The organism is Aeromonas sp. CA23 (assembly GCF_002587065.1).
Classification (GTDB): domain Bacteria; phylum Pseudomonadota; class Gammaproteobacteria; order Enterobacterales; family Aeromonadaceae; genus Aeromonas; species Aeromonas bestiarum.
This window is the reverse complement of record NZ_CP023818.1, coordinates 735,001-846,240: the sequence shown is the minus strand read 5'-3', so window position 1 is coordinate 846,240 and position 111,240 is coordinate 735,001. Positions and strand designations below refer to the sequence as shown.

115 protein-coding genes and 5 pseudogenes (2 of these 120 cut by a window edge) are annotated in these 111,240 nt (G+C 60.3%); 75 read left to right on the top strand and 45 right to left on the bottom strand.

Translation table 11 applies throughout. The annotated features are described in order from the left end of the window. Window positions 1-275: the 5' end (the start) of a 5-histidylcysteine sulfoxide synthase gene (ovoA, locus tag CK910_RS03980; RefSeq protein WP_098981069.1), read on the bottom strand. The gene continues 1,876 nt to the left of window position 1, outside the view; the window shows 275 of its 2,151 coding nt (coding positions 1-275); its start codon is at window positions 273-275; its stop codon lies beyond the left edge, outside the window. 358 nt (window positions 276-633) lie between these two features. On the opposite strand from ovoA, the gene CK910_RS03975 reads away from it, so the two are divergent. After that, window positions 634-1,356 carry a head GIN domain-containing protein gene (locus tag CK910_RS03975; RefSeq protein ID WP_098981068.1) on the top strand — a complete coding sequence of 241 codons (723 nt, stop codon included), beginning with the start codon at window positions 634-636 and terminating at the stop codon, window positions 1,354-1,356. Window positions 1,357-1,422: 66 nt separating this feature from the next. On the opposite strand, the gene fghA is transcribed toward CK910_RS03975, so the two are convergent. Both fghA and CK910_RS03965 read right to left on the bottom strand, forming a co-directional pair. Then, window positions 1,423-2,259: an S-formylglutathione hydrolase gene (gene fghA, locus CK910_RS03970; RefSeq protein ID WP_098981067.1), complete on the bottom strand. Its 837-nt coding sequence runs from the start codon at window positions 2,257-2,259 to the stop codon at window positions 1,423-1,425. Window positions 2,260-2,307: 48 nt separating this feature from the next. Then, a complete protein-coding gene (locus tag CK910_RS03965; protein WP_098981066.1) occupies window positions 2,308-3,435 on the bottom strand; it encodes an S-(hydroxymethyl)glutathione dehydrogenase/class III alcohol dehydrogenase in 1,128 nt (375 codons plus the stop codon). A 120-nt stretch (window positions 3,436-3,555) separates the two neighbouring features. Here CK910_RS03965 and CK910_RS03960 point away from each other — a divergent pair, with 120 nt between their 5' ends. After that, entirely contained in the window at window positions 3,556-4,461 is a 906-nt protein-coding gene (locus CK910_RS03960) for a LysR substrate-binding domain-containing protein (RefSeq protein WP_043554608.1), read from the top strand. A gap of 72 nt (window positions 4,462-4,533) precedes the next feature. Here CK910_RS03960 and CK910_RS03955 read toward each other — a convergent pair whose 3' ends face one another. The 4 genes and pseudogenes from CK910_RS03955 to CK910_RS03940 all read right to left on the bottom strand — a co-directional run bounded on the left by CK910_RS03955 (window position 4,534) and on the right by CK910_RS03940 (window position 9,367). After that, window positions 4,534-5,499 carry an ABC transporter permease gene (locus tag CK910_RS03955; protein ID WP_042866829.1) on the bottom strand — a complete coding sequence of 322 codons (966 nt, stop codon included), beginning with the start codon at window positions 5,497-5,499 and terminating at the stop codon, window positions 4,534-4,536. Window positions 5,500-5,501: 2 nt separating this feature from the next. Next, a complete protein-coding gene (locus tag CK910_RS03950; RefSeq protein WP_042866832.1) occupies window positions 5,502-6,620 on the bottom strand; it encodes an ABC transporter permease in 1,119 nt (372 codons plus the stop codon). Window positions 6,621-6,702: 82 nt separating this feature from the next. Then, window positions 6,703-8,285: pseudogene (locus CK910_RS03945) on the bottom strand (ABC transporter ATP-binding protein). An 83-nt stretch (window positions 8,286-8,368) separates the two neighbouring features. After that, window positions 8,369-9,367, bottom strand: coding sequence for a BMP family lipoprotein (locus CK910_RS03940; protein WP_043139487.1), 999 nt, complete (start codon window positions 9,365-9,367; stop codon window positions 8,369-8,371). 430 nt (window positions 9,368-9,797) lie between these two features. Here CK910_RS03940 and uvrD point away from each other — a divergent pair, with 430 nt between their 5' ends. Then, window positions 9,798-11,969 carry a DNA helicase II gene (gene uvrD / locus CK910_RS03935; protein WP_043139484.1) on the top strand — a complete coding sequence of 724 codons (2,172 nt, stop codon included), beginning with the start codon at window positions 9,798-9,800 and terminating at the stop codon, window positions 11,967-11,969. Window positions 11,970-12,078: 109 nt separating this feature from the next. Here the strand turns inward: uvrD and CK910_RS03930 are convergent, their stop codons facing one another. Next, window positions 12,079-13,368, bottom strand: a complete 1,290-nt coding sequence (locus CK910_RS03930) for a hypothetical protein (RefSeq protein WP_098981064.1) — start codon at window positions 13,366-13,368, stop codon at window positions 12,079-12,081. A gap of 947 nt (window positions 13,369-14,315) precedes the next feature. Then, window positions 14,316-15,266 carry a transposase gene (locus tag CK910_RS03920; RefSeq protein WP_098981063.1) on the bottom strand — a complete coding sequence of 317 codons (951 nt, stop codon included), beginning with the start codon at window positions 15,264-15,266 and terminating at the stop codon, window positions 14,316-14,318. A 155-nt stretch (window positions 15,267-15,421) separates the two neighbouring features. On the opposite strand from CK910_RS03920, the gene CK910_RS03915 reads away from it, so the two are divergent. Beyond that, window positions 15,422-15,712, top strand: a complete 291-nt coding sequence (locus CK910_RS03915; protein WP_098981062.1) for a hypothetical protein — start codon at window positions 15,422-15,424, stop codon at window positions 15,710-15,712. 67 nt (window positions 15,713-15,779) lie between these two features. Continuing rightward, the gene (locus CK910_RS03910; protein ID WP_098981061.1) at window positions 15,780-16,280 is read left to right on the top strand and encodes a DUF1993 domain-containing protein; all 501 of its coding nucleotides are present in this window, start codon (window positions 15,780-15,782) and stop codon (window positions 16,278-16,280) included. A 95-nt stretch (window positions 16,281-16,375) separates the two neighbouring features. On the opposite strand, the gene CK910_RS03905 is transcribed toward CK910_RS03910, so the two are convergent. From CK910_RS03905 to CK910_RS03895, 3 genes are all read right to left on the bottom strand, one after another. Then, window positions 16,376-16,825 (bottom strand): SRPBCC family protein, encoded by a 450-nt coding sequence (locus CK910_RS03905; protein WP_098981060.1) that lies wholly within the window; start codon window positions 16,823-16,825, stop codon window positions 16,376-16,378. A gap of 74 nt (window positions 16,826-16,899) precedes the next feature. Further along, window positions 16,900-17,412: a cupin domain-containing protein gene (locus CK910_RS03900; protein ID WP_098981059.1), complete on the bottom strand. Its 513-nt coding sequence runs from the start codon at window positions 17,410-17,412 to the stop codon at window positions 16,900-16,902. Window positions 17,413-17,490: 78 nt separating this feature from the next. Further along, window positions 17,491-18,147 (bottom strand): DUF3313 domain-containing protein, encoded by a 657-nt coding sequence (locus tag CK910_RS03895; RefSeq protein WP_098981058.1) that lies wholly within the window; start codon window positions 18,145-18,147, stop codon window positions 17,491-17,493. A 330-nt stretch (window positions 18,148-18,477) separates the two neighbouring features. Between CK910_RS03895 and CK910_RS03890 the strand changes: the two genes are divergently transcribed. Next, entirely contained in the window at window positions 18,478-19,161 is a 684-nt protein-coding gene (locus CK910_RS03890; protein ID WP_043554599.1) for a chromophore lyase CpcT/CpeT, read from the top strand. An 18-nt stretch (window positions 19,162-19,179) separates the two neighbouring features. Here CK910_RS03890 and CK910_RS03885 read toward each other — a convergent pair whose 3' ends face one another. After that, the gene (locus CK910_RS03885; RefSeq protein WP_098981056.1) at window positions 19,180-20,076 is read right to left on the bottom strand and encodes a LysR family transcriptional regulator; all 897 of its coding nucleotides are present in this window, start codon (window positions 20,074-20,076) and stop codon (window positions 19,180-19,182) included. A 101-nt stretch (window positions 20,077-20,177) separates the two neighbouring features. On the opposite strand from CK910_RS03885, the gene CK910_RS03880 reads away from it, so the two are divergent. Beyond that, on the top strand, window positions 20,178-20,798 hold the full coding sequence (locus tag CK910_RS03880) for a LysE family translocator (RefSeq protein WP_098981055.1): 621 nt from the start codon (window positions 20,178-20,180) through the stop codon (window positions 20,796-20,798). A 97-nt stretch (window positions 20,799-20,895) separates the two neighbouring features. Here CK910_RS03880 and CK910_RS03875 read toward each other — a convergent pair whose 3' ends face one another. Further along, window positions 20,896-22,005: a YeeE/YedE thiosulfate transporter family protein gene (locus tag CK910_RS03875; protein ID WP_172955233.1), complete on the bottom strand. Its 1,110-nt coding sequence runs from the start codon at window positions 22,003-22,005 to the stop codon at window positions 20,896-20,898. Between the two features lie 1,261 nt (window positions 22,006-23,266). Here CK910_RS03875 and mgtA point away from each other — a divergent pair. Next, entirely contained in the window at window positions 23,267-26,029 is a 2,763-nt protein-coding gene (mgtA, locus tag CK910_RS03870; RefSeq protein WP_098981053.1) for a magnesium-translocating P-type ATPase, read from the top strand. 136 nt (window positions 26,030-26,165) lie between these two features. Here the strand turns inward: mgtA and CK910_RS03865 are convergent, their stop codons facing one another. The 6 genes and pseudogenes from CK910_RS03865 to CK910_RS03845 all read right to left on the bottom strand — a co-directional run bounded on the left by CK910_RS03865 (window position 26,166) and on the right by CK910_RS03845 (window position 31,385). After that, window positions 26,166-26,813 (bottom strand): LysE family translocator, encoded by a 648-nt coding sequence (locus tag CK910_RS03865; RefSeq protein ID WP_005319980.1) that lies wholly within the window; start codon window positions 26,811-26,813, stop codon window positions 26,166-26,168. A gap of 117 nt (window positions 26,814-26,930) precedes the next feature. Then, window positions 26,931-27,749: an AraC family transcriptional regulator gene (locus tag CK910_RS03860; protein WP_098981052.1), complete on the bottom strand. Its 819-nt coding sequence runs from the start codon at window positions 27,747-27,749 to the stop codon at window positions 26,931-26,933. A 67-nt stretch (window positions 27,750-27,816) separates the two neighbouring features. Then, a pseudogene (gene rarD / locus CK910_RS03855) lies at window positions 27,817-28,718 on the bottom strand (EamA family transporter RarD). A 125-nt stretch (window positions 28,719-28,843) separates the two neighbouring features. After that, complete coding sequence (locus CK910_RS24025) at window positions 28,844-28,993, bottom strand: hypothetical protein (protein WP_165576249.1); 150 nt, start codon at window positions 28,991-28,993, stop codon at window positions 28,844-28,846. A 149-nt stretch (window positions 28,994-29,142) separates the two neighbouring features. Beyond that, on the bottom strand, window positions 29,143-30,639 hold the full coding sequence (locus CK910_RS03850; RefSeq protein ID WP_043554592.1) for an aldehyde dehydrogenase: 1,497 nt from the start codon (window positions 30,637-30,639) through the stop codon (window positions 29,143-29,145). A 203-nt stretch (window positions 30,640-30,842) separates the two neighbouring features. After that, window positions 30,843-31,385, bottom strand: a complete 543-nt coding sequence (locus CK910_RS03845; RefSeq protein WP_043136526.1) for a cupin domain-containing protein — start codon at window positions 31,383-31,385, stop codon at window positions 30,843-30,845. A 185-nt stretch (window positions 31,386-31,570) separates the two neighbouring features. On the opposite strand from CK910_RS03845, the gene CK910_RS03840 reads away from it, so the two are divergent. The 6 genes from CK910_RS03840 to CK910_RS03815 all read left to right on the top strand — a co-directional run bounded on the left by CK910_RS03840 (window position 31,571) and on the right by CK910_RS03815 (window position 38,167). Then, window positions 31,571-32,902, top strand: coding sequence for an aspartate aminotransferase family protein (locus CK910_RS03840; RefSeq protein ID WP_098981051.1), 1,332 nt, complete (start codon window positions 31,571-31,573; stop codon window positions 32,900-32,902). Window positions 32,903-33,012: 110 nt separating this feature from the next. After that, window positions 33,013-34,509, top strand: a complete 1,497-nt coding sequence (locus CK910_RS03835) for a CoA-acylating methylmalonate-semialdehyde dehydrogenase (RefSeq protein WP_098981050.1) — start codon at window positions 33,013-33,015, stop codon at window positions 34,507-34,509. An 83-nt stretch (window positions 34,510-34,592) separates the two neighbouring features. Continuing rightward, window positions 34,593-35,348 (top strand): glutamine amidotransferase-related protein, encoded by a 756-nt coding sequence (locus CK910_RS03830; protein WP_098981049.1) that lies wholly within the window; start codon window positions 34,593-34,595, stop codon window positions 35,346-35,348. Further along, a complete protein-coding gene (ald, locus tag CK910_RS03825; RefSeq protein WP_042866877.1) occupies window positions 35,345-36,460 on the top strand; it encodes an alanine dehydrogenase in 1,116 nt (371 codons plus the stop codon). Before CK910_RS03830 ends, ald begins: the two co-directional genes overlap by 4 nt. Before the next feature lie 116 nt (window positions 36,461-36,576). Then, complete coding sequence (locus CK910_RS03820; protein WP_043136515.1) at window positions 36,577-37,416, top strand: PfkB family carbohydrate kinase; 840 nt, start codon at window positions 36,577-36,579, stop codon at window positions 37,414-37,416. A 298-nt stretch (window positions 37,417-37,714) separates the two neighbouring features. Continuing rightward, on the top strand, window positions 37,715-38,167 hold the full coding sequence (locus CK910_RS03815) for an Rrf2 family transcriptional regulator (RefSeq protein ID WP_011704258.1): 453 nt from the start codon (window positions 37,715-37,717) through the stop codon (window positions 38,165-38,167). A 79-nt stretch (window positions 38,168-38,246) separates the two neighbouring features. On the opposite strand, the gene CK910_RS03810 is transcribed toward CK910_RS03815, so the two are convergent. After that, on the bottom strand, window positions 38,247-38,759 hold the full coding sequence (locus tag CK910_RS03810; RefSeq protein ID WP_098981048.1) for a ferredoxin-type protein NapF: 513 nt from the start codon (window positions 38,757-38,759) through the stop codon (window positions 38,247-38,249). A gap of 138 nt (window positions 38,760-38,897) precedes the next feature. Between CK910_RS03810 and CK910_RS03805 the strand changes: the two genes are divergently transcribed. Both CK910_RS03805 and rmuC read left to right on the top strand, forming a co-directional pair. Beyond that, window positions 38,898-39,113 (top strand): hypothetical protein, encoded by a 216-nt coding sequence (locus CK910_RS03805; RefSeq protein WP_043136509.1) that lies wholly within the window; start codon window positions 38,898-38,900, stop codon window positions 39,111-39,113. Then, window positions 39,110-40,450 (top strand): DNA recombination protein RmuC, encoded by a 1,341-nt coding sequence (gene rmuC / locus CK910_RS03800; protein WP_098981046.1) that lies wholly within the window; start codon window positions 39,110-39,112, stop codon window positions 40,448-40,450. The genes CK910_RS03805 and rmuC overlap by 4 nt, the downstream gene beginning before the upstream one ends. A gap of 94 nt (window positions 40,451-40,544) precedes the next feature. Here the strand turns inward: rmuC and CK910_RS03795 are convergent, their stop codons facing one another. The 5 genes from CK910_RS03795 to def all read right to left on the bottom strand — a co-directional run bounded on the left by CK910_RS03795 (window position 40,545) and on the right by def (window position 46,434). Continuing rightward, complete coding sequence (locus tag CK910_RS03795) at window positions 40,545-41,996, bottom strand: TrkH family potassium uptake protein (RefSeq protein WP_098981045.1); 1,452 nt, start codon at window positions 41,994-41,996, stop codon at window positions 40,545-40,547. A gap of 96 nt (window positions 41,997-42,092) precedes the next feature. Next, entirely contained in the window at window positions 42,093-43,469 is a 1,377-nt protein-coding gene (gene trkA / locus CK910_RS03790; protein ID WP_043136504.1) for a Trk system potassium transporter TrkA, read from the bottom strand. A gap of 157 nt (window positions 43,470-43,626) precedes the next feature. Next, the gene (gene rsmB, locus CK910_RS03785; RefSeq protein WP_098981044.1) at window positions 43,627-44,919 is read right to left on the bottom strand and encodes a 16S rRNA (cytosine(967)-C(5))-methyltransferase RsmB; all 1,293 of its coding nucleotides are present in this window, start codon (window positions 44,917-44,919) and stop codon (window positions 43,627-43,629) included. A gap of 45 nt (window positions 44,920-44,964) precedes the next feature. After that, the gene (gene fmt / locus CK910_RS03780; RefSeq protein ID WP_098981043.1) at window positions 44,965-45,909 is read right to left on the bottom strand and encodes a methionyl-tRNA formyltransferase; all 945 of its coding nucleotides are present in this window, start codon (window positions 45,907-45,909) and stop codon (window positions 44,965-44,967) included. A 12-nt stretch (window positions 45,910-45,921) separates the two neighbouring features. Then, window positions 45,922-46,434, bottom strand: coding sequence for a peptide deformylase (gene def, locus CK910_RS03775; RefSeq protein WP_042866891.1), 513 nt, complete (start codon window positions 46,432-46,434; stop codon window positions 45,922-45,924). A 108-nt stretch (window positions 46,435-46,542) separates the two neighbouring features. Here def and CK910_RS03770 point away from each other — a divergent pair. From CK910_RS03770 to CK910_RS03730, 9 genes and pseudogenes are all read left to right on the top strand, one after another. Then, window positions 46,543-47,668, top strand: a pseudogene (locus CK910_RS03770) (LysM peptidoglycan-binding domain-containing protein). Between the two features lies 1 nt (window position 47,669). Continuing rightward, a complete protein-coding gene (gene dprA, locus CK910_RS03765; protein ID WP_098981042.1) occupies window positions 47,670-48,785 on the top strand; it encodes a DNA-processing protein DprA in 1,116 nt (371 codons plus the stop codon). Next, a complete protein-coding gene (locus CK910_RS03760) occupies window positions 48,778-49,251 on the top strand; it encodes a DUF494 family protein (protein ID WP_043136489.1) in 474 nt (157 codons plus the stop codon). Before dprA ends, CK910_RS03760 begins: the two co-directional genes overlap by 8 nt. A 55-nt stretch (window positions 49,252-49,306) precedes the next feature. Next, window positions 49,307-49,864, top strand: coding sequence for a DNA topoisomerase family protein (locus CK910_RS03755; protein ID WP_098981041.1), 558 nt, complete (start codon window positions 49,307-49,309; stop codon window positions 49,862-49,864). Window positions 49,865-49,938: 74 nt separating this feature from the next. Beyond that, window positions 49,939-50,445: a 5-(carboxyamino)imidazole ribonucleotide mutase gene (gene purE / locus CK910_RS03750; protein WP_098981040.1), complete on the top strand. Its 507-nt coding sequence runs from the start codon at window positions 49,939-49,941 to the stop codon at window positions 50,443-50,445. A 134-nt stretch (window positions 50,446-50,579) separates the two neighbouring features. Then, window positions 50,580-51,140: a Sua5/YciO/YrdC/YwlC family protein gene (locus CK910_RS03745; RefSeq protein WP_098981039.1), complete on the top strand. Its 561-nt coding sequence runs from the start codon at window positions 50,580-50,582 to the stop codon at window positions 51,138-51,140. 111 nt (window positions 51,141-51,251) lie between these two features. Beyond that, the gene (gene hemF, locus CK910_RS03740; RefSeq protein WP_098981038.1) at window positions 51,252-52,160 is read left to right on the top strand and encodes an oxygen-dependent coproporphyrinogen oxidase; all 909 of its coding nucleotides are present in this window, start codon (window positions 51,252-51,254) and stop codon (window positions 52,158-52,160) included. A gap of 104 nt (window positions 52,161-52,264) precedes the next feature. Then, window positions 52,265-53,086: a shikimate dehydrogenase gene (gene aroE, locus CK910_RS03735; protein ID WP_098981037.1), complete on the top strand. Its 822-nt coding sequence runs from the start codon at window positions 52,265-52,267 to the stop codon at window positions 53,084-53,086. Next, the gene (locus CK910_RS03730) at window positions 53,083-53,343 is read left to right on the top strand and encodes a DUF1488 domain-containing protein (protein ID WP_098981036.1); all 261 of its coding nucleotides are present in this window, start codon (window positions 53,083-53,085) and stop codon (window positions 53,341-53,343) included. The genes aroE and CK910_RS03730 overlap by 4 nt, the downstream gene beginning before the upstream one ends. 792 nt (window positions 53,344-54,135) lie before the next feature. On the opposite strand, the gene yihA is transcribed toward CK910_RS03730, so the two are convergent. After that, window positions 54,136-54,789: a ribosome biogenesis GTP-binding protein YihA/YsxC gene (yihA, locus tag CK910_RS03725; protein WP_042033919.1), complete on the bottom strand. Its 654-nt coding sequence runs from the start codon at window positions 54,787-54,789 to the stop codon at window positions 54,136-54,138. Window positions 54,790-54,931: 142 nt separating this feature from the next. Here yihA and CK910_RS03720 point away from each other — a divergent pair, with 142 nt between their 5' ends. The 4 genes from CK910_RS03720 to hemN all read left to right on the top strand — a co-directional run bounded on the left by CK910_RS03720 (window position 54,932) and on the right by hemN (window position 58,808). Next, window positions 54,932-55,549 (top strand): c-type cytochrome, encoded by a 618-nt coding sequence (locus CK910_RS03720; RefSeq protein WP_043136470.1) that lies wholly within the window; start codon window positions 54,932-54,934, stop codon window positions 55,547-55,549. 827 nt (window positions 55,550-56,376) lie between these two features. Next, entirely contained in the window at window positions 56,377-56,955 is a 579-nt protein-coding gene (gene yihI, locus CK910_RS03710) for a Der GTPase-activating protein YihI (protein ID WP_098981034.1), read from the top strand. 11 nt (window positions 56,956-56,966) lie between these two features. Next, complete coding sequence (locus CK910_RS03705) at window positions 56,967-57,407, top strand: DUF2489 domain-containing protein (protein ID WP_043136466.1); 441 nt, start codon at window positions 56,967-56,969, stop codon at window positions 57,405-57,407. A 27-nt stretch (window positions 57,408-57,434) separates the two neighbouring features. Beyond that, the gene (gene hemN / locus CK910_RS03700; RefSeq protein WP_098981033.1) at window positions 57,435-58,808 is read left to right on the top strand and encodes an oxygen-independent coproporphyrinogen III oxidase; all 1,374 of its coding nucleotides are present in this window, start codon (window positions 57,435-57,437) and stop codon (window positions 58,806-58,808) included. Window positions 58,809-58,884: 76 nt separating this feature from the next. On the opposite strand, the gene add is transcribed toward hemN, so the two are convergent. From add to glnA, 5 genes are all read right to left on the bottom strand, one after another. Beyond that, window positions 58,885-59,886 (bottom strand): adenosine deaminase, encoded by a 1,002-nt coding sequence (gene add / locus CK910_RS03695; RefSeq protein WP_098981032.1) that lies wholly within the window; start codon window positions 59,884-59,886, stop codon window positions 58,885-58,887. A gap of 141 nt (window positions 59,887-60,027) precedes the next feature. Beyond that, window positions 60,028-61,446, bottom strand: a complete 1,419-nt coding sequence (gene glnG, locus CK910_RS03690) for a nitrogen regulation protein NR(I) (protein WP_098981031.1) — start codon at window positions 61,444-61,446, stop codon at window positions 60,028-60,030. Window positions 61,447-61,455: 9 nt separating this feature from the next. Continuing rightward, on the bottom strand, window positions 61,456-62,511 hold the full coding sequence (glnL, locus tag CK910_RS03685; protein WP_043136455.1) for a nitrogen regulation protein NR(II): 1,056 nt from the start codon (window positions 62,509-62,511) through the stop codon (window positions 61,456-61,458). 80 nt (window positions 62,512-62,591) lie between these two features. After that, complete coding sequence (locus CK910_RS03680; RefSeq protein WP_098981030.1) at window positions 62,592-63,170, bottom strand: DUF4124 domain-containing protein; 579 nt, start codon at window positions 63,168-63,170, stop codon at window positions 62,592-62,594. Window positions 63,171-63,261: 91 nt separating this feature from the next. Next, on the bottom strand, window positions 63,262-64,671 hold the full coding sequence (gene glnA, locus CK910_RS03675) for a glutamate--ammonia ligase (RefSeq protein WP_042866924.1): 1,410 nt from the start codon (window positions 64,669-64,671) through the stop codon (window positions 63,262-63,264). Window positions 64,672-65,022: 351 nt separating this feature from the next. Between glnA and typA the strand changes: the two genes are divergently transcribed. The 3 genes from typA (at window position 65,023) to dtd (ending at window position 68,399) form a co-directional block, all read left to right on the top strand. Next, the gene (gene typA / locus CK910_RS03670) at window positions 65,023-66,834 is read left to right on the top strand and encodes a translational GTPase TypA (protein ID WP_043136450.1); all 1,812 of its coding nucleotides are present in this window, start codon (window positions 65,023-65,025) and stop codon (window positions 66,832-66,834) included. 173 nt (window positions 66,835-67,007) lie between these two features. After that, a complete protein-coding gene (locus tag CK910_RS03665) occupies window positions 67,008-67,880 on the top strand; it encodes a virulence factor BrkB family protein (RefSeq protein ID WP_043136447.1) in 873 nt (290 codons plus the stop codon). Window positions 67,881-67,961: 81 nt separating this feature from the next. After that, complete coding sequence (gene dtd / locus CK910_RS03660; RefSeq protein WP_098981029.1) at window positions 67,962-68,399, top strand: D-aminoacyl-tRNA deacylase; 438 nt, start codon at window positions 67,962-67,964, stop codon at window positions 68,397-68,399. Window positions 68,400-68,445: 46 nt separating this feature from the next. On the opposite strand, the gene CK910_RS03655 is transcribed toward dtd, so the two are convergent. Further along, on the bottom strand, window positions 68,446-69,114 hold the full coding sequence (locus CK910_RS03655; protein WP_098984977.1) for a spermidine synthase: 669 nt from the start codon (window positions 69,112-69,114) through the stop codon (window positions 68,446-68,448). A gap of 51 nt (window positions 69,115-69,165) precedes the next feature. On the opposite strand from CK910_RS03655, the pseudogene CK910_RS24570 reads away from it, so the two are divergent. From CK910_RS24570 to CK910_RS03650, 3 genes and pseudogenes are all read left to right on the top strand, one after another. Continuing rightward, window positions 69,166-69,267, top strand: a pseudogene (locus CK910_RS24570) (GNAT family N-acetyltransferase); the annotation flags it as partial. A gap of 17 nt (window positions 69,268-69,284) precedes the next feature. Further along, window positions 69,285-69,389: pseudogene (locus tag CK910_RS23610) on the top strand (GNAT family N-acetyltransferase); the annotation flags it as partial. 17 nt (window positions 69,390-69,406) lie between these two features. Then, window positions 69,407-70,321 carry a bifunctional GNAT family N-acetyltransferase/hotdog fold thioesterase gene (locus tag CK910_RS03650; RefSeq protein ID WP_098981028.1) on the top strand — a complete coding sequence of 305 codons (915 nt, stop codon included), beginning with the start codon at window positions 69,407-69,409 and terminating at the stop codon, window positions 70,319-70,321. Between the two features lie 54 nt (window positions 70,322-70,375). On the opposite strand, the gene CK910_RS03645 is transcribed toward CK910_RS03650, so the two are convergent. The 4 genes from CK910_RS03645 to gntU all read right to left on the bottom strand — a co-directional run bounded on the left by CK910_RS03645 (window position 70,376) and on the right by gntU (window position 77,684). After that, window positions 70,376-72,445: an AsmA-like C-terminal region-containing protein gene (locus CK910_RS03645; RefSeq protein ID WP_098981027.1), complete on the bottom strand. Its 2,070-nt coding sequence runs from the start codon at window positions 72,443-72,445 to the stop codon at window positions 70,376-70,378. Window positions 72,446-72,587: 142 nt separating this feature from the next. Further along, a complete protein-coding gene (gene recG, locus CK910_RS03640; protein ID WP_172955232.1) occupies window positions 72,588-74,657 on the bottom strand; it encodes an ATP-dependent DNA helicase RecG in 2,070 nt (689 codons plus the stop codon). 190 nt (window positions 74,658-74,847) lie between these two features. Beyond that, entirely contained in the window at window positions 74,848-76,197 is a 1,350-nt protein-coding gene (gene pssA / locus CK910_RS03635; protein WP_172955231.1) for a CDP-diacylglycerol--serine O-phosphatidyltransferase, read from the bottom strand. Between the two features lie 146 nt (window positions 76,198-76,343). Next, on the bottom strand, window positions 76,344-77,684 hold the full coding sequence (gntU, locus tag CK910_RS03630) for a gluconate transporter (protein ID WP_098981024.1): 1,341 nt from the start codon (window positions 77,682-77,684) through the stop codon (window positions 76,344-76,346). A 245-nt stretch (window positions 77,685-77,929) separates the two neighbouring features. On the opposite strand from gntU, the gene CK910_RS03625 reads away from it, so the two are divergent. The 3 genes from CK910_RS03625 to CK910_RS03615 are packed head-to-tail and all read left to right on the top strand — an operon-like array spanning window position 77,930 to window position 80,883. Further along, on the top strand, window positions 77,930-78,439 hold the full coding sequence (locus tag CK910_RS03625) for a gluconokinase (protein ID WP_043136430.1): 510 nt from the start codon (window positions 77,930-77,932) through the stop codon (window positions 78,437-78,439). Beyond that, window positions 78,436-80,232, top strand: coding sequence for a phosphogluconate dehydratase (edd, locus tag CK910_RS03620; RefSeq protein WP_098981023.1), 1,797 nt, complete (start codon window positions 78,436-78,438; stop codon window positions 80,230-80,232). The genes CK910_RS03625 and edd overlap by 4 nt, the downstream gene beginning before the upstream one ends. A 9-nt stretch (window positions 80,233-80,241) precedes the next feature. Beyond that, on the top strand, window positions 80,242-80,883 hold the full coding sequence (locus CK910_RS03615) for a bifunctional 4-hydroxy-2-oxoglutarate aldolase/2-dehydro-3-deoxy-phosphogluconate aldolase (protein ID WP_043136425.1): 642 nt from the start codon (window positions 80,242-80,244) through the stop codon (window positions 80,881-80,883). A gap of 147 nt (window positions 80,884-81,030) precedes the next feature. On the opposite strand, the gene CK910_RS03610 is transcribed toward CK910_RS03615, so the two are convergent. Then, complete coding sequence (locus tag CK910_RS03610) at window positions 81,031-82,038, bottom strand: substrate-binding domain-containing protein (protein ID WP_098981022.1); 1,008 nt, start codon at window positions 82,036-82,038, stop codon at window positions 81,031-81,033. Window positions 82,039-82,127: 89 nt separating this feature from the next. On the opposite strand from CK910_RS03610, the gene CK910_RS03605 reads away from it, so the two are divergent. Beyond that, window positions 82,128-82,778, top strand: a complete 651-nt coding sequence (locus tag CK910_RS03605) for a Qnr family pentapeptide repeat protein (RefSeq protein WP_043136421.1) — start codon at window positions 82,128-82,130, stop codon at window positions 82,776-82,778. Between the two features lie 114 nt (window positions 82,779-82,892). Here the strand turns inward: CK910_RS03605 and CK910_RS03600 are convergent, their stop codons facing one another. Together CK910_RS03600 and gpmM are read right to left on the bottom strand one after the other, a co-directional pair. Continuing rightward, complete coding sequence (locus CK910_RS03600) at window positions 82,893-84,293, bottom strand: peptidoglycan DD-metalloendopeptidase family protein (protein WP_098981021.1); 1,401 nt, start codon at window positions 84,291-84,293, stop codon at window positions 82,893-82,895. A gap of 9 nt (window positions 84,294-84,302) precedes the next feature. After that, a complete protein-coding gene (gene gpmM, locus CK910_RS03595; RefSeq protein ID WP_157774591.1) occupies window positions 84,303-85,832 on the bottom strand; it encodes a 2,3-bisphosphoglycerate-independent phosphoglycerate mutase in 1,530 nt (509 codons plus the stop codon). 325 nt (window positions 85,833-86,157) lie between these two features. Between gpmM and CK910_RS03590 the strand changes: the two genes are divergently transcribed. Genes CK910_RS03590 through gpsA form a run of 3 tightly spaced genes read left to right on the top strand, consistent with a single transcriptional unit; the run spans window position 86,158 to window position 88,114 of the window. Further along, window positions 86,158-86,589 (top strand): rhodanese-like domain-containing protein, encoded by a 432-nt coding sequence (locus CK910_RS03590; protein WP_042866955.1) that lies wholly within the window; start codon window positions 86,158-86,160, stop codon window positions 86,587-86,589. A 47-nt stretch (window positions 86,590-86,636) separates the two neighbouring features. Then, window positions 86,637-87,107 (top strand): protein-export chaperone SecB, encoded by a 471-nt coding sequence (gene secB / locus CK910_RS03585; RefSeq protein ID WP_005319808.1) that lies wholly within the window; start codon window positions 86,637-86,639, stop codon window positions 87,105-87,107. A 2-nt stretch (window positions 87,108-87,109) separates the two neighbouring features. Beyond that, window positions 87,110-88,114, top strand: coding sequence for an NAD(P)H-dependent glycerol-3-phosphate dehydrogenase (gene gpsA / locus CK910_RS03580; protein WP_043136411.1), 1,005 nt, complete (start codon window positions 87,110-87,112; stop codon window positions 88,112-88,114). A 244-nt stretch (window positions 88,115-88,358) separates the two neighbouring features. Here the strand turns inward: gpsA and nfuA are convergent, their stop codons facing one another. Both nfuA and CK910_RS03565 read right to left on the bottom strand, forming a co-directional pair. Then, window positions 88,359-88,937 carry a Fe-S biogenesis protein NfuA gene (nfuA, locus tag CK910_RS03570; RefSeq protein ID WP_011704302.1) on the bottom strand — a complete coding sequence of 193 codons (579 nt, stop codon included), beginning with the start codon at window positions 88,935-88,937 and terminating at the stop codon, window positions 88,359-88,361. Between the two features lie 229 nt (window positions 88,938-89,166). After that, a complete protein-coding gene (locus CK910_RS03565) occupies window positions 89,167-89,895 on the bottom strand; it encodes a ComF family protein (RefSeq protein WP_098981018.1) in 729 nt (242 codons plus the stop codon). A 38-nt stretch (window positions 89,896-89,933) separates the two neighbouring features. Between CK910_RS03565 and bioH the strand changes: the two genes are divergently transcribed. The 4 genes from bioH to CK910_RS03545 all read left to right on the top strand — a co-directional run bounded on the left by bioH (window position 89,934) and on the right by CK910_RS03545 (window position 92,179). Next, window positions 89,934-90,698 (top strand): pimeloyl-ACP methyl ester esterase BioH, encoded by a 765-nt coding sequence (gene bioH, locus CK910_RS03560; protein WP_098981017.1) that lies wholly within the window; start codon window positions 89,934-89,936, stop codon window positions 90,696-90,698. A 71-nt stretch (window positions 90,699-90,769) separates the two neighbouring features. Further along, window positions 90,770-91,003 (top strand): hypothetical protein, encoded by a 234-nt coding sequence (locus tag CK910_RS03555; RefSeq protein ID WP_042866965.1) that lies wholly within the window; start codon window positions 90,770-90,772, stop codon window positions 91,001-91,003. 1 nt (window position 91,004) lies between these two features. Continuing rightward, the gene (locus CK910_RS03550; RefSeq protein ID WP_098981016.1) at window positions 91,005-91,805 is read left to right on the top strand and encodes a putative metalloprotease CJM1_0395 family protein; all 801 of its coding nucleotides are present in this window, start codon (window positions 91,005-91,007) and stop codon (window positions 91,803-91,805) included. A 95-nt stretch (window positions 91,806-91,900) separates the two neighbouring features. Further along, window positions 91,901-92,179: a hypothetical protein gene (locus CK910_RS03545; RefSeq protein WP_042866969.1), complete on the top strand. Its 279-nt coding sequence runs from the start codon at window positions 91,901-91,903 to the stop codon at window positions 92,177-92,179. A 55-nt stretch (window positions 92,180-92,234) separates the two neighbouring features. Here the strand turns inward: CK910_RS03545 and CK910_RS03540 are convergent, their stop codons facing one another. Together CK910_RS03540 and greB are read right to left on the bottom strand one after the other, a co-directional pair. Next, complete coding sequence (locus CK910_RS03540; protein ID WP_098981015.1) at window positions 92,235-94,550, bottom strand: Tex family protein; 2,316 nt, start codon at window positions 94,548-94,550, stop codon at window positions 92,235-92,237. Between the two features lie 345 nt (window positions 94,551-94,895). Next, window positions 94,896-95,369 carry a transcription elongation factor GreB gene (gene greB, locus CK910_RS03535; RefSeq protein WP_043136397.1) on the bottom strand — a complete coding sequence of 158 codons (474 nt, stop codon included), beginning with the start codon at window positions 95,367-95,369 and terminating at the stop codon, window positions 94,896-94,898. Window positions 95,370-95,592: 223 nt separating this feature from the next. On the opposite strand from greB, the gene ompR reads away from it, so the two are divergent. Both ompR and envZ read left to right on the top strand, forming a co-directional pair. Further along, the gene (ompR, locus tag CK910_RS03530; RefSeq protein ID WP_005319762.1) at window positions 95,593-96,312 is read left to right on the top strand and encodes an osmolarity response regulator transcription factor OmpR; all 720 of its coding nucleotides are present in this window, start codon (window positions 95,593-95,595) and stop codon (window positions 96,310-96,312) included. Then, window positions 96,309-97,619 (top strand): two-component system sensor histidine kinase EnvZ, encoded by a 1,311-nt coding sequence (gene envZ / locus CK910_RS03525; protein WP_172955230.1) that lies wholly within the window; start codon window positions 96,309-96,311, stop codon window positions 97,617-97,619. The genes ompR and envZ overlap by 4 nt, the downstream gene beginning before the upstream one ends. A 37-nt stretch (window positions 97,620-97,656) precedes the next feature. Here the strand turns inward: envZ and CK910_RS03520 are convergent, their stop codons facing one another. Next, on the bottom strand, window positions 97,657-98,571 hold the full coding sequence (locus CK910_RS03520) for a DMT family transporter (protein ID WP_098981014.1): 915 nt from the start codon (window positions 98,569-98,571) through the stop codon (window positions 97,657-97,659). A 356-nt stretch (window positions 98,572-98,927) separates the two neighbouring features. On the opposite strand from CK910_RS03520, the gene rpsJ reads away from it, so the two are divergent. The 27 genes from rpsJ to CK910_RS03385 form a co-directional block, all read left to right on the top strand. Further along, window positions 98,928-99,239, top strand: coding sequence for a 30S ribosomal protein S10 (gene rpsJ / locus CK910_RS03515; RefSeq protein WP_005307944.1), 312 nt, complete (start codon window positions 98,928-98,930; stop codon window positions 99,237-99,239). 22 nt (window positions 99,240-99,261) lie between these two features. After that, window positions 99,262-99,894, top strand: a complete 633-nt coding sequence (rplC, locus tag CK910_RS03510) for a 50S ribosomal protein L3 (protein ID WP_005319753.1) — start codon at window positions 99,262-99,264, stop codon at window positions 99,892-99,894. Window positions 99,895-99,911: 17 nt separating this feature from the next. Beyond that, the gene (gene rplD, locus CK910_RS03505; protein ID WP_005340616.1) at window positions 99,912-100,517 is read left to right on the top strand and encodes a 50S ribosomal protein L4; all 606 of its coding nucleotides are present in this window, start codon (window positions 99,912-99,914) and stop codon (window positions 100,515-100,517) included. Then, complete coding sequence (gene rplW / locus CK910_RS03500) at window positions 100,514-100,816, top strand: 50S ribosomal protein L23 (RefSeq protein ID WP_042019359.1); 303 nt, start codon at window positions 100,514-100,516, stop codon at window positions 100,814-100,816. Before rplD ends, rplW begins: the two co-directional genes overlap by 4 nt. Before the next feature lie 15 nt (window positions 100,817-100,831). Next, window positions 100,832-101,653, top strand: coding sequence for a 50S ribosomal protein L2 (gene rplB, locus CK910_RS03495; RefSeq protein ID WP_005319743.1), 822 nt, complete (start codon window positions 100,832-100,834; stop codon window positions 101,651-101,653). A gap of 22 nt (window positions 101,654-101,675) precedes the next feature. Next, window positions 101,676-101,954 carry a 30S ribosomal protein S19 gene (gene rpsS, locus CK910_RS03490; RefSeq protein ID WP_005307960.1) on the top strand — a complete coding sequence of 93 codons (279 nt, stop codon included), beginning with the start codon at window positions 101,676-101,678 and terminating at the stop codon, window positions 101,952-101,954. A gap of 10 nt (window positions 101,955-101,964) precedes the next feature. Then, window positions 101,965-102,309: a 50S ribosomal protein L22 gene (gene rplV / locus CK910_RS03485; protein ID WP_033130007.1), complete on the top strand. Its 345-nt coding sequence runs from the start codon at window positions 101,965-101,967 to the stop codon at window positions 102,307-102,309. Between the two features lie 3 nt (window positions 102,310-102,312). Then, window positions 102,313-103,026, top strand: coding sequence for a 30S ribosomal protein S3 (gene rpsC, locus CK910_RS03480; protein ID WP_033130008.1), 714 nt, complete (start codon window positions 102,313-102,315; stop codon window positions 103,024-103,026). Between the two features lie 12 nt (window positions 103,027-103,038). Beyond that, window positions 103,039-103,452: a 50S ribosomal protein L16 gene (rplP, locus tag CK910_RS03475; protein ID WP_005340612.1), complete on the top strand. Its 414-nt coding sequence runs from the start codon at window positions 103,039-103,041 to the stop codon at window positions 103,450-103,452. Beyond that, a complete protein-coding gene (gene rpmC / locus CK910_RS03470) occupies window positions 103,452-103,643 on the top strand; it encodes a 50S ribosomal protein L29 (RefSeq protein ID WP_005319733.1) in 192 nt (63 codons plus the stop codon). The genes rplP and rpmC overlap by 1 nt, the downstream gene beginning before the upstream one ends. Then, complete coding sequence (rpsQ, locus tag CK910_RS03465) at window positions 103,643-103,891, top strand: 30S ribosomal protein S17 (protein ID WP_005319730.1); 249 nt, start codon at window positions 103,643-103,645, stop codon at window positions 103,889-103,891. Before rpmC ends, rpsQ begins: the two co-directional genes overlap by 1 nt. 147 nt (window positions 103,892-104,038) lie before the next feature. Beyond that, on the top strand, window positions 104,039-104,407 hold the full coding sequence (gene rplN / locus CK910_RS03460) for a 50S ribosomal protein L14 (protein ID WP_005307975.1): 369 nt from the start codon (window positions 104,039-104,041) through the stop codon (window positions 104,405-104,407). Window positions 104,408-104,418: 11 nt separating this feature from the next. Beyond that, window positions 104,419-104,736, top strand: a complete 318-nt coding sequence (gene rplX, locus CK910_RS03455; protein WP_042033862.1) for a 50S ribosomal protein L24 — start codon at window positions 104,419-104,421, stop codon at window positions 104,734-104,736. Between the two features lie 13 nt (window positions 104,737-104,749). Continuing rightward, window positions 104,750-105,289: a 50S ribosomal protein L5 gene (gene rplE / locus CK910_RS03450; RefSeq protein WP_005319725.1), complete on the top strand. Its 540-nt coding sequence runs from the start codon at window positions 104,750-104,752 to the stop codon at window positions 105,287-105,289. 10 nt (window positions 105,290-105,299) lie between these two features. After that, complete coding sequence (gene rpsN / locus CK910_RS03445) at window positions 105,300-105,605, top strand: 30S ribosomal protein S14 (protein ID WP_005319722.1); 306 nt, start codon at window positions 105,300-105,302, stop codon at window positions 105,603-105,605. A 19-nt stretch (window positions 105,606-105,624) separates the two neighbouring features. Beyond that, window positions 105,625-106,017, top strand: coding sequence for a 30S ribosomal protein S8 (gene rpsH / locus CK910_RS03440; RefSeq protein ID WP_005307980.1), 393 nt, complete (start codon window positions 105,625-105,627; stop codon window positions 106,015-106,017). Window positions 106,018-106,030: 13 nt separating this feature from the next. Beyond that, window positions 106,031-106,564: a 50S ribosomal protein L6 gene (rplF, locus tag CK910_RS03435; protein ID WP_005319720.1), complete on the top strand. Its 534-nt coding sequence runs from the start codon at window positions 106,031-106,033 to the stop codon at window positions 106,562-106,564. 9 nt (window positions 106,565-106,573) lie between these two features. Next, on the top strand, window positions 106,574-106,927 hold the full coding sequence (rplR, locus tag CK910_RS03430) for a 50S ribosomal protein L18 (RefSeq protein ID WP_005319717.1): 354 nt from the start codon (window positions 106,574-106,576) through the stop codon (window positions 106,925-106,927). 14 nt (window positions 106,928-106,941) lie between these two features. Beyond that, window positions 106,942-107,442: a 30S ribosomal protein S5 gene (gene rpsE, locus CK910_RS03425; protein WP_042010196.1), complete on the top strand. Its 501-nt coding sequence runs from the start codon at window positions 106,942-106,944 to the stop codon at window positions 107,440-107,442. A 6-nt stretch (window positions 107,443-107,448) separates the two neighbouring features. Continuing rightward, window positions 107,449-107,628, top strand: a complete 180-nt coding sequence (gene rpmD, locus CK910_RS03420) for a 50S ribosomal protein L30 (RefSeq protein ID WP_005307985.1) — start codon at window positions 107,449-107,451, stop codon at window positions 107,626-107,628. A gap of 2 nt (window positions 107,629-107,630) precedes the next feature. Further along, window positions 107,631-108,068 carry a 50S ribosomal protein L15 gene (rplO, locus tag CK910_RS03415; RefSeq protein ID WP_005319708.1) on the top strand — a complete coding sequence of 146 codons (438 nt, stop codon included), beginning with the start codon at window positions 107,631-107,633 and terminating at the stop codon, window positions 108,066-108,068. 8 nt (window positions 108,069-108,076) lie between these two features. Then, the gene (gene secY / locus CK910_RS03410; protein ID WP_010672567.1) at window positions 108,077-109,405 is read left to right on the top strand and encodes a preprotein translocase subunit SecY; all 1,329 of its coding nucleotides are present in this window, start codon (window positions 108,077-108,079) and stop codon (window positions 109,403-109,405) included. A gap of 27 nt (window positions 109,406-109,432) precedes the next feature. Further along, window positions 109,433-109,546, top strand: a complete 114-nt coding sequence (gene rpmJ / locus CK910_RS03405; protein ID WP_005319705.1) for a 50S ribosomal protein L36 — start codon at window positions 109,433-109,435, stop codon at window positions 109,544-109,546. A gap of 139 nt (window positions 109,547-109,685) precedes the next feature. Continuing rightward, window positions 109,686-110,042, top strand: coding sequence for a 30S ribosomal protein S13 (gene rpsM, locus CK910_RS03400; RefSeq protein ID WP_005307991.1), 357 nt, complete (start codon window positions 109,686-109,688; stop codon window positions 110,040-110,042). Between the two features lie 14 nt (window positions 110,043-110,056). Further along, on the top strand, window positions 110,057-110,446 hold the full coding sequence (gene rpsK, locus CK910_RS03395; protein ID WP_005319702.1) for a 30S ribosomal protein S11: 390 nt from the start codon (window positions 110,057-110,059) through the stop codon (window positions 110,444-110,446). A gap of 39 nt (window positions 110,447-110,485) precedes the next feature. Continuing rightward, window positions 110,486-111,106 carry a 30S ribosomal protein S4 gene (rpsD, locus tag CK910_RS03390; protein WP_005340600.1) on the top strand — a complete coding sequence of 207 codons (621 nt, stop codon included), beginning with the start codon at window positions 110,486-110,488 and terminating at the stop codon, window positions 111,104-111,106. A 25-nt stretch (window positions 111,107-111,131) separates the two neighbouring features. Beyond that, window positions 111,132-111,240 carry the beginning of a DNA-directed RNA polymerase subunit alpha gene (locus CK910_RS03385; protein WP_005307997.1) on the top strand. It continues 881 nt past the right edge of the window, so only the first 109 of its 990 coding nucleotides appear in the window; its start codon is at window positions 111,132-111,134; the stop codon falls past the right edge of the window.

The window sequence follows — 111,240 nt, the reverse complement described above, 5'->3', positions numbered from 1 at the left end:
TCGATGAGGCGGGCCGCCAGCAGCTTGTTGATGAAGAAGGCGGCCGTGTGGCCGTAGTAGAAGATGAGCGGATGGCGCAGCGGGATCGCCTTGTTGAACCAGGCGCGCTCATCGGCCAGACAATCGAACAGCGAGTCGTAGAGATCGAAGGTCTGGCAGAAGTAGGCCAGCAGCTCGCGGCGCTTCTGCTCGGGATCGCTGCCGGTCAGCAGCGGGGTGCGGGTCGGCTCAGGCAGGCCGACGGCGGTGTAAAACGAGGTGCTGACTTGGGTCACGCTCTGACTCCTTGTTGCAGTGAAGACTGACAAGACAGTGGTAAATGCATCGATGGAGAGCTCTATACGCACAAGGTATCACTATTGGCTCAACGGACTGGCGCCACAACAAAAAACTTCCACGGTTTGTCAGCATAGCGACCCTGCGGGAGGGCTGCCAACCGACCGGGATCTCCCCGTTTTGGGATGGTCATTTTTACCAAATAATGGTCTGGATGACTCTCTGCATAGTGATGGTGCTGACATGGGAAAGTTAAATGATGATGAAAATCATGCGGTTGATGATTTGGCATGGGGTTTGCCATCTATGAGGACCAAACGGTCTGAAGACGGCCAGAACACAACGAGGAGAGTGGCGATGAAATGGATGATGGGCATTATGCTGGTCGTGGGGCTCAGTGGTTGCAGCTGGCTGGATGATACCCGGGTGAGCGGGGCGGGGGCCGTGATCGAGCAGCAGCACGCCATGGGTCGGCAGGTGACCAGGATACTGGCCGGTGTGCCTGCCAGTATCCATCTGGTCGCGGGTGAGGCGAGCGGTATTCATATCAAGGGGCAGGAGAACCTCTTGCCCTATCTGGTGCTGACCGAGAAGGGAGACAAGCTGGAGATAGAGGTGAAGGATGGCTATCGGCTCGATCCCACTGAGCCGCTGGAGCTCACCATCACACTGCCGGAGCTCCATGAGCTGGCGCTGGCGGGCACGGGCAGCGGCGATCTGCATGGCTTCAAGGGTGACCAGCTGGTGCTGTCGGTGGCCGGCACGGGCGACATAGTCGCCAGCAAGCTGGATCTGAACCGGCTGGAGGGCAACATAGCCGGCTCGGGCAGCCTGGATCTGGGTGAGGGCTCGGCCAAAGCCATGGAGCTGAATATCGCCGGCGCCGGCGATGTGCTGGGCGCCGGTCTCAGAAGCGAGCAGGTCGAGATCAATATCGCTGGCAGCGGGGATGTGGAGGTGCGGGCCCGGGATCGGCTCAAGGTCGGCATCGCCGGATCCGGTTCGGTCAGCTACTGGGGTGATCCCAAGCTGGAGAGCAAGATCGCGGGCTCGGGTGACGTGACCCGCCAGGGCAGCTGACGCCGCTGGCCTCAAGCCGGCAATCGAACGCAGAAAAGAGACAGGCCCGTGACGGGCCTGTTTCGATCAGAGGTGGCGGGCGTGGAAGCGCAGGTGCGCCTCGATAAAGCTCGCCACAAAGTAGTAGCTGTGGTCATAGCCGGCATGGCGGTTGAGCTCCAGCGGCCAGGCCTTGCTGGCGGCCGCATCGGCCAGGGCATCTATGTGCAGCTGCTCGGCGAGGAAGGGGTCGTCCAGCCCCACATCCACCAGAGTCGGCAGCGGCGTCACCTCATGGTGGCGCAGCAGCTGGCAGGCATCCCACTCCTGCCACAGCAGCGGATTGTTGCCGAGGTAGGCGCCGAGCGCCTTCTGGCCCCAGGGGCAGCGACTCGGGTGACTGATGGGGCTGAAGGCCGACACCGAGCGGTAGCGACCGGGTTCCCGCAGGGCAGCGATGAGCGCACCGTGGCCGCCCATGGAGTGGCCGCTGATGGCACGCCGGGTCGAGACCGGGAAGTGGGTCTCGATGAGCTCGGGCAGCTCGCGGGTGACGTAGTCATACATCTGGTAGTGATCGCGCCAGGGATGCTGGGTGGCATTGACGTAGAAGCCGGCCCCCATGCCGAGATCGTAAGCGGGGTCGTCCGCCACGTCTTCGCCGCGCGGGCTGGTATCCGGTGCCACCAGGGCTATGCCGAGCTCGGCGGCGATGCGCTGTGCCCCCGCCTTCTGCATGAAGTTTTCATCGGTGCAGGTGAGGCCGGAGAGCCAGTAGAGCACGGGCACCTTCTGGCCGGTGAGGGCCTGAGGCGGCAGATAGATGGCGAAGCGCATCTCGCAGCCGAGCAGGCTGGAGCTGTGGCTGTAGCGCTTGTGCCAGCCATCGAAGCTCTTGTTGCTGCTGATAATGTCCAGATTCATCGAGGAACTCCTGCACCCCGCCCGCGGCGGCGGGCGGGGTGATCATGCTCAGTAGTGGATGACGGTGCGGATGCTCTTGCCTTCGTGCATCAGCTCGAACGCCTCGTTGATCTGCTCCAGCGGCATGGTGTGGGTGATGAAGTCGTCGAGGCGGAACTCCCCCTGCATGTAGCGCTGCACGTAACTCGGCAGTTCGCTGCGACCGCGTACCCCGCCGAAGGCGCTGCCGCGCCAGACCCGGCCTGTGACCAGCTGGAACGGACGTGTGCTGATCTCCTGGCCGGCGCCGGCCACGCCTATGATGACCGACTCGCCCCAGCCCTTGTGGCAGCACTCCAGCGCAGCGCGCATCACCTTGACGTTGCCGATGCACTCGAAGGAGAAGTCGACGCCGCCATCGGTCAACTCGACGATCACCTCCTGAATCGGCTTGTCATAGTCGTTCGGGTTGATGCAGTCGGTGGCGCCAAGTTTGCGGGCCAGTTCGAACTTGCTCTCGTTGATGTCGATGGCGATGATGCGGCCGGCCTTGGCCAGACGGGCACCGATCACGGCGGAGAGGCCTATGCCACCCAGCCCGAAGATGGCGACGCTCTCACCCTCTTTCACCTTGGCGGTGTTCATCACGGCGCCTATGCCGGTGGTGACGCCGCAACCGAGCAGGCACACCTCTTCCAGCGGGGCGGCCGGGTCCACCTTGGCGATGGAGATCTCGGGCAGTACCGTGTATTCGCTGAAGGTGGAGGTGCCCATGTAGTGATAGATGGGCTGGCCGTCCTTGGAGAAGCGGGTGGTGCCGTCCGGCATCAGCCCCTTGCCCTGGGTGGCGCGGATCTTCTGGCACAGGTTGGTCTTGCCGGATTTGCAGAACTTGCACTCGCCGCATTCGGGGGTGTAGAGCGGGATCACGTGATCCCCCACCTTGACGCTGGTGACGCCGGCGCCGACGGACTCGACTATGCCGCCGCCCTCATGGCCCAGGATGCAGGGGAAGACCCCTTCCGGATCTTCACCGGACAGGGTGAAGGCATCTGTGTGGCAGACGCCGGTGGCGACTATGCGTACCCGCACCTCACCGGCCTGGGGTGGCATGACCTCCACCTCTTCGATGGAGAGGGGCTGGCCCGGTCCCCAGGCGATGGCGGCTTTACACTTGATGCTTTGAACCTGTGCCATGAATGACATCCTTCTTGTTGCGGTAGGTGAACAGAGATGAACTCAGGTATGCAGTGTAGTTTCCCTTCGATTTGGTGATAATAAGGCTAAATATCAAATCACTTTTACACACAGGTAATAATGCTCGGCTGGGAAGGGATCTGTGAATTTGTCAGCGTGGCGGAGCAGGGGGGCTTTACCCCGGCTGCGCGCAAGCTGGGGGTGTCGGTGGCTCAGGTGAGCCGGCAGGTGGCGCAGCTGGAAGACAGGCTGCAGGCCAAGCTGCTGCTGCGCACCACCCGCCAGGTGCGGCTCACCGAGCTTGGCGAAATCTACTATCGCCACTGCCGCCAGCTGCTGGACAACCTCTACGAGGCGGAGCTGGCGGTGGGGCGCCATCAGGCGGTGCCGCAAGGGTCTTTGCGGATCACGGCGCCCGTCTCCTATGGCGAGAGCCGTATCGCCCCGCTGGTGAACGACTTCATGGTGCGTTTCCCCCAGCTGGAGGTGACCCTCAACCTCACCAACCAGCTGCTGGATCTGGTGCACGAAGGCTACGATCTGGCGATCCGGCTCGGTCATCTCAAGGATTCGACCCTGGTGGCGCGCAAGCTGGCGCAGCGGGTGCCCTATGTGTGCGCCTCGCCGGCCTACACCGCCCGTCACGGCATTCCCAACAGCCTCTCCGAGCTGACCCGCCACCGCTGTCTGGTGGGCAACAGTGACGACTGGTACTTCACCCTGGACGCTCGCCCCCACAGCGTGCGGGTGCACGGTCTGCTGCAGTGCAACAGCGGCCACGCCCTGCTGGATGCGGCGCTCAAGGGGATCGGCATCATCCAGCTGCCGGACTACTACGTGAGCGACCACCTGGCCCGGGGCGAGCTTGTCGAGCTGCTGCCCGAGCTGCGGGCACCGGAGGAGGGGATCTGGGCCCTCTACCCCCACAACCGCCATCTCTCTCCCAAGGTGCGGCTGCTGGTGGATTACCTGGCCGAGCGGCTCAGCGATCCCCATCAGCCCGCGCTGGTGCGACCGGTGGGTTGAGCGGGCGGCATGAAAATGGAGATAAAAAAAGCCCGCTTGCGCGGGCCTGTTTGTATGGCATGAAGGAGAGGGTTATTCCCGTTCCTTGACGTAGGGGGTGCCGAGCGCCTTGGGGGCCACCGCCTTGCCGATGAAACCGGCAAGCAGGAACACAGTCAGTATGTAGGGCAGCGCCTCTATGGCCTGCACCGGAATGGCGAAGCCACCTATGCTGACCCCTTGCAGCCGGATGGCGACCGCATCGAGGAAGCCGAACAGCAGGCAGGCCGCCATGGCATTCCAGGGGCGCCACTTGCCGAACACCAGCGCCGCCAGCGCCATGAAGCCCTTGCCCGCGCTCATGTTGGGGATGAACTGGGCCGTCTGGGCCACCGCCAGATAGGTGCCACCAATACCGGCCAGCAGGCCGCCTATGATGAGCGCGGTATAACGCATGCGCACCACGGAAATGCCGGCGGTGTCGACCGCGGCCGGCGCCTCACCCACGGCGCGCAGACGCAGGCCGAAGCGGGTACGGAACAAGACCCACCAGGCCAGGGGCACGGCGGCAAACGCCACGTACTCCAGCAGGGAGTGGCCGCTCAGCAGCTCGCTGTAGAGCTGGCCTATGACGGGCACGTCATACAGCTCCTTGGCGTAGGGCAGATCTATGGGGGCGAAGCGGGCCGCACCGGACAGCGCCGGGGTCTGGCCACCCTGATCGAACCAGTAACGGCCCAGGGTGACGGTCAGACCGGCCGCCAGTATGTTGATGGCCATGCCGCTCACCACCTGATCGCCCCTGTGGGTGATGGTGGCAAAGCCGTGCATCAGGGCGAACAGTATGGAGACGCCCACACCCGCACCCAGACCAATCCAGGCAGAGCCGGAGACGGCCGCCGCCGCGCCGCTGGCGAACGCCGCCGCCAGCAACTTGCCTTCCAGCGCTATGTTGACCACACCGGAGCGTTCACAAAACATGCCCGCCATGGCGGCCAGGATGAGCGGTGGCGCGGTTCGTATGGTCGCATCCAGCATCAGGATCAGAGTTTCGAACATGATCAGACTCCCTTGGCTTGCGCGGATGAGCGGTTGGCAAATGCCAGATAGAGCTGCTCGATGCGCGGACGCATCATGTGCTCAAGGGCGCCACAGAACAGGATCACCAGACCCTGCAGCACCACCACTATGTTGCGGTCGACCCCGAACTCGAAGCTGAGCTCGGCGCCCCCCTGATAGAGGAAGCCGAACAGCAGGCTGGCGATGATGACGCCGACCGGGTGGTTGCGCCCCATCAGGGCCACCGCGATACCTGTGAAGCCGAAGCCTTCCACGAAGTTGAGCTTGATCTGGTGCAGTTCACCCTGCAGCACGTTGAGGGCGAAGAAGCCCGACAGCATGCCGGAGATCACCATGGCCAGGATCACCACCTTGGGATAGGAGATGCCCGCATAGGCTGAGGCGCTCTGGCTGGCGCCCACGGAGCGGATCTCGTAGCCCCAGCGGGTATGCCAGATGAAGACCCAGACCAGGGCCGCACAGATCAGCGCCCAGAAGAAGCTGATGTTGAGCGGGCTGTTGGGCATCTCCATGCCGAAACCGCTCGCCAGCTCGCTGACCTTGGGCAGCCAGCTCGCCTCGGCAAACACCTTGCTCTCGGTCGCCATGGAGCCTGCCGGCTTGAACACCTCGACCAGCAGGTAGGCCATCAGGGAGGCGGCGATGAAGTTGAACATTATGGTGGTGATGACGATGTGGCTGCCGCGTTTGGCTTGCAGCCAGGCCGGGATGAAGGCCCAGGCCGCACCGAACAGGCCGCCGGCTATGATGGCCAGCGGCAGCAGCAGCGCGAACGGCAGGGAGTCGCCGAGCAGCAGACAGACCAGGCCGACGCCGAGGCCGCCTATATAGGCCTGACCTTCACCGCCTATGTTGAACAGGCCGGCATGGAAGGCCACCGCCACCGACAGGCCGGTGAAGATGAAACCGGTCGCGTAGTAGAGGGTGAAACCAACCCCTTCTCCCGTGCCGAAGGCGCCGTACCACATGATCTTGGCGGCATCGACCGGGTTGATGTCGAGGTAGTAGAACAGGATGGCCGACACCAGGAAGGCCAGCAATATGTTGACCGCGGGCAGCACGCCCACGGAGATCCAGGCAGGGATACGTGCTTGGCTCATGAGCGAGCCTCCTTGGCAATCTCGTCGGGGACGGGTGCGTTGACCATCATCAGGCCGAATCCGTTACAAGTGGCTGTGACCTTCATGATGTGGCTCCTTGCGATTGGCTTGCCGCCACCTCGTCGGGAACTATGTTCGCCATCATCAGCCCTATGGTGCGCTCATCCGCCTTGGCGCCGTCCAGCTCACCGACGATGCGACCGTCGGCGATGACCAGGATCCGGTCAGACAGGCTCATGATCTCGTCCAGTTCCACCGACACCAGCAACACGGCCTTGCCCTTGTCGCGCATGGCGATGATCTGCTGGTGGATGTACTCGATGGCACCGATATCGACCCCGCGGGTCGGCTGGCCGATCAGCAGCACATCCGGGTTCTGTTCCACTTCGCGGGCGATCACCAGCTTCTGCTGGTTGCCACCGGAGAAGTTGGCGGTCTTGTGGTCGGGATGGGGCGGGCGCACGTCCCACTTGTCCATCTTGGCCTGGCAATCCTGCAGGATCGCCTCCTTGTTCTGCAGCCAGCCCTTGTTGTACTGGGGGCGGCGGTGATAACCCAGGATGAAGGCCTCTTGCGCCTCGAAGCGGTTGATCAGCCCCATCTTGTGCCTGTCTTCCGGCACATGGCCTAGGGGCCATAGTTGCGCACCCGCTCGGGATCGGCCGGATGCGCCACGCTCACCTCGTGCGCCTGACCATTGCCAGTGATGGTGAAGCTGCCCTTGCTGGGCTTGATGATGCCGCCGAGCAGGCTGAGCAGCTCGGACTGGCCGTTGCCGGAGACGCCGGCGATGCCGACCACTTCACCGGCTCGCACCTCGAAGCTGACGGATTTGACCCGCTCCACCTTGGCATCGTCGAAGTAACTGAGCCCGTTGACCCTGAGCTTGGCCTCGCCCGGCTGGGTCGGGCCCTTGTCGACCTTGAGGCGCACCTTGCGGCCCACCATGAGTTCGGCCAGATGCTCCTTGTCGGTATCCTTGGTGGCGACGTGGGCCACCATCTCGCCCCGGCGCATGATGGAGACCTGATCCGTGATGGCCAGGATCTCCCGCAGCTTGTGGGTGATGAGGATGATGGTCGCGCCCTGATCCCGCAGCTTTTTCAGCACCTCGAACAGGTGATCCGCCTCTTGCGGGGTCAGCACCCCGGTCGGCTCGTCGAGGATCAGGATGCGGGCACCACGATAGAGCGCCTTGAGGATCTCGACCCGCTGTTGCAGGCCCACCGGCAGATCCTCGATCTTCTCGTGCAGTGGCACGTCGAGACCATAGTCCCGCGCCAGCTCGCCGAGCAGCTTCTCGGCCGCAGCCAGACTCTGGCCCAGGTGCCAGCCGTTTTCCGCGCCGAGGATGACGTTCTCCAGCACGGTGAAATTGTTAACCAGCATGAAGTGCTGGTGCACCATGCCCACGCCTGCGGCGATCGCATCTTGTGAGCCATGGGGTTTGAAAGGGTTGCCGTCGATGAACATCTCGCCTCTGTCGGCGTGGTAGAAACCGTAGATGATGCTCATCAGAGTCGACTTGCCGGCGCCATTTTCGCCGACGATACCGTGAATACTGCCTTTTTGAACCTTAAGGTCGATCTGCTTGTTGGCGTACACTTCGCCGAACCGCTTATCGATACCCCTTAATTCGATGGCATAGCGATCTGTCTGGTCCATGATGCAGTCCTTGCGGGTCATGAAGAGAGACTAAAAACCGGCCCGTACGGGCCGGTCGTTGGGTTGAGAGTAGTAGCGGTTACTCAGTATTTGCAGCTGTTGTCGCTCATATAGTCATGAACTTTGACCTTGCCGGAGATGATGTCGGCCTTGATGACGTCAACCTTGGCTTTCATGTCTGCGCTGATCAGCTTCTCGTTGTCTTTGTCGAGTGCCCAATCCACACCACCCTCGGCCAGGCCCAGGTTCTTGATACCCGGTTTCCAGGTGCCCTTGGCGGCGTCATCCCAGGTCTGATAAGCGGCCAGACCCACGGATTTGACCATGGAGGTCAGCATGGTGCCCGGTTGCAGGTGGTTCTGGTTGGAATCCACGCCGATGGCGAACTTGCCTTCATCCTTGGCTGCCTGGTAAACACCGATACCGGTACCGCCGGCCGCGGCGTAAACCACGTCGACGCCCTTGGCGAACTGGGACTTGGCTAGCTCGGCACCCTTGGCCGGGTCAGCAAACGCCGCCGGGGTGGAGCCTGTCATGTTCTGGAACACTTCGATCTTCGGATTGACGTACTTGGCACCCTGCTCGTAGCCGCACTCGAACTTGCGGATCAGCGGGATATCCATGCCGCCCACGAAGCCGACCTTGCCGGTCTTGGAGGCGATGGCTGCCAGCGCACCCACCAGGAAGGAGCCTTCATGCTCCTTGAAGATGAGGGACTGCACGTTCGGCTTGTCGACCACCATGTCGATGATGGTGAACTGGGTTTTCGGGAATTCGGTCGCGACTTTCTCGACGGCCGAGCCCATGTTGAAACCGACGGCGACGATCGGGCCGTTGCCACGGCTGGCCAGACGACGCAGGCCCTGCTCACGCTGGGCTTCGTTCTGGGGTTCGAACTCCTTGACCTTGACGCCTTTGTCCTTGTTGTAGACTTCGACGCCGTTACGGAACACGGCTTCGTTGAATGACTTGTCGAATTTGCCGGCGGTGTCATAGATGACGGCGGGCTGGGAAGCTGCCTGAGCAGAAAGGGCAGCGAGAGTGAGGGTGGCAACGGTGGCCAGCTTGAGCACTTTAGTCACGATCGTATCCTTGATTGTTATGTGAGGGTCCACAACCTGCCGGAGCAGGCCATAAAGCACGCTGGCTAACTGTAAGTGAGCCACGGTGCGGGTCAAGGAGATCATAAAGGAAAAACGTTTGCGGTAACGGTTTGAAATATAAGCAAATCAATTTATAAGTGGTTGTTTTGATGCCTGTTTTCAGATTTAAATTCTGCAAAAACAGGGTTTCAAATGACATTTTTGTTTATATTCATATGGTTATAAGCAAGCGTTTTCGCCCGGCTGGCTAAAAAGTGGTTTCTATTGGTGCCTGTTTATGTTCTGCGCCCGTTTTGGCCTCTCCCGACCCAGGCCCGACATACCCGATGGCGTCGGTCGTTCACGCCGATTTGGTCTGTGGCGCCACAGGTCGTATAATCCCCGCCTGTATAAATAAACAGGAGTGGTGATGGACGTTTCAACCCTGCTCGACGGGCTCAACGACAAGCAAAGAGATGCCGTTGCGGCGCCCCGCAGCAACCTGCTGGTGCTGGCCGGCGCCGGCTCGGGCAAGACCCGGGTGCTGGTGCACCGTATTGCCTGGCTGATGCAGGTGGAGCGTTGCTCACCCTTCTCCATCATAGCCGTGACCTTCACCAACAAGGCCGCCGCCGAGATGCGCGGTCGGGTCGAGAAGGTGTTGGGCAGCATGCAACGCGGCATGTGGATAGGCACCTTCCACGGTATCGCCCACCGTCTGCTGCGGGCCCACCATCTGGATGCCGGTCTGCCGCAGGATTTCCAGATTCTCGACTCAGACGACCAGTACCGTCTCATCCGCCGCGTCATCAAGGCGCTCAACCTAGACGAGAAGCACTGGGCTCCGCGTGCCGTGATGAGCTACATCAACGGCAAGAAGGACGAGGGCTTGCGCCCCGGCGACATCGACCTCTACGGCGACCCCGTCACCCGCACCTATCAGCAGATCTACCAGACCTATCAGGAGACCTGCGATCGCTCCGGGCTGGTGGACTTTGCCGAGCTCTTGCTGCGCGCCCACGAGCTGTGGCTCAACAAACCGCACATCCTCGAGCACTACCGCGACCGCTTCCAGAATATCCTGGTGGACGAATTCCAGGATACCAACGGCATCCAGTACGCCTGGCTGCGGATGCTGGCAGGGGATTCCGGCAAGGTGATGATAGTTGGCGATGATGACCAGTCCATCTACGGCTGGCGCGGCGCCAAGATAGAGAACATCCAGCGCTTCCTGACCGATTATCAGGGCGCCGAGACCATACGCCTGGAACAGAACTACCGCTCCACCGCCAACATCCTCAAGGCCGCCAACTGCGTCATTGCCAACAACTCTGAGCGGCTCGGCAAAGAGCTGTGGACCGAGGGGGCCGAGGGCGAGCCGATTTCGCTCTATGCCGCCTTCAACGAGGTGGACGAAGCCCGCTTCGTGGTGGGCCGTCTCAAGGATTGGAAAGAGAAGGGCGGCTTGCTGGCCGACTGCGCCATCCTCTACCGCTCCAACGCCCAGTCGCGGGTGCTGGAAGAGGCGCTGATGCAGGACGCCATGCCGTACCGCATCTACGGCGGCCTGCGCTTCTTCGAACGTCAGGAGATCAAGGACGCCATGGCCTACCTGCGTCTGATCAACAACCGTGGCGACGATGCCAGCTTCGAGCGGGTGGTCAACACCCCGACCCGTGGCATAGGCGATCGCACCCTGGAGATACTGCGCGCCAACGCCCGGGATCAGGGCCAGAACCTGTGGCAATCGGCCAAGGGGCTGCTCAACGACAAGGTGCTGACCGGTCGCGCCGGCAACGCGGTGCGCGGCTTCGTCGATCTGCTGGATGCGCTGGAAGAGAAGGTCTCTCTATTGCCGCTGCATCAGCAGGCGGACATCGCCATCCAGCACTCCGGCCTCAAGGCCATGTATCTGGCCGAGAAGGGCGAGAAATCCCAGGCGCGGGTGGAAAACCTGGACGAACTGGTCACCGCCTGCCGCCAGTACCAGCGCCCGGACGAGCTGGAAGACATGAGCGATCTCTCCGCCTTCCTCGCCCATGCGGCGCTGGAGTCTGGCGAGAATCAGGCGGACGAATATGCCGATGCGGTGCAACTGATGACATTGCACAGCGCCAAGGGGCTGGAGTTCCCGCTGGTGCTGCTGGTCGGGGTGGAGGAGGGGATGTTCCCCAGCCAGCAATCCACCGAGGAGTCGGGCCGGTTGGAAGAGGAGCGCCGCCTCTGTTACGTGGGCATGACCCGCGCCATGGAAAAGCTCTACATCTGTTATGCGGAGAGCCGCCGTATCTATGGCCGCGAGATGTTCCACAAGCCGAGCCGCTTTATCCGCGAGATGCCCGCCGAGTGTCTGGAAGAGATCCGGCTGCGCACTCAGGTGAGCAGACCCACCCAGTACGGCCGCTTCAGCCAGAACGAGGTGCAGCAGAGCTTCGACGCCAGCGGCATCACGCTCGGTCAGCGGGTGCTGCACCCGAAATTCGGCGAAGGCATAGTGCTCAACTTCGAAGGGGTCGGCCAGCAGAGCCGGGTGCAGATCCAGTTCGACGAGGTCGGCGCCAAGTGGCTGGTGACGGCGTATGCCAGATTGGAAGCGCTTTGATTATTCCCGCTCTTGATGCAACCAACCCGGCTTAGGCCGGGTTGGTTTATATATCATAGCTTTATTATGCAATAATTTTTATTTATAAGAAAAATCCAAAGTTGCTAACTCACTCATAATCTCTAGGCGAACCACTAATAGTTAATTTGTAATCTGACAAACCGAATCTACCTATCTGTGGTGTACAACTAGCGATTATATTAACTGACAATTCTCGACCGATAACATCATCTTCTTTTCGATGATGACCACTAGCATAACCACTCATTGAGACTTCAAATCCGTCATTAAATTTAAAACTATCGACGGCTATCTCTAGGTCATCAAATATAGTGTCAGTCTCAGCCATTGGGCCTGATAATTCCTCACTATTAAGAATGTCATAACTTGTTTCATTGACCATATCACATATCTTTTCCGCTAATTCATCAGCAGATAACAAATCTATGTTGAAACCCTCCAATATCATCTGAACATGATCAAAAAGTAACTCTCCAGATATTATTTCTTCATTGTCATTTTCAGCGCTTGCTATATTGCTAAGCTTATCAGCCAAATATACTGAATCGTGATAGATGAATTTTATTTCATCTAACTTTGAGTTGTTGAAATTTTTATCATTGATCAGCATATCTATGGTGTCATACCCAAACATGGCAGCGATAGTGTTAGTTAATCCACTAAGGCTCATGGTCACGCCATCTTGTTGGATGCTATTTGAAAGCAAATTCATCCATTGATACAAGATAGGAAAGCGATTTGAAGCTAACGTTGCCCTATGAATTACGGCTTGCCTTTCAAATTTCATTTTTTCTGTGTCCTCTTGTCGTTTTTTCACTTCAAGCTCGACACGTAACTTCTCTGCCTGAGAACTTTTTATTTCCAACTCTGCACGTTTGTTTTTTGTCTTTAAATCGATATATTCCATTATCTTGTTACGGCGTTCACTTTTCCGCATCTCCTCTTGAAGATCCATTTCAATTTCTTGAGTAAGAAACTCTTTTTCAGGATTTGCTCTAAGCCTGACTTTGTTAAGTTGTTTCTGAGCCTTTGCCTGGTTAATATCCAATTCTATAGCTTGCTTGTGCTGTGATAAAATAACGGCATTCTGTTTTTGTTTTACCCATAGTGATAAATGTGGAAATACAAACAGATATAATAGCGTCAGCATTAATGGAAGGATTATCAGATCTACATCATAAAGTAGATTTGTGATGTGCATGGTATCAACCATGTATTTTATTCTTTCATCAATTGAGGCTGTTCCTAAAAAGAGGGTTGCCAACTTATCCCAGTTGCATATACACCAAGAGAAAATAAAGGTGCCAATTATAGGGTCTTTAACCCTTATTCTGGCATTACCTTTAATGGAGCTCCATATATCCTCTAATATTCCCACTCTCACTCCCATCGGCAAAAATAGTTTTAATTTCGGATTGTTAATGTAACAAAAATACGCCTAATCTTATGATATATTTACATAAAATCTGTGACATCGATCTTTTAGTAGATGGCGTAGCTGGTGAAGCTACGCCGTTTTCTTTAATTGAAGGGCCGTAGGTTCGATTAGCGAAGCGTAATCGGACGCTTACAACGGAACAACCCTTTTAGGGGTTTGCTCCAATCCCCCCAATCCCCCCAATCCCCCCAATCCCCCCAATCCCCCCAATCCCCCCAATCCCCCCAATCCCCCCAATCCCCCATCCACCGACCCGCACCAATCCGGCGGATAGACGCCGCTCGCCACATAACGATGGAAGGTGGAATATGGCCAATCGGCAGAAAATCTGGGACACCCACCTTTCTGAGTAAGCCGTAGCCAGGCTGGTGATGGGGTGATGGATGGTTGGCTCGGTGGCTGGAGCGGGAGCGACAAGGTGACGGTTCTGGCCTTTAAAGCCTCTTGTTCAGGCATGCGTCATGCCCGGCATCGGATGACATGCCGGGGTGTGATATGAAGCGGGACTCGCGATTCAAAGAGGCGGCTGGTGACATCGTCGATTAAATCTGGGACACCCATCTTTCTGAGTAAGCCGTAGCCAGGCTGGTGATGGGGTGATGGATGGTTGGCTCGATGGTGGCCAGAGCGGGAGCGACAAGGTAACGGTTCTGGCCTTTAAAGCCTCTTGTTCAGGCATGCGTCATGCCCGGCATCGGATCAAAATCTGGGACACCCACCTTTCTGAGTAAGCCGTAGCCAGGCTGGTGATGAGGTGATGGTTGGCTCGGTGGCTGGAGCGGGAGCGACAAGGTGACGGTTCTGGCTTTTAAAGCCTCTTGTTCAGGCAGCGTCATGCTTGGCATCGGATGACATGCCGGGTGTGATATGAAGTGGGGACTAGCGATTCAAAGAGGCGGCTGGTGACATCGTTGCTGGCCGCAGTGCTGTGCGAACAGTTGGCAATGTTCCCTGTCACCCACGGCTCTGATGCCTTGCCGCCGAAACATCGTCACTTGTCGCAACCATTGCGTGGTATCAAGGCCAAGTCGTTGCAGGATGGGGGCAAGGTGAGCCGAAATATGGCCCCGTTTGTCGGTTCTGATGGCTCGTCCTGTCCAGTCGACCAGCATCAGATAGTCGGTAAAGAGGTAGGGCAGGCCATCTGACTCACTTCTGCTGGAGAACGGCAGCAACAGAGGTGGCAATGGCGCTGCGGGTTGTTGGTCAGCGAGCCGCTGCTTGATGCTGGTGTAATCGCTCTCTTCCGGTCTGTCGGCAATCGCTGCCCGTATCGGATTGAGGTCAACGTAGGCCATGCAGGCCAGCAGGGCTGACTCGGTGAGCAATGCCTGACTTTTGAAGCGTCCTTCCCAGAAATGGCCCTTGCAACCATCTTCCAGATTGGCCTGGCGGGCCAGGTTTTCATTGAGCAGCCGAACAAACCAGCTGATGGAATGCAGCCGCTCACGCCATTGGGCTATCAGCTGTTGTACGACCATAAGTTCCGGTTCAATCAGGGATTCCCCCTGATACCAGCGCCGCACCAGCAGGGGCCACTGAAACAGTGCCGCCCAACGCTCGGCTATCTCCCGTTCGTTCCAGTTGGTGGCCGTATCAGGCTCAACCTTGAGCACCAGGTGGTAGTGATTGTTCATCACCGCATAAGCGCAGACGCCGATGGCAAACAGTCGCGACAGCTGGCTCAGCTTGTCGACCACCCACTGGCGTCTGTGTTCGTAACTCTGGCCGGAATGGGCATCTTCGCCGCATAAGAAGGCCCGCCGCACGCAGCGACTGACCACATGGTAATAAGGCGTATCTTGCAGACTGATTTGACGGGAACGGGCAATGGTCATGGCAACCTCCTGCGATATCCCTTTCAGTCAAGAACAGAGGTAAAGCGCTGTCAAAAAGGTGGGTGTCCCAATATGCCCTGACCGCTTTCCCCACCCACGGCCGCACTATGCCAAGCTGAGTGGGATGCTGAATAACGGAGTAGCTGGAGGGGCTCATGTCACCGCTGCAACTGATCGATGACCTGTTAGATTTTATCGACTGTATTACCGACTTCCCGCGCTACTGGCGCGTTTATGTGGGGATCGTGGCTACCACATCTGCCGGCATGGCGGTCGCCAGTCTGGTTGATTCGCCCGAAAAGTGGGGGTCGCTCTACTGGGTGATCGGGATAGTTGGCGTGGGGCTGACGATCTTCTGGCAACAAAAAGGTGGGTGTCCCAAGATTCCTCCCAAGATGCCCTTGTCGATGGCCATACCTTGTCGCGGTAGTTGTGGGGTGGGGTGATACTACGGGGGGATGCGCTATAGTGGGGCGGCTCGTTTAACTGCCTTCAACCAACCGAGAACGCACCATGAACCGTGATATTGCTGCCCAGTTTATCAAGATGCTGACCAACCTCGACCTGTGCCTGGCCAAGGCCGCCGCCCATGCCGAGGCGAAGCAGTTCAATGTGGAGAACTTCTTCGGCGATCGGCTGATCGTCGACATGCTGCCCCTCAGCAAACAGGTGCTGATCTGCTGCGATTCGGCCCGTGCCTGTGTCGCCACCGCCAGCCATGGCGAGCAGCCCGTGATGGGGGATGAGCCCAGGACCATGGCGGATCTGCGTGCCCATATCACCAAGACCATCGCCTTTTTGCAGAGCAAGCTGGATGCCGATTTCAGCCAGTTCGAGAGTGGTCGCTATGTCCCCCACTGGGCGGGTGGCAAGGGGATGGATGGCCATACCTGCGTCCATGAGTACGCCATCCCCAACTTCTATTTCCACCTCACCATGACCTACGCCCTGTTGCGCCGGGCCGGGGTCGATCTCGGCAAGCGGGACTATCTGGGTGGGTTGAACCTGCAATAAGTCTCAGGGTTGCCGGAATGAAGAGAGCCTGCCAGGTGGCAGGCTCTCTTTTTTGGGCTGGCCGACGCGCGCAACCCGCTCGGGCCTGTGCCCGGCTACTCCCCCGGGATCTCGGGTTCGACCAGAGCGGCCAGCTGGGTCAGGGACTCCTGCCAGCCGAGATAGCACATCTCCACCGGTATGACCTCGGGGATCCCGGCCTGCTCTATGGCAAGCTCGGTACCGCAGAGCACACCGGTCAGGCTGATGGTGACATGCATCACCCCCGGCAGGTTGGGGTCGTCGAAGCTGTCGGTGTAGCGAATGTGCTTGCCCGGTTCGAGCTCGAGGTACTCGCCGCCGAAGGCGTGGCTGTGGCCCGTGCCGAAGTTGGTGAACGCCATCCGGAAGTGGCCGCCGACCCTGGCTTCCAGCTGCGCCACCCGGCAGGTGAAGCCGTGGGGCGGTAGCCACTTGGCCAGCGCATCCGCCTCGATAAAGGCCCGATAGACCCGCATCGGTGGCGCCTTGAGCACCCTGTGCAGTCGTACTGTTCCCGTCGTCATGGTCAACTCCTCCTGATTGAGATCCGCATCAAGGATAGTCGCCAGCGCTGGGTCATTCCGGTATGAGCGCCGGATCAGAAGGGGCCGTTACTTTCGCACAGCCGGTCTGGCAGGCCGTCGTGATCGCCCATGTCGCGGGCGGGCACCTCGTCCCAGTGGCGCTTGCCGATCTGGCGGTTGTACTCGGGGTGCAGGGCGTAGTGGATGCGGTTGTCTGCGCGATCCCTGTCCCCCACGCAGAGCTGCCGCACCGGCTCATCCGTGTTGTTGATAAAGGTGTGGGCCAGGCCGTCACCGGCCTTGAAACCCACCGAATCGCCCGGTTGCAGCCGATGGAGCACCCCATCGAGCCAGACATCCGGTGTCCCTTCCAGCACGTGGACGAACTCGTCCTCGGTCTCTTCGGCGTGGGGCCAGCTGGTGCGGTGGCCGGGCTCGACCAGCTCGTGGTGAATGCCGATGCGGCTGAAGCCAAAGTGCCTGCCAAGAGCGCTGCCGTGCGACATGCGCTCCTCACTGCCTGGGTAGGATCCCGGCTCAGGTTCTTGCAGCTCGCACCAGTGCTTGATGCTGGGGTGACGGTTCATGACGGCTCCTTGTCACAGAAAGGGGAAATAACCGGCCCCGTCCGCAGGGCGCACTGGGCCTGGATGTGGCAAGCCGGACTAGCGGCCCAGATTGTCGGCCAGCTGTTTGGCGCGGCTGGCGGCCCACTGATCGATCATCTTCTCCATCTCGTCGGCCGTGATGGGGGAGTCTTTGTGGGTGGTATCCGGGCTCTCGCGGGCATCCATCACCCGCACCAGCAGCTTGCCGCTTTGGGAGTCGAGCAACTGGGCCATGCTGCCCACCTTGAGCAGGTAGGGCTCCTTGCCGATCACTTCGCGGGTGACGTTGATGGCGATCTTGGCGGGCAGCAGATCCCGCAGTTTGGGGTCGGGGCGGGTCAGATCGAAGTTGGTGATGGCGGCCTGTACCCGCATCACGCCGGGGCCTGGGGCTGTGGCGATCTGCACGCCCTGGCTGACCAGCTCGCGCTGGAAGGTGGCGTGGTAGTAGCGGCCGATGTCGTTCTGCTCGTTGGCGGTCAGCAGATACCAGTTGCCGTTCTCCTGGCGGATGAACTGCAAGGGGTCGAGCAGCACCTGATGGTACTGGCGCAGATCCACGCCGGGCTCCTTGTAGACGCGCTGGTTGGCGTTGCTTTCGCTTGGTTGAAAGGCCGCCAGCGGGATCGCCTGCAACCCCTGCGATACCTGATTCTTCACTGCGCAGCCACCCAACAGGATGGCCACCATGCCTGCGATTACGGCTCTCTTCATCTTTGCTCCTGATATGCATGACCTTTGCATCCGATGCGCAAGGCGTTGCAAGAGAAATAACCGATTCAAAGAGCGCCCACAAGAGGAAGCCGTGGCCTGTTCAGCCGTCATCCAAGTTATCGGCAGGTAGGCCTCGTTTGCCGCTGGCTGGGTGGGCTGGCCTGCCTCTGCGCCGGCAGGTGACGGGGCCATGGAACCCGGTGCCGCCGTCACTTCCTTTCGCTAACACTGTGATTTTTCAATGGATCGGCAAGGATTTGATCAAGATTGCGGTTATTGCGGCCATTCGCTCATATAATCGCCGCCATGAAAATGATTCGGAAGGATTCGATGGTCACGCTGATGGCGGCCCTGTGCGGGCTGCTCTGCACCTGCCTGGTATGGGCGGCGCCCGCCCCCTTTGTCACCATCCCGACCGGCCCGTCAGCGGCCAGGGCGACGACGGCTCAGGTCAGCATGGAACCGCTGCTCTCCTGGTTCACCGGCGAGTTCTCCAGCCGGGAGCAGGCCAGTTATGACACCCGTTTCACCAGCGCCGAGCTGCGGCTGGTGGAGATCTGGCCCGGCTACAAGGGCTTTCGCTGGGTCTATGCCGAGCAGTTCCTGACCGAGCGGGCGGTGCGCCCGTTTCGCCAGCGTATCTACCGTTTCTCTCCCGTCCCCGATGGCCGCATCCTGATGGCCGAACTGACCATGCCCAGAGCCGTCGACTTCGCCGGGGCCTGGCGCGACCCCAGTCTGCTGAACTCCCTCACCCCGCAACAGCTCTCCCTGCGTCAGGGCTGCGAGATCTGGCTGACCCGCCAACCCTCGGGGGAGTACGCGGGCCACAGCAAGGTCGGCAGCTGCTCCACCAATTTCGGCGGCGCCAGCACTTTGGTGCAGTACCTCTGGATCGGCCCCGACAGCGTCAGGCTGCTGGACCGGGCCTACGACAACGAGGCCCATCAGCGCTGGGGCAGCCCGGGCGAGGGCTATGTCTATCTGCGCAAGGCGACGCTGCGCGGGGAGTAACCCGGTCTGGCCTGCCTCTCAGGCGGGCAGATCCAGCTCATGACGGTGGTCGCTGAGGTAGTCGATCAGCAGCCGCAGGCGCAGCGGCATGGGCTCCCTGGCCGGATAGAGCAGGTTGACCGGGCGCGGGGCGGGCAGGGCATCCGGCAGTATCTCCAGCAGGGCGCCGCTGGCCAGCTCCTGGTTCAGCAGGGCCCTGGGTTGCAGCACTATGCCCGCATGATTCAGGGCCGCCACCTTGAGGGCACTGCCATGGTTGCTGATGAACTGGCTGTCCCACAGGTGCAGATGTTCGAGGGGGAACTCCTCGGCCAGGCTCGACTGCGTCAGCCAGGGGGTGAAACCCAGGCAGCGGTGACGGGCCAGATCCGCCAGTTCGACCGGAGTGCCGTGGCGTTGCAGGTAGTGTGGCGAGGCACAGAAGACCGAGGCCGAACTGGTCAGTGGGCGGGCTATGTAGGCGGCATCCTTGGGAGTGCCGACCCGAAAGATGAGGTCGAAGCCGTCGCCGATCACATCGACCAGCCGATCGCAGAGATCCAGTTCGATGCGGATCTGCGGGTACTGAGCCATGAAGCGACACAGCAAGGGGGTCAGCCGATAGCTGCCGAAGGTGATGGGGGCATTGATGCGGATTTTTCCTGCCGCCTGGCCCGTGTGGGCCCGGGTGTTCTGCTCCAGCTCCCGATAGTGTTGCAGCAGGTTCTGGCAACCGCCGAGGTACTCTCTGCCCGCCTCGGTCAGGCTCTGGCAGCGGGTGTTGCGGTTGAGCAGGCGGGAACCGACCCTGGCCTCCAGCCATTTGATGTATTTGCCGATCATGGCCGGCGTCATCTCGAATCGCTCCGCCACGGCACTGAAGCTGCCTGCGCGGGCGACCTCGACGAAGATCTCGATGGCGGTCAGACGATCCACTCTAAACTCCTGGTTTATAAAGCCGAGCGCCACTATGTCTGGCTGGCGAAGAGGCTGTCAATATACTGGGCGGCACTTGCACGACGATGGAATACCCTGTGATGAGCCTCGAATATTACGCCCTCTACCTGCTGCTCGCCGTGGGGACTGTGCTCAGTCCCGGCCCGGCGGTGATCTACACCATAGGCAACACCCTGACCCGGGGAACCCGCCACGCCATCGCCGGCTTTGTCGGGGTGGCGGTGGGGATATTGATGGTGGCGACCCTGGCCTCGCTGGCGGTGCTCTGGTTTACCCACTGGCTGGCCGGGGGGCAGCAGATCCTCACCCTGGGGGGCGCCCTCTATCTGCTCTATCTGGGGGTGAACTCCTGGCGTCAGCGCGCGGTCAGCCCGGTCGTGGGGGCCTCCACCGATCGGGATTGCGGCCGCAGTTTCGCGAAGGGGGCGCTCATCAGCCTGCTCAATCCCAAGGCGATCATCTTCTTCACCAGCCTGTTTCCCCAGTTCATCGATTTTCGTCAGGGGGCGCTGGGCCAGTGCATGCTGCTGGCGCTGACCTTCAGTGCCGTGGTGCTGGTGGTGCATGGCGGCTACTGTCTGGTGTTTCGCTGGGTGGGCATGCAGGGGTATGGCGAGCGCTTCGCCAGGGGGATCAACCGGGTGTCGGCCGTGATGTTCACCGGCTTCGCGATCCTGCTGCTGATCAGGGCGCTGAGCTGAGATAAAAGGAGAGTCCTGGCGGGATAGCAATCCGGCCGGGATATAAGGAAAGGTATTTTTACGGGATGGCGCCCTTGTGCGCCATCCCGTTACGCCATCAGAGCTTGAACAGCGGCCGCAGGCGAATGCCGATCAGGCTGCCGGCGAGGGCCATCAGCATCCAGACCCAGCCGTGCAGGCTGCCGGAGGCGGTGCCGTCGAAGAAGCCACCCAGGTTGCAGGCGCTGTACATGGCGCCCATCCCCATCAGCAGGCCGCCGAGGATGGATGCCAGGCTGTTGCCGAGCCGCATCGGGGCGAAGGTGCCGCCACCGCTGATGCAGCGCGCCAGCATGGCTCCCAGGATCCCGAGCCAGAACATGCCGACCATGGGGTTGATGAAGAGTGGCTGGGCCAGTTTCGGGTTCCCCTCGAACAGGCCGAACAAAGAGGCGCCGCGCAGCGCCATGTCATAGACGGCGCCCGTGATGGTCCAGGCCGAGCCGTGCAGGGCCACCACGCTGGAGTTGAGCAGGGCGATCAGGATGCCGCCGGTCAGCACGGTGAAGCGGCCGTCGCGCCAGAACAGGTTGCCACCACTGAAGAGGGGCTTGAGCTCGCCGGTGCGCTTGAGTTCGCTCTTGCGAAACAGCAGGAAGAGCACGGCGACCAGCGCCAGGTTGAGCAGCATGCCGCTCCAGAGATTGCCGGTCAGATCCTTGGCCAGCACCACATGGCTGGAGAAGGTGGCATCCAGCATGGGGCGGAACTGGTTGCTGATCAGGGTGCCTATGCCGTAGCAGAGCAGCACCAGCCAGAAGCGGGGTTGCCCCTCGCCGCAGCAGTAGAGGGTGCCGGTGGCGCAGACGCCTGCCAGCTGCATGCCGATGCCGAACAGGAAGGCGCCGACGATGAAGGGAATGCCGATGGCCATCACGTTGCCCACCATGGCATCGCCAAACAGGGCGTGACTAAAGGAGAGGAAGCAGGTGAACAGCAGGATTTCGATGGCGATGGTGAGCAGGTGAACCCGCACATAGTAGCTGTTGCGCTTGGTCAGCATTTCGCGCCAACCGAATACGATGCCGAAGCGGCTGAAGGAGAGGGTGAAGCCGAAGCCGAATCCGATCAGGGCCATCAGGGCCCATTTCATACCAAAGGTGTTGCCGAGCCAGAGTAACGCTCCCCCCGCGATTGCCACGATGGGGAGCGACCATTTTCGATTCATGTTGTTGTTTCCTGTGCGTCATGAGTGAGTGAAGCCGTGCATCCTATTCCCACATTGAGTCCGATTCCAGCGCGGATCCGCGCCTGTGACGGAAAATGAAAGCAAAACCCCATCCAGATCAATTCCTGGCAAGGGCCCCTAGCGAAATGAGGATGAATCTATTTCAGGGGCTGAAAATAATGGTGTGACGAGTGTGAAACTAATTAAATTGAAAAAGATGAATTTAAATTTTGCGCCATCGAATGCTTTTGGGTAGAATCTCGGCGTGTTATCAGCAGATGGAAGGATATTATGGAAAGCGACAGTTGTAGCCGATTGCAAATCGCGATGTGGGCTTACCAGAGCTGAGGTTGATATCCTGTCTTCCCCCTCACTCTGATCGCTCAGAGTGCAGCATCTATATGAGTCACCTTCGACTCTCACAACCGCTTAATCCCGGCCTTCATCAGGGATTGCCGTTGTAAATCTGGATTGTTCCGCTCACCTGCGAGCCATGCCGCCTCGCGACCCCTGCAATTGAACGCTTCATCATGCGCCCCGGGTGCTGCCCGTCAGGGCCGCCACAGCGTCGGATCCGTGCATCCGTGCCGTGGCCGGGAAGTGATCGAGCGTAAAATAACAAGATGGACAATACCATATTGAAAACGGATTCGTTTTCGATAGGACAGGTTGCGAAATAAAATAATCAACGTGATTGCTCAATATATTTCGGTCGTAACAAGGGTTACGCCGTAATATTTCCATGGGGTGCGGTTTTCTCCGTTATCTTCACCCGCCCGGCATCGCTGATATTATTACCTGCCCAGCATCCAGTTATTTCAAGCTGTCGTTATCCTTATTTCCTTTATGGGTGTATGCCGCCCTAGTGACGGGATCACCGGACTCATCCGCCGATAATGCAGACCCGCGGGTCATGCCCGCCAGCGACAGTGCATCTGGCTGTCAGTGGCCGCGCCCGACTCTCTCCACCCCACTCGGAGGATATCGTATGACCGAAGAGCCCAAGCCTCGACCCTCGGGGTCCACGCCTCCCCACGCCTGATCCCCCTGCGGGTAACAGGATGCGGAGTCCTGATCCCTGATAGCCCCTACCTGCTGGCAAGCTTGCCCGACAGACACGCCGTCTGGCGGCATGTCCTGCGGGCGGCGCCATGCCGCGCCTGCGCCAGCCGGGGGCCCATTGCCTGTCTCACATCAGTACTGACGCCTGGCCTGGCCCGCGACAGGGCCTTGCTGCAAGCGAAAATCAGGATAAAGAGTTATGAAGCAACAACATACCGCCAGCCGGCACAAGCAGCAGGGATTCGTCTCCCCGGGCCGTGCCAATGAGAAGCTCTCCTCCCGGGTGCTCGACGAGGCCGACAAGTCTCTCGAGTACACCCTCACCGCCGTGCGCGGCAATATCGACGGCCTGACTTCGACCGAGGCGGCCAACCGTCTGGTCCAGTTCGGCCCCAACGAGGTGACCCACGACAAGCCGCCCCATCCGCTGATCCAGCTGATGCAGGCGTTCAAGAACCCCTTCGTGATGGTGCTGATCGTGCTCGGACTGGTCAGCTACGTGATGGACGTGCTGATGGCCGAGCCGGGTGACGAGGATTGGGTCAAGGTGATCATCCTCGGCGTCATGGTCAGCCTGAGCGGCCTGCTCCGCTTCTGGCAGGAGTACCGCTCGGCCAAGGCGGCCGAAACCCTCAAGTCGCTGGTGCGCAACACCGCCACAGTGCAACGCCGCCCTTCGCCGGGAGCCCCCTCCCTGCGCAAGGAAGTGGCGATGGTCGAGCTGGTGGCCGGTGACATAGTGCACCTGCAGGCGGGGGACATGATCCCGGCCGACATCAAGCTGATCGAATCCCGCGATCTCTTCATCAGTCAGGCGGTGCTGACCGGCGAGGCCCTGCCGGTGGAGAAATACGACACCCTGGGGGCCGTGGCCGAGAAGTCGGCGGACGGCAGCAGCACGGGGGAGGTGGGCCTGCTCGACCTGCCCAACATCTGCTTCATGGGCACCAACGTGGTCAGCGGCACCGCCAAGGCGGTGGTGGTGGCAACCGGCAGTGACACCTATTTCGGTTCGCTGGCCCGCAACGTGGTGAGCCACAAGCGCATCGAAACCAGCTTCGATCGCGGCGTGAACAGCGTCACCAGGCTGCTGATCCGCTTCATGCTGGTGATGGTGCCCGTGGTCTTCATGCTGAGCGGCGTCAGCAGCGGTGACTGGATGTCGGCGCTGACCTTCGCGCTGGCGGTGGCGGTGGGGCTGACCCCGGAGATGCTGCCCATGATAGTCTCCGCCAACCTGGCGCGGGGCGCCGTGGCCATGGCCAAGCGCAAGGTGGTGGTCAAGCGGCTCAACTCGGTGCAGAACTTTGGCGCCATGGACGTGCTCTGCACCGACAAGACAGGCACCCTGACCCAGGACAAGATCATCCTGGAGCACCACTACGACGTGCGCGGCAGCCGGGACGACAGGATACTGCAGCTGGCCTGGCTCAACAGCCATCACCAGAGCGGCATGAAGAACCTGATGGACATAGCCGTCATAGAGCACGCCGATGCGCTGGGGGCGGGCTGCAAGCCGGCTGGCTACAGCAAGGTGGATGAGCTGCCGTTCGACTTCGTGCGCCGCCGCCTGTCGGTGATAGTGCAGGATGAGAGTGGCCAGCAGCTGATGGTCTCCAAGGGGGCGGTCGAGGAGATGCTCTCCGTCTCCAGCCACATCGACGACGGCAAGCAGATCCGCGAGCTGGATGAGATTGAGCGCCGTGCCCTGCTGCGCCGCAGCGAGGAGTACAACGCCGATGGTTATCGGGTGCTGATAGTGGCGACCCGCGATATCCCGGCCGCCGAGTGCAAGCAGAGCTACCGCACCAGTGACGAGGTCAAGCTGGTGGTGCGCGGCTTCCTCACCTTCTTCGATCCGCCCAAGGATTCGGCCGCCCCGGCCATACGTGCGCTGAACGACTACGGCGTGGCGGTCAAGGTGCTGACCGGCGACAACCCCATCATCACCAGCAAGGTGTGTCGCGATGTGGGGCTGAACCCGGGGGTGCCCCTGCTCGGCAAGGACATAGAGGTGATGGACGACGTGGCCCTGTGCACAGTCGTCAAGCACACCACCATCTTCGCCAAGCTCACCCCGCTGCAGAAGTCGCGGGTGGTGAAGGCGTTGCAGGCCAACGGCAACACGGTCGGTTTCCTCGGAGACGGCATCAACGACGCCCCGGCGCTGCGGGATGCGGACGTGGGGATCTCGGTGGACAGCGGCGCCGACATCGCCAAGGAGACGGCCGACATCATCCTGCTGGAGAAGAGCCTGATGGTGCTGGAAGAGGGGGTGGTCAAGGGACGCGAGACCTTCGGCAACATCCTCAAGTACCTCAACATGACCGCCAGCTCCAACTTCGGCAACGTCTTCTCGGTGCTGGTCGCCTCCGCCTGGCTGCCCTGGGCGCCCATGCTGGCGATGCAGATGCTGATCCAGAACCTGGTGTATGACGTCTCCCAGATGCTGCTGCCCTGGGACAAGATGGACCCCGAGTTCCTCAAGCGTCCGCGCAAGTGGGAAGCCAGCAATATCAAGCGCTTCATGCTCTGGCTGGGCCCGACCTCCTCGGTGTTCGACATCAGCACCTTCTGCCTGATGTGGTTCGTGTTCGGAGCCGGCGCCATGTATGCCACCGCCAACGGCAGCATGGATCCCCTGGTCAACGGTCAGGCCATCATGAACTCGGGCTGGTTCATCGAGGGGCTGGTCTCCCAGACCCTGGTGGTGCACATGCTGCGGACCCGCAAGATCCCCTTCCTGCAGAGTACGGCTACCCTGCCGGTGCTGTTGTCGACCTCCATCGCCATCGCCATCGGCTGCTACCTGCCGTTCTCGCCGCTGGCGGAGCACTTCGGTTTCATCACATTGGAAGCGCCCAAGTACTTCATGTGGCTGGTGATCACCATGCTGGCCTACATGGGGCTGACCCAGGCGATCAAGACCATCTACATCAAGCGCCACGGCCAGTGGTTCTGATGGGATAAGCCTGGCCATCAGGTACCAGCGTCAGTGGTGCCCGGTGTGAACCAGACTGCCATGCGGATTTTTATCTGTGTGAACGCAAAGAGGGATGGCTCAGGCCATCCCTCTTTTTCATGGGGTCGGGAGGAGGTCAGTGCGGGACCAGGGCATAGGCCTCGCCGGCCATGCCGGTCAGGATGGAGAGGCTGACGGCGCCGAACAGCAGACCCGTGACCAGATTGAGCGGACGCTGGATCCGGCCAAGCAGGCGTTGGGCCCGCGGGGTGGAGAGGCTCCAGGCCAGCACGCCGAACCAGACCAGAGAGAGCAGGAACAGTTCCAGCACCAGCAGGCCGCGCGTCAGGCCGTCCACCTGCGGCGTCACCATGGCCGCCAGCAGTCCCATGAAGAACAGCAGCGCCTTGGGGTTGAGCAGGTTGGTGGCAAGCCCGCTCCCTATCCCCTTGCGCCAGCCTTGCTGCTCACCGCCAGCCTTGAGCGCCAGTGTTGCCGAGCTGTGCCAGGCGGCCTTGAGCGCCCCCCAGCCGAGCCAGCCGAGATAGAGGGCGCCGACCACCTTCACCGCCATGAAGAGCCAGGGATGTTCGGCGATCAGCAGGCTGATGCCGGTCAGGCTGAGGGTGGCGTGCAGCAAGATGGCCAGTGCTATGCCGAGCGCCGCCCCCAGGGCCGTGGGCCTGTGCAGGCTGGTACGCAGGATCAGCGCGAAGTCCGGCCCAGGGCTCGCCAGGGCGATCAGATGGATGAGACCTATGGTCAGAAACAGGCTGGTGAACATGGCAAAACCTCGATGACGGTATGAGGTGACAGCATGGGGGATCAGGGCGGGGAGGCGATTGTAAAAGATTGCAGCTGTTGATGGTTATCGGCCGGACTGGCGTGTCATGGCCCCTGGCTAGCCGGGCTGGCTGGTAAAAGACTGCATCTGCTGGCGGTAATCGGCGGGGGTCAGCCCGAAGGCCTGCCGGAAACCGTGGTGGAAGTGGCTCTGATCGAAGAAGCCGACCGCCAGCGCCACCTCGCTCACCGGCAGGCCGCTGCCGAGCAGGCGCTTGCCCTGCTCCAGTCGCAACCGCTTGAGCCAGGCGTAGGGGGTCATGCCGGTCTTCTTCTTGAACTGGCGCAGGAAGGCGAAGCGATCCAGCCCGAACAGGGCGGCCAGATCCTCCAGGCTGTGGCGCTCATCCAGCCGGGCCAGCAGATAATCGCGCAGGTATCTGAGCTGGGGATCCGCCAGGGCGTGGCGCTCCGGCGCTATGTGCAGCAGCTCGCCGAGCAGGCCCAGCAGCTGGCTCTCCGCCAGCAGGCCGTCCGCCTGGGGGGTGTCCAGATACATGTGCAGCCGGGCGAAGCCCTGATAGAGGTCGGGGCGGCTCTGCAAGCCCTTGTCGAAGAAGGGTTCGGGGCTGTCCGGCAGCCAGCGCGCCAACTGCTCGGGGGCGATGGCGAACACCCGCACCTCGTACCCTTCCGGCAGCAGGCTGAGGCCGTCGTGCATCTCGTCCGGGTTGACGGTGGAGAGCTCGCCGCGCACCAGATTGTGGCTGCTGCCCTTGTGGATGAATTTCTGGCCGCCCTGCTGCACCAGACCTATGTGATAGTCCAGGTGAACGTGGCGGCCATAGCTGAACTCCCTGTGGTGGGAGTGGGAGAGTTCAACCCCCGGCAGCAGCCGGGATTGCCAGTAGTGGATGCGGGATTGGGGAGCGCTCATCGACTATTGATAACCTGAAACCCGAATATTGGCTTGTAGATTATTGCAGTGCCGATGCGCCATGCCGTCAATCCTGACTGGCAGCCCGGCGCCGCTTGCCGCTGCGCAGCCCGTCCAGGCTGAACAGCACAAGCGCACTCCAGATGCAGCCGAAGGTGATCAGCTTGTCCAGCGCCAGCTCTTCCCCGTAGAGAGTGACCGCCAGTATGAACATCAGGCTGGGGCCTATGTACTGGAAGAAACCCAGGGTGGAGAGCTTGAGCCGGGTGGCGGCGGCGGTGAAGCAGAGCAGGGGCGCCGTGGTGACGGCACCGGCGGCGATCAGCAGCAGGTTGAGCTGCCAGTTATTTTCGGTGAGATGGCTGGTGGGGCTGTCGGCAAATCCCCACAGGTAGATGGCGGCTGGCGGCAGCATGATCATGGTCTCGATCAGCAGGCCCGTGAGGGCATCGAGGGCCAGCTTCTTGCGGATCAGGCCATAGATGGCAAAGCTCGACGCCAGTACCAGGGCTATCCAGGGCAGGGAGCCGAAGGCGATGAGCTGGACGGCGACCCCGATCACCGCCAGTCCCACCGCCCACCACTGCAGGCGGCGCAGCTGCTCGCTCAGGAACAGCATGCCGAGCAGCACGTTGAACAGCGGATTGATGTAATAGCCTGGCTGGCATCCAGCATGTGACCGTTGTTGATGGCCCAGATGAACAGCAGCCAGTTGCCGCCGACCGTGATGGAGGTGAAGGCCAGGGTGAGCAGCACTTTTGGCTGGCGCAGCACCGCCTGCACCTTGTGCCACTGACGGCCGATCAGGGTCAGCACCAGCAGCAGGACGCAGGACCAGATCATGCGATGGGTCAGGATTTCGGCGGCCGGTACGGCCGAGATGGTCTTGAAGTAGATGGGGGCCAGACCCCAAAGGGTATAGGCGCACAAGGCATAGATGATGCCCTGACGCTGAGCTTGTTGCTGCATGTGGATAACCTTCACTGGAGAGTCGGATGCTGGAAAACATCGCAAAAAATCAGTGTAGCGATCCTTTTGGAGGGAAAGAAGTGAATAAATGGTGATCAGCGGATTTTAACGGCGGTTTGCTCTGCTCAGCGGCCCCCGCCGCGACGGATCTTCTCGACGTCCAGCAGCAACCACAGCATGAGTGCGATGGCGGAGATCCACGGACCCCAGGTCACATAGGCCTCACCTTGCCCCAGCATGTAGAACAGCAGCGGCAGTCCTATCACCAGAAACACTACACTTCCCAGAAAAAATAACATTTTTATCTTTATATTTAAGGGCTTGTCTATTTGATGATTATATCGATTGAGGCGGGCGATGAAAGGGTAAAAATGAAAAAGGGGGATTTCTCCCCCAATTCGCTAGATGAGCGTCATTTCTGATGCTATTCGAGCTGGATCCAGGTGCTTTTCAGCTCGGTGTACTTCTCCAGGGCGTGCAGCGACTTGTCGCGGCCGTTGCCGGACTGCTTGAAACCGCCGAACGGCATTGTCATGTCGCCGCCATCCCAGTTGTTGACGAACACGGTTCCGGCGCGCAGGGCGCGGGAGCCCTTGATCGCCTTGTTCAGATCCGCCGTCCAGAGCGCCGCGGCCAGACCGTAGTCGGTGTCGTTGCCGAGGGCGATGGCTTCTTCGAGCGTGTCGAAGCCGGTTACCGCCAGCACTGGGCCGAAGATCTCCTCGCGGAAGATGCGCATCTCGGGCGTCACCTCGTCAAAAATCGTGGGCTCGACATAGAAGCCGCCGCTCTCGATGTGGGTGCGCTTGCCCCCCAGCAGCAGCTTGGCCCCTTCCTGTTTGCCAATCTCGATATAGCGCAGCACCTGCTCCATCTGGACGCTATCGACCATGGCGCCGATGCGGGTGGCGGGATCGAGCGGGTTGGCGGAGATCCACTCGCGGGCATGGGCCAGCAGCCGTTCCATGAACTGCGGCTTGATGCTGTTTTGCACCAGCAGGCGGGAGGCTGCGGTACACACCTCGCCCTGGTTGTAGAAGATGGCGCCGGCGGCACTCTTGGCGGCGGCGTCCAGATCCGGCGCGTCCGCCAGTATGATGTTGGGGCTCTTGCCGCCACACTCCATAAAGGCGCGCTTGAGATTCGACTTGCCGGAGCACTCCACCAGATGTTTGCCGATTCGGGTGGAGCCGGTGAAGGTGATGCAATCCACGTCCATGTGCATGGCCAGCGCCTCGCCCACCGTGTGGCCAAAGCCCGGCAGCACGTTGAATACCCCATCCGGAATGCCCGCCTCTTTCGCGATCCCGGCGATGCGCAGGGCGGTGAGGGGGGATTTCTCGGAGGGCTTGAGGATGACGGAGTTGCCGGTGGCCAGCGCCGGGCCCAGCTTCCAGCAGGCCATCACCAGCGGGAAGTTCCAGGGCACTATGGCGGCGACCACCCCGAGCGCCTCGCGGGTCACCAGCGCCAGCGCGGACTCTTCCACCGGGGCGACCTGATCGTAGATCTTGTCGATGGCCTCGGCGTTCCAGGCGATGCAGTTGGCTGCTGCGGGGGCGTCATATCCCATGGCATCGCCGATGGGCTTGCCCATGTCCAGCGACTCCAGCAGCGCCAGCTCCACCTTGTTGAGGCGCATCAGCTCGGCAAAGCGTTGCATGATCAGCTTGCGCTGTTTCGGGGCCAGCCCGCTCCAGCGTTTGTCACTGAAGGCGGCGCGGGCGGCTTGCACCGCCAGCTCGGCATCCGCGGCATCGCAGGCGGCGACCTTGGTCAGCAGCTGGCCATTGGCCGGGTTGATGCAGTCGAAGGTGGCGCCATTGATGGCGTCCCGGTAGCTGCCGTCGATGAAGGCTTGCGAGGGCAGGGTCAGATGGGCGGCCTTGTGTTGCCACTGGGCCAGGGTCAGGTCACTCATGTTCACTCCTTGAACCGGCAAAGAATTGGTCTCCGCGTATCAATATGCTAAACATCTTGCCGCTTGTAAATCCATTCTGTAACAATTCATTAAACACTTGCCCCTTTATCCCCGGCAATGGCGGCCATCCCTGTCACTCGCCATGAGCGAGAAACCGGCCGGGGCAAGGCGCCAGCGATCGGCGTGAACGCCGTTGAATGGCCTTAGAAACTGGCCGGGGTGTTGGCGGAGATCAGCACGCACTCCTGCTCGCCCACGTTGCGAAAACGGTGCGGGGTACGGCTGTCGAAGTAGTAGCCATCACCCGCCGCCAGCTGGTGGATCTGCTCGCCGACTGTCACTTCGACCGTGCCCCGGATGATGATGCCGCACTCTTCTCCCTCGTGGCTCAGCATGTCGTCACCCGTGTCGGCACCCGGCGGCAGTATCTCCTGCATCATGCCGATGGCACGGTTGGCGCGGCTGTGGCCAACCAGCCGGTAGCTGATGGGATGGGTGCCGAGATCCGGCATGTCGCTGGCGCGGAAGATCACCTCGGTTCCCATCTCTGTCTCTTCGGTGAAGAAGCTGGCCAGGGACATGGGGATACCTTCCAGCACCTTGCGCAGTGAGGAGACCGAGGGGCTCACCTGATTTTTCTCGATCTGGGAGATAAAACCGTTGGTCACACCGGAGCGTTTCGCCAGCTCGCGCTGGGAGAGGGCCGCCTTGGTGCGAACCGCCTTGAGGCGGTGACCTATATCCATCAATAGACACTCCTTGACTGTTTACTATTATTAAAATTGTGTTAAATATCTTATACCACCCTGCTCATGTATCAGCTAGGGGTGGCACCAGATGGGGCGATAATGAGCCCCTTTTTAGGAATTCAGGTGTTTAATTTAATAGGCATAAGCCGATAGTTACTAAACACCTTAAGGATGAGGTGACCATGAAACCGATCAGCGACATCAATACGCCCTCCGACATGTCCGCCTTCTGGATGCCGTTTACCGCCAACCAGCAATTCAAGGCGGCGCCGCGCATCCTGAAGTCGGCAGAGGGGATGTATTATCACTCAGAGGATGGCCGCAAGATACTGGATGGCACAGCCGGGCTCTGGTGTTGCAACGCGGGCCATGGTCGCCGCGAGATTGCCGAGGCGGTCTCCCAGCAGATTTCCCATCTCGACTTTGCGCCGACGTTCCAGATGGGGCACCCCCTGCCGTTCGAGCTGGCCAACCGGCTGGTGGAGATAGCCCCCAAGGGGCTGGGCCATGTCTTCTATACCAACTCGGGCTCGGAAGCCGTGGACACGGCGCTCAAGATTGCGCTGGCCTGGCAGCGGGCGCGGGGGCAGGGCACCCGCACCCGGCTGATTGGTCGCGAGCGCGGCTATCACGGGGTTGGTTTCGGCGGCATCTCAGTGGGGGGGATTCCTGGCAACCGCAAGTGGTTCGGCTCCCTGCTGACCGGGGTGGATCATCTGCCCCACACCCTCAACATCGCCAAGCATGCCTTCACCAGGGGGCTGCCCGATGAAGATCTGACCCTGGCCGACGAGCTGGAGAAGATAGTCTTCCTGCACGATGCCAGCAACATAGCGGCCGTCATTGTCGAACCCATAGCCGGCAGTACGGGTGTCATCATGCCGCCCAAGGGCTATCTCAAGCGGCTGAGGGAGATCTGTACCAAACACGGCATTCTGCTGATCTTCGACGAGGTGATCACCGGCTTCGGTCGCCTCGGTTCCCCCTTCGCCGCCCAGGAGTTCGATGTCATGCCCGACATGATCACCTGTGCCAAGGGGCTCACCAACGGCGCCATCCCCATGGGGGCCGTGCTGGTGAGCAACGGCATCTATGACGACATGATGGCCGCCGGCAAGGGCGCCATCGAGCTGTTCCACGGCTACACCTACTCGGGTCACCCTGTGGCCGCCGCCGCCGCGCTGGCGACCCTCGAGATCTATCGCAACGAGAACCTGCTGACCCGCGCCGCCGATCTGGCGGGCTACTGGGAGGAGGCGGCCCATTCCCTCAAGGGCTGCAAGCATGTGAAGGACGTGCGCAACTACGGACTGGTGGCGGGCATAGAGCTCGAATCCCTGCCGGATGCGCCGGGCAAGCGTGCCTACGAGGTGTTCGTGCGCTGCTTCGAGAAGGGGGCCCTGATCCGGGTCACCGGCGACATCATAGCCCTGTCGCCGCCCCTCATCATGGAGCGCAGCCAGATAGACGATCTCTTCACCCTGCTGCAGGACGTGTTGCAGACACAGGCGTAGCCCCTTTTCACCTTGCATTGCATGGCGCCCCGGATTCGGGCGCCATCTCCCTGTGCCCGGCTCGCGCGAGACGGCGCAGGGAGAGACGGATTAACCATCACGGAGGATTTATGACATACAGGGTCAGCAACTTTATCAACGGCGAGACGACAGAGAGTCGCAGCGAGCGCTTCGGTGCCATCTTCAACCCGGCCACCGGCCAGCAGCAGGGCCAGGTGGTGCTCAGCACGGCCGCCGAATGCGGCGAGGCCATTGCCGTGGCGGAGCGCGCCTTCGCCGACTGGTCGCAGACCCCGCCGCTGGTGCGGGCCAGGGTGCTATTTCGCTTCAAGGAGCTGATGGAGCAGCACAGGGATGATCTGGCCCGGCTCATCAGCCGCGAGCACGGCAAGGTCTTCTCCGACGCCCAGGGGGAGCTGACCCGCGGGCTGGAGGTGGTGGAGTTTGCCTGCGGCATCCCCCACCTGCTCAAGGGGGAGCACTCCCTCAACGTGGGCCGCGGGGTGGACAGCCACTCCATGATGCAGCCGGTGGGGGTGTGCGCCGGCATCACGCCGTTCAACTTCCCGGCCATGGTGCCGCTCTGGATGTTCCCGGTGGCCATCGCCTGCGGCAACACCTTCATTCTCAAGCCGTCCGAGAAGGATCCGTCCCTCTCCCTGCGCATGGCCGAGCTGCTCAAGCAGGCCGGCCTGCCGGACGGTGTACTCAACGTGGTCAACGGCGACAAGGAGGTGGTGGACGTGCTGCTGACTGACCCGAGGGTCGGCGCCGTGTCGTTTGTCGGCTCCACCCCCATAGCCCAGTACATCTATGCCACCGCCTCGGCCCACGGCAAGCGGGTACAGGCGCTGGGCGGCGCCAAGAACCACATGCTGGTGATGCCGGATGCGGATCTCGATCAGGCAATTTCCGCCCTGATGGGGGCGGCCTATGGCGCTGCCGGTGAGCGCTGCATGGCGATCTCGGTGGCCGTGGTGGTGGGGGATGAGACAGCCGATGCGCTGGTGGCCAAGCTTTCGCCACTGGTGGCGCAACTCAGGGTCGGGCCGGGTCTGGGTCAGAACCCGGAGAACGAGATGGGGCCCCTGATCAGTCGCGAACATCTGGCCAAGGTGCGTGCTTACGTGGATCAGGGGGTGGCCGAGGGGGCCCAGTTGCGGGTCGATGGTCGCGGCGTGAGTCACGGGGAAGGTTACTTTATCGGTGGCAGCCTGTTCGACCGGGTGAGCCCCGAAATGCGCATCTACCGGGAGGAGATCTTCGGCCCCGTGCTGGCCATAGTGCGGGCCCCGGATTACGAGACGGCGCTCAGGCTCATCAACGAACACGAGTACGGCAACGGCACCGCCATCTTTACTTGCGACGGCGATACGGCGCGGGACTTCACCGCCAGGGTTCAGGTCGGTATGGTAGGGGTGAACGTCCCCATCCCAGTGCCCATGGCGTTTCACAGCTTCGGTGGCTGGAAGCGGTCCATCTTCGGGCCGCTCAACATGCACGGGCCGGATGGGGTGCGCTTCTACACCCGGATGAAGACGGTGACGGCGCGCTGGCCACAGAGCCTGCGTGCCGGCGCCGAGTTCTCCATGCCGACCATGAAGTGACGCGCAGGCACGCTGCCATGGCCTAACTTGTTGCCCCCGCAGGCCATAGCTCTGCGGGGGCAATCTCTGTAAAGGAGTTACAGATGCGACTGGGAATTCTCGATTGTGACCGGCTGGACCCCGATTTGGCGGGTGATTTCGGCCCCGTTTACTCCGAGATGTTTATCAAGGGCTTTCGGGCCCTGGCCCCCGGGCTGGAGTTTCGGGTCTGGTCGGCGCTCGATGGCGAGCTGCCGGACGACCTGCACGGGTGCGATGCCTGGCTCATCACGGGTTCGCGCCACGATGCCTACAGCGATCTGCCCTGGATCCAGGCGCTGCGCGGCTGGATCCGCCAGGCCCACGATGCGGACGTCAAGCTGGCCGGGGTCTGCTTCGGCCATCAGGTGATCGCCCAGGCGCTGGGGGGCGAGGTAGTGAAATCCACCAAGGGCTGGGGGCTCGGCGTCTCAGTTCATCCCATGCTGGCGACCGGCGCCTGGATGCAGCCCGGGCTGGACACCATCCGGATCCTGGCCAGTCACCAGGATCAGGTCGAGCAGCTGCCGCCGGGCGCGATCCGGCTAGCGGGCAACGATTTTTGTCCCAACTTCATGTTCTTGCAGGGGGATCACATAGTCGCGATTCAGGGACATCCGGAGTTCTCGGTGGAGTACAACCGGGCGCTGATTGAGCGGCGGCGGGACTTTCTGTCCGACGACCGCTATCAGCGCAGCCTCTCCTCGCTGGAGGGGGAAGTAGACTCGGCCACCATGATGCAGTGGCTGTTGCAATTTTTGGGCATACTGCCCGGTGGCGAAGGAGCGACCGGCGGGATCACAGCAGGAGAGCGAGCATGATTATTGGCGTACCCAAGGAAATCAAAAACCATGAATACCGGGTCGGCATGACTCCCGCCGGAGTGCAGGAGCTGGCGGCCCGGGGACACAAGGTCCTGGTGCAACAGCAGGGAGGCGAGGCGATCGGACTGTCCGATGCCGAGTACCAGGCGGCCGGGGCCGAGCTGGTGGCCAGCGCGGCGGAGATCTTCGCCCGGGCCGAGATGATAGTGAAGGTGAAGGAGCCCCAGCCGGAGGAGTGTGAACTACTGCGCCCGGATCAGCTGCTGTTTACCTATCTGCACCTGGCGCCGGATCCGGTGCAGACCCAGCTGCTGGTGCACTCGGGGGCTGTGGCCATCGCCTACGAGACGGTGACCGACGAGCGCGGCGGCCTGCCGCTGCTGGCACCCATGTCAGAGGTGGCGGGGCGGATGGCGATCCAGGCCGGGGCCCACAGCCTGGAGAAGGCGCAGGGGGGCAATGGCACCCTGCTCGGTGGCGTACCCGCGGTGGCGCCCGCCAAGGTGGTGGTGCTGGGGGGCGGCGTGGTCGGCGTCAACTCGGCGCGCATGGCGCTGGGACTGGGAGCCGATGTTACCATTTTGGATCGTTCCCTGCCGCGGCTGCGGGAGCTGGATAGTCTGTACGGCCCGGCCCTCAAGACCCTCTATTCCACTCGCACCAACATCGAGGCCTGCATCGCCCAGGCGGATCTGGTGATCGGCGCCGTGCTGATCCCGGGGGCGGCGGCGCCCAGGCTGCTGACCCGCGACATGCTCAAGCTGATGCGCAAGGGCTCGGTGCTGGTGGACGTGGCCATCGATCAGGGCGGCTGTTTCGAGACCTCCCACCCGACCACCCACGAGGAGCCCACCTATGTGGTGGACGGTATCATCCACTACTGCGTGGCCAACATGCCGGGCGGCGTGGCGCGCACCTCCACCTTCGCCCTGACCAATGCCACCCTGCCGTTCGTGCTGGCGCTGGCCGACAAGGGCTACGCCCAGGCGCTCAGGGATGACAAGCACCTGCGGGCCGGTCTCAACGTGTTCAAGGGCAAGATCACCCAGGCGGCGGTGGCCCAGGCGCTCGGCTACGAGTACGTCAGCGCCGAGTCCGTGCTGGGCTGACTGCAGCGTGAAGCTGGCCGGCAAACGTCGAGCGGGCTCACAAACCCCGCGATTTCAGGGAGGGCCGTCAGGGCCCTTTCTCATATACTGGGATCCCTTGTCAGTGAGGTCTCTCCATGTCCCGTATTCTGCTGCTCGCCAATCTCAACTGTGATCATGTGCTCTCCCTCTCCGAACCCCTGGTGGCCGGAGCCCGCCTGCAATACGTGGATCAGGGCCGCCGGCTGGGGGGCGGCGCCGCCAATACAGGCATAGGGCTGGTGTGGGCCGGCCACGAGGTGACCATAGCCTCCCGCATCGGGCTGGATGAGGCGGGCGACTGGCTGCTGGAGCAGGCGGCGAGCTATGGGCTGGACTGCTCCCACGTGGAACGGTTCGGCGGCGAGACAGGCGAGCTGCTGATCCTGGTGGACTCCACCGGCGAGCGCACCATCCTCAGGCGACCACGTCGCCCGGATCTGCCGGGCGACTTGCCGCTGGAGGGGGTGGACTGCCTCTATGTGAACTATCCCGGCACCGCCATCATCGGCTACATGCGACAGATGCTCGGCAAGAGCTTCGTGGTGGCCCAGTATCCCAAGGGGGGGCAGGCGCGCCGCCCCTGCCACGTGCTGGTGGCCTCCCGCTCCGATCTCGGCGAGGTGAGCGACCCCTGGCAGCATGCTCGTCAGCTGGCGGGAGAGCAGCTGGAGTGGCTGGTATTGACCGAAGGCAAGGCGGGGGCCGTGGCCATTCACGGCGAGGAGCAGATCCGGGTGGCGGCGCGGCCCGTGTCCGTGGTGGACACCACGGGGGCGGGGGATGCGTTCGCCGGCGGCCTCATTCACGGGCTGGCCCGCGGCATGGCGATCCAGGATGCCCTGCAGTGCGCGGTGGATTGGGGTGCCTTCGCGGTCGCTTCCGAGAGCTCGATCCCCTCCAGCGCCTTGAAAAACTGGCTCAGGCAGCCCCACTGAATCCTGAAAAACGGTTTCGTATGGTGCAGGTGAATCCACTCGGGAGCTTGGGGAAGACAGGCGAATTTAGCCGCCAAAAACACCCCAAACCTTGGACTAAGCCTGCAAGTTTGCGATCAATCAAAGAAAGTGTCGATTTATGTGCATCTTCATCGACACCCGCCTGAGCTGCTCTTAACCTTGTCACTCCACGACTCAGATTAAGATGCGTGCTCCGTGCAAGCGCAAGCGCGGCCCCGCCTCTTAGCTTTAGGTTGTCGTCCTGATTTCTGGCTTGTAGTAAGAGGCAAGTGCGACCATGCAACTGACACGATTTACCGACTATGCCCTGCGTACCCTGACTTTTTTGGCGGTTCAGCCGGGAGATCGCCTGTCGACCATCACAGAGGTGGCCGATACCTTTGCCATCTCCCGCAACCACGTGGTCAAGATAGTGCACCAACTCGGCATCAAGGGGTACATAGAGACGGTACGTGGCAAGCATGGTGGCATCCGCCTCGGCCGCTCCGCCGTCTCCATCAACCTGCGCGATGTGGTGATGGACATGGAACACGTGCTCTGCCCGGTGGATTGCAAGCGCGAGAACTGCCGTCTCTCCGGTGGCTGCCGCATCCAGGGCATACTGCGCCGCGCCATGAACGCCTTCCTCGAGGTGCTGGGGGAGTACACCCTGGCCGATGCGGTGCGCGATCCGACCCGGCTCTGCCACCTGCTCGGCATCGAACAGGATTCCATCCTGGCCATGGCATAAACGCCGCGCCAGAAAACACAAAGGGGCCCACGGGCCCCTTTTTGCTTTCTGGTATTTGAGACTAGGGTGGCGGCCCGGGTCAGAGCTGGGGGATCAGGGTGATGGCGCCATGGAAGCAGGCGAGGCCGCAGGCACCGCAGCCATCGCACGCCGCCATGTTGACGCTGACGCCGTCGGCGGTGGCCTTGATCGCCTGCTGGGGGCAGGCATCTTCACACAGCAGGCAGTAGAAGCCCTGTTTGGCCTGACAGCTCGCCTCTATCTGCACCCGGGTCTGCACCTGGCGCCCCCACTGCAGGTCGAGGGCGCCGGTCGGACAGGCCCTGGCGCAGCTGCCGCAGTAGCTGCACTGGCCGCAGGCGAGATCCAGCACTGGGGTGCCGGCGATGGCGGTCCCCTCGTACTCGGGCTGGCTTGCCGGTTTGAGCAGGCCGTTGGGACAGGCCTTGAAGCATTCACCGCAGCGGGTGCAGAGGGAGAGGTACTGGGACTCTTCGATGGCCCAGGGCGGGCGTGCCTCGTGACAAACCACGTCCGGTTTGCGGGAGCCCCCCAATGCGTGCGTCAGCCATCGACAGAAAAAATGAGTCATGCTCACCCCTGATACCTATTAGGGGTTAATTTTATCCAAGTTTCGGCTGGCAAGCCAGAGAATAGCGCCGGCCAGGATCGCAAGCCGGGTTGCCCTTGTGTAAGCTAGGCGAGTCTTTTTGCGGGATTGAATGAACTCATGTGGTTATTTCTGTGGCGTGCGTCTCTGTTGTATATCTTCCCCCTGCTGATGTGGGGCTACTGCCGAATCAAGGATATCGAGTTCGCCGAGCTCGATACCGGGGTTAACAGTCACAAGTGGGTGGTATTGGCCGCCTACCTCCTCTATGTGGTGATCTGGCTGTTGCTCAACCGCTACCTCGAGCTCTTCCTGCGTCAGCGGAGCCGCAAATGATCGAGCCCGGGCTCTGGGGGATCTTGTTGTCTGCCGCCGTGCTGGCTCTCGGGCTTGGCTGGCTGTTCGGGCGTCGGGCCGCCACGGCGCAGGCTCAGGAGCTGATGCTGGCACAAGAGCGCCATCAGGCGCTGCAGGATCGCTTCGACGAGTTGCAGGACGAGCGGATGCAGGGCCAGCAGAAGCTTGATCAGCAGCAGACCCTGCTGATCAAGCTCACCGCCCGCCTCAAGGATGCCGAAGCCACCCTGCGCAGCGAGCGGCTGGCCGCCGCCGAGAAGCTGCAACTGCAGCAGGAAGCGGAGCAGCGCCTCAGCCAGCAGTTTGAAAACCTCGCCAACCGTATCTTCGAGCAAAACTCCGGCAACTTCCGCGAACTGAACCAGAACAGCCTGGATCTGCTGCTGACTCCGCTCAAAGAGCAGCTCGAGGGCTTTCGTCGTCAGGTGGGAGAGACCCACGCCCAGGAGACGGCCCAGCGCCACAGCCTCAAGTTCGAGCTGGAACGTCTGGCCGAGCTCAATGCCCGCATGACCGAAGAGGCGGCGGCCCTGACCCGCGCCCTCAAGGGGGACAGCAAGCAGCAGGGCAACTGGGGCGAGGTGGTGCTGGCCCGCATCTTGAGCGAATGCGGCCTGCGCGAGGGCCACGAGTACCATACCCAGGTCAATATCGAGGTGGACAGGGGCAAGCGCTACCAGCCCGACGTCATAGTCCACCTGCCCCAGGAAAAAGACATCATCATAGACGCCAAGGTGTCGCTGACCGCCTACGAGCGCTGGTACAACAGCGATAACGAGCTGGATAAGGCTGTGGCGCTCAAGGAGCACGTCGCCTCGGTGCGCAACCACATCCGCGAGCTGGGCCGCAAGGATTACCAGCAACTGCCCGGGGTGCGCACCCTGGACTATGTGCTGATGTTCGTGGCGGTGGAGCCCGCCTTTCTGACCGCGGTGGAGGCCGATCCCTCCCTGGTGCGCTACGGCCTCGACAACAACATACTGCTGGTGAGCCCCACCAACCTGATGGTGGCACTGCGCACCATAGAGAACCTGTGGCGCTATGAGCGGCAGAACCAGAATGCCCGCCAGATCGCCGAGCGGGCCGGTCGCCTCTACGAGAAGCTGCGGCTGTTCGTGGAGGAGATGCAGCAGATGGGGGGCAGCTTGCACAAGGCGCAGGAGAGCTACGACAAGGCGATGGGGCGGCTGGTCAACGGTCGTGGCAACCTGATCGCCCAGGCCGAGCGCTTCCGCGAGCTGGGGGTCGAGGTGACCAAAACGCTGCCCGAGCCGCTGGTCAACCGCGCGCTGGAGCGGGAAGAGTCCGCCGAGTGAGGTGGATGGTCATGCACGGCATGAGAGGAAGAAGGGCAGCCATTGGCTGCCCTTCTTGTTTTCGTTTGTCGGCGGACTGCGGAGTGCAACTTGATCACTGCTTCCAGAAGGAGGGGAAGAAGAGAACTGCCACTGTCAGGATCTCGAGCCGCCCCAGCAGCATGCCGAACGACAGTATCCACTTGGCCGAGTCCGGCAGGGTGGCGAAGTTGGTGCTGGGTCCTATGACGGGGCCCATGCCGGGACCCACGTTGGCCACGGCGGTGATGGAGCCCGAGATGGCGGTCAGGGGATCCAGCCCGATGGCGGCGAGCAGGGCGGCGATCAGCAGTATGACGGCGAAGTAGGCCAGCACGAACGAGATCATGGAGCGGATGATGGCGTCGTTGACCGGACGACCGTTGTACTTCTGCGGGAAGACGGCGGAGGGGTGCATCAGCTGGCGCATCTGTTTCTTGAACAGGGCGAATGCCACCTGTACCCGGAAGATCTTGAGCCCGCCGGCGGTGGAGCCGGAACAGGCGCCCAGTGCCAGCAAGATGATGAAGATGATGCTGGTGAGCGGCCCCCAGGTGCCGAAATCGCCGAGGCCGAAGCCTGTGGTGGTGAGCACTGAGACTATGTTGAAGCTGCTGATGCGCAAGGCATCCATGAAGCCGTAGATGTCCCTTATCCACAGATAGAAGGTGACGACGACGGTGACCCAGATCACCAGCCAGAAGAAGCCCTGCACCTGTGCATCCTTGAGCAGGCTGTTGTCACGGCGGGAGAGGGCTTGCACATAGAGCAGGAAGGGCAGGCCGCCGAGGAACATGAAGAGGGTGCCGATCCAGTGCGCCGAGTTGGAGAAGTGGGACATGGATTGATCCGAGGTGGAGTAGCCGCCGGTGCTGAGGGTGGTCATCGAGTGGTTGACCGCCTCGAACAGCGTCATGCCGCTCACCCAGTAGGCCAGGAAGCAGAGCATGGAGAGCACCAGATAGACCACCACTATGTTGTTGGCCACCGTCTTGGCGCGTGGCGCGCTCTTGTCCGACCAATCAGAGCTCTCGGTCTGGAACAGCTTCATGCCGCCCACGTTGAGGTAGGGCAGCACGGCCACCGCCATCACTATGAAGCCCACCCCCCCCAGCCACTGCAATATGGAGCGCCACAGCAAGATGCTGTGGGCCATGCCGTCGAGCCCAGACAGCACTGTGGAGCCGGTGGTGGTGACCCCTGACATGGTCTCGAAGTAGGCATCGGTGAAGTCGATGTGGTTGATGAAGAAGAAGGGCAGGGCGCCGAAGATGCAGGCCACCACCCAGACCGAGGTGGTGAGCAGGAACATCTCCCGCACGCCGAGGTGGAACACCGCCTTGCGGCCGTAATGGAGACAGAGCAGGGCCGCGCCGTGGGTGATCAGCACGGATTTCAAGAACTCGACGAACCCCTCGGAGCCGGTGAGCAGGGCCAGCAGGGTGGGCAGCCACATGAACAGGGCCAGCTTGGAGAGCACCAGCCCCCCCCCCCCTAGGGTGAAGATGATGGGACGCAGCTTGATCATGCAAGATAACCTGGTCGTTGATTGACAAAAGACCCGGACAATCCCTGGTAGGGGCTGTGCCGGGTCTGGTTTGCGCTGCCTGGATGCATGGGCAGATTACAGGAAGAAGGGACTTGGCTGGAACAACCGTTCCACTTCCGGTATGTACTTCTTGTCCACCAGGAACATCACCACGTGGTCATCCTGCTGGATCCGGGTGCGATCGTGGGCAATCAGCACCTCATCACCGCGCACTATGGCACCGATTGTGGTGCCGGGCGGCAGCTTGAGCTCGCCGACCGTCTTGCCGACCACCTTGGAGGTGTTCTCGTCACCGTGGGCTATGGCCTCGATGGCCTCGGCCGCACCACGGCGCAGGCTGTAGACGTTGGCGATGTCGGCCCGGCGCACGTGGGTCAGCAGGGCCGAGATGGTGGCCTGCTGGGGCGAGATGGCGATGTCGATGGAGCCGCCCTGCACCAGATCCACGTAGGCGCTGCGCTGGATCAGCACCATTGTCTTCTTGGCGCCCATCTTCTTGGCGAGCAGGGCCGACATTATGTTGGCCTCGTCCTCGTTGGTCACGGCGATGAAGACGTCGATCTGGTCTATGTGCTCCTCGGCCAACAGCTCCTGATCCGCCGCGTCGCCGCAGAAGACTATGGTGTTCTCCAGCACCTCGGAGAGCTGCTCCGCCCGCTTCTGGTTGCGCTCGATCAGCTTGACGCTATAGCGCTTCTCCAGCTGGCGGGCGAGGCCGGCGCCTATGTTGCCGCCGCCGACGATCATAATGCGTCGGTAGGGGCTCTCGAGGCGCTGCAGCTCCGACATCACGGCGCGGATATGGCCCGCCGCCGCCACGAAGAACACCTCGTCATCCGCCTCTATAATGGTGGTGCCTTGCGGACGGATGGAGCGGCCCTGACGGAAGATGGCGGCGACCCGGGTCTCTATGTTGGGCATGTGATCCCGCAGGGTGGAGAGCGCATTGCCCACCAGGGGGCCGCCGTAGTAGGCCTTGACCGCCACCAGACCCACCTTGCCACCGGCAAAGTCCACCACCTGCAGCGCACCCGGATACTCGATGAGGCGACGCACATAGTCGGTCACCAGCTGTTCGGGGGCGATCAGGTGATCTACTGGCACGGATTCCGGCAGGAACAGGCGATCCCGCTCCACCAGATAGGCGGGGGAGCGAATGCGCGCCACCTTGTTCGGGGTGTTGAACAGGGAGTAGGCCACCTGGCAGGCGATCATGTTGGTCTCGTCGCTGTTGGTGACCGCGACCAGCATGTCCGCATCCTGGGCGCCCGCTTCGCGCAGCACCTTGGGGTGGGCGCCGTGGCCGTTCACCACCCGCAGGTCAAACTTGTCCTGCAGCTCCCGCAGCCGGTCGCTGTCGGTATCAACTATGGTGATGTCGTTGTTCTCGCCGGCCAGGTTTTCGGCCAGGGTGCCACCGACCTGGCCAGCGCCCAGAATGATGATCTTCATAGGGACCCCTCAGGGAACGAGGATGCGTTGCAACGGATGGCAATCTGGTCGGGGTCAGTCGTCAACATGATGATTCTCATAGGGAAAGCTTGCTCGATGTTGCGCAGTAATGGGTGCCGTCAACCGGCACCCGTCATCTTCATGGCCATTGCTCTGCTTACCGCTTTATCAGCTTGGCATAGTAGAAGCCATCCATCTCGGCTTCGCCCGGCAGGAACTGGCGGCCTGGGCACGCCGGCGTGTCCTGTTCGTGCAGCGGCACCAGAGTGGCATCCGGGGTGGCAGCCAGGAAGGCGCGGATCTGTTCGCGGTTCTCTTCCGGCAGCACTGAGCAGGTGGCGTAGAGCAGAGTACCGCCGCTTTTCAGTTTCGACCAGAGAGCGATCAGAATACGGCGCTGCAGCTCGGCCAGCTCGCGGATGTCCTGATCCCGGCGCAGCCACTTGATGTCGGGGTGGCGGCGGATGACACCGGTGGCAGAGCAGGGGGCATCCAGCAGGATGCGATCGAATTGACCCTTGGGCCACCAGAGTTCCGGGGTGCTGGCATCACCGTGGATCACCTCGGCCTTGAGGCCGATGCGATCCAGGTTCTCCTGCACCCGCTTGAGGCGGTGTTCGTCGGCATCGACGGCCACCACGCCGGCCAGCTTGGGCTGACGCTCAAGCAGGTGAGCCGTCTTGCCACCGGGGGCGGCGCAGGCATCCAGAACCCACTCGCCCGGTTGAGGGTCTAGCAGTCGGGCGGCCTGCTGGGCAGCACCGTCTTGTACCGAGCAGTCGCCTGCCTCGAAGCCGGGTAGCTTGGTCACGTCGCAAGGGCGTTCCAGCAGGATGCAATCTTCCCCTTCCTCACCGGCCACCGCATTGATGCCCGCTTCGGCCATGCGGGCCAGCATCTGCTCGCGGCTCTGGCGCTGGCTGTTGTTGCGGATCCACATGGGCGGGCGCTGGTTGTTGGCCTCCATGATGAATTCCCAATCTTCGGGATAGGCCTGACGCAGCCGCTTGGTGAGCCACTCCGGGTGGCCGAGGCGAATGCTGGGAACGCGGTCGATGCGCAGCAAGATGACTTCGGCGCTGCGCTGGAAGTTGCGCAGCACACCATTGATGAGGCCGCGCAAGGAGGTGCCCTTGAGCAGCTTGACGGCGCTGACTGTCTCGGCCACGGCGGCGTGGGCCGGAATGCGGGTGTAGATGAGCTGATAGAGACCGACCAGGATCAGATAGTGGAAGATGCGGCTCTTGTTCTTGAGCGGCTTGTCCATCATCTCGTTGACCGCCGCATCGAGGCGGGGCAGCCAGCGCAGGGTGCCGTAGCAGAGTTCTTGCAGGAGGGCGCGATCGCGGGGCGCAACCTTCTCCTGGGCAGCAGGCAGAACAGCGGAGAGGGATTGACCCTGATCCAGCACCTGTTGAATAACGAGAGCGGCCTGTGCACGTGTTTTCATAATGTTACCTTAGATGCGCAAGTCGGGGCCTGGGCCCCGCTTGGTTCAATTCAATTGCGTGCCGGGTTCAAACCAGTCGCGGCGAGAGTTGAGCAGATCCGAGACGGACATGGCTTTCTTGCCGGGTGGTTGCAGAGTGAGCAGGCGCAGCACGCCCTTGCCGGTGGCGATGTCGATCCCCTGCTTGTCGGCCTTGAGCAGGGTGCCGGCGTTCTGGCCATGGTCGCTGTCGATGACGGCGGCTTGCCATACCTTGATGGTCTGGTCAGCCACTTCAAACCAGCTGATGGGCCAGGGGTTGAACGAGCGGATGCAGCGTTCGATGGCAACAGCCTCCATCGACCAGTCGATGCGGGCCTCTTCCTTGGAGAGCTTCTCGGCGTAGTTGGCCAGCGCATCATCTTGCGCCTCGGCAGCGGTTTCACCGGCGGCCATGGCATCGAGGGTCTCGACCAGTGCCTGCGGGCCCAGCTCGGCCAGCTTGTCATACAGGCTGGCGGAGGTCTCATCGGCGGCGATAGGGCAGCTCACCTTGCGGATCATGGCGCCGGTATCCAGCCCCACATCCATCTGCATGATAGTGACGCCGGTTTCGCTATCACCCGCCCAGATGGAGCGTTGGATAGGTGCGGCACCGCGCCAGCGGGGCAGCAGGGAGCCGTGCACGTTGATGCAGCCGAGGCGCGGGGTATCGAGCACCGCCTTGGGCAGGATCAGGCCGTAGGCCACCACCACCATGAGATCGGCGCCAAGGGCAGCCAGTTCTGCCTGCGCCTCTTCCTTGCGCAGGGAGGCGGGCTGGTAGACCGGCAGATCATGGGCAAGGGCCAGCTCCTTGACCGGGCTGGCGGTGAGCTTCTGGCCACGGCCGGCCGGTTTGTCTGGCTGGGTGTAAACGGCAACGACCTCGTGGTCGGAAGACAACAACGCCGCCAGGTGACGGGCGGCGAAGTCGGGAGTACCGGCAAAAATCAGTTTCAGCTTGTTCAATGGGGCAGATCCTCAGAGGATTTTGCGATCTTCACGGGCCATCTTTTCCAGCTTCTGGCGAATGCGCTGGCGCTTGAGCGGGGACAAGTAGTCCACAAACAGCTTGCCGACCAGATGATCCATCTCATGCTGTATGCAGATGGCGAGCAGATCGTCTGTTTCCAGCTCGAATGGCTTGCCGTTGCGATCCAGCGCGCGCACCTTGACCCACTCGGCGCGTGGCACCAGAGCGCGGTGCTCGGGCACTGAGAGGCAACCCTCTTCGATGCCGGTGCTGCCGGATTGCTCGAGGATCTCGGGGTTGATCAATACCAGAGGATCTTCACGGTTTTCAGAGACATCGATCACTATGATGCGCTGATGAATGTCGACCTGAGTGGCGGCAAGGCCTATGCCTTCCTCCGCGTACATGGTTTCGAACATATCATCTACAATGTGTTGTAACTCGGGTGTAAAGGTCTCGACAGGGGCTGCGACAGTGCGCAGACGTTCATCGGGAAAACGCAATACATCTAGAATGGCCATAGTTTTTTCTTTAGTTTCGTATAAATGCAGTCAATATTGGCGTAATTCTAGTCATTTACGCCGACAAAAAACAGCAACACTTTGCGTGCAGAAGTAACAGGGAGTGTTATGTATCTGAAGCAAACCATCTTCGCCTGCCTGCTGGCCACTCTGAGCCAGGGTGCCTTGGCCGATCAGTTGAAATTGAAAGCGGGTTATCCCGAGCGTTATGTCGTGCAAAAAGGCGACACCCTCTGGGATATTTCGGGCCAGTATCTGGCAGAGCCCTGGCTCTGGCCCCGCCTGTGGAACATCAATCCCCAGATTGCCAATCCGCACTGGATCTACCCCGGTGACGTGCTGCATCTGAGCTGGGTCAACGGCGAGCCTCAGGGGGGGGGGGGGGGGGGGGGGGGGGGGGGGGGGTAGGCTCGGCAAGGCGACATCGGGGGGCAAGCCGGTAGTCCATCTCTCGCCCAAGAGCCGCTACGAGAACAAGGCCAATCCGGTTCCGACGCTGCCGCTCAGCGAAATAGGCCCCTTCCTGCAAACCGACCACATTCTGGCCGACAACCAACAAGCGAAAAAGCTGCCCTATGTGCTCGGCAACAACGAGGCCCACATCGGTATGCTGGAGGGCGACACCCTCTATGTGCAGGGATCGCTGACGCCAGGTCAGGACTACGGCATCTATCATCCGGGCATGGTTTACAAGGACAAACAAACCGGCGAGCTGCTGGGGCAGGAGGCGGTCTTTGTCGGCACGGCCAGAGCCGAGGAACGGCTGCCGGATGATCGCACCCGGGTCACCCTCAGTCACAATCAGCGAGAGGTGTATCAGGGGGACAAGGTGATGCCTTTCCCGCCGCAGGAAACGCTCTCCGCCGTGTTCACTCCGAAGGCGGCGCCCGTGATCTCACCAGGCTACATAGTCGATCTGCCGAGCAAGGCCCGTGGCGGTGGCAAGTTTGATGTCGTGCTAATCAACCGGGGGCTGCGGGATCAGCTTGCACCCGGCGATGTGCTGGAGATCCGGCGCCCCGGTGCCAAGCTGGTGAGCAAGAACGGCAAGGTATCGTACAAGGAGTACTCTTCCGTCTACAACAAGGCCTTCTACTCGGCCGGCAAACCCCCCTTGCCCTCGGAGGCGGTGGCCAGGGTGATGTTGTTCAAGGTGTACGACAAGCTGAGCTACGGCCTCATCATGCAGAGCCAGGACATGGTCAGCTCCGGCTATCAGGTCAGTAACTTCTAACGTGCCACCTCCACTCGGGCGGGTCTCGTTGTGGCTGACGCTGGATGCCGTCACCGGTATCGGCCCAGTCACCGCCGCCCGTCTGCTTGCCCACTTCGGTGGCGATATCGCCGCCCTGTTTGAGAGTGATGATGGTCGTTTGCGGGCGCTTGGTCTGCACTCGGCCCAGATACGGCAGCTAAGATGGCCACTGCCTTCGGTTGAGCAGGGGCTGAGCTGGGCCACCGAGCCTGGCAATCACCTGCTCTGCCCCGATGATCCCGCCTATCCTGACCTGTTGAAAGAGATCCCCGCCGCCCCCTTGCTGCTCTACTGTCGTGGCAATCTTGCCGCCTTGTCTGTTCCACAGCTGGCGATGGTCGGTACGCGCCACCCCACCTATGCCGGCAAGGACAATGCCGCGCGCCTGTGTGCGGAACTGGTGGCGTATGGTCTGGCGATCACCTCGGGACTCGCGCTCGGTATCGATGGTGTCTGTCATCAGCAGACCCTGGCGACTGGTGGTATCACGCTCGCCGTGCTGGGCTCCGGCCTCGACTGCCTCTACCCCAAGCGTCATCAGGGGCTGGCTGGCCAGATCCTAGAGAACGCGGGTGTGCTCATCTCCGAGCTGGCGCCGGACAAGGGGCCGCTCGCCGAACATTTCCCTCGTCGCAATCGCATCATCAGCGGCCTGGCGCTCGGAACCCTGGTGGTGGAGGCGGCCGAACAGAGTGGCTCACTCATCACGGCCCGCTACGCGCTGGAGCAGGGGCGTGAGGTATTTGCCGTTCCCGGTGCGCCGCAGAATGTGCAGGCGCTGGGCTGCAACAAATTAATCCAGCAGGGGGCCAAACTTGTATTGAGCGCGGCCGATATAGTGGAAGAGCTTCCCGGATTGGTCAGCCTGGCCCGGAAACCGGATGGATTGCCTGAGCAACGGCATAATAGCGAATTGCCTTATGCCGATTTGTTGGATAACGTAGATTATGAGACCACGAGCGTGGATACCGTCGCCGAACGGGCCCAGCTTCCTGTCGAAGTGGCATTGGGCAGGTTGGTAGAGCTGGAGCTTTCCGGTGCAGTGATGGCGGTAGCCGGTGGATACGTCAGAGCGAGGAGGGCGAATCATGTTTGATGTATTGATGTACCTTTTCGAGACCTACATCCACAGCGATGCAGATGTAATGGTCGAGCAGGATGAACTCACCGATGAGCTGAGTCGGGCCGGTTTCGATAAAGACGAGATCGAGAAGGCGCTCGACTGGCTGGAGCGACTGGCCAACCTGCACGATAGCGAGCGGGAGGTGTACGTCACCGCCAGCGCGCAAGGCTCGATGCGTATCTATGCCCCGCAAGAGCTGGCTCGCCTCAGCACCGAATGCCGTGGCTTCCTGCTGTTCCTGGAACAGGCTCAGGTACTGAATGCCGAAACCCGCGAGATCTGCATCGAGCGTCTGCTCGAGCTGGACAAGCCGGATATCGAGCTGGACGATTTGAAGTGGGTCGTCATGATGGTGCTGTTCAACGTACCGGGCAGTGAAAATGCCTACCAGCAGATGGAAGAGCTGGTGTTTGATGAGTCAGACGGCGTCATTCACTGACAGTCCGGTGCCGCGCTGGTAGAATTCAGGCCATCTGGATTTCAAGGCGCGGCCCATGTCAAAAATCGATCATCATCTCTTTTCTGCCCACGAACAGGCATTCGAGCGAGAGCCGTGCCCGCAGTGTGGTGCCGAGCTGGTGATCCGACAGGGCAAGCATGGCCCCTTTCTGGGCTGCTCCGCCTATCCCACCTGTGACTATATCCGTTCCCTGACGCCATCCGGTCGCGACATCGAGAAAGTGCTCGAAGGTTCGGCCTGCCCGGATTGCGGCCAGCCGCTGGCGATCAAGAAGGGGCGTTACGGTCTGTTTGTGGGTTGCACCCAGTATCCAGCCTGCCAGCACATCGAATCCCTGCAGGAAAGCGACGATACCCAGATCCTTTGTCCCGAGTGTGGCGAGGGTCATCTGGTGAGTCGCACCTCCCGCTACGGCAAGCAGTTCTACTCCTGCGATGGGTATCCCCATTGTAAATATGTGGTTAACGACAAGCCGATCCCCATGCCTTGTCCCGAATGTGGCTGGGGCATCATGGTAGAGAAGAAAGTGAGGGGAAATCTGAGGTGGATCTGCCCGCAAAAGAAATGCGGCCATCAAAGTGAGCAGGTATAATCCCGCCGCCGTAACCAAATTGAAACGTTTTCGGCGAACTTCAACCCCCCACTTGGAGTAAGGAAATTCCCACCATGAATAAACCCTTTGTTGCCGTATTGATGGGCTCTGATTCTGATTTTCCCGTGATGCAATCTACCCTTGAAGTCCTCAAGTCGTTTGATATCACAGTGGAAGTCAAGGTTACCTCTGCGCACCGTACCCCGGTTGCGACTCATCAGTATGTGACCGATGCCGAGGCCCGTGGCTGCAAGGTCTTTATCTGTGCTGCCGGTCTGGCTGCTCACCTGGCCGGTGCCGTTGCCGGCATCACCACCCGTCCCGTGATCGGGGTGCCCATCGATGGCGGCCCGCTCAAGGGACTGGATGCGCTGCTCTCTACCGTGCAGATGCCGGGCGGTGTGCCAGTAGCAACCGTGGCGATCGGCAAGGCCGGCGCCAAGAACGCGGGCTATCTGGCGGCTCAGATGCTGGCGGTCGGAAATGATGAGCTGGCGGCCAAGGTACGTGCCGAACGCCAGAAGAATGCCGAAGAGGTGATGGCCAAGGATGCCGCCCTGCAGGCTCAACTGCTCAAATAAGTGATAAAGCGGCAACCAGCCGGACATGTTCGCGCTTTATAACAGGACGCACGGATGTGTACCGGCGGTTGTCGCTCTAACAGGTTCAATCCAAATAAGTGATGAGGCGGCAGCCTGGCTGCCGCATTTTTTCTATGCCCAACGAATTTGAACAAGCGGTTGCCGCCCTCCACAGTGAAGGGGTGATCGCCTATGCCACCGAGGCCGTGTTTGGTCTGGGTTGTGATCCCGACTCAGAATTGGCGGTGCAGCGTCTGCTGGCCATCAAGCAGCGTCCGGTGGAGAAAGGCTTGATCCTGATCGCCGCCGATCTGGCGCAACTGCAGGAATATATCGATGTGAGCCAGCTCAGCGCCGAGCAGCTGGCCCGGGTCGAGGCCAGCTGGCCCGGCCCCTTCACCTGGATCATGCCCGCTCGAGCCGCGACGCCGACCTGGCTGACCGGTCAGTTCGACACCCTGGCTGTGCGGGTGACGGCCCATCCTCAGGTGCAGGCCCTGTGCCGCGCTTTCGGCAAGCCACTGGTCTCCACCAGTGCCAACCTGACCGGCGAGGAGCCTGCCCGTCGGCTAGCCGAGATCGGTAAGGTGCTGGCCAGCCAGCTGGCCTATGTCCTGCCCGGCGAGGTCGGGGGCCAGGCCAATCCTTCCGAGATCAAGGACGCCAGAACCGGCGCCATCATTCGCCCCTCCTGAGTGGGGCGGGCTGACCCTTTTTTACCGCAATGCACATGGGCCTTGAGCCCTGGGTGTGACATCACAATAAAATGGACAGGGCGTTCAAGATCCTGCCTGACTGGAGACAAGATGAGCAAACCGGACGTGGCCCAGGTCAAGGCCTTCCTGTTGCAGTTGCAGGACGAGATCTGCCGTGGCCTGGAGCAGGCCGATGGTGCCGGGCACTTTGTGGAAGATGCCTGGTGCCGCGAGGGTGGCGGTGGTGGTCGTACCCGAGTGTTGCGCCATGGCGCCGTGATCGAACAGGGAGGCGTCAACTTCTCCCACGTCTATGGCGATGCCATGCCTGCCTCGGCGACGGCCCACAGGCCCGAGCTGGCGGGTCGCGAGTTCGAGGCCATGGGGGTGTCGCTGGTGATCCACCCGCACAACCCCCATGTGCCGACCAGCCACGCCAACGTCCGTTTCTTCATCGCCGAGAAAGAGGGCGAAGCGCCCATCTGGTGGTTCGGCGGCGGTTTCGACCTGACCCCGTTTTACCCGTTTGCCGAGGATGTGCAGCACTGGCACCGGGTATCGCACGACCTCTGCCAACCCTTTGGCGAGCAGGTCTACCCCGAGTTCAAGTCCTGGTGCGATCGCTACTTCTTCCTCAAGCATCGCAACGAGACGCGCGGTGTGGGCGGCCTCTTCTTCGATGACCTGAATCGCTGGCCGTTTGCGGATTGTTTTGCCTTCATGCAGGCGGTCGGCAAGGGCTATCTCGATGCCTACCTGCCGATTGTCGAGCGGCGCAAGGCCCAGCCCTATGGCGAGCGGGAGCGGGAGTTCCAGCTCTATCGCCGTGGTCGTTATGTGGAGTTCAATCTGGTCTACGACAGGGGCACCCTGTTCGGCCTGCAGACCGGCGGACGCACCGAGTCGATCCTGATGTCTATGCCACCACTGGCCCGTTGGGAGTATGACTGGCAGCCGGAAGCGGGCAGTCCGGAGGCCTTGCTCTACACTGACTACCTCACGCCACGAGAGTGGCTGTGACCAGAGGGGCCATGATGGCCCCTTTTTTACTGGCCGATATTCGGCTTGTTCCCGCGCGAGAAAACCCGTTAAATCGGAATATTGCCCTCTGATGGAACTCCTTGATGGATCGTTATCTGGTTTTTGGCCACCCGGTGCGCCACAGCAAATCCCCCTTTATCCACACCCTGTTTGCCAGGCAGACCCAGCAAGAGCTGGAATATGGTCTGGCCGAACCCGCCATCGACGAGTTTGCCACGACCCTGCGCGCCTTCTTCGCACAAGGGGGCAAGGGGTGCAATGTCACTGTCCCTTTCAAGGAGCAGGCCTTCGCGCTGGTCGACAGGTTGAGCCCGAGGGCCAAGCGGGCTGGGGCGGTCAATACCATCAAGCTGACCGACGATGGTGTACTGCTGGGGGACAATACCGATGGTGCCGGTTTGGTGGCGGATCTCAAGGCCCACGGCGTGACCCTGACGGGCGGCCGGATCCTGCTGCTGGGCGCCGGAGGGGCTGCCCGTGGTGCCCTGGCGCCCTTGCTGGCCGAACATCCGACCGAACTGGTGATTGCCAACCGCACCCACGCCAAGGCGGAGCAACTAGCGGCCGAGTTTCACGATCTGGGAGTCGTCACGGCCGAGCGCTATGAGCTGCTGGAGGGGGTGTTCGATCTCATCATCAATTCCACCTCCGCCAGCCTGCAAGGCGAGCTGCCGCCCCTCGCCCCTGCGCTGATCCACGCCGATATTGCCATCTACGACATGATGTATGGTGCCTCGGATACCCCCTTCATCGGCTGGGCCAGACAACAGGGGGCCCGCCAGGTCATGGATGGACTGGGCATGCTGGTCGAGCAGGCGGCGGAGGCCTTTACCGTGTGGCGCGGAATCCGGCCAGGGACTAAACAGGTATTGAGAGAACTGAAACGAAATCTGGGGACCCTATGAACCAAGGCATACTGTTTCCCGAGCTGGCGGACTGGCAGGCGCACGAACAGCGGATCCATTTCCCGGCCCAGCAGAGAGGGGCTCTGGTCGATTGTTACATCAGTCGCCGGCGTCTGGAAAAGATGACTGGTCTTTCCCTCGTCAGGGAGGAGGACATACTGCGCGCCTTCGAGAGTGTGCGCTTCGACATCGAAGATATGGCAGAGAAACTCATTGAAGAACAAGAGTTTGCAGAAGATGGTGCCATCTATCTCTAAGTTTTTTTAGTTTTTTCTCAAAGCAGCGGAACTTGTGTGGAATGCCGCTGACTAACTAGATAGTTGAGGAAGTGCTAGCTAGTCACCTTTATAACTCCCCGGTATTCGTACTGGGGATTTTTTTATCTATATGAAAAACAAAGTGTTTTATGTAATTCATCTTTCGTGAAACTAAATTACATAAATTACTTTCACTTTCTGCTGCTTTGCTATACAGTTAGCAACGTAGGGTACAGAGGTAAGATGTTCTATCTTTCAGACCTTTTATTTCACGTAATTGAATGTGGCTGAATAGCAGCCCCGATGAGTATTCGTCGGGGTGTTTTTTTATGTGTAGCGTTTAGAGTAAATGCTTTAATTTGGCCAGGTATTTGTTAGAATGAAGGGGCTTCTTGAGGAAAACCAGTTGTCTTTGTTCTCAAGATTTAGCTTCTTCCCAATTTTTGAACTGATTGTTTCAGGCCGATACTGTACCGGTGGTACCGGCCTCATTTTTGTCCCTTCCCGCCGCCTCCATGTAATAAAATTTCATTTCCGTACTTATTGAGTGATGTGCCTTCAATTCGATGGCAGAAATCTGAAAACGTTGCCATGGGGATGAAAAGTTAATTAATAATGGTAATTAACTTTTCATCCCATTGTTAAAAAAGGCTTTTATCAAATTTTCTTGAGGAAGAGTATAGGCGGGTATCTAGGGTTGGCGGGACGTCATCAAACTGAAAGTCTTTCAATCAGCGGAGGGTCAACTCCGCCAATTGCAAGGAGGGGATAGCAGTATGATGGAGGAATGCATTATTCCTCGATCTGCTCTTGCTCATCACCTTCGGCGATCTCGTCTGCCCCGGCCAGATACCAGCCAGACAGAGTCTGGGCCAGTTTTTCCACCCCGATATTATTGAGGGAGGAGAAGGCTTCTACCTGGATCTGCGGGCCCAGGTCGGCAATGGCCTGACGAACCTTGATGACCTGATTGTTGCGCGGACCCGGGCTCAGCTTGTCCGCCTTGGTCAGCAGCAGCATGACCGGCAGTTCACGGTGGGAGCTCCACTCCAGCATGTTCATGTCGGTGTCTTTGAGTGGGTGACGGATGTCCATCAGGATCACCAGGCCTTTCAATGACTCACGACGCTGCAGGTATTCTGCCAGTGACTTTTGCCACTTGAGCTTCATTTCCAGCGGTACTTGCGCATAACCATAGCCCGGCAGATCGACCAGACGCTTGCCTGGTTCCAGTTCAAACAGGTTGATCAGCTGGGTGCGGCCCGGGGTTTTACTGGTGCGAGCCAGGTTCTTGTGCTTGGTTAAGGTGTTCAATGCAGATGACTTACCGGCATTGGAACGGCCGGCAAACGCAATCTCGACACCCCCATCATTTGGCAGGTGACGGATGTCGGGTGCGCTGGTCACAAAATGCACCTTATTGAAATTCAGAGTTTGTGTATCCAACGTAAATTCCCCATAGAGATAGAGGGTTATAGAGTTACTTTTTTGTGAAATCGTGTAAAATGGCGTCGCTTAAACGCGTTTATTTTAACATGCCTTCAGCGGCATGGGATCTGGAAGCCTAATAACGAGAAGTTGGAACGCCATGAAGAACCTAGTCATTACTCTTGCTCTGATGGTTGGCGTAACGGGGATGGCACAAGCCAAGGGCGATGCCGCTGCGGGACAATCCAAGGCTGCCGTGTGTGCGGCTTGTCATGGACCGGACGGAAACAGCCTTGTCGATATGTATCCCAAGATTGCTGGTCAGCACGCATCATATATCAAAAAGCAATTAGTTGAACTGAAGGCTGCAGCTTCTGGCCAAATTGGTCGAGTTGCGCCCATCATGGGGCCTATGGCGCTTCCCCTGTCCGACCAGGACATGGAAGACCTTGCTGCCTACTTCTCCAGCCAGAAGGTAACACCGATTGCGGTGCCTGATGACGCTGTAGCAGCGGGTAAAGCGCTCTATATGGGTGGTGACATGAGCCGTGGGCTGGCTGCTTGTACCGCTTGTCACGGTCCGCGGGGCTCGGGTGTCGAGCAGGCCAAATATCCGAGCCTGTCCGGCCAGCATCCTGCCTATATCAAGGCCCAGCTCACCGCGTTTCGTGCGGCTGCCCGTGAGAACGACCCGAACAGCATGATGCGGGACGTTGCCAAGAAGCTGACCGATCAGGATATAGAAGCCTTGTCCAAATACGTGGCCGGTTTGCACTGAAAACGCATTATGATGTACCCCATTGATATTAACGAGGAGCCACTGGCTCCTCGTTTCTTTTTGGCCTTTAACTCCATTTGGCCAATTTTTTCTCGCATTGTTGTAAGAGATCCCCCATTCATTGGCCTGGCCAGGGCTTAAACATTTTTAAAAAAATTTTTAGTAATTCATTAATTTCAATATGTTAAATGACAATAAGCAATTTATATCCGTTTGAAAACGTTCTTGGTGGATTGAGTCGTTTTATTAAGTTGATACAGTGGATGCATGGAGTGGCCCACGAGGCGATTCACGACCGGGATGTTGTGAAGACAGGATGTCGATGCGGCGGGATGCCACAGGACCACGCAAGTGACAGGCAAGGGATTGAAATACCAGGATGGTGACCGCTCAGGAAGAGCGGGGCTGCGGGATGCAACCACCCCAGAGTGATGGCCGGAGGCCGTCTCCATGGGTCAAGCAAGCACACGCACATTCAGGAACGACCATTAAGGTCAGGACGACCATATACAAAGATATGATGCGCAGAGGTATCACCAGGGACAGGGTGATTTGCAGCCAGGGATGGGACTCGCATAAACATATCGAGGCAGCTTCGGCTGCCTTTTTTCTTTTGGGTCATTAACCCGATTAGCCATTCTGTGTCAAAATACCAGCAACATGCCCAGAGGATACCGATCCTGCGGTGTTCAGAGGCCAGAAATGGTCGGGTTGGTGCAGGATCCCGCTCTTGTTTCTGATCCACTGTCCCCCGTGTCAGTATCCTCCCCGGATGGTCTCATCCCGGGTGCGGCTTCAATCCAGTTATTTGTCGGAGTCAGTCATTCATGTCGGCTAAACAACCCAACCGCAAGCCTACCGGTAAGCGCAAAGAATCAGATGCCAGTGCCCTGGAAGGCCGTGAGCGCAAACGCGCCGCCAAGCGTAAGGGCTTGAAGGCGGGCTCCCGCCAGCAGGCAGAACAGTCCAGCAACAAGAATGGCAAGCAGGCCAAGGATCCGCGTATCGGTTCCCGCAAGCCCATCGCGCTGATCGTGGAAGAGAAGAGCGGCAAGCCGGTTGCGCCCAAGCCGGTGAAAGAGAAGAAGCTGGTAATGACGCCCGAGCAGGAGCTGGCGGCCATCGAGAATGATGATCGCCTGAACGATCTGCTGGATCGCCTCGATGCCGGCGAGACCCTGGAAGCGGCCGAGCAGATCTGGGTTGACCAGCGTGTCGATCGCTATCAGGAGCTGATGGATGAGCTTGGCATCATAGACAACGATGATGACGAAGACGACGATGGCTCCTTCGACGATGCCGGCTATGACGAGCCGAGCCAGCCCGCCTCCGAAGAGGAGCTGTGGGATCGCTTCACCCAGGTTGACTATCAGCCAGAGCCCAAGCCTGAGCCGAAGAAAAAGTGATGAGTGGATGGATGCTGGCCGCCCTGTTGGGCGGCCTGATTTTGCTGGGGCTGGCCTGGTATGCCGGTACCCTGCTGGCCCGTCTCAAGCGCCAGCGTGATATGCAGATGCAGGCCGTTGCGGCCCGCAATGAGCGTATCCTCGACAGCGTGCGGGTGATTGCCCATGCGGTGCGGGACGGTCAGTGCGACTACTCCGAAGGCGCCATCCGGCTGACCAATTTGCTGGATGCCTTGCAGATCCAGGGCGGTCGGGCCTTTGCCAGTGAATTTCCGGGTTTGTACAGTCTCTATGAGAAGGTGAAAGAGATGCCGACTCATGAGGCGAGACGTGCTCTCAAGCGCAATGAAGTAATGAAGATGGATCTCGAACGCAGTGGCTATGAGGCCGAGCTGGAGGCGCAGATCCTCAAGGATGTGGCCCAACTGAAGGATTTTCAGTTAAGCCGGTGAGCCGATAACAAAAAAGAGGAAGCAAGCGTGCAAGCAGAACAGATTGTGTGGGATCAGGCCCTGATCGAAAAATATAACTACAGCGGCCCGCGCTACACCTCCTATCCCACCGCGCTGGAGTTCAACGAGCGCTTCGGCTATCCGGACTTCGTACACGCCGCAGGCCAGTATCCGGCGCGCAACCTGTCTCTCTACGTGCACATCCCTTTCTGTCACAAGCTCTGCTACTACTGCGGCTGCAACAAGGTGATCACCCGTCATCAGCACAAGGCCGATCAGTACCTCGACTATCTCGAGCAGGAGATCAAGGCCCAGGCCCCCCTGTTCAAACACCGGTTGGTGACCCAGCTGCACTGGGGCGGTGGCACGCCCACCTATCTCAACGAAGCCCAGACCCGCCGTCTGATGGCCATGTTGCGCGAGCACTTCCAGTTCGCGGACGAAGGCGAGATCAGCATCGAAGTGGATCCGCGGGAGATCGAGCTCACCATGCTGGATGTGCTGCGTGAAGTGGGGTTCAACCGCATCAGCCTCGGCGTGCAGGACTTCAACAAGGCAGTGCAGGTCGCGGTCAATCGTGAGCAGGACAACGACTTTATCCGCGCCATGCTGGATCGGGCCCGTGAACTGGGTTTCCGCTCCACCAACCTGGATCTCATCTACGGCCTGCCGCACCAGAATCGCGACAGCTTCCACCACACTCTGGAAGAAGTGCTCAAGACGGATCCGGCCCGCCTCTCCATCTTCAACTATGCCCATCTGCCGAGCCGTTTCGCCGCCCAGCACAAGCTGAAAGAGGAAGACATGCCGGCCCCCCGGGAGAAGCTGGCCATGCTGCAGGACACCATCGCCTTCCTCACCGGTCAGGGTTACCAGTTCATCGGCATGGATCACTTCGCCAAGCCCGATGACGAGCTGGCGGTGGCCCAGCGCGAGGGCAAGCTGCACCGCAACTTCCAGGGCTACACCACCCAGGGGGATTGTGATCTGCTGGGGCTGGGGGTCTCCTCCATCAGCATGATCGGCGACGCCTATTCCCAGAACCAGAAAGAGCTCAAGGTCTATTACGCTCAGGTAGAAACGCTGGGCCATGCCCAGTGGAAGGGGTGCTCCCTCAACCAGGACGATCTGATCCGCCGTGAGGTGATCAAGCGCCTCATCTGTGACTTCAGCCTGAACTTCGCCGCCGTCGAGCAGGTGCACGGCCTGGTCTTCAGTGAGTACTTCGCCGACGATCTCAAGCTGTTGCAGACCTTTGTCGACGACGGTCTGGTGCGCATGAGTGAAGAGGGACTGGAGGTGGTCTCCACCGGCCAGCTGCTCATTCGCAACATCTGCATGTGTTTCGATGTCTATCTGCGCAACAAGGCGCGCCAGCAGCAGTTCTCCCGGGTGATCTGAACCGGCAGCCCGGCGCTGAAAATAAAAAAACCGCCTCTCGGCGGTTTTTTTATTGGGTAAGCAAGCGGTTCAAGGCTCAGCGGCTGGCGGCGCGGGCGCTCAGCTCGGCTTTCTCGCCATCGCTCAGGAAGGCCAGGGTCAGGCCGTTTTGCTGGGCGGTGCGGATCTCGTTCGCCGTCATGCCGGCGGCCGGAGCGGCCACCTCGTATTCGTGGGGCAGGTCTATGCCTTCGACCGCAGGATCGTCCGTGTTGAGGCAGGCCAGCACGCCGGCGGCCAGGAACTGGCGGATCGGGTGTTCGGTCAGGCTCGCCACAGTGGTGGTCTGGAGGTTGGAGGTGAGGCAGGATTCTATGCCGATGCGGTGCTCCGCCAGATAGGCCATCAGACGGGGATCCTGGATCGCCTTGACGCCGTGGCCGATACGCTCGGCGCCCAGATCGCGGATGGCTTGCCACATGCTCTCGGGGCCGGCGGCTTCACCGGCGTGCACTGTGACGCGCATGCCCGCATCGCGCACCTTGCGAAAGTGCTCGGTGAACAGCTCGCCCGGGAAGCCCAGCTCGTCGCCGGCCAGATCGACGGCAACCAGCTTGTCGCGGTGGGCCAGACAGGCCTCCAGTTCGATGCGGCACTGCCCGGTGCCGAAGGTGCGGCTCATGATGCCGATCAGGTTGGTCTTGATACCGAAATCGCGGCTGCCGGCAGCCACGCCATCTATGATGGCCTCCACCACGCCTTGCGGGTGCAGCTTGTGGGCCATGGCCATGTAGGCCGGGCTGAAGCGAAGCTCGGCGTAGTCGATGCCGGCGCGCAGCAGATCTTCCACGTTTTCGTAGGCGATCCGGCGGCAGGCGTCATAATCGGCCAGCACGGCCACGCCCCAGTCCAGTTTCTTCAGGAAGGCTACCAGACTCGGCTCGTTCTCGACGATCTGCACGTGGGGGCGCAGCGCCTCCAGTTCATCGGCGGGCAGCTGGATATTGTGCTGACGTCCCAGCTCGAGGATGGTCTGCGGACGAATGTTGCCGTCCAGATGGCGGTGCAGGTCGGTCAGGGGGAGAGATCTGTCAATCATGGTGACGCCTTCTTCGAGTCGGGTTTGAAAGCCTGCCATTCTAGGCAGGGCTCTCAAAAAAGATACCCCGTTTGAAATCAAACGGGGTCTTATTGGTCAGTGATTTGCGAAGGCGTGATGGGAATCGTTTTTCCCGAGGACTCAGGAGAGGTCGAGTTCCTTCAGCTTGCGAGTCAGGGTGTTGCGACCCCAGCCGAGCAGGCGGGCGGCCTCTTGTTTGTGGCCATGGGTGTGATCCAGTGCCGTCTCCAGCATGATCCGCTCGAACTGGGGCAGGGCATCGGCCAGGATGTCGGTCTCCCCCAGCGCCAGCTTGCTGGCGACCCAATCCTGCAACTGCTGCTGCCAGCCACCGGTCAGGGCCGGCTGGCCCGGCTCGGCCGCGCTGGTGATGGGGGTCAGCAGCTCGGCGGGCAGATCCCCGACCAGCACCTCCTGGCCAGAGGCCATCACGGTCAGCCAGCGGCAGACGTTCTCCAGCTGGCGCACATTGCCCGGCCAGGGCAGGCGGCTGATGTAGGCCTGGGTGTCCGGATGCAGGCTCTTGGTCTCCACGTTCAGCTCCTTGGCGGCGCGCAGCAGAAAGTGCTGGGCCAGCTGGGGTATGTCTTCACGGCGCTCCTTGAGGGCCGGAATGTGGATGCGGATGACGTTGAGGCGATGGAACAGATCTTCCCGGAATTCGCCGTCGGCGACCCGCCTCTCCAGATTCTGGTGGGTGGCGGCGATGATCCGCACGTCCACCTGCACCGGTTGATGGCCACCGACCCGGTAGAACTGGCCATCGGCCAGCACCCGTAGCAAGCGGGTCTGCACATCCAGCGGCATGTCACCTATTTCGTCGAGAAACAGGGTGCCACCGTCGGCCTGTTCGAAGCGGCCGTGACGTATGTTGTTGGCGCCGGTGAAGGCGCCTTTTTCATGGCCGAACAGCTCGGATTCGATGAGATCTTTCGGGATGGCCGCCATGTTGAGGGCGATGAAGTTTTTGTGAGCGCGCGGGCTGTGCTTGTGCAGCGCGTGGGCGACCAGCTCCTTGCCGGTGCCGCTCTGGCCGTTGATCAGCACAGAGATGCTGGAGCGCGACAGTCGGCCTATGGCGCGGAACACCTCCTGCATCGCCGGCGCCTCGCCGATGATCTCGGGTGTGGCGGTGGCTTCTTGCTGACGAGACTTGCGCTTGGTGCGCTGCTCTTTCAGGTGATTCTCGGCGCGGCGCACCAGGGTGACCGCCTCGTCGATGTCGAACGGCTTGGGCAGGTACTCGAAGGCGCCGCGCTGGTAAGCGTTGACCGCGCTGTCCAGATCCGAGTGGGCCGTCATTATGATGATGGGCAGATCGGCCTGGCGGCGGTGGATCTGCTCCAGCAGGCTGAGGCCGTCTATGCCGGGCATGCGGATATCGGAGAGGATCACATCCGGCGAGCGCATCTCGAGCGAGCTCAGCAAGGCCTCGCCGTCGGCGAAGCTCTCGCACTCGAAGCCTTCGCTGCCGAGGGTGCGTTCCAGCACCCAGCGGATAGAACTGTCGTCATCGACGATCCACACTTTTGCTGTCATGACGTTCCCTTATTTGCGAAGCGGTAGAAAGATGGTGAATTCGGTGTGGCCTGGCCAGCTGATGCAGTCGATGCGCCCCTTGTGCTGATCGATCAGGTTCTGGGCGATGGAGAGGCCGAGCCCGGTGCCTCCCTCCTTGCCGGTGATCATGGGGTAGAAGAGGGTATCGCGGATGGCATCGGGAATGCCGGGGCCGTTGTCGATGATCTTGATCTCGGCCGCCAGCCGGTAGCGCTGGCCGTGGATGGTGATCTGGAAGGCGGTGCGGGTCTTGATGCGGATGAGCCCGGTTTGCTCGCCTATGGCCTCGGCGGCGTTGCGCACCATGTTGAGAAACGCCTGCTGCAGCTGATCCGGCTCCATCTCGAATTCCGGAATGCTGGGATCGTAATCCCGCTCTATGCGGACCGTCGGCGGCAGCTCCAGCTCCACCAGGCGGCGTACCTGTTCCAGCACTGAGTGAACATTGTGCATCTGGTGACGACCCGGACGTTGTGGGCCGAGCAGGCGATCGACCAGCACTCGCAGCCGGTCGGCCTGCTCTATGATGATGCCGGTGTATTCACGCAAGGCCGGATCCGGCAGCTCTTTTTGCAACAGTTGGGCCGCGCCGCGCAGGCCGCCCAGCGGGTTCTTGATCTCGTGGGCCAGACCGCGCACCAATTCCTTGGCCGCCTGCTGCTGGGCATGTTGTTGCAGCTCCTGGCTGATCTTCTTCTGCTGATCGATCTTGCGCAGCTCCACCACCATCAAGCGTTGTTCATGGTCGGCGAGCGGGCTCACGCTCATCTCCACCAGTCTGGGTTCTCCTTCCACCACCAGGGTCACTTCGCTGTCGGTGAAGCCCTGCCCCGAGGTGAGGCACTGCTTGAGGCGTTGCAGATCGAGGGAGATGTGTTCCAGCAGATGGGGCAGCTCGATCCCGATCAGCCGGCGCTGGCTGAGGGAGAGCAGTTGTTCGGCCGCCGGGTTGACGAACTGGATGCAGAGCCGCTCATCCATCAGGATGACGGCGGTCAGCAAGTTATCGAGCAGTATCTTGGCTTGATCCGGGCGGGTTGGCACAGGTTTCTCCCTAAAACGGTGCTATACACCAGTAATGCACCAACGTGGTGCATTTAGTCTACCCGTATCGATGCACAGGATCACCCCTTGTTGGGGAGCGGGGTCACTTTTGGTGCCGGATTGAGGCTGGCTCGGTGCAGGTAGAAGGTGACTACCCTGGATTTAGCAAGGATCGTACCGTCTTTGGCCAGCAGCTCGAGTTGGGCCTCGTGCGCACCGCGATCCAGGTTCTCGACCCGAATGGCCAGGCCATTGTTGACTATGGGGGCCGCCTTGCCATCCAGCGTCAGGCGCACGTCGTACTGGGTCGGCGCTTTCGGGCTGATCTGGCCCTGGAACACCACGTTGCCCGTGTTGTCGCGCAGCGTGCTGCCCTGTTCTGGTGAGAGCAGCTCGATCACCAGCTTGGCCGCTTCCTTCTCCTTCTTGGCATCGACGCCGGTCAGGCTGTTGAAGTTCTCCACCTGTACCGAGCGCGGCGAGCTGCCAATGAGAGGGGCAACCCGCAGATCCACTTCTTTGGCCTGCTGGCCGGGGGGAGGGGCATCCGTGTAGTGGACGACACCCTTGCTGTCTGTCCAGGAGTACACCTTGGCGGCCTGAGCCCCCATGCTCGCCAGCAGCAGACTCAGTGCCCATACGGGGTATGTGTTTCTCATCCATCTCTCCTTGACGGGATTTTGCTTAATCCTATCAGAGAAAAAACCCACCTGTTGGCGGGTTTGGTCAAGTTCTGAGCTGTGGTCCGGATTAAACGGAGTAGTACAGTTCAAACTCCAGCGGGTGCGGGGTCATGCGCACGCGGTCAACATCCTGCTGTTTCAGTTCCAGGTAGGAGTTGATGAAGTCATCGCTGAACACGCCACCGCGGGTCAGGAACTCGCGATCGCTGTCCAGTGCGGCCAGTGCTTCGTCCAGAGAGCCGGCAACGGTCGGCACTTCGGCGGCTTCTTCCGGCGGCAGGTCATACAAGTTCTTGTCCATGGCATCGCCCGGATGGATCTTGTTGATGATGCCGTCCAGACCGGCCATCAGCTGGGCTGCGAACGCCAGGTACGGGTTGGCAGCCGGATCCGGGAAGCGTACTTCGATGCGACGGGCTTTCGGGCTCGGCACTACCGGGATACGGATGGAGGCAGAGCGGTTGCGGGCGGAGTAGGCCAGCATGACCGGTGCTTCATAACCCGGCACCAGACGCTTGTAGGAGTTGGTAGTCGGGTTGGCGAAGGCGTTGATGGCCTTGGCGTGCTTGATGATGCCGCCGATGTAGTGCAGCGCCATCTCGGACAGGCCGCCGTACAGGTCGCCGGCGAACAGGTTGACGCCGTTCTTGGCCAGGGACTGGTGGCAGTGCATGCCGGAGCCGTTGTCACCGAACATGGGTTTCGGCATGAAGGTGACAGTCTTGTTGTAGGCGTGGGCCACGTTGTGGATCACGTACTTCAGCACCTGCACTTCATCCGCTTTCAGGGTGAGGGTGTTGAAACGGGTCGCGATCTCGTTCTGACCGGCGGTCGCCACTTCGTGGTGGTGAGCTTCAACGACCTGGCCCATCTCTTCCAGCACCAGACACATGGCGGCGCGGATGTCCTGGGAGGAGTCGACCGGTGCAACCGGGAAGTAACCGCCTTTCACGAACGGACGGTGGCCCTTGTTGCCGTGCTCATACTCGGTACCCGAGTTCCAGGCGGCTTCTTCAGATTCGATTTTCACGAAGCTGTGGCCCATGGTGTTCGAGAAGGTGATGTTGTCGAACATGAAGAATTCCGGCTCCGGCCCGAATAGCACGGTGTCAGCGATGCCGCTGGCTTTCAGGAAATCTTCGGCACGCTTGGAGATGGAGCGCGGATCGCGGTCGTAACCTTGCATGGTGGCCGGTTCCAGCACATCGCAGACGATGTTCAGGGTGGTCTCTTCGGTGAACGGATCCAGCTTGGCGGAGGCCGCATCCGGCATCAGCACCATGTCAGACTCGTTGATGCCCTTCCAGCCGCCGATGGAGGAGCCATCGAACATCTTGCCGTCTTCGAAGAAGTCTTCGTTGACCTGGTGGGAAGGGATGGATACGTGCTGCTCTTTACCCTTGGTGTCGGTAAAGCGCAGGTCAACAAACTTGACTTCGTGTTCCTGGATCAGGGCCAAAACGTTCTGGGCTGACATGCTAAGTAACCTCCGGTGTTAAAACTCTTAGGGTGAATGCGTCATCACATTCACATAAGCCAGTATCGTGCCAAGTTTGTGACAGCTTGATTTCAGGGCATTTGCGACTATAAGCCTGCCCCAAGACCCGCCATCTCAGCGCGTTACGCCTCAAAGTAGTGCAACAGTGGATCGTTTTGGTGCACTAAAATGGTGCGCAGTATACGGTCAGCCCCCATCTAAGCAGGCTTTGAACGGAAGGTCCATGATCCCGATCCCCTGTTATGCGTGAATGCACTGCAATTCTGCTAGGCAGATCACAAAGGCGAGAGTACAATTAGCGCCCAATTTTACCCGGTGATTGAGGCGAGAATGTTAGAGAATTTACGCAATATTGCGATTATTGCGCACGTAGACCACGGCAAAACTACCCTGGTTGATAAGCTGCTGCAGCAGTCTGGAACCCTGGACCGTACCACTGATGGTCAAGAGCGTCTGATGGATTCCAACGATCTGGAAAAGGAACGTGGTATTACCATTCTCGCCAAGAACACTGCGATCCGCTGGAACGACTACCGCATCAACATCGTTGATACCCCGGGTCACGCCGACTTCGGTGGTGAAGTAGAGCGCGTCATGTCCATGGTCGACTCCGTGCTGCTGCTGGTTGATGCTGTTGACGGCCCTATGCCGCAGACTCGTTTCGTGACCCAGAAAGCCTTCGCCCAGGGTCTGAAGCCGATCGTGGTCATCAACAAGATCGACCGTCCGGGTGCTCGTCCTGACTGGGTAATGGATCAGGTATTCGACCTGTTCGACAACCTGGGTGCCACCGATGAGCAACTGGACTTCAAAGTTGTCTACGCCTCTGCACTGAACGGTTGGGCCACTCTGGATCAGGGCGTTGAGTCCGACAACATGGAACCCCTGTTCCAGGCCATCGTCGACAACGTCGAGCAGCCGAAGGGTGACCCCGCCGGTGCCTTCCAGATGCAAATCTCCCAGCTGGACTACAACTCCTACGTGGGTGTTATCGGTATCGGCCGCATCAGCCGTGGCCGCGTCAAGACCAACCAGCAAGTCACCGTCGTCGGTGCCGATGGCAAGACCCGTACCGGCAAAGTCGGTCAGGTGCTTGGCTACCTGGGCCTGTCCCGTACCGAAGTGGTTGACGCGCAAGCGGGCGACATCATCGCCATCACTGGTCTGGGCGAGCTGAAAATCTCCGACACCATCTGTGACAACGGCGCTGTTCAAGCCCTGCCGCCGCTCTCCGTTGACGAGCCGACCGTGAACATGACCTTCCAGGTCAACACCTCACCGTTCGCCGGCAAAGAAGGCAAGTTCGTGACCTCCCGCAACATCCTGGAGCGTCTGAACCAGGAGCTGGTCCACAACGTGGCCCTGCGTGTGGAAGAGACCGAAGATCCGGACAAGTTCCGCGTATCCGGTCGTGGTGAACTGCACCTCTCCATCCTGATCGAAAACATGCGTCGCGAAGGCTACGAGCTGGCGGTATCCCGTCCGGAAGTTATCCTGCGCACAGTGGACGGCGTTCTGCACGAACCGTTCGAAACCGTGACTGTCGACGTGGAAGAGATCCACCAGGGTTCCGTGATGGAGCAACTCGGCCTGCGTAAGGGCGAGATGACCAACATGACCCCGGATGGCAAGGGCCGTGTCCGTCTTGACTTCATGATCCCGAGTCGTGGCCTGATCGGCTTCCAGACCGAGTTCCTGACCATGACCTCAGGTACCGGTCTGCTGTACCACACCTTCGACCATTACGGTCCGCACAAGGGTGGCAGCATCGGCGAGCGTCAGAACGGCGTGCTGATCTCCAACGCTACCGGCAAGGCTCTGACCTTCGCCCTGTTCGGTCTGCAAGACCGTGGTCGTCTGTTCATCGGTCACGCGACCGAAGTGTACGAAGGCCAGGTGATCGGTATTCACTCCCGTTCCAACGACCTGACAGTGAACTGCCTGAAGGGCAAACAGCTGACCAACATGCGTGCCTCCGGTACCGATGAAGCCCAGGTGCTGACTCCGCCGATCCGCATGACCCTGGAACAGGCTCTCGAATTCATCGACAACGATGAGCTGGTAGAGATCACGCCCAAGGCTATCCGTGTGCGTAAGAAACTGCTGACCGAGATGGATCGCAAGCGCGCCGGTCGTGCTTGATATCTGTTCCTCGACAGACAGAGAGAGGCCTTCGGGCCTCTTTTTTTATGGTCGCTCGGCGGGGTATCGCTGGCCAGCATGCCCGAACAGGTCGCATCGATCCGGCCCATGGGTGGCCAAATGGCCATGCAATCTGACACAATGCCGGCATGATGAAGACATTGGGAATCACGATGCAGCAGAAATTCGGTGGCCGTCTCGGCCATGCCCTCTCCTTTTTACGCCACGATGGTGGCCACTTCGCCCAGTTTGTCTGGGGTCGTTTCCAGCAGGACAGGCTGACGGTGACCGCCGGTTATCTGGCCTATGTCACCCTGCTCTCCCTGGTGCCCATGATTGCCGTGGTGTTCGGCATGATGTCCGCCTTTCCCGTATTCCAGACTCTGAAACAGGCGATGGAGCAGTTCGTCTATCACAACTTCGTGCCCACCGCGGGTGAGATGCTCAAGGAGTACATAGATGGCTTCGTGGCCAATGCCACCAATACCACTGCCGTTGGCATAGGCGCCCTGATAGTGGTGGCGCTGATGTTGATCTCGGCCATCGACAAGAACCTCAACTACATCTGGCGCTCGACTCAGGGCCGACCGCTGGCGCAGGCGTTTGCCATGTACTGGATGATACTGACCCTGGGCCCTGTGCTCATAGGCGCCAGCATTGCCATCTCCTCCTACATTTTCTCGCTGCGGCTGTTTGGGGCCGAGAGCCTGTTCGGCATCGGCTACCTGCTGCTGCGCGGCTTGCCGTTCCTCTTCTCCGTGCTCACCTTCCTGCTGGTCTATACGGTGGTGCCCAACTGCAAGGTGCGGCTGATACACGCCTTCATCGGCGCCCTGGTGGCCGCTACCCTGTTCGAGCTGGCCAAGCGCGGATTTGCCATCTACATCACCAACTTCCCCTCCTATCAGGCCATCTATGGCGCCCTGGCGACCATTCCGATCCTGTTCGTCTGGGTTTACCTGAGCTGGTTGGTGGTCTTGCTTGGCGCGGAAACCACCGCCTGCCTCGGCGAATATGAGCGACCGGGCGCTGATGAGTTGGCCTGATCCGGCCTCTTGCTGTTAGCATCGACGACCGCCCCTGTTAGCAAGATGGGGGCGGTCATTTTGTTTCAAGAGGAGAGGGATGTGATTGCATTGATCCAGCGGGTTTCCGAGGCCAGCGTAACGGTAGAGGGAGAAGTGACCGGGGCCATAGGCCGGGGGCTGCTGGTGCTGCTCGGGGTGGAGCAGGGGGATGACGAGGCCAAGGCCGACAAGCTGCTGCACAAGGTGAGCGGCTACCGCATCTTCTCCGATGAAGAGGGCAAGATGAATCTGAACGTGAGTCAGGCTGGCGGCAGTCTGCTGGTCGTCTCCCAGTTCACCCTAGCTGCGGATACCAAGAAAGGCATGAGACCCGGCTTCTCCGGCGGCGCCCACCCGGTCGAGGCCGAGCGGCTATACGACTACTTCGTGGCGCAGGCAACCGCCAGCGGCATACCGACCGAGACGGGCCGCTTTGCCGCCGACATGAAGGTGGCGCTGCTCAACGACGGTCCTGTGACCTTCTGGCTGCAGGTCTGAGAGGATGTATCGGCAGAGCCGGTGGCAATAACCGGGAGCATCGCGGCTAGGCGAGGTGGCGCGGGATTGCGTGCAGGATCACATTGATGTAGCCGGGCACGGGATGCGTCTGGGTGGGGCCAATCCACTCCTCGGCCAGCATGAGTGCCTGCTCCAGCTCCCTGTGGGTGCGCGGCAGCAGGTTGATGATGAGGGGACCGCGCAGCCGGGCGGCCAGGGTCTGATAGAGGTGATGCTGGAACAGCAGCAGGGGGTTGCCATCCTGGCTGAACAGGTCGAGCAGCGCGAAGTCATAGGTGTCGTCGCGGGCCAGCAGGAAGGCGAGGGCATCGGCGTGGTGCAGGTGCAGCGCCCGATCAGCGGGCTCCGCCGGGTGGCGGAAGAACACTTGGAACAGGGTCAGTACCTCTTCATCCAGATCCACGCAGTCGTGCCGTGCCTCGGGCCAGCGTGCCCTCAGGTGACGGGTGAGATCGCCGCCGCCCAGCCCCAGCTCCAGCACCCGGGTAGCCCTGGCCGGCAACAGGCTGGCGATGCACTGCTGATGGGGCAGGCAGAGACTGGCCGGTTGGGCGAGGGACATGGCCGACTGCACCACGCCGTCTATCTCCAGCCAGCGGTGATGGGCATTTTCCAGAATGGAGAGGCGCCGTTCCGGCTTGGCGCTCAGGTGCAATAAGTGGTCGGCTTGGTACGCTTGCAGATTGAAGTCCATGAATTTGCACGGCAAGATGGTTTTCGACCAGTGTAACTCAAGGATGGAACTATGTACCGGGTGGTCACTCCCCAGACGGCAGCCGAGCTGGATTCTTACTACCCGCTGCGCTGGGAATTGGTGCGCAAGCGCTTCAATCTGTCCGTCGGCACTCACTCAAGGATCGCTTTATGTACCGGGTAGTCACCCCTCAAACGGCAGCCGAGCTGGACGCTTACTACCTGCTGCGCTGGGAGGCATTGGTGCGCAAGCGCTTCAATCTGTCCGTCGGCACTCACTCAAGGATCGCTTTATGTACCGGGTAGTCACCCCTCAAACGGCAGCCGAGCTGGATGCTTACTACCAGCTGCGCTGGGAACTGCTGCGTAAACCCTTCAATCTGCCCATCGGTTCCGAGCGGGACGAATACGATACCGTCGCCATCCACCGCCTGATGCTGGCGCCTGACGGCACGCCCATCGCCGTCGGCCGGTTGTTTGTCGGTGGCGACGAGGCCCAGATCCGCTTCATGGCGTTGCGCCCCGAGTTTCGCGGGCAGGGGCTAGGTGTCCGCATGGTGGAAGATCTCGAGCAGCTGGCCCGCAGCGAGAAGGTGAAGCGGCTGGTGATGAATGCCCGCCAGGAGGCGGTGGAGTTCTATCGCAAGTGCGGTTTCCTCGAGGTGGGGGAAGGCCCCGTCTCCTTCGGCCGCATTCCGCACCGCCAGATGATCAAGTCTCTCAGCCCCTTGCAGACTATCCAGTATCGCCCCGAGTGGTGCCAGGATCTGACCACCCGCTGGTCGCGGGGCATCCCCATCAGCGAGAAGATGGGGGTACACATCACCCACTACGACGGCCAGACCTTCCATCTCAAGGCCAATCTGGCGGCCAACCTCAACGTGCACGACACCATGTTTGCCGGCAGCATCTACAGCCAGTGCGTGCTGGCGGGCTGGGGCCTGATCTGGTTGCAGCTCAAAGAAGCGGGTCTGGTGGGGGATACAGTGCTGGCGGAGGGCAACATCAAGTATTACCGCCCGGTCAACGAGGAGCCGGAGGCGCGGGTGGCCCGCGAGGGAATGCCCGCCGTGCTGGCGCCGCTCAAGGCGGGAGAGTCGGCCAAGTTCAGCCTCAAGATCAAGCTGTTCAGTGGTGACAAGCTGGCAGCCGAGTTCCTCGGCCACTATGTGGTGCAGCCCATCAAGCGGCCCGGTCAGCAGGCCTGACGCTTTTCACCTCGCAAGATTGCAACAAGGCCTCATGATGAGGCCTTGTTCGTTTTACTGCTCGCTGGCCGGCGTGGGCGCTTTGGCGGGCTGTGCCGGCCGCCAGAGCGGGCTGTTGCGCCCCTGGGCCGGATAGCTCACCCCCACCTCCCAGCCACAGGAGGCCTGCTTGGCCGGGAACTCCCAGCTCAGCACGGGTGCATCGAGCGGGCCGCGCCAGTGGCTCAGCAGCTCGGCGCAGCGCTGGCCATTCAGGGCGCCGAGATCCAGCTGCCACTGTTCGTTGACCAGATCTATGCCCCCCTGCAGGGCGAGCAGGTGAGTGATGGTGGAGGCGCCGGCCTGCTCTATCTGCAACTGGCCCTGCTCCACCTTGCCCTGCAGCTTGATGCGGTAGAAGGGGGTGTCCCCCGCCTGCATGGCCTGCCACAGCTGATCCGGGCTGAGGGTGGGCGGGGTGGCGCCCTTGAACCACTCATCCAGCAGGGGATCTATCTGCACCTTGTCCCAGAAGGGCTCGTTGGCATCGAGGGCAAAGATCCCCTGCAGGGTGCTGCGCCACTCGCCTGGCGTCTTGCCGTGCAGGGCCTGCAGGTCGGCGCTCATATCGGCCTTGCCGGCGAAGGAGATGGGGGAGTGCAGCAGCTTGCTCCACTGCACCAGATCCAGCTTCTCCCCCTTGAGCTGCAACCGGCTGGTCTGGCCCGGCTCCTTGCCCCACTGGCCGCTCAGGCTGAGGGAGCCCTGGTCCGGCAGCGAGCTGGTCAGCTTGTTGAGCAGCCAGGCGCTGGGGGTCAGTTCACCGTCCAGCGCGCCGTTGCGGGCGCTGAGGCCGTCCCACACCAGCTCGAACCACTGGCTCTCTATCCTGGCCCGGCCGAGCAGGGGGGCGGGCTGCTGGCCCCGCAGGCCGAGATCGGTCAGATAGAGCTGCCAGCCGGTCAGCGACAGCGGCAGGGCATCGTCGAACGAGAGCACCTTGAGCTTGTCGAATGCCAGCTTGCGGATGTCGATCTGCTGTGGCCGCCAGCTCTGCCAATCCTGCCACCACCCCTGTGGCAGGCTGATGTCCATGCCGCTCAGGGCCATGTTTTTCAGGGTCAGCTTCTGCTGCTGAGTATCCAGCGCCAGCTCCAGATTGAATTCGCCTTCGTAGGCCTTGCCCTGCACCTCGGCGTCAATCTGCTGGGGCGAGAAGGCGACCTTGCCCTGGATGGCCTCCAGCTGGAACAGGCCGCGGCCGAGATCGCCGAGGGTCCCCGAGAAGTAGCCGGTCGGCGTGCTGCCGGCCTGCCAGTTGAAGGCGGTGAGCTGGCCGTTGAGGTTGTTGAGGGCCAGCTCCTGCTCGATGTCGTTGAAGCTGAGATCCCGGATCTGGCCGAGATCCAGGCTGACCTGACGCAGGGGAGATTCGGTCTTGGCAAGGGTGCTCCACTCGATGCGCATACCCTGGGTCTTGAGGTTGCTCAGCCGCAGGCTGCGTGCCGGCCAGTCCAGCTCCATGCCGGTTTCCAGCAGGCCGTCGAACAGGTTGGTGGTCAGCTTGTCGGTACTCAGCACCTGGCCTTCCAGTCGACCCTTGAGGTTGAGGCGGGAGAGGGCCAAGGCGGGGGTTGTCAGCTGATTGATGTTGAGGCTCAGGTTGGCCTGGGGTGGCCGCACCGGATTGAGCAGTTGCCAGTCGTTGAGGGTGGCGTTGAGGCCGCTCAGGGTCAGCTCGTCACTCTGCAGGCTGAGCCGATCTATGGTGCTGTCGCTGATGGTGAGGGAGTGAACTGGCAGGTTCGGCAGCTGGTTGGGCAGCGGCAGCCTGATGACGGGGCGAATGAGATCGAGGTGGGCGATGCGCACATCCCGGTTCAGCCAGTCGATGCTCTCTATCTCCAGATAGAGCTTGTCGAGGGTGACGGCGTCGCCATAGCTCACCTGCTCGGCCAGCAGGGTGTAGGGGTGGAGCGGGTTGAACACCAGCCGCCCTATGGTGACGGGCACCCCTGTCTGTTGGCTGATCCAGCCGGCGATGGGGCCCTTGGCCCGCTCCGCATCGAACAGGCCGAGGCCGACCCAAACAAACAGCAGCAGGAAGGCAAATGTATAGAGCAGGCCGCGTAGCCAGGAATTCATGGGTGCTTTCCTCCTGTTTCGGGATGGTTGTCAGGCGTTGGAGTAGTGATCTCGCAGACCCAGCCAACAGCGGATCAAGGGGTCCACGCGGGAGCCGTGTCTGTCCATCAGGCAATGTGCCCATCTTCTGCATTTGCCTTGGTCAGGCATTGGAATAGTGATCCCGTAAACCGAGCCAGCGCCGTATCAAGGGATCGACATGGCTCGGGTGGCGGTCCATCAAGAAGCGCGCCATCTTCTGCACCTGCGGGATGAGCGACTGGTCGCGCACCAGGTCGGCGATCTTGAGATCGGCCAGCCCGGTCTGACGGGTACCGAGCAGTTCCCCCGGGCCGCGCAGCTCGAGATCGCGCTGGGCGATCAGGAAACCGTCGTTGGTCTCCCGCAACACTCCGAGCCGGCTCTGGGCCGTCTTCGACAGGGGAGCATGATAAAGCAGCACGCAGTGGGAGGCCACAGAGCCGCGACCGACCCGGCCGCGCAACTGGTGCAGCTGGGCCAGCCCGAGCCGCTCCGGGTTTTCGATGATCATCAGGCTGGCGTTGGGCACGTCCACCCCCACCTCGATGACTGTGGTGGCGACCAGCAGCTGCAATATGCCCGCCTTGAACTCCTCCATCACCCGCTGCTTCTCGATGGGGCGCATCCGGCCGTGCACCAGCCCGATATGCAGGCCGGGCAGCTGGTTTTGCAGCTCGGCGGCGGTATCCTCGGCGGCCTGGCACTCCAGCACCTCGGACTCCTCGATCAGGGTGCAGACCCAGTAGGCCTGCTTGCCCTCTTCACAGGCCAGCTTGACCCGTTCGATCACATCCTGGCGGCGGCTGTCCGGCAGCGCCACCGTGGTGATGGGGGTTCGGCCCGGCGGCAGCTCGTCGATGATGGAGGTGTCGAGATCGGCATAGGCGGTCATCGCCAGGGTGCGGGGAATGGGGGTGGCCGTCATGATGAGCTGATGGGGATGGACTCCCTCCCGCTCCCCTTTTTCGCGCAGGGCGAGGCGCTGGTGCACCCCGAATCTGTGCTGTTCATCGATGATCACCAGGGCCAGGCGCTGGAACACCACCTGCTCCTGGAAGATGGCGTGGGTGCCCACCACCATCTTGACGCTGCCGTCGGCGATGGCGGCGAGCTGAGCCTCCCGCGCCTTGCCCTTCTGCTTGCCCGCCAGCCAGCCGACTCCGATGCCGAGCGGTGCCAGCCAGTGGCCGAAGTTGATGGCGTGTTGCTCGGCCAGCAGCTCGGTCGGGGCCATCAGCCCCACCTGGCAGCCGTTGCCGATGGCTTGCAGTGCCGCCAAGGCCGCGACCAGCGTCTTGCCTGAACCCACGTCCCCCTGCACCAGCCGCATCATGGGGTAGCTGCGTTGCAGATCCTGGCCGATCTCCGCGACCACCCGGTTCTGGGCACCGGTGGGAGTGAATGGCAGGGCGCCGAGCAGTTGCTCGACCAGTGCGGGCGCCGGCTTGAGGACGCGGGCTAGCTGGGTTTGCGCCTGGGCACGGACTTTCAGTACCGAGAGGTTGTGGGCCAGCAGTTCCTCCAGCACCAGTCGCTGCTGGGCCGGGTGCTGGCCGCTCTCCAGCAGCGCCAGCGCCACCGAGGGGGGCGGGCGATGAAGCAGGCGCAGGGCGGCGGCCAGTTCGATCTGCTGGGGATAGAGGCCGGCGGGCAGCAGCTCTTCCACTCCGTACAGGTCGAGCTGGGCCAGCGCCTGATCGGTGAGGCTGCGCAGGGTGAGCTGGCGCAGCCCTTCCGTGGTGGGGTAGACGGGGGTGAGCGCCTCTTCGGTCTGACCGGCTTGTTCTTCGCCGAGCAGCTTGTACTCGGGGTGGGCCATCTCCAGCCCGTATTTGCCGGGGCGCACCTCGCCGAAGCAGCGGATCAGGCGGCCCTGGCCCAGGCTGTTCTTCTGGGCGGCAGTGAAGTTGAAGAAGCGCAGGGTCAGGGTGCCCGTGCCGTCGCTGATGCGACAGACCAGCATGCGGCGGCGGCCCATCACCAGCTGAGTGTCCTGGATTTCGCCCTCGACGGCGCCGTGCAGCCCGGGCGGCAGATCGCCGATGGGCCACACCTGGGTACGGTCCTCGTAGCGCAGGGGGAGGTGGAACAGCAGATCCTGTACCGTCGCCAGCCCCAGCCGCTCGAGTTTCTCCTGCATCTTGCTGCCGACGCCCTTGAGGCTGTCGAGGGAGATTTTATCCAATTTCATCAATTAGATGCCCGAAAACACTGTAAATATGTCCAGATGATAGGGGTTGTTGATGGCTCGATGCAAGCCGCGTTGCAGTGAGCCGGGCCGGCCGGGCGGCTGAAAAAAGGCGGTGGCCACATGTGACAAAGGCCTGCCGAAAAACGGGAGGCCTTTGTTGCAGCTGCCTGTGGGCGCGATGCGCCCGGCGTCAGATGATGCGTTTGAGCAGGATATGAGCCCTGACCCTGTGGATCCGGGCCAGCAGCTTGCGCACCTGTTCCGGGTAGTCCTTGATCTGCTCAATCTGATCGAAGTGGCTGATCCGCTTGGTGTTGGCGAGTATGTTCTCCCGCTCCCCGTTGAACTGGGCACGCAGGTGATGGCGACGATCGTACACCAGCAGACCGTTCTCCAGATCCAGCGCCCAGGCGCGGGGGTTCAGGTTGTTGCCGGTGAGCAGCGCCCACTCGTCATCCACGAAGATCCCCTTGAGGTGGTAGGAGTTGCGCTCGCAGCACCACAGCATCAGGTTGAGACGGCCGGCATCTATGTGATGCTGGTTGCGCTCGGCAAACTTGCGCAGATTGGTCTCGTACAGATAGGGCAGGCCGCCTATGGTGGAGAATTTCTCCTCCGGCGGGATGAAGAAGTCGTTGGCCGTCTTGTCACCCACCACTATGGTCACCTTGCAGCCGCGCTTGAGCAGGGCCTCGATGTCCTTGTTCAACTCCTTGGGCGGGTTGAAATAGGGGGTGCAGATGAAGATCTCCCGCTCGGTGGCGCGCACCAGGGTACGGATCATCTTGTTGAGCTGATTGCCCCGTTTGCCCAGCCCCGTCATCGGAGTGATGGCGATCTCCTGGCTGTTGACCGGCATGCTCTCGAAGCGGTACTGGCCCAGGCGCAGGCTGTGCTTGAAGCGGCGGATCGGCCCCTTCAGCTGCTTGGCAGTGGGGATGTCGCTGCGATCCAGCCGCTGCACCGCTTCGCTTTTGAGGAAGAGATCGTCTACATAGTGGACCATGCAGCGGGTCAGCTCGGGGCTGGTGATCTGGTGATAACGGTCGAAACGGTAGCGATCCTGCTGATGCAGATAGATGTCGTTGAGGCTGGCACCCGAGTAGAGCAGGGTGTCATCGAAGATGAAGCCCTTGAGGTGCAGCACGCCGAGCAGTTCACGCCCCTTCACCGGCACGCCGTAGATGGCGATCTGGTGTTCGTGGCGGGCAGCCATTTCCTGATACATCAGGTGGTTGCCCCCCTGCTTGCCCTTGCCGATCAGACCGCGCTGGGCACGGTGGAAGTCGACGAAGAGCTTGATGTCCAGGGCCGGGTTGCGCTGCTTGGCGGCGTAGAGGGCGGACAGTATCTCCCGTCCCGCTTCGTCATCCTGCAGGTAGAGGGCCACCAGATAGATGCGGTGAGTCGCGCTGGCGATGAGCGAAAGGATCCGGCTCTTGAAGTCCCGGGCGCTGTTGAGCACCTGAAACTGATCTGCGGCGACGGCGATCTGGGGCAGACGAGCCAACAGCTGTCGATAGTGTGCCGATGAATGCATAGAGAAACCTGAAATCACTGCGTTAAGCGTTCCACTCGGAGCGATGGATAGGCGATTCTAGCAACCTCGACCTGTTAGCCAAAGAAAGAATCGTCATAAAGATGAAAAAGGCCTCACATCGGAGGCCTTTTTGACAGCGGTTATGTTCAAAGGAAGCTGTAGATGATCATCGCCATGACGCCGCCCGTGGTGCCTATGATGGTCTCCATCACAGTCCAGGTCTGCAGGGTCTGCTTCTCGGAGAGGCCGAGATAGCGGTTGGCCAGCCAGAAGCCGGAGTCGTTGACGTGGGAGAGCACTATGGCCCCGCCACCGATGGCGATGGTCACGGCGGCCAGCTGGGCACCGTTCAGGCCGAGCGGCTCCAGCATGGGCAGCAGCAGGCCGCAGGCGGTCAGCATGGCGACGGTGGCGGAACCCTGAATCACCCGCACCGCGGCCGCCAGTATGAAGGCCAGCGCGACTATGGGCAGGCCGGAATCCGCCAGCATGTTGCCAAGGGCGGCACCCACCCCGGAATCCACCAGGATCTGCTTGAACACACCACCGGCGCCGGTCACCAGTATGATGACGCCGGCCGGCTGGATGGCGCTGTTGCAGACGCTCATCACCTCGTCACGGGACATGCCGCGACGCACCCCCAACAGGTAGAAGGCGGCCAGACAGGCGACCATGATGGCGGTGAAGGGGTGACCGACGAACTCCAGCCAGTTGTGCAGTGTGGATCCCGCCTCGACGAAGCGGCCGACTATGGTCTTGAGACCTATCATCAGCAGCGGCAGACCGATCAGGCCCATGGCTAGCCCGAAGGAGGGCAGGGTCTTGCAGTCGTCGTGGGCGCTGCTCTGGGCATCGGCGGGCAGCGGCACATCCACCACCTTGCTGATCAGCTCCCCGAACAGCGGGCCCGCCAGGATCAGGGCCGGCACGGCGGCGATCAGGCCGAACAGTATCATGTAGCCAAAATCGGCACCGAGCTGGGACGCCACCAGGATGGGGCCCGGCGCCGGAATAAGGAACGCCTGGCAGGTGGCGATGCCCGCCAGCAGCGCTATGCCTATCTTCACCACGCTGCCGCCGCCGCGACGGACGATGGCAAAGGCCACCCCGATCAGCAGGACCACGGCCACGTCGAAGAAGAGCGGCAGTGCGCAGATGAAGCCGGTCAGTGACATGGCCCAGTTGGCGCGCTTGACGCCGAAGGTACCGAGCAGGGTATGAGCCACCCGGTCGAGGGCGCCGGTGACCTCCATCACCTTGCCGAACATGGCGCCCAGCGCCACCACCACGGCCACGAAGCCCAGGGTGCCGCCCATCCCTTTCTGGATGGTGTTGGCGATCTCGGCCGGGTTCATGCCGGCGGCAAGGCCGGCCACCATGGAGACCAGGATGAGGGAGACGACCGCGTGCAGGCGGGCCTTCATCACCAGAAAGAGCAGCAGCACTATGGAGCCGGCGGCCGTCATGATCAGGGAGAGGTCAGACATTGTTGTGCGTTCCTTGTTCCAGATTCAGTATCGACACCCTGCCGATCCATTGGCAGGCCATATCTTTATGATTTATTTAGATTTATGGCCAGGGCTCAAGCTCGCTTGCCCAGGTGACTGTGAGTTCGCTCAGTCTGTGGCAGACTTCACATTTCTTGTTGTTACCGGTAACATGTTACCGGTAACGTGCTAGGTTAGAACCCATCGGCAGCACGATTTTTGAAAAATGGGATAGAGGTCAAACAATGGCGGGCAAGAGCATTATCGTGATGGGTGTGTGTGGTAGCGGCAAGTCCAGCGTCGGCCTCAAGGTGGCCCAGGCGCTGGGGGCCAAGTTCATCGATGGCGATGATCTGCACCCCAGGGCCAATATCCAGAAGATGGCCGGTGGCAATCCGCTCAACGACGAGGATCGCGCCCCCTGGCTGGAGCGAATCCGCGACGCGGCCTACAGCCTGGAACAGAAGAACGAGGTGGGCGTCATCGTCTGCTCGGCCCTCAAGAAGCAGTACCGCGACCAGATCCGCGAGGGCAATGACGCGGTGCATTTCCTGTTTCTGGACGGTGATCAGCCGCTGATCCTCGAACGGATGCGGGCACGCAAGGGCCATTTCATGCGGGAAACCATGGTACAAAGTCAGTTCGATACCCTGGAGCGCCCGGATGGCGAGGCCGGTGTATTTCACATCGATATAGACGGCACCTTCGAACAGGTGGTTGATCGGGCCGTCACAGCATTGGAGCAAGCCCAATGATCCATCAGGTTATTTCCAGCGTCACTGCCCGCATTCGCGAGCGCAGTGCCGCCCGTCGCCAGGCTTTTCTGGCTCGCATTCAGCGCCAGGCCGAGCAGGGCAAGACCCGCGCCGCCCTGGCCTGCGGCAACCTGGCGCACGCCGTGGCCGCCTGCAGCAGTGACGAGAAGGGGCGCATCCTCGACATGACCCGTGCCAACGTCGGCATAGTCACCGCCTACAACGACATGCTGAGCGCCCATCAGCCCTATCAGGGCTACCCGGACATCATCAAGGCCGCGCTGGCCGAGCTCGGTCACAGCGCCCAGGTGGCGGGTGGCGTACCGGCCATGTGCGACGGCGTGACCCAGGGCCAGCCCGGGATGGACATGTCCCTGTTTTCCCGCGATCTCATCGCCCAGGCGACCGCACTGTCACTTTCTCACAACACCTTCGACGCCACCCTGCTGCTCGGCATCTGCGACAAGATAGCCCCGGGCCAGATCATGGGGGCGCTCTCCCACGCGCACCTGCCCACCGCCTTCGTGCCGGCCGGCCCCATGGCCAGCGGCATCAGCAACGATGACAAGGTGAAGGTACGCCAGCAGTACGCCGCCGGTGAGCTGGGCCGCGATGCCCTGCTGGAGATGGAGTGCGGCGCCTATCATGCACCGGGCACCTGCACCTTCTACGGCACAGCCAACACCAACCAGCTGGTGTTCGAGGCCATGGGCCTGATGCTGCCGGGCTCCGCCTTCGTCCATCCCCACAGCGAGTTGCGCCACGCGCTCACCGAAGAGGCTGCCCGTCGCATCAGCGCCATGATCCCGGGCTCCCCGGCCTACCGCCCCCTGAGCGAGGTGCTGGACGAGCGCTCCCTGGTCAATGGTCTGGTGGCCCTGCTCGCCTCCGGCGGCAGCACCAACCACAGCATCCACATGGTGGCGCTGGCGCGGGCCGCCGGCCTGCACCTGACCTGGGATGACATCAGCGATCTCTCCGATGTGGTGCCGCTCTTGGTACGCATGTACCCGAACGGCCCGGCCGATGTGAATGCCTTCGAACAGGCGGGCGGCGTGCCCGGCCTGATGCGTCGTCTGGCGCAAGAGGGGCTGATCCACATGGATGCCACCCCTGTGTTTGGCGAGATGCAGGATTACCTCAGCCGTCCCGCTCTGGTGGATGGCGAGCTGGTGTGGCAGCCGGTGGGTGAAAGCAGCGATGGGAGCGTGTTGTCGCCGACCGGTTCCGTGTTCCAGGCCACCGGCGGCACCAAGCTGCTGGCGGGGAATCTGGGCCGCGCCGTGGTCAAGGTCTCCGCCGTGGCGCCCGAGTATCGCGTTATCGAAGCGCCCGCCCGGGTCTTTTCCTCCCAGCACGCGGTGGAGGCGGCCTACAAGGCTGGCAGTCTCAGTCAGGATGCCGTCATCGTGGTGCGCCACAACGGCCCGGCCGCCAACGGCATGCCGGAGCTGCACAAGCTGATGCCTGTGCTCGGCAACCTGCAGAAGGCGGGTCACAAGGTGGCGCTGGTCACAGATGGTCGCCTCTCCGGCGCCTCCGGCAAGATCCCGGCTGCCATCCATGTCACCCCGGAAGCCTTGCACGGCGGCGCCATTGGCCTGCTGCGCGATGGCGATCTGCTGCGGGTCGACGCGGTGACTGGCCGCCTCGACTGCCTGACCGATTTGAGTGGCCGTACCCAGGCCGACATCGACCTCACTCTGGAACAAGAGGGGTGGGGCCGTGAACTGTTCAGCGTGATGCGTCGCGCGGTATCGAGCGCCGAGTGCGGCGCCACCATCTTTGATTAAGGAAGCGTTATGCAAAACTGGAAAGTGACCCCGGCCGAGGTGTTTGCCGCCTCTCCGCTGGTACCCGTGATGGTCATCAACGATCTGGAACAGGCCCTGCCGATGGCCAAGGCGCTGCTGGACGGCGGCATCTCGGTATTCGAGATCACCCTGCGCACCCCGGTGGCGCTCGATGCCATCGCCCTCATCGCCAAGGCGATGCCGGATGCCATGGTCGGCGCCGGTACAGTGCTCAACTGCGCGCAGTTTGATGCGGCCGTGGCCGCCGGTGCCCGCTTCGTCATCTCCCCGGGGATGACTCCGGCGCTGCTGGCCCATGCCGCCAACAGCACGGCGCCTTTGATTCCGGGTGTTGCCACCGCCTCCGAAGTGATGCAGGCGCTGGAAGCAGGCTACGACCATCTGAAGTTCTTCCCGGCCGAAGCGAACGGCGGCACCAAGGCGCTGGCTGCCATCGCAGCACCGCTTCCCCAGATCAAGTTCTGCCCCACCGGCGGCATAGGCCCGAAAAACGTGGCCGACTATCTGGCGCTGAAATGCGTCGCCACCGTTGGCGGTTCCTGGATGCTGCCGGCCGATGCGGTCAAGAGCGGCAACTGGGAGGAGGTGACTCGCCTCTCTCGTGAAGCGGTCGAGCTGGTTAAACGCTAAACCCGCATCGTTTATGGAAAGAGTATTGGGTTGATAGAAAAAGAGCAGGCCACCCCGGGGTGGCCTGCTCTTTTTTTGCCTTTGAATTAAGGGGGAGGCTAATTCTGCCTGAGTGCCCTCAGGCTTTGACCTCCCTTCGCGAGAGCGTCAGCCCAGGCTGTCCCCTTCATAGAGGGAGAAGCCCATGTCCTTGCGGGTATCGGGCAGCGGCTGGCCGCTGAGTCGGGCCAGCAGCATGGTCGCCGCCTCGCGGCCTATCTCCTTGCGCGGGGTGACGATACTGGCCAGCTTTGGGGTCATGGCATGGCCTATGTCGAGAGCGTTGCTGCCGGCGATGGCGATCTGCTGGGGCACGGGTATCCACTTGGCCTGGCACTGCAGCAGGGCGCCCACCGCCAGGTCATCGTTGGTGCAGAACAGGCCGTCGAGGTCGGGGTAGCGCACCAGCGCCTGATCCAGCAGCTGACCGCCCAGGGTGAAGCTGGAGGACTGCTCGGTCAGCAGGTGCTGGCCGGAGAGGCCATAATCGCCCATCGCCTGGTAGTAACCCTCCATCCGCAGTTGGGTGCGCACGTCGAGTCGCGCGCCGAGATAGACCAGCTTGCGTCGGCCCCGGCGCAGCATCTCTGTTACCATGGCCCGGGCGGCGGCCCTGTGATCCATCCCCACTACCATGTCGATGGGGGTCTGCGGCAGATCCATGGTCTCCACCACAGGAATGCCGGCGGTGGCGATCATCTTGCGGGTGCGCTCCGTGTGCTGGCTGTCGGAGAGGATCAGGCCGTCCACGTGATAGGAGAGCAGGGAGGCCACCTGCTCCTCTTCCCGTTCCGGGCTGTAGCCGTAGTGGGCGAGCAGGGTCTGGTAGCCGGCGGGCCGGGTCACCGACTCTATGCCGTGCACCACGGCAGAGAAAACCTGGTTGGAGAGAGAGGGGATCAGTATGCCGATCGCCCTGCTGGTGGCGTTGGAGAGAATGTCCGGCGCCCGGTTGGGGATGTAGCCAAGCGCCTCCACCGCGGCGGCGATCCGCTCACGGGTGCCCTCGGCCACGGCCTGCGGATCGCGCAGGTAGCGGCTGACGGTCATCTTGGTGACCCCGGTCTGGTCGGCTATGTCCTGCAGAGTGGGGCGGCGCTTTCGGGTATCGTTCATCTCGGGATCCGGCAAAAATGTTACAGGTAACATTACCGTTTTTGTTTAACAAAGTCAGCATATGACGCCATCGGCAGAGGACTATTCGCATGATCAAGGGCAAGTGCTTCGAGGGGAAGCGTTTCGAACAGCAGTATGTGGCGCAAGAGTGTTTTACTGAGTGCCGCTTTATCGACTGCAACTTCTCCTGGCTGGACTTGAGCGAGAGCCGCTTCGTCGACTGCAGTTTCTACGAGCGGGAGCGCGAGCTGGGCTGCCAGCTGCAGGGCTGCGATCTGCGGGAGGCCAGCTTCCTGCGCTGCGATCTGACCCTGGCAGATCTCAGCCGCAGCCAGTGCCTGGGGCTGGAGATGCGGGACTGCCAGGCCATGGGCATCAACTTCGCCCGCGCCAGCTTCGCCAACCAGATCACCGTCAAGAGCTACTTCTGCGAGGCGCATCTGACCGGCAACAACTTCAGCTATGCCAACTTCGATGGCTGCCTGCTGGAGCGCTGCGAGCTCAGCGGCAATCGCTGGCAGGGGGCCAACCTGCTGGGGGCCTCGCTGGCCGGCTCCGATCTGAGCGGTTCAGAGTTCGGCCAGATAGAGTGGACCAGCTTCAACCTGCAGGGCTGCGATCTGCGCCAATGCGATCTGCCCGGGCTGGATCTGCGTCGGGTCAACCTGGATGGGGTGCAGATCAATGAAGAGCAGCAGCAGGGGCTGCTCGAACAGCTCGGCCTCATCGTCTTCCCCTGAACCAGGCGGTCGAAAACGGGGTAAGTTTTCGTCATTCGATGCCGCTGACAGGGCCGTCGGCGACGATCAAAAAAGCCTGCGTCATGCAGGCTTTTTGTCATCGCGTGTGCGGGGTCAGCGTTTGGCCAGCCACTTGGTCGGGTTGATGGCTTCACCCTGATAGCGGATCTCGAAGTAGAGGCCGGGTCTGTCCTGGCCGCCACTGTCGCCGACCAGCGCCACGGGTTCGCCCTGTTCCACGCTCTGGCCCACCTGACGCAGCAGCGACTGGTTGTGACCGTAGAGGCTCATATAGCCCTTACCATGATCTATGACCAGCAGCATGCCGAAGCCATCCAGCCAGTCGGCGTACACCACCTGGCCCGGTGCGACCGCCTTGACCTGGGTCCCTTCGCTGGCGCCAATCAGGGTGCCCTTCCACTTGAGCTCGGCGGTGCGGGGTGAGCCGTAGGAGATGAGGATCGGGCCCTGCACCGGCCAGCGCAGGCTGCCGTTGGTGCTGAGACCGCCGTAGCCGCCACTGCTTGGCTTGCTGCTGCGCGCGGCGGCTTGCTGCTCCGCCACCCGGTTCTGTTGTTCGGCGACTTTCTGCTGTTGGGCCGCGAGCCGTTGCTGCTCGCCGACCTGTCGCTGCTGCGCCGCAATCCGCTGCTCTTCGGCAATCCGCTTCTGCTCGGCGGCCAGGCGTTGGGCCTCCAGGCGGCGCTGGCGCTCCTGTTCGGCTTTCAGCTTGGCCAGCCGTTCCCGCTCGGCCCGCTCACGGCGCTCCTGCTCTTCCCGCTGGCGACGCAGCTCTACCAGCCGGGCCTTCAGGGCTTTCTCCGCCTTGACCAGCTTGGTCAGCTTCTGTTCGTCATCCTGTACCGACTGCTGCAGCTGGTTGCGTACCTTGGCGCGGCTCTGCTGGCTGGCCAGCAGGCTCTGGTGATGTTGCTGCTGTTCGCTCAGCAGGGTTTGCAGCTTGTTCTCGGTCTCTTTGGTGGCCTGCTGGTTTTTCGCCAGCTTGGTGCGGGTCGTGCGCAGGGCTTCAATGGCCTCGATGCGGGCCTTGTTGAGGTAGTCGTAGTAATCGAGAGAGCGGCTCAGTTTGGCCGGATCCTGCTGATTGAGCAGCAGTTTGAGGTAATCGTGGTTGCCCGCCTGGAAGGCGCTTTCCGCCTGCTTGGCCAGCAACTGCTTCTGATGGCTGGCCTGTTGTTCCAGATCCAGCTTGTCCTGTTGCAGGCCCACCAGTTTTTGCTGATTCTGTTTCAGCTGTTGCTTGGTCTGCTCGAGCTTGGCCGCCGCGGCCGAGATGGCCTGCTCATCGGCCTTGAGCTGGGTGTTGAGTTTGGCCAGCTCCTGCTTGCTGAGCTTGATGGTCTTCTGTTGCTCTTTGATCTGGGACTGCATGGTGCCGAGCTGCTGATTGGCAGCCATGGCCTTGCCCGCGACAAACGACAGGCAAAAAAACAGCGCGCCGGCCAACAGGCCGACGCGACTGGTTTTGTTTGAAATAACTTCGCATCCCCGCATGGGGAAGGATTATTTCAGAATCATCAGGGGCTTGCCAGTCATTTCCGGCGGGACCGGCAGACCCATCAGGGTCAGCATGGTCGGAGCCAGATCGGACAGTTTGCCACCTTCAACCACCTCGGACTTGCGACCGAAATAGATGAGGGGAACCGGCAGGTTGGTATGGGCTGTGTGGGCCTGACCCGTCTCTTCGTCCAGCATCTTCTCGGCGTTGCCGTGGTCGGCGGTGATCAGGCATTCGCCACCCACTTCGGCCAGGGCCTCGGTGACGCGACCGATGCAGTGGTCAACCGCCTCACAGGCTTTGACTGCCGCATCGAACACGCCGGTGTGACCGACCATGTCGCCGTTCGGGTAGTTGCAGATGATGGTGTCGTACTTGCCGCTCTTGATGGCGGCAACCAGCTTGTCGGTCAGCTCTTCGGAGCTCATTTCCGGCTGCAGGTCATAGGTGGCCACTTTCGGGCTGGCGACGATCTCGCGGTCTTCGCCGGTGAAGCAGGACTCTTCGCCACCGTTGAAGAAGAAGGTGACGTGGGCGTACTTCTCGGTTTCGGAGATGCGCAGCTGGGTCTTGCCCTGCTTGGCCAGCCACTCACCCAGGGTATTCACCAGGGCGGTCGGCGGGTAGGCACAGGCGGTTTTGATGTCGGCCGCGTATTCGGTCAGCATCACGAAGTTCAGCGCCGGGGTGGCGGCACGGGCAAAGCCGGTGAAGTCGCTGTCGACGAAGGCGCGGGTGATCTCGCGGGCACGGTCGGCACGGAAGTTCATGAAGATCAGCGCATCGCCATCCTGCATGGGGGCTGCGGCACCGATGCGGGTGGCCTTGACGAACTCGTCGTTCTCGTCGCGGGCATAGGCGGCGGTCAGGGCTTCGCTGGCGCTGTCGGCGGTGAACTCGCCCTTGCCCTGAGTCATCAGGTCATAGGCTTGCTGCACGCGATCCCAGCGGTTGTCACGGTCCATGGCGAAGTAGCGGCCGATCATGGAGGCGAAACGACCCTTGCCCAGACGGGCAAACAGGGCGTCGAACTGTTCGATGGAGGACTGGGCGGAACGCGGCGGCACGTCGCGGCCATCCAGGAAGGCGTGGAAATAGATCTGCTCGGCGCCACGCTTGGCGGCCATCTCGATCATGCCCATGATGTGCTCTTCGTGGCTGTGTACGCCACCCGGGGACATCAGACCCATGATGTGCACGGCCTTGCCCTTGGTCACGGCACCGTCAACAGCCTTGCCCAGTTCGACGTTCTGGAAGAAGTCGCCGTCCTTGATCTCTTTGGAGATGCGGGTCAGTTCCTGATAGACGATGCGACCGGCACCTATGTTGACGTGACCCACTTCGGAGTTACCCATCTGACCATCCGGCAGACCCACGTCCAGGCCGGAGCCGGAGATCAGGGTGCTGGTGTAGTCACGGGCGAGACGGTCGAGGTTGGGAGTCTTGGCGGCAGCGACGGCGTTGTGCTCTTGCTTGGTGCTGTAGCCCCAACCGTCCATGATGACCAGAACCAAAGGTTTCTTAGCTGTTGACATAAGGCTATGTCCTCTCGGATAGGAATGAATTGCGGGAAGTGAAACTAGCGTAATATTACTACATCTGCCGAAATAGTCACCTGATAGCCAAGCCCAGGCCCGCCGTCGTTCAGGACTGTTGCCAGCCTGTTTCCCCTTTGTCGCCGGCTTGTCTCCCGGCTCGAAGAATCCTCGCCTCAAGGCGTCGGACGCCACTTTTTATTCCGATCCTTTATCGTGCCCCTGCCCGATGGGAGCCCGCTCCCGCTTTGCCGCCAAGATGGCTGATCTTGGTGGGGTCCCCATGTATACTCGGGCCCTTGTCTTGGTCCCTGGATAGTAGAAGATGCAAGAGTATTTGGATTTTGCGGCCCGTAACCCGCTGCTGACCGCAGCCTGGTTCGGCCTGGCAGGCACCCTGGTTTACACCACTGTGCGTGCTCGTTTTTCTCCGGTTAAGACGGTGAACAACCACACGGCTACCCTGCTGATCAACCGTGAAAATGCCACAGTGGTGGACATTCGCAGTCAGGAAGAGTTTGCCAAGGGCCATCTGGCCGGTGCCCAGCACCTGCCGCTCAGCCAGATCCAGAGCAATAACCTGGGTCCGGTTGAAAAGCATAAAGATGCCCCCATCATAGTGGTGTGCGAGTCGGGGATGACCGCTGGTGGCGCGGGTCGCCAACTGAGCAAGGCCGGTTTCAAGCAGGTGTATGTGCTCAGCGGTGGCATGGCCCAGTGGCGTGCAGATAATCTGCCGGTGACCAAAAAACGCTGATTTAAGGGCCTGCGCCCACATATTTTCTTAAAAAGGAATCAAACGAAATGGCTGACGAAATCAACAACCAGGAAGTACAACCGGAATTCCACATCCAGCGTGTTTACACCAAGGATGTCTCTTTCGAAGCCCCGAATACCCCGCACATCTTCCAGAAAGAGTGGCAGCCGGACGTCAAGCTGGACATGGACACCAAGACCAACATCCTGGCTGACGGCGTGTATGAGGTTGTGCTGACCCTGACCGTGACCTGCAAGCTGGAAACCGAGACTGCCTTCCTGTGTGAAGTGCAGCAAGCCGGTATCTTCACCATAGGCAACCTGCCGGAGCCGCAACTGGCTCACTGCCTGGCCGCCTTCTGCCCGAACATCCTGTTCCCGTATGCCCGCGAAGCCGTGGCGAACATGGTGAGCAAGGGTTCCTTCCCGCAGCTGAACCTGGCACCGGTCAACTTCGATGCCCTGTTTGCCCAGCACATGGCGCAAGCACAGGCCCAGCAGGCGACTGCGGAAGCCTGATAATGGCTGACCAGATCGCTATCTCGGTCTTGGGGGCGGGGTCTTATGGCTCCGCCCTTGCCATTTCTCTGGCGCGCAACGGTCATCCGACCCTGCTGTGGGGTCACGACCCTGCCCATGTCGCCGAGCTGGAACAAGACCGCTGCAACAAGGCTTTTCTGCCGGATGTCCCTTTCCCTGCCGATCTGCAGCTGACCGCCGATCTGCAGGCGGCGGTGCAAGCCGCGCCCGTGCTGCTGCTGGTAGTGCCGAGCCACGTGTTCGGCCAGGTGCTGGCTCAGGTCAAGCCCTTCCTGCGCCCCGATACCCGTATCGCCTGGGCCACCAAGGGGCTGGAACCTGACAGCGGCCGCCTGCTGCAAGACGTGGCCCGTGAGGTGCTGGGTGAGGCGATCCCGCTGGCGGTGATCTCCGGTCCCACCTTCGCCAAGGAGCTGGCCGCCGGCCTGCCGACCGCCATCTCGGTGGCGTCGACTCACGATGACTTCGCCGATGACCTCTCCCTGTTGCTGCACTGCGGCCGTTCGTTCCGGGTCTATACCAATCCGGACTTTGTCGGTCTGCAGCTGGGCGGTGCCGTCAAGAACGTCATCGCCATCGGTGCCGGTCTCTCCGACGGGCTGGGGTTTGGCGCCAACGCCAGAACCGCGCTCATCACCCGGGGTCTGGTGGAGATGCAGCGTTTGGGAGCGGCCCTGGGTGCCGATGCCAAAACCTTCATGGGGATGGCGGGGCTCGGGGATCTGGTGCTGACCTGTACCGACAACCAGTCGCGCAACCGTCGCTTCGGTCTGGCCCTCGGGGCCGGCAAGAGCGTGGATACTGCCATGGCCGAGATAGGTCAGGTGGTGGAAGGCTATCGCAACACCAAGGAGGTGCATCTGTTGGCGGCCCGTTGTGGCGTCGAGATGCCCATCTGCGAGCAGATCTTCCAGGTGCTCTATCAGGGCAAGAACCCGAAAGAAGCCGCCATCGCCCTGCTTAGCCGGGACAAGCGCGACGAATAAGAGCAAATTCCATTAGGCTGTTTTATTAGCCATTTTGAACCTGGGCAGCGCTCGAAATCCTCACGTATGCCTATACGCTCCGGTTTCTGCGCGCTGTCCGTGTTCAAACTGCCGTCAACAACGACGCCTACTGAGATAGACTCATTCGGTTCGCCTGATAGCAAAAGGCCCCGCCAGATTGGCGGGGCCTTTTTATGTGCAGCAAGGGGATCAAGCCTGGCGGGTGATCGCCGCTGGCACGGGATCAATAGTAGGAGTGATCGCCGCGCTGGTGCTCGGTGGCATCTTTGACGCCGTTGAGCTCGCCCGGGAATTTCTCCAGCAGCTGCTTCTCGATCCCCTCTTTCAGGGTGTAATCGACCATGGAGCAACCGTTGCAACCGCCGCCAAACTGCAGGATGGCCAGCTTGTCTTCGGTCAGCTCGACCAGGGTGACTTTGCCGCCGTGACCGGCCAGCATGGGGTTCACCTCGGACATCAGCACATATTCGATGCGGTCGATCAGCGGTGCATCGTCGGCCACCTTGCGCATCTTGGCGTTTGGTGCCTTGAGGGTGAGCTGGGAGCCCATCTGATCGGTGACGAAATCGATGGTGGCATCGACCAGAAAGGGGGCGCTCAGAGGATCGACCAGGCAGTCGAAGCCGCTGAAGGGCAGGTGTTGATCTTCCGGATCGACCGCATCGGGTGGGCAATATGATACGCCGCACTCGGCATTCTGGGTTCCCGGATTGACCACAAACACCCGGATATTGGTGCCATCAGGCTGTTTTTCCAGCAGTTTACGGAAATGGGCCTGGGCGGTGTCGGAAATGCTGATCATCACTATCCTCATAAACCTGAGTGTACGACTAGGGTATTCATGATAACTCGCTTGGCAGTGCTTGGGTAGCATGCTGATGGCGCCGGGCATATGTCAAATATACCTATGGCCGCCTGATGTGGATGAGCCTGCGGGATACATGCCGCGGATTATTGAGGATGTTTGCGGGGGCGGCATACATCTCTGTGGCAGCCTGATGTGCCTGAGCTTGCGGTAGCCATATCGAGTGTCATTTGAGGTGTTTGAGAGTGCGGCAAATGGCCCACACCTCCACTTTTACGATGCCGCTCTCGTGCAGTACGCGGGTGAGCTGGCCTGCCGTCGCCCCCGTGGTCACCACATCGTCGAGCAGAGCCACGTGCTGGTAATGGTGGGGCTGGATCTGGAAGGCGCCGCGCAGATTCCGTCGCCTCTGAGCGGCACTGAGCCGCGTCTGCTGCGGGGTGGCTCGGGTTCTGCGCAGCAGCCGGGTGTCGCAGGGGATGCCGGTGATCTCGCTGAGGGTGATGGCTATCTCCTCCGCCTGATTGAAGCCACGCCACCACAGTCGCCACCAGTGCAGGGGAACCGGAATGATGGCCTCGGGGAGATCGTCTCTCTCCAGATGATCGGCCAGCAGACGGGCGAGCAGCGGCGCCAGCAGGATCTGGCCAGAATATTTCAGCTGCGAAATGAGCATGGAGTAGGGGGCCTGGTAGTCGCCAATGACCTGCAGCCGCTGCCAGGACGGTGGCCTGCGCTGGCAGCGCCCGCAGACAGGTTCGGTTTCTCCGTCAGGTTCCGGCAAGGGCGCCGCACACAGGCTGCATTTGCGATAGGGCTGGTGGAGGGCCTGCTGGCACCAGCTGCAGAGCAGCGGCTGTGCATCGCAAGGCTGTTGGCAGAGCAGACAGTGGCCCTGCCAGTCGGCATGGTTGCCAAGGATCGGACTTGCTTTGGCGAGCAGCCGCTTTAACATGCTGACCCCAAGAGAATGAACAGGGATCTTGAGTCTAGATGAGCGTATCGGTAGAGCGATTTGGTCAGGGGCCCGATCTGGTGCTGTTGCACGGATGGGGCATGAATGGTGCAGTCTGGCATGGTATTGCCCAGCCGTTGGCGGCCCATTATCGGCTGCATCTGGTGGACTTGCCCGGGTTTGGCAACAGTCCGCTGGCCGACGGGAGTGAGTACTCCTTGCCCTGGCTGGCGGAGCAGGTTGCTGCCGTCTTGCCGCAGAAGTGCCATCTGCTCGGCTGGTCCCTCGGTGGTCTGGTGGCGAGCCAGTTGGCGCTGACCCAGCCTGAGCGCTGCCAGAGCCTGATCACGGTGGCGAGCTCCCCCTGCTTCATGGCCCGTGACGACTGGCCGGGGATAGCCCCCAAGGTGCTGACTGGCTTCAATCAGATGCTGGCGGGTGACTTCAAGCAGACCATAGAGCGTTTCCTCGCGATCCAGGCCATGGGCAGTGAACACGCCCGGGATGATATCCGCCAGCTGCGCCACTGGTTGGCAGAGCGTCCGGCTCCCCAACTTGCGGCGCTGGAGGCTGGACTCGGTCTGCTGGCTGACGTTGATCTGCGCGATGAGCTGGCAACGCTGAGCCTGCCCTGGCTGCGGGTCTATGGCCGGCTGGATTCGCTGGTGCCCAAGGCGGCCATACCACTGCTGGACGAACGCTACCCGGCCAGTCACAGCCTGGTGCTGGAAAAGGCCTCGCACGCACCCTTTATTTCCCATCCACAGCAGTTCGTTGAAATCATTCGACATTTTGTTGGTTGAAAAACAACCTATTTGCTTCATTAATCCTCTGGCGTGACGGATAATTAATCCAGCGTCAGAGGAGTGTCATCATGCGTATAGATTCTGCATTGAACAGCGGAGTACAAGGGTTTCAGCGAGCGGAACAGATTGCCGACAAGGCATCCAGCCAGATCGCCCGGCTCAACACCCCGAGCGGTGATCAGGTACAACTGCCCGATGAGCTGGTCAACCTCAAGGTGGCCGAAGTACAGGCCGGAGCATCTGCCAAGGTGATCCAGACCGCCAGTGATGTTATGGGTACCCTGATCGATATCCGGGTGTGACATGAACATCAATGTCAGTCTGCCGACCATTATTCCTAATCAGCTGCAACCGCAGACGGAATCGGCACGCACTGACAATCGCCGTGCAGCCCTCATCCCCCAGACCCGTCAGAGCGAGGCATTCAATGCCGAGCCTGAAGTCGGCTCACAGAAAGACAAGTCCAAGGCCACCCAGGCCAATCCCAATCAGACCTCCCAGCAGACACGGGAAGCTTCCCAGACCGGCAATCCGCAAACGCCGGTTGATCACCGCTTCGTGGAGGCCACGGGGGAAGACGGGCAGCGCAACAAGCAACAGCAGGATCCCAGACAGCAGGAGCAGCAACAGAAGCAGGAGGTGCAGATCAAGGAGCTGGCCGACAGGGATCAGGAGGTACGGACCCACGAGCAGGCACATCAGAGCACTGGCGGCCAGTATGCCAGCAGTCCGACCTATCAGTTCTCGATGGGACCGGATGGCAAGCGCTACGCTACCGGAGGCGGCGTCTCCATCGACATCGGGACCATTCCCGGCGATCCCAGGGCGACCATCGCCAAGATGCAGCAGGTGCGTGCCGCCGCCCTGGCCCCGGCCGATCCTTCCGCACAGGATCTGAGCGTGGCCAGAAGTGCCGCCGCCAAGGAGGCTCATGCCCGCAAGGCGCTGCTCTCATCCGACCCAGACTCCACCTTGGCGGCCGATGGCAGCGCCAGGACGGGCGTGCTGAACGGCTACATGGAGCAGCGCAACCAGGTCATTGCCCAGCGTTATCAACAGGCGGTCAGGCCTGCTGCGCAGCAAGGGTTCAGCCTGAACGTCTGAGCGCGGCACCACTCTTCCACCTGATTTTTCGATCACGTCCTGGGCATTTGCAACTAATCTGAGGGGTAATCCCATTCATCCTCACAGGAGTCGTCATGCACTTTGATGAAGTCAAACCGGAAGACTTTGCCACCTTCTCCCGCGTTCCCCCTCCTCACCTTCAGATGGAACAGTTTTTGATGCAGCTTGGTGGTGGCGGAACCGAAGGCACTCACTTCAAGAAGAAAGTCATGCTGGCGGCCGGTTGGAGCCATACCGGCGTGGTTTCCTATGGCAAGTACCCGCAGGAGGCCTGCAAGGCATTCAATCGACTGCGGGAGGTGCTGGCCCGGCATCAGGATCCTGAAAGCATTCTGGCCACCCTCAGTCAATGAGCCTTGGCGTCTTGTAAAAAAGCCCCTTTCGGGGCTTTTTTCATATCTTGACGGCTTATTTCTTGGTTTTGGAGAGGGCTGCCGCGAAGGCGTTGCCCATGGCGCCGCCACCCACCGGCGTGCTTGGACGCGGCGCCTGTCTCGGCTGGGCACTGCCAGCATTTGTGTTGCGGGACTCCGCCGGCTTGCGGGCCGGTTGTCCGGCTTTTTCTTCCAATCGCATGGTCAGGCTGATCCGCTTGCGCGGGGCATCCACCTCCAGCACCTTGACCCTCACTATGTCACCTGCCTTGACCACCTCGCGGGGATCCTTGACGAAGCGATCCGTCAGAGACGATATGTGCACCAGCCCATCCTGATGGACGCCGATGTCGACGAAGGCGCCGAAGTTGGTGACGTTGGTGACCACGCCTTCCAATATCATCTCGGGCACCAGGTCGCTTATCTTCTCCACCCCATCCTTGAAGGTGGCGGTCTTGAACTCGGGGCGCGGGTCGCGGCCCGGCTTGTCCAGCTCACCTATGATGTCGGTGACGGTGGGCACGCCGAACTGCTCATCCGTGTAGTCGGCCGGCTTCAGGCTGCGCAGCAGGCTGCCGTTGCCGAGCAGGCTCTCAACTTGCTGCTGGAGTCGCGCCAGGATCCTTTCAACCACAGGGTAGGATTCCGGGTGCACCGCCGAGCTGTCGAGGGGGTTGCTGCCCCCGCGAATGCGCAGGAAGCCAGCGCACTGTTCGAATGCCTTGGGGCCGAGCCGGCTCACCTTCAGCAGTTGCTGGCGGCTCAGGAAGGCGCCGTGCTCGTCCCGATAGGCGACGATATTCTGGGCCAGTGTCTGTGATAGACCGGACACCCGATTCAGCAGGGCGACCGAGGCGGTATTCACATCCACCCCGACCGCGTTCACGCAATCCTCGACCACGGCGTCCAGCCGACGGGCCAGCTGGCTCTGGCCGACGTCGTGCTGGTACTGGCCCACGCCTATGCTCTTGGGATCTATCTTGACCAGCTCGGCCAGGGGATCCTGCAGGCGGCGGGCGATGGAGACGGCGCCACGGATGGAGACATCGAGATCCGGGAACTCCTGGGAGGCAAGCTCGGAGGCGGAATAGACAGAGGCCCCCGCTTCGCTCACCACTATCTTCTGCGCCTTGGCGGCGGGGTAGCGCTCGAACAGATCGCTCACCAGCCGGTCTGTCTCTCGCGAGGCTGTGCCGTTGCCTATGCTGATGAGCTCGACCTTGTGCTTCTGACACAGCTCGCTCAGGGTCTTGAGGCTCTGATCGATCTGGCGCTTCGGCTCGAACGGGTAGATGGTGGCGTGATCGACCAGCTTGCCGGTGGCGTCGACCACGGCCACCTTGACCCCGGTGCGGATGCCCGGATCCAGCCCCATGGTGCAGCGCATGCCAGCCGGCGCCGCCATCAGCAGATCCTGCAGGTTCATGGCGAACACCTTGATGGCCTCGTCTTCTGCCGATTCGCGGATACGGCCGATAAGCTCGGTCTCCATCTGCAAGGAGAGCTTGATCTTCCAGGTCCAGCTCACCACCACCTGCAGCCACTTGTCGGCCGGGCGGTTTTGCAGATTCAGCTTGAGGTGGTGGGCTATGATGCCTTCGCAGGGGCTGGAGCCCTCGTCTTCACCCGTGATCAGCGCCAGATTGAGGATGCCCTCGTTGCGACCGCGCAGCATGGCCAGCACCCGGTGGGAGGGGGCCTTGTGCAGCGGCTCGTCGTGCTCGAAGTAGTCCTTGAACTTGGCTCCTTCCTGCTCCTTGCCTGCCACCACGCGGGCGCGCAGGGTGGCGTTGTGCCACAGGTAGTCCCGCAGCTTCTCCAGCAGGTCGGCCTGCTCGGCGAAACGCTCCATCAGGATATAGCGGGCGCCGTCGAGGGCGGCCTTGCTGTCAGTGATGCCGTGCTCGATGTTGAGGAAGGCGGCAGCGGCCTGTTCGGGATCCCGCATAGGGTCCGTGAGCAGCAGGCTCGCCAGCGGCTCCAGTCCCGCCTCTATGGCCATCTGCCCCTTGGTGCGACGCTTGGGCTTGTAGGGGAGGTAGAGATCTTCCAGCCGGGTCTTGCTGTCGGCGCCGTTCAGCTCGCGGGCCAGTTCCGGGGTGAGTTTGCCCTGCTCCTCGATGGAGCGAATGATCACCTGGCGGCGATCCTCCAGCTCGCGCAGATAGCCGAGGCGGCTCTCCAGGGTACGCAGCTGGCTGTCGTCCAGGCCACCGGTCACCTCTTTGCGATAACGGGCGATAAAGGGCACGGTCGAACCTTCATCCAGCAGGCGCACGGCCGCCTGCACCTGTTCCGGACGGGCATTCAGCTCACCGGCAATCTGTTTCTCTATTACATGGCTGTGCATCTGGGATCTCTGTGGTCGCTTCTATCCAACTGGCCCGGGGTGGCGTCGATGTGCTGCGGCCGGTTATGCCGCTCGTCAGCTCACCGCCTCTCTGCACCATGAGGGGGGACCGCATGGTGTGCATTGAGCGTCGCCGGGACTGGCCCGCACCCAAGGCGCCAAATGTGAGCACTATATGGGGTCGGGCGGCGCTATGCCACCCTGCTGAAATGACATGCATGGCTGTCGGGCCGAATGGCGAGAGAGGGGCTGGCCGCCCAGATACTTGTCATGGGGGCTCTTTGCTTGGACGGGCAGGGCATCAGCCCTTGCCCATGGCGGGGAGGCGAGTGCTTCCCGCTACCGTCACTTCGGATAACTGATCTCGTTGACATACCAACAGACGTCACCGACTGGCGTAGGCACTATGGCTTCATCCCCGACCTCCTTCTTGAGCAGGGCGCGGGCCATGGGGGAGTCGATGGAGATGTAATCCTTGCGACCGAAGATCTCGTCATAACCGACGATGCGAAAGCGCTTGGTCTCGCCCTCGTCGTTCTCCACCTCGACCCAGGCACCGAAGAACACCTTGCCCTCCTGGGCGGGGGCATAATCGACGATCCCCAGCTCCTCGAGGCATTTACGCAGGTAGCGCACCCGCCTGTCGATCTCCCGCAACCGCTTCTTGTTGTACTGGTAGTCGGCATTCTCGCTGCGATCGCCCAGGCTGGCGGCCCAGGCCACCTTGCGGGTGGTCTCGGGGCGTTCTTCGCGCCACAGGAAATCGAGCTCTTCTTTCAGCTTGTTGTAGCCTTCGCGGGTGATCAGCTTGGTCTTCATGGATTTCAAGTACCTGCGTCAATGTGGGCTGATGGGCCTCTGGTGGCTCGGCCGATCTTATCCGCTGTCGCCTCGCTGTCGAGCAAAACCTGCGTCGTCATGGGAGAGGGCGTGGGCCGGTGGGCGCAAGGCGGCCATGGGCAATAACCAGTAACATATTTATGCTTTGCCGTTGGGGGCCCGGGCTCTAGTATTGGCAACATATCGAGAGGAGAGGCAAGCAATGAGTCAGCAATACAAGGTTCTGGTGGTCGACGATGATTTGAAATTGCGTTCCCTGCTGGAGCGCTATCTGACCGAACAAGGATTCGTGGTTCGTGGCGTCGCCAATGGTGAACAGGCGGATCGCCTGCTGACTCGTGAAAATTTCAGCCTGATGGTGCTGGACTTGATGCTGCCGGGGGAGGACGGCCTCTCCATCTGTCGCCGCCTGCGCGAGGCCGGCAACCAGATCCCGGTGCTGATGCTCACCGCCAAGGGCGATGAGGTGGATCGCATCGTCGGGCTCGAGATGGGGGCCGACGATTATCTGCCCAAGCCGTTCAACCCGCGCGAACTGCTGGCGCGGATCCGCGCCGTGCTGCGCCGTCATACCGTCGAACTGCCCGGGGCTCCCTCGACCGCCGAGAAGATGGTGACCTTCGGCAGCTATCAGCTCAACCTGGCGACCCGTGAACTCAGCCGTGATGGCGAGCCGGTAGCCCTGACCAGCGGCGAATTTGCCGTGCTCAAGGTGCTGGTCAGCCATCCCCGCGAGCCCCTCTCCCGCGACAAGCTGATGAACCTAGCCAGAGGGCGCGAGTACACGGCGACCGAGCGCAGCATAGATGTACAGGTCTCCCGCTTGCGCCGCTTGCTGGAGCAGGACCCGGCCCAGCCGCGTTACCTACAGACCGTCTGGGGCCTGGGTTACGTCTTCGTGCCGGACGGTGATGGCGAATGAAGAAAGTGAGCAGCATGTTTTCCCGCATGCTCTGGTTTCTGGCCGCCGTGTTGGTGGTCTATCAGTTTGTCTCCTATGCCACCTTCTACAACTATCTGCTGGCGCCGACCGTCAAGCAGATCAGCCACCTGCTGGCCAACCAGGTCAAACTCATCTTTCCGGTCGAAAGCAACCAGCTGGCGCTGAGCGAGGATGCCGAGGCGCTGGTCTATGTGGCGACCGGCAGCGACATCTATACCCAGACAGAGGCGGAGCAGCATGGGCTCAATGACTCCAAGCCCTACACCTATCTGGAAGAGAGCATCAGCCGCGAGCTGGGGGGCAAGACCAAGGTACGGGTCGAGATCCAGGATCACTACATCATCTGGATCCAGCCGCCCCAGGCCAATCAGGTGTGGGTTCGCATCCCGCTGACCGAGATCGAGGATGACGACATAGAGCCGCTGATCCTCTACATGAGCGTGCTGCTGGTGGTGACCCTGTTCGCGGCCTGGCGGTTTGCCCGCCAGCTGGTGCGTCCGCTGGAGGATCTGGAGGCCGGTGCCGTGGCCGTGGCGCGCGGCAACTTCCCCGATGCGCTGGGGGAGCAGGGCTCGCGGGAGGTACGCCGGTTGACCCGCACCTTCAACCACATGTCGAGCTCGATCAAGGGGCTGATCGAGGAGCGCAACCTGATGATGGCCGGGGTCTCTCATGACTTGCGCACACCGCTGACCCGCATCCGGCTGGCGACCGAGATGATGTCGTCCGGGGATGAGTATCTCAAGGAGAGCATCAACGCGGACATTGACGAGTCCAACGGCATCATAGATCAGTTCATCGACTACATCCGGCCGGACGAGGGGCTGGATACCCAGCAAATCGACCTGACCCAGCTGATCCACGACGTGCTGCTGGTGCAGACCGATCAGGGGCTGGAGGTGGATCTCGAATTGCCTGAAGAGGCGGTGCGGGTGGCCTGCAATCCCATCAGCATCCGGCGCATTCTCAACAACCTGTCGGGCAACTCGTTGCGCTATGGCGCGAGCCGCCTGCATGCAGAGCTGAAGGATGATGGCCACTGGGTGCGGCTGCGGCTGTCAGACAACGGCCCCGGCATCCCGGAGCAGGACTACTACCGGGTGCTCAAGCCGTTTACCCAGGGCAACGAGGCCCGCACCGGCAGCGGCAGCGGCCTGGGGTTGGCCATAGTCGCCAAGATTGTCTCCCAGCACCATGGCACCATACGGCTGGGGAGCTCGGAACTGGGGGGCTTGCTGGTGGAGATCCGGCTACCCAAGAACCAGCCACTGGAGTGGATGGATTGAGAGAAGGGCGTATCCGTGGATACGCCCTTCTGCATTGTCAGGCTTGCGGCTCGGTGCTCTTGCGGTAGCGCTTGCCGTATTTGAGCTGCTGGATCAGCAGGGCGGCCACGATCAGCCCGAGCCCTATGGGGGTGGCCGGGTGTATGGCTTCGCCGATCAGCAGGTTGAGCAGTACCAGGGAGGCAAACGGCGAGATGAAGATGAGGTTGCTGATGGGGGCCGTGTTGGTGGCGTGGCGCAGGGCCATCAGCCAGAGCACGAAGCCGAAACCCATCTCGAACAGGCCCACATAGATGGCGCCGGCCCAGCCTTGCCAGGCGGTCATGGCAAAATCGGAGAGCAGCCAGGTCGCCGCGACGATGAAAGGCAGGCTGATGATGAAGCCGAGCAGCAGGCTGACGATGGGGTCTCCCTGATTGCGGGTGTTGAGGATCCAGTAACTGGCCCAGATGAGGGTCGATACCAGCGCCAGGGTCACCCCGAGCGGGCTGTCGAACTGCAGGCCGAATACATCCCCCTTGGTGGCGATCACCAGGGCGCCGAAGTAACCCAGTACTATGGCGACGCCGTCGCGGCGGCGCAGCTTCTGGCCGAGAAAGGGAACGGCCAGCAGGCTGAGGGTGATGGCCCAGGTGTAGTTGAGGGTCTGCGCCTGTTGCGCGGGCAGCAGGTCATAGGCCTTGAACAGCAGCAGGTAATAGAGGAAGGGATTCAATACCCCCAGCGCCAGATAATAGAAGGGGCGGGCCTTGAGGTAACTCAGCAGCAGTGCCAGCTTGCCCTGTTTGGCAACGATAGCGCCGAGAGTCAGGGTCGAGGTGAAGGCGGCCACAAGCAGCAGCTGCACAGGCTCGAAGTAGGCGAGGGAAATCTTGAAGGCGGTGGCGACCGTCGACCAGAGGGCAACGGCGCAGAGTCCATACTGATAGGCTTTCTTTTGATCTTTGAGCATAGAATGTCGTTCCACTGACGGAGGCAGGCGCACAGTCTACCAGCCTGTTTGTAACATTGTCGTCACCCCCGGTTGGCGGGGAATGGCGTCACCGCCGGCGAGATCCATCTGTCACATAAAACTGCGCACAATCTGTTCGCTCTCCCTTGCGCAAATTTGAAAAATCCGTATAATCCCCTCCGCTTACCCATGAGGTAAGCCAGACGATATGTCTGCTGCTGAGTTGTTCGTTTACGGACGGCCAGCCATACAGTCCTCCCGATATGGGGGGAAACGTGAAAAATCACACCTCTGGCGGGATCACTCCCGGTCGGGCGGTGTTGGTTTATGTTCTTTTATCTATTGGAGCTCTGTCAATGCAGAACCAAAGAATCCGTATTCGCCTGAAGGCTTTTGATCATCGCCTGATTGATCAATCCACAGCGGAAATCGTTGAAACTGCAAAGCGCACCGGCGCGCAGGTTCGCGGTCCTATCCCGCTGCCGACTCGCAAAGAGCGCTTCACCGTCCTGATCTCCCCGCACGTCAACAAAGATGCGCGTGATCAGTACGAGATCCGCACTCACAAGCGTCTGGTAGACATCGTTGAACCGACTGACAAGACCGTTGACGCTCTGATGCGTCTGGATCTGGCAGCTGGTGTAGACGTCCAGATCAGCCTGGGTTAATTACGGAAAGAGGTTGATAACAATGACAATCGGTCTTGTAGGTCGCAAAGTGGGTATGACTCGCATCTTCACTGAAGATGGCGTTTCTATCCCGGTGACTGTTATCGAAGTTGAAGCTAACCGTGTAACTCAGGTCAAATCTGTAGAAACCGACGGCTACAACGCTATTCAGGTTACCACTGGCGCCAAAAAAGCCAGCCGTGTGACCAAGCCGGAAGCTGGCCACTTCGCCAAAGCTGGTGTAGAAGCCGGCCGCGGTCTGTGGGAATTCCGCTTGAACAACGGTGAAACTTTCACTGTTGGTAGCGAGCTGAAAGTAGATCTTCTCGCTGACGTTAAGATGGTAGACGTTACCGGCACATCCAAAGGTAAAGGTTTTGCGGGCACTGTAAAGCGCCACAACTTCCGTACCCAGGATATGACCCACGGTAACTCCTTGTCTCACCGCGCTCCGGGTTCTATCGGTCAGAACCAGACTCCGGGTCGTGTATTCAAGGGCAAAAAGATGGCTGGTCACATGGGTGCTGAGCGTGTAACGACTCAGAACCTGGAACTGGTTCGTGTTGACGCTGAACGTAACCTGCTGCTCATCAAAGGTGCAGTCCCAGGTGCAACCAACGGCAACGTGATCGTCAAACCTGCCGTCAAAGCGTAACGTCTGAGGAGATAGTAATGGAATTGGTAATGAAAGACGCCAAGAGCGCTCTTGAAGTTTCCGAGACTACCTTCGGGCGCGAATTCAACGAAGCTCTGGTTCACCAGGTCGTCGTTGCATATGCCGCAGGTGCCCGTCAGGGTACTCGCGCGCAGCTGACTCGCTCTGAAGTGTCTGGTGGCGGCAAAAAGCCGTGGCGTCAGAAGGGTACTGGTCGTGCCCGTGCTGGCTCCATCCGTTCGCCCATTTGGCGTTCCGGTGGTGTGACTTTTGCTGCTAAGCCGCAAGATCACAGCCAAAAAGTAAACAAGAAGATGTACCGCGGCGCTATCCGTAGCATCCTGTCCGAGCTGGTACGTCAAGAGCGCCTGATCGTTGTCGAGAAATTCGGCATCGAAGCGCCGAAGACCAAAGAACTGATCGCCAAGCTGAAAGAGATGGAACTGACTGACGTTCTGATCGTGACAGCTGAAGTCGATGAGAACCTGTTCCTGGCTGCTCGCAACCTGTACAAAGTTGACGTGCGTGATGTTGCCGGTATCGACCCGGTCAGCCTGATCGCTTTCGACAAGGTTCTGATGACTGCTGATGCAGTTAAGCAAATCGAGGAGATGCTGGCATGATCCGCGAAGAGCGTCTGTTGAAAGTTCTGAAGGCTCCGCATATCTCTGAAAAGAGCACCATGGTCGCCGAGAAGCAGAACACTATCGTGTTCAAAATTGCTGTCGACGCCACCAAGGCGGAAGTCAAAGCTGCAGTTGCGAAACTGTTCGAGGTCGAAGTTGAGACCGTCCGTACCCTGAACATGAAGGGTAAAACCAAGCGCGCAGGTGCACGCGTAGGCCGTCGTTCCGATTGGAAAAAGGCTTATGTGACCCTGAAAGCTGGTCAGGACATCGACTTCATGGGCGCAGCCGAGTAAGAGGAGTTCTGAAAAATGGCAATCGTTAAGTGCAAGCCTACTTCTCCGGGCCGCCGCCACGTCGTTAAGATCGTCAATCAAGAGCTGTACAAGGGTAAGCCCTTTGCCGCTCTGCTGGACAGCAAGAGCAAGTCCGGTGGTCGTAACAACAACGGTCGTATCACTACCCGTCATATCGGTGGTGGTCACAAGCAGCATTACCGTATCGTCGACTTCAAGCGCGACAAAGACGGTATCCCGGCCAAAGTAGAGCGCCTGGAATACGATCCTAACCGTACCGCTAACATCGCTCTGGTGTTGTATGCAGACGGTGAGCGTCGTTACATCCTGGCTCCGAAAGGCCTGAAAGCTGGTGACGCTATCGCTTCTGGTGCTGATGCCGCAATCAAGGTAGGTAACACCCTGCCGATGCGCAACATCCCGGTCGGTTCGACTGTTCACGCCGTTGAGATGAAACCTGGTAAAGGTGCCCAGCTGGCTCGTTCCGCTGGTACTTTCATCCAGATCCTGGCTCGTGAAGGTAACTATGTAACTCTGCGTCTGCGTTCCGGCGAAGTACGTAAAGTTCTGGCCGAGTGCCGCGCCACCATAGGTGAAGTCGGTAACTCCGAGCACATGTTGCGTCAACTGGGTAAAGCCGGTGCCAACCGCTGGCGTGGTATTCGTCCGACCGTTCGCGGTATGGCGATGAACCCGGTCGACCACCCGCACGGTGGTGGTGAGGGTCGTAACAAGGGCATGCAGCCTGTGTCCCCATGGGGCCAGAAGGCTAAAGGCTTCAAGACCCGTAAGAACAAGCGTACCGACAAGTACATCGTACGTCGTCGTAACAAGTAATTGTTAACATAGAGGAATCACCATGCCACGTTCTCTCAAGAAGGGTCCATTTATTGACCTGCACTTGCTGAAGAAGGTAGAGAAAGCGGTGGAAAGCGGGGATAAAAAGCCGGTTAAGACCTGGTCCCGTCGTTCAATGATCATCCCGAACATGATCGGTTTGACCATCGCTGTCCATAATGGTCGTCAGCACGTTCCGGTTTTCGTTACCGAAGAAATGATCGGTCACAAACTGGGTGAATTCGCACCGACTCGTACTTATCGCGGCCATGCTGCTGATAAGAAGGCTAAGAAGCGCTAAGGGATAAATGATGGAAGCTATCGCTAAACACCGTTATGCCCGTACTTCTGCCCAGAAAGCTCGTCTGGTAGCCGATCAAGTACGTGGTCTGTCCGTAGACAAGGCTCTGAATCTCCTGACCTTCAGCCCGAAAAAGGCTGCTGTGCTGGTTAAGAAAGTGCTGGAATCTGCCATTGCAAACGCTGAGCACAACGAAGGCGCCGACATCGACGCCCTGCGTGTTGCTACTATCATGGTCGACGAAGGTCCCTCCATGAAGCGCATCCGTCCGCGTGCCAAAGGTCGTGCGGATCGTATCCTCAAGCGTACCGCTCACATCACTGTAGTGGTATCCGACGCTAAGGCTGGGAGATAAGCAATGGGTCAGAAAGTACATCCTAATGGCATTCGCCTGGGTATTACCAAGCCTTGGAATTCTACCTGGTTCGCGAACACCAAAGACTTCGCTGACAACCTGTACAGCGATTTTCAAGTACGCCAGTTCCTGACCAAGGAGCTGAAAAACGCTTCCTTGTCCAAGATCACCATCGAGCGTCCGGCCAAGAGCATCCGTGTGACCATTCACACCGCTCGTCCGGGTGTCGTGATCGGCAAGAAAGGCGAAGACGTTGAGAAACTGCGCAAAGCCGTCGCCGTAATTGCTGGCGTGCCTGCTCAGATCAACATTTCCGAAGTCCGCAAGCCGGAGCTGGATGGCAAACTCGTTGCCGACAGCATCACTTCCCAGCTGGAACGTCGCGTTATGTTCCGTCGTGCTATGAAGCGCGCCGTACAAAACGCCATGCGCCTGGGTGCCAAGGGCATCAAAGTGGAAGTGTCCGGTCGTCTGGGCGGCGCTGAAATCGCGCGTACCGAATGGTACCGTGAAGGTCGTGTGCCTTTGCACACCCTGCGTGCCGACATCGACTACGCAACTTCTGAAGCCCACACCACTTACGGTGTGATCGGCGTCAAAGTTTGGATCTTCAAGGGCGAAGTTCTGGGCGGTCTGGCTGCAGTCAATGCTGCCGCTGCTCAAGAGCAAGCTCCTGCAAAGCCCAAGCGTGACAACAAGCGCCGCGCTGCTAAGTAAGGAGATCGGTAAATGTTGCAACCTAAGCGTACTAAATTCCGCAAGACCCATAAGGGTCGTAACCGCGGTCTGGCCACCTCTGGTAACGAAGTATCCTTCGGTACCTTTGGCCTGAAGGCGACATCTCGTGGCCAACTGACTGCTCGTCAAATCGAAGCAGCCCGTCGTGCCATGACCCGTCACGTTAAGCGTCAAGGTAAGATCTGGATCCGTGTATTCCCGGACAAGCCCATCACCGAAAAGCCCCTCGAAGTTCGTATGGGTAAAGGTAAGGGTAACGTGGAATATTGGGTTTGCCCGATCCAGCCTGGCAAGGTTCTGTACGAGATGGACGGTGTACCTGAGGCTCTGGCGCGTGAAGCGTTTGCCCTGGCCGCAGCTAAGCTGTCTGTTCAGACCACTTTCGTAATTAAGACGGTGATGTGATGAAAGCCCAAGATCTGCGTCAAAAGAGCGTCGATGAACTGAACCAGGAGCTGCTGGGCCTGCTGCGTGAGCAATTCAACATGCGCATGCAAGCGTCCACCGGCCAGCTGGCTCAGACTCACACTCTGAAACAAGTGCGTCGTGACGTCGCACGTATCAAGACTGTACTGACTGAGAAGGCAGGTGCGTAATGACTGACAAGATCCGTACTCTGCAAGGTCGTGTAATTAGCGACAAGATGGAGAAATCCATCACTGTTGCTATCGAGCGCAAGGTAAAGCACCCGATCTACGGTAAGATCATCAAGCGCACTACCAAGCTGCACGTACATGATGAGAACAACGAGTGTAAAGCTGGCGATCTCGTGGAAATCCGCGAGTGCCGCCCGCTGTCCAAGACCAAGTCCTGGACCCTGGTTGCGATCTTAGAAAAGGCCTAATCGGTACTTTTTAGCCCAAACGGCCCCTTAGCGGGGCCGTTTGTTTTTTAGGCTACCTTTTCTAAAAATCCTGTGTTATAGTTTCGCGCCTTTTGAAGGCAGCCAGATCCCGAGAGGGATAAGAAGTAAACAAAGCGGAGCACTAAAATGATCCAGATGCAAAGTATGCTGGGCGTAGCCGACAACTCCGGCGCTCGCAGTGTAATGTGTATTAAGGTTCTGGGTGGCTCGCACCGCCGTTACGCCGGCATCGGCGACATCATCAAAGTTTCCATTAAGGAAGCCATTCCTCGCGGTAAAGTGAAGAAAGGTGATGTGTATAACGCGGTGGTCGTACGCACCCGTAAAGGCGTTCGTCGTCCGGACGGCTCAGTCATCCGTTTCGACAACAATGCGGCTGTGTTGCTTAACAACAACCAACAGCCAATCGGTACTCGTATTTTTGGCCCGGTGACCCGTGAACTCCGTAATGAGAAGTTCATGAAGATTGTGTCCCTGGCACCCGAAGTACTGTAAGGAGTCGAACGATGGCAGCTAAAATCCGTCGCGAAGACGAAGTGATTGTTCTTACCGGCAAAGACAAGGGCAAGCGTGGCAAAGTCACTCAAGTCCTGGTAAGCGAAGGTAAGGTATACGTTGAAGGCATCAACCTGGTGAAGAAACACCAAAAGCCGGTACCCGCACTGGGTCAGGCTGGCGGTATCATCAGCAAAGAAGCCCCAATGGACGTTTCTAACGTAGCGCTGTTCAACTCTGCCGCTGGCAAGGCTGATCGCGTTGGTTTCCGGATTGAAGACGGCAAAAAAGTTCGTTTCTTCAAATCCACCGGCGAACTTGTGAAGTAATTGGAGTTTAACGATGGCGAAACTGCATGATTACTACAAATCCGATGTAGTAAATGAACTGGCCAAACAGTTCGGTTACAAGACTATCATGCAAGTCCCTCGGATCGAGAAAATCACCCTGAACATGGGTGTTGGTGAAGCTATCTCTGACAAAAAGCTGTTGGAAAATGCCGCTGCCGATATGGCTGCCATTTCCGGTCAGAAGCCGCTGATCACCAAAGCTCGCAAATCTGTTGCGGGCTTCAAGATTCGTGAAGGCTACCCGATAGGTTGTAAAGTAACCCTGCGTGGCGAGCGTATGTGGGAGTTCCTGGAACGGCTGATTTGCATCTCCGTACCGCGTATCCGTGACTTCCGTGGCCTGAACGCTAAAGCGTTCGACGGTCGTGGTAACTACTCCATGGGCGTGCGTGAGCAAATCATCTTCCCGGAAATCGACTATGACAAAGTCGATCGCGTTCGTGGTCTGGATATCACCATCACCACTTCCGCGAATACCGATGAAGAAGGCCGTGCTCTGCTGGCTGCCTTTAACTTCCCATTCCGCAAGTAAGGTTAGGGTTATGGCTAAAACATCCATGAAAGCACGTGAAGCAAAGCGTGCGAAGCTGGTAGCCAAGTTCGCGACCAAGCGAACCGAGCTGAAAGCTATCATCGTTGATATGAACGCTTCTGAAGAAGCGCGTTGGGATGCTGTCTTGCAACTGCAACAGCTGCCCCGTGATTCCAGTCCGTCCCGCCAGCGTAACCGTTGCAATATTACTGGTCGTCCGCACGGTTTCCTGCGCAAGTTTGGCCTGTCCCGCATCAAGGTGCGTGAGCATGCCATGAAGGGCGAAATTCCAGGCCTCAAAAAGGCCTCTTGGTAAGAATCTCGGGAGTTAGACTATGAGCATGCAAGATCCGATCGCGGATATGCTGACCCGCATCCGTAACGGTCAGGCGGCGAGCAAAGTTGCGGTTTCCATGCCTTCTTCCAAGCTGAAAGTGGCAATTGCCAAAGTGCTGAAAGAAGAAGGTTACATCGCTGGCTACTCCGTAGCGGGTGATGTGAAGCCTGAACTGGAAATTGAACTGAAATATTTCCAGGGCAAGCCGGTTGTAGAACTGATCCAACGCGTGAGCCGTCCCGGCCTGCGTATTTACAAGCGCACTACTGATCTGCCGAAAGTTATGGGCGGTCTCGGTGTTGCTATCGTGTCCACGTCTAAAGGTGTGATGACCGACCGTGCTGCCCGCAAGGCAAGCATGGGCGGTGAGATCATCTGCTACGTCGCTTAATAGGAGGTCGGAAATGTCTCGCGTTGCTAAGGCACCCGTCACTATTCCTGCTGGCGTAGAGGTGACTCTGAACGGTCAGGAACTGTCCATCAAAGGTGGTAAAGGTTCTCTGGTTCGTTCCATCCACGCCGGTGTAGAAGTGACCAAAGAAGACAATGTACTGAAGTTCGCCCCGCGCGACGGCATCGCTGGTGCTGACGCTCAGGCCGGTACTGCACGTGCATTGGCTAACAACATGGTAATCGGTGTTACCCAAGGCTTCGAGCGTAAGCTGCAGCTGGTTGGTGTAGGTTACAAAGCCTCCATCAAGGGCAATGCTGTCGCGCTGGCCCTGGGCTTCTCTCACCCGGTAGAGCATGCGCTGCCGGCTGGTGTCACCGCTGAATGCCCGACCGCTACAGAGATCGTTCTGCGTGGTGTGGACAAGCAGCTGGTTGGCCAAGTCGCCGCCGATATCCGTTCTTACCGCGCTCCGGAGCCCTACAAGGGCAAGGGTGTACGCTATGCCAACGAGCAAGTGCGTACTAAAGAAGCTAAGAAGAAGTAAGGTAACACTATGGACAAGAAAGCAGCTCGTCTCCGTCGTGCTACTCGTGCTCGGAAGAAGATGCAGGAACTGGGAGCTACCCGTCTGGTTGTTCACCGTACCCCGCGTCATATCTACGCGCAGGTTATCGCAGCCAACGGTTCCGAAGTTCTGGCCTCTGCTTCTACAGTAGAGAAAGCCATCAGTGAAGCGCTTAAATACTCCGGTAATGCTGATGCAGCTACCGCAGTAGGTAAAGCAATCGCTGAGCGTGCTATTGCCAAAGGCGTTCAGAACGTATCTTTCGATCGTTCCGGTTTCAAGTATCACGGTCGTGTAGCCGCTCTGGCTACCGCTGCTCGTGACGCTGGTCTTCAGTTCTAAGCTAGGAGTCGAAGATGGCTAAAGTCGAATCTCAAGCCGGCGAACTGCAAGAAAAGCTGATTGCAGTAAACCGTGTTTCGAAAACTGTTAAAGGTGGTCGTATCATGTCCTTCACCGCGTTGACCGTGGTGGGTGATGGTAACGGCCGTGTAGGTTACGGTTACGGTAAGGCCCGTGAAGTTCCGGCCGCTATTCAAAAAGCGATGGAACAGGCTAAACGTAACCTGAGCAAGGTAGAACTGAACAATGGCACTCTGCACCACCCGGTGCGCGGTGTTCACTCCGGTTCCACCGTGTTCATGAAGCCGGCCTCACAAGGTACTGGTATCATTGCAGGCGGCGCCATGCGTGCTGTTCTGGAAGTTGCTGGTATCCACAACGTGCTGGCCAAGACCTACGGTTCCACCAACCCAATCAACGTTGTTCGCGCAACTGTCGACGCTCTGGTACAGGGTCAATCCCCGGCCCAGATCGCTGCCAAGCGTGGTTTGCGCGTTGAAGAAATTCTGGGGTAATGCGACATGGCTAACACTGTAAAAGTAACTCAAACTCGCAGCTCTATCGGCCGTCTGCCAAAGCACAAGGCGACTCTGCGTGGTCTGGGTCTGCGTCGCATTGGTCACACCGTTGAGCTGGAAGATACTCCCTGCGTACGCGGTATGATCAACCAGGTTTATTACATGGTTAAGGTGGAGGGCTAAGCATGCGTCTGAATACTCTGTCTCCGGCCGCTGGTTCCAAGCCTGAAAAACAACGTCGTGGTCGTGGTATCGGCTCCGGCCTGGGCAAGACTGGTGGTCGTGGTGTGAAAGGTCAAACCTCTCGTTCCGGTGGCGGTAAAGTCCGCGCTGGTTTCGAAGGCGGCCAGATGCCTTTGAAAATCCGTCTGCCGAAGTTCGGTTTCTTCTCTCGCAAATCTTTGGTTTCTGCCGAAGTGCGTCTGAACGAAATCGCCATGGTAGAAGGTGATGTGGTCGATCTGAGCACTCTGAAGCAAGCCGGTGTTGTTACTAAGAACATCGTTTTCGCTAAAGTTGTTCTGTCTGGCAACATTGACCGTGCTGTGACCGTTCGTGGTGTGTCCGTCACCAAAGGTGCACGTGCAGCCATCGAGGCCGCTGGCGGTAAAATCGAGGAATAATCAGTACAATGGCTAAGAAACCAGGATTGGATGTTAAAGCACAGGGTGGTCTGAGTGAACTGAAGAGCCGTCTGCTCTTCGTTCTCGGGGCGATTATCGTTTTCCGTGCAGGCTCTTATGTGCCGATTCCTGGTATTGACGCCGCCGTACTGGCCGAGTTGTTCCAACAACAGAAGGGCACCATCATTGAGATGTTCAACATGTTCAGTGGTGGTGCACTCTCGCGTGCTTCTATTCTTGCGCTGGGGATCATGCCGTACATTTCGGCGTCGATCATTATCCAGCTGCTGACTGTGGTTCACCCCGCTCTTGCTGAACTCAAGAAAGAAGGTGAATCCGGCCGTCGCAAGATTAGCCAATATACCCGTTGGGGCACGCTGGTTTTGGGAACTTTCCAGGCCATTGGTATTGCAACCGGTCTGCCGAATATGATGCAGGGACTCGTGACTCATCCGGGTTTGGGCTTCTATTTCACGGCCGTTGTGAGTCTGGTCACCGGTACCATGTTTTTGATGTGGTTGGGTGAGCAGATTACCGAGCGTGGGATCGGTAATGGTATCTCGTTGATTATTTTCACGGGTATCGTTGCTGGTTTGCCGCATGCCATTGGTGCTACGGCCGAACAGGCACGTCAAGGGGAATTGCACATCCTGCTGTTGTTGTTGCTGGGCTTGATTGTTTTCGCAGTGACTTACTTTGTGGTGTTCGTGGAACGTGGTCAGCGTCGTATCGTCGTTAACTACGCCAAGCGTCAACAAGGCCGCCAGGTATTCGCCGCGCAAAGCACACACCTGCCGTTGAAAGTGAATATGGCCGGTGTGATTCCTGCGATTTTCGCATCCAGCATCATCCTCTTCCCAGGGACCATTACCTCTTGGTTTGGTCAGGGTGAGGGCAAGATCGCTGATATCCTGCAACAGGTCTCTATGGTCCTGCAGCCGGGTCAGCCCTTGTATGAGATGTTGTATGCAGCAGCCATTATCTTCTTCTGTTTCTTCTATACCGCGCTGGTGTTCAACCCCCGCGAGACAGCAGACAACCTGAAGAAGAGTGGAGCCTTTATCCCGGGGATCCGCCCGGGCGAGCAGACAGCACGTTACATCGATAAGGTTATGACTCGCCTGACATTGGCAGGTGCACTCTATATAACCTTTATCTGTCTGGTACCCCAGTTCTTGATGACTGCCTGGAACGTACAGTTCTACTTCGGTGGCACTTCGCTGCTGATTATCGTGGTAGTTATCATGGACTTCATGGCTCAGGTACAAACCCATATGATGTCTCATCAATATGGCGACGTCCTGAGGAAGGCCAACCTGAAGGGCTACGGCCGCTAAAGGTCGGCGTAGTTACGGAGTTAAGCAATGAAAGTTCGTGCTTCCGTTAAGGCAATCTGCCGTAACTGCAAAATCATCAAGCGTCACGGTGTGGTGCGTGTGATTTGCAGCGAGCCAAAGCATAAACAGCGCCAAGGCTAATTTTTTACGGTTAGTACTTGCAACAAATAGTTGTGCTGGCTAATATAGCCAGCCAACTTTTGTTGTGTATTGGTTGACCGCCACGTATCCGCTCACGGGCTTTGTGGTGGTCGTTATCTACGCTACGTAGGAGTGAACAGTGGCCCGTATCGCTGGCATTAACATTCCTGACCATAAGCATGCAGTCATTGCGTTGACTGCGATTTATGGCGTCGGTCGTACCCGCTCCAAGGCCATCTGTGCCGCAGCCGGTATTGCTGAGAATGTGAAAATTAAAGACTTGGACGAAGCTCAGATCGAAAGTCTGCGCGAGCAAGTAGGTAAATTCACCGTTGAAGGTGACTTGCGTCGTCAGATTTCCATGAACATCAAACGCTTGATGGATCTGGGTTGCTACCGTGGCTTGCGTCACCGTCGTAGCCTGCCTGTTCGTGGTCAACGTACCAAGACCAACGCTCGTACCCGTAAGGGTCCGCGCAAGGCTATCAAGAAGTAACGGGAAGGTAGAAAATGGCTAAAACTCCGACTCGTGCTCGCAAGCGCGTTAAAAAGCAAGTGAGCGACGGTATTGCGCACGTTCATGCATCTTTCAACAACACAATCGTGACCATTACTGACCGTCAGGGCAATGCTCTGTCATGGGCTACCTCCGGTGGTTCAGGTTTCCGTGGTTCCCGTAAGTCCACTCCGTTTGCTGCCCAGGTAGCTGCTGAGCGTGCTGGTGAGATCGCCAAAGAATACGGCGTGAAGAACCTGGAAGTCATGGTCAAAGGTCCGGGTCCCGGTCGTGAGTCTTCCATCCGCGCTCTGAACGCGGCTGGTTTCCGCATCACTAATATTACTGATGTGACTCCGATCCCGCACAACGGTTGTCGTCCTCCCAAGAAGCGCCGCGTATAACGCTGTAGCTACTTGGTCTAGGATTGTTGGAGAAAGAAGATGGCAAGATATATCGGTCCTAAGCTTAAGCTTAGCCGTCGTGAGGGCACCGACCTCTTCCTGAAGTCTGGTGTTCGTGCGATTGATTCTAAGTGCAAGATTGACACCGCCCCTGGTCAGCACGGTGCGCGTAAAGCGCGTCTGTCCGACTACGGTGTTCAGCTGCGCGAGAAACAAAAAGTTCGTCGTATCTACGGCGTATTGGAAAAACAGTTCCGCAACTACTACCGCGACGCTGCCCGTCAAAAGGGTAACACCGGTGAAAACCTGTTGCAGCTGCTGGAAGGTCGTTTGGACAACGTTGTTTACCGTATGGGCTTCGGCGCTACCCGTGCTGAATCTCGTCAGCTGGTGAGCCACAAAGCCATCATGGTAAACGGTCGCGTTGTGAACATTCCTTCTTTCCAGGTTTCCCCTGAGGACGTGATCTGCGTTCGTGAGAAGGCTAAGAAGCAAGCGCGTATCAAAGCTTCCCTGGAAGTTGCTGGTCAGCGTGAGAAGCCGACTTGGGTAGAGGTTGATGCCGCTAAAATGGAAGGTGCTTTCAAGCGTCTGCCAGAGCGTTCCGACCTGTCTGCCGACATTAACGAACAGCTGATCGTCGAGCTTTACTCCAAGTAAAGCTAGCTTCTAAAGAGAGGACACAATGCTGGGTTCTGTAACAGATTTTCTTAAACCGCGGCTAGTTGACATCGAGCAAGTTAGCCCGACTCATGCGAAAGTGACTCTTGAGCCACTCGAGCGTGGCTTTGGTC

Coding starts and splice junctions, on each gene's coding strand:
- mgtA (WP_098981053.1), top strand. CDS start 23,267: ATGAAGCAACAACATACCGCCAGCCGGCACAAGCAGCAGGGATTCGTC.
- CK910_RS03730 (WP_098981036.1), top strand. CDS start 53,083: ATGAACCAAGGCATACTGTTTCCCGAGCTGGCGGACTGGCAGGCGCAC.
- aroE (WP_098981037.1), top strand. CDS start 52,265: ATGGATCGTTATCTGGTTTTTGGCCACCCGGTGCGCCACAGCAAATCC.
- CK910_RS03625 (WP_043136430.1), top strand. CDS start 77,930: ATGGCGGGCAAGAGCATTATCGTGATGGGTGTGTGTGGTAGCGGCAAG.
- CK910_RS03965 (WP_098981066.1), bottom strand. CDS start 3,435: ATGGCACAGGTTCAAAGCATCAAGTGTAAAGCCGCCATCGCCTGGGGA.
- CK910_RS03975 (WP_098981068.1), top strand. CDS start 634: ATGAAATGGATGATGGGCATTATGCTGGTCGTGGGGCTCAGTGGTTGC.
- CK910_RS03920 (WP_098981063.1), bottom strand. CDS start 15,266: ATGACCATTGCCCGTTCCCGTCAAATCAGTCTGCAAGATACGCCTTAT.
- rplV (WP_033130007.1), top strand. CDS start 101,965: ATGGAAGCTATCGCTAAACACCGTTATGCCCGTACTTCTGCCCAGAAA.
- CK910_RS03865 (WP_005319980.1), bottom strand. CDS start 26,813: ATGTTCACCAGCCTGTTTCTGACCATAGGTCTCATCCATCTGATCGCC.
- CK910_RS03590 (WP_042866955.1), top strand. CDS start 86,158: ATGCAAGAGTATTTGGATTTTGCGGCCCGTAACCCGCTGCTGACCGCA.
- typA (WP_043136450.1), top strand. CDS start 65,023: ATGTTAGAGAATTTACGCAATATTGCGATTATTGCGCACGTAGACCAC.
- CK910_RS03755 (WP_098981041.1), top strand. CDS start 49,307: ATGTCAAAAATCGATCATCATCTCTTTTCTGCCCACGAACAGGCATTC.
- CK910_RS03860 (WP_098981052.1), bottom strand. CDS start 27,749: ATGAGCGCTCCCCAATCCCGCATCCACTACTGGCAATCCCGGCTGCTG.
- rmuC (WP_098981046.1), top strand. CDS start 39,110: ATGATCGAGCCCGGGCTCTGGGGGATCTTGTTGTCTGCCGCCGTGCTG.
- rpmC (WP_005319733.1), top strand. CDS start 103,452: ATGAAAGCCCAAGATCTGCGTCAAAAGAGCGTCGATGAACTGAACCAG.
- CK910_RS03545 (WP_042866969.1), top strand. CDS start 91,901: ATGCACTTTGATGAAGTCAAACCGGAAGACTTTGCCACCTTCTCCCGC.
- rpsE (WP_042010196.1), top strand. CDS start 106,942: ATGGCTAAAGTCGAATCTCAAGCCGGCGAACTGCAAGAAAAGCTGATT.
- rplC (WP_005319753.1), top strand. CDS start 99,262: ATGACAATCGGTCTTGTAGGTCGCAAAGTGGGTATGACTCGCATCTTC.
- CK910_RS03840 (WP_098981051.1), top strand. CDS start 31,571: ATGAAACCGATCAGCGACATCAATACGCCCTCCGACATGTCCGCCTTC.
- rpmJ (WP_005319705.1), top strand. CDS start 109,433: ATGAAAGTTCGTGCTTCCGTTAAGGCAATCTGCCGTAACTGCAAAATC.
- uvrD (WP_043139484.1), top strand. CDS start 9,798: ATGGACGTTTCAACCCTGCTCGACGGGCTCAACGACAAGCAAAGAGAT.
- rpsQ (WP_005319730.1), top strand. CDS start 103,643: ATGACTGACAAGATCCGTACTCTGCAAGGTCGTGTAATTAGCGACAAG.
- CK910_RS03520 (WP_098981014.1), bottom strand. CDS start 98,571: ATGCTCAAAGATCAAAAGAAAGCCTATCAGTATGGACTCTGCGCCGTT.
- CK910_RS03605 (WP_043136421.1), top strand. CDS start 82,128: ATGATCAAGGGCAAGTGCTTCGAGGGGAAGCGTTTCGAACAGCAGTAT.
- recG (WP_172955232.1), bottom strand. CDS start 74,657: ATGAAATTGGATAAAATCTCCCTCGACAGCCTCAAGGGCGTCGGCAGC.
- rpsD (WP_005340600.1), top strand. CDS start 110,486: ATGGCAAGATATATCGGTCCTAAGCTTAAGCTTAGCCGTCGTGAGGGC.
- rpsJ (WP_005307944.1), top strand. CDS start 98,928: ATGCAGAACCAAAGAATCCGTATTCGCCTGAAGGCTTTTGATCATCGC.
- rplX (WP_042033862.1), top strand. CDS start 104,419: ATGGCAGCTAAAATCCGTCGCGAAGACGAAGTGATTGTTCTTACCGGC.
- CK910_RS03540 (WP_098981015.1), bottom strand. CDS start 94,550: ATGCACAGCCATGTAATAGAGAAACAGATTGCCGGTGAGCTGAATGCC.
- rplO (WP_005319708.1), top strand. CDS start 107,631: ATGCGTCTGAATACTCTGTCTCCGGCCGCTGGTTCCAAGCCTGAAAAA.
- rpsC (WP_033130008.1), top strand. CDS start 102,313: ATGGGTCAGAAAGTACATCCTAATGGCATTCGCCTGGGTATTACCAAG.
- CK910_RS03805 (WP_043136509.1), top strand. CDS start 38,898: ATGTGGTTATTTCTGTGGCGTGCGTCTCTGTTGTATATCTTCCCCCTG.
- rpsN (WP_005319722.1), top strand. CDS start 105,300: ATGGCTAAAACATCCATGAAAGCACGTGAAGCAAAGCGTGCGAAGCTG.
- rplE (WP_005319725.1), top strand. CDS start 104,750: ATGGCGAAACTGCATGATTACTACAAATCCGATGTAGTAAATGAACTG.
- gpsA (WP_043136411.1), top strand. CDS start 87,110: ATGGCTGACCAGATCGCTATCTCGGTCTTGGGGGCGGGGTCTTATGGC.
- CK910_RS03615 (WP_043136425.1), top strand. CDS start 80,242: ATGCAAAACTGGAAAGTGACCCCGGCCGAGGTGTTTGCCGCCTCTCCG.
- CK910_RS03645 (WP_098981027.1), bottom strand. CDS start 72,445: ATGAATTCCTGGCTACGCGGCCTGCTCTATACATTTGCCTTCCTGCTG.
- glnG (WP_098981031.1), bottom strand. CDS start 61,446: ATGACAGCAAAAGTGTGGATCGTCGATGACGACAGTTCTATCCGCTGG.
- CK910_RS03895 (WP_098981058.1), bottom strand. CDS start 18,147: ATGAAGAGAGCCGTAATCGCAGGCATGGTGGCCATCCTGTTGGGTGGC.
- edd (WP_098981023.1), top strand. CDS start 78,436: ATGATCCATCAGGTTATTTCCAGCGTCACTGCCCGCATTCGCGAGCGC.
- CK910_RS03900 (WP_098981059.1), bottom strand. CDS start 17,412: ATGAACCGTCACCCCAGCATCAAGCACTGGTGCGAGCTGCAAGAACCT.
- CK910_RS03955 (WP_042866829.1), bottom strand. CDS start 5,499: ATGTTCGAAACTCTGATCCTGATGCTGGATGCGACCATACGAACCGCG.
- bioH (WP_098981017.1), top strand. CDS start 89,934: ATGAGCGTATCGGTAGAGCGATTTGGTCAGGGGCCCGATCTGGTGCTG.
- ald (WP_042866877.1), top strand. CDS start 35,345: ATGATTATTGGCGTACCCAAGGAAATCAAAAACCATGAATACCGGGTC.
- rpsS (WP_005307960.1), top strand. CDS start 101,676: ATGCCACGTTCTCTCAAGAAGGGTCCATTTATTGACCTGCACTTGCTG.
- gpmM (WP_157774591.1), bottom strand. CDS start 85,832: ATGTCAACAGCTAAGAAACCTTTGGTTCTGGTCATCATGGACGGTTGG.
- rplD (WP_005340616.1), top strand. CDS start 99,912: ATGGAATTGGTAATGAAAGACGCCAAGAGCGCTCTTGAAGTTTCCGAG.
- secB (WP_005319808.1), top strand. CDS start 86,637: ATGGCTGACGAAATCAACAACCAGGAAGTACAACCGGAATTCCACATC.
- CK910_RS03745 (WP_098981039.1), top strand. CDS start 50,580: ATGCCCAACGAATTTGAACAAGCGGTTGCCGCCCTCCACAGTGAAGGG.
- CK910_RS03880 (WP_098981055.1), top strand. CDS start 20,178: ATGAGCCTCGAATATTACGCCCTCTACCTGCTGCTCGCCGTGGGGACT.
- pssA (WP_172955231.1), bottom strand. CDS start 76,197: ATGCATTCATCGGCACACTATCGACAGCTGTTGGCTCGTCTGCCCCAG.
- CK910_RS03845 (WP_043136526.1), bottom strand. CDS start 31,385: ATGGATATAGGTCACCGCCTCAAGGCGGTTCGCACCAAGGCGGCCCTC.
- add (WP_098981032.1), bottom strand. CDS start 59,886: ATGATTGACAGATCTCTCCCCCTGACCGACCTGCACCGCCATCTGGAC.
- CK910_RS03910 (WP_098981061.1), top strand. CDS start 15,780: ATGAACCGTGATATTGCTGCCCAGTTTATCAAGATGCTGACCAACCTC.
- greB (WP_043136397.1), bottom strand. CDS start 95,369: ATGAAGACCAAGCTGATCACCCGCGAAGGCTACAACAAGCTGAAAGAA.
- CK910_RS03810 (WP_098981048.1), bottom strand. CDS start 38,759: ATGACTCATTTTTTCTGTCGATGGCTGACGCACGCATTGGGGGGCTCC.
- rpmD (WP_005307985.1), top strand. CDS start 107,449: ATGGCTAACACTGTAAAAGTAACTCAAACTCGCAGCTCTATCGGCCGT.
- rpsH (WP_005307980.1), top strand. CDS start 105,625: ATGAGCATGCAAGATCCGATCGCGGATATGCTGACCCGCATCCGTAAC.
- CK910_RS03720 (WP_043136470.1), top strand. CDS start 54,932: ATGAAGAACCTAGTCATTACTCTTGCTCTGATGGTTGGCGTAACGGGG.
- CK910_RS03705 (WP_043136466.1), top strand. CDS start 56,967: ATGCTGGCCGCCCTGTTGGGCGGCCTGATTTTGCTGGGGCTGGCCTGG.
- yihI (WP_098981034.1), top strand. CDS start 56,377: ATGTCGGCTAAACAACCCAACCGCAAGCCTACCGGTAAGCGCAAAGAA.
- purE (WP_098981040.1), top strand. CDS start 49,939: ATGAATAAACCCTTTGTTGCCGTATTGATGGGCTCTGATTCTGATTTT.
- rplN (WP_005307975.1), top strand. CDS start 104,039: ATGATCCAGATGCAAAGTATGCTGGGCGTAGCCGACAACTCCGGCGCT.
- CK910_RS03665 (WP_043136447.1), top strand. CDS start 67,008: ATGCAGCAGAAATTCGGTGGCCGTCTCGGCCATGCCCTCTCCTTTTTA.
- trkA (WP_043136504.1), bottom strand. CDS start 43,469: ATGAAGATCATCATTCTGGGCGCTGGCCAGGTCGGTGGCACCCTGGCC.
- CK910_RS03680 (WP_098981030.1), bottom strand. CDS start 63,170: ATGAGAAACACATACCCCGTATGGGCACTGAGTCTGCTGCTGGCGAGC.
- rplF (WP_005319720.1), top strand. CDS start 106,031: ATGTCTCGCGTTGCTAAGGCACCCGTCACTATTCCTGCTGGCGTAGAG.
- def (WP_042866891.1), bottom strand. CDS start 46,434: ATGGCCATTCTAGATGTATTGCGTTTTCCCGATGAACGTCTGCGCACT.
- rpsK (WP_005319702.1), top strand. CDS start 110,057: ATGGCTAAAACTCCGACTCGTGCTCGCAAGCGCGTTAAAAAGCAAGTG.
- CK910_RS03905 (WP_098981060.1), bottom strand. CDS start 16,825: ATGACGACGGGAACAGTACGACTGCACAGGGTGCTCAAGGCGCCACCG.
- rsmB (WP_098981044.1), bottom strand. CDS start 44,919: ATGAAAACACGTGCACAGGCCGCTCTCGTTATTCAACAGGTGCTGGAT.
- CK910_RS03600 (WP_098981021.1), bottom strand. CDS start 84,293: ATGCGGGGATGCGAAGTTATTTCAAACAAAACCAGTCGCGTCGGCCTG.
- CK910_RS03850 (WP_043554592.1), bottom strand. CDS start 30,639: ATGAGTGACCTGACCCTGGCCCAGTGGCAACACAAGGCCGCCCATCTG.
- glnA (WP_042866924.1), bottom strand. CDS start 64,671: ATGTCAGCCCAGAACGTTTTGGCCCTGATCCAGGAACACGAAGTCAAG.
- CK910_RS03650 (WP_098981028.1), top strand. CDS start 69,407: ATGTACCGGGTAGTCACCCCTCAAACGGCAGCCGAGCTGGATGCTTAC.
- CK910_RS03830 (WP_098981049.1), top strand. CDS start 34,593: ATGCGACTGGGAATTCTCGATTGTGACCGGCTGGACCCCGATTTGGCG.
- rplB (WP_005319743.1), top strand. CDS start 100,832: ATGGCAATCGTTAAGTGCAAGCCTACTTCTCCGGGCCGCCGCCACGTC.
- CK910_RS03795 (WP_098981045.1), bottom strand. CDS start 41,996: ATGATCAAGCTGCGTCCCATCATCTTCACCCTAGGGGGGGGGGGGCTG.
- CK910_RS03565 (WP_098981018.1), bottom strand. CDS start 89,895: ATGTTAAAGCGGCTGCTCGCCAAAGCAAGTCCGATCCTTGGCAACCAT.
- CK910_RS03950 (WP_042866832.1), bottom strand. CDS start 6,620: ATGAGCCAAGCACGTATCCCTGCCTGGATCTCCGTGGGCGTGCTGCCC.
- CK910_RS03555 (WP_042866965.1), top strand. CDS start 90,770: ATGCGTATAGATTCTGCATTGAACAGCGGAGTACAAGGGTTTCAGCGA.
- rplP (WP_005340612.1), top strand. CDS start 103,039: ATGTTGCAACCTAAGCGTACTAAATTCCGCAAGACCCATAAGGGTCGT.
- hemF (WP_098981038.1), top strand. CDS start 51,252: ATGAGCAAACCGGACGTGGCCCAGGTCAAGGCCTTCCTGTTGCAGTTG.
- CK910_RS03550 (WP_098981016.1), top strand. CDS start 91,005: ATGAACATCAATGTCAGTCTGCCGACCATTATTCCTAATCAGCTGCAA.
- CK910_RS03890 (WP_043554599.1), top strand. CDS start 18,478: ATGGTCACGCTGATGGCGGCCCTGTGCGGGCTGCTCTGCACCTGCCTG.
- rplW (WP_042019359.1), top strand. CDS start 100,514: ATGATCCGCGAAGAGCGTCTGTTGAAAGTTCTGAAGGCTCCGCATATC.
- CK910_RS03610 (WP_098981022.1), bottom strand. CDS start 82,038: ATGAACGATACCCGAAAGCGCCGCCCCACTCTGCAGGACATAGCCGAC.
- nfuA (WP_011704302.1), bottom strand. CDS start 88,937: ATGATCAGCATTTCCGACACCGCCCAGGCCCATTTCCGTAAACTGCTG.
- secY (WP_010672567.1), top strand. CDS start 108,077: ATGGCTAAGAAACCAGGATTGGATGTTAAAGCACAGGGTGGTCTGAGT.
- CK910_RS03815 (WP_011704258.1), top strand. CDS start 37,715: ATGCAACTGACACGATTTACCGACTATGCCCTGCGTACCCTGACTTTT.
- CK910_RS03835 (WP_098981050.1), top strand. CDS start 33,013: ATGACATACAGGGTCAGCAACTTTATCAACGGCGAGACGACAGAGAGT.
- CK910_RS03960 (WP_043554608.1), top strand. CDS start 3,556: ATGCTCGGCTGGGAAGGGATCTGTGAATTTGTCAGCGTGGCGGAGCAG.
- CK910_RS03760 (WP_043136489.1), top strand. CDS start 48,778: ATGTTTGATGTATTGATGTACCTTTTCGAGACCTACATCCACAGCGAT.
- CK910_RS03915 (WP_098981062.1), top strand. CDS start 15,422: ATGTCACCGCTGCAACTGATCGATGACCTGTTAGATTTTATCGACTGT.
- gntU (WP_098981024.1), bottom strand. CDS start 77,684: ATGTCTGACCTCTCCCTGATCATGACGGCCGCCGGCTCCATAGTGCTG.
- rplR (WP_005319717.1), top strand. CDS start 106,574: ATGGACAAGAAAGCAGCTCGTCTCCGTCGTGCTACTCGTGCTCGGAAG.
- fghA (WP_098981067.1), bottom strand. CDS start 2,259: ATGAATCTGGACATTATCAGCAGCAACAAGAGCTTCGATGGCTGGCAC.
- ompR (WP_005319762.1), top strand. CDS start 95,593: ATGAGTCAGCAATACAAGGTTCTGGTGGTCGACGATGATTTGAAATTG.
- envZ (WP_172955230.1), top strand. CDS start 96,309: ATGAAGAAAGTGAGCAGCATGTTTTCCCGCATGCTCTGGTTTCTGGCC.
- CK910_RS03875 (WP_172955233.1), bottom strand. CDS start 22,005: ATGAATCGAAAATGGTCGCTCCCCATCGTGGCAATCGCGGGGGGAGCG.
- CK910_RS03655 (WP_098984977.1), bottom strand. CDS start 69,114: ATGGACTTCAATCTGCAAGCGTACCAAGCCGACCACTTATTGCACCTG.
- CK910_RS03820 (WP_043136515.1), top strand. CDS start 36,577: ATGTCCCGTATTCTGCTGCTCGCCAATCTCAACTGTGATCATGTGCTC.